The sequence below is a fragment of the Paenibacillus profundus genome, from assembly GCF_021369635.1.
GTDB lineage: Bacteria > Bacillota > Bacilli > Paenibacillales > Paenibacillaceae > Paenibacillus_B > Paenibacillus_B profundus.
This window is the reverse complement of sequence record NZ_JAJNBZ010000005.1, coordinates 1-115343: the sequence shown is the minus strand read 5'-3', so window position 1 is coordinate 115343 and position 115343 is coordinate 1. Positions and strand designations below refer to the sequence as shown.

The window sequence follows — 115343 nt, the reverse complement described above, 5'->3', positions numbered from 1 at the left end:
CGGTTGCGACGAACATTGCAACGGCGGAGATTTTGGTGAAGGCGCTGGAACGCGGTGATTTCGCTTGGCGTGAGTTGGCTCATAAATATAAACCGGGAGTCGAGGAGTAATGAACGGTCTCGATATATTGGCCTTTGGCGCTCATCCCGATGATGTAGAGATAGGGATGGCTGGGACTATTGCAAAGCATACGGCCCAAGGCTTCAAGGTCGGCATTTGTGATCTGACGGAGGCGGAAATGTCTTCGAACGGTACGGTTGATTTGCGACGTGAGGAAGCGAAGCAGGCGAGCGTTGCGCTGCGGCTCTCTGTTCGGGAAAATCTGCGTCTGCCAGACCGGGGGCTGCAGGTATGCTCCGAGCATATTGATGCGGTCGTCGAGGTGATTCGTCGTCATCGTCCGCGCATCGTGTTCATGCCTTATTGGGAAGACCGCCATCCAGATCATATACAATGCAGCCGGATCGTGCAGGAAGCAGTGTTTAACGCGAAATTGCGGCGCTACCTGCCTGAGCTGGATGAACATCTGGTGGAGCAGGTTTATTTTTATTTTATTAATGATGTCGCATCGGCGCAACTGCTTGTAGATGTGACAGCGGTTTACGACATGAAGCGCGCAGCGCTGCATGCGTATGCTTCGCAATTTACGAAGCCGGACGGCAGCGGTACTTTCGTTGCGACACCTTTGAATCAGGGATACGTGGAACGGGTGGAGGCGCGGGATACTCTCTTGGGCCAGACACGTGGGTTTGCGTTTGCTGAGGGCTTCGTCGTAAAAGGTCCTTACGCGGTCTCATCGTTCTTATAGAGTTCGTTCGAAAAGCCGCTTTTGATCACGAACATCGGGCTTCTAAATTAGAGATAAATCATTCTGCTGTCGTAACAGGTGGATACCATGTCACGATAAGAGGAGGGAAGGGCATGAACGAAGGACTCAAAATCGGCATAACGTGTTATCCGTCTCTCGGCGGTTCCGGGGTCGTTGCAACGGAGCTTGGCAAGCTATTGGCTGAGCGAGGACATCAAGTTCACTTTATTACGCACAATATACCGTTTCGCTTAGGCTCGAGCTTTCAGAAAAACATCCATTATCATGAGGTGGAAGTGAACGATTATTATGTCTTTCGTTATCCGCCCTATGATTTATCGTTAGCGAGCAAAATGGCGCAGGTCGCCAATTTGCAGCAGCTGGACTTGCTGCATGTGCATTATGCGGTTCCGCATGCAGTATGCGCTTATTTGGCCAAGCAAATGGCTCATCCCGATCTGAAGGTAGTGACGACGCTTCATGGCACCGACATAACCGTGCTGGCGCAAGACGAGTCGCTTAAAGATATGATACGATTTGCTATTAATAAAAGCGACGCGGTGACAGCCGTGTCGAAAGATTTGATCCGAGAAACGCGTGAACTGCTGGATATCGAGCGACCGATCGATTTAACATATAATTTCGTAGATAAACGAGTGTACTATCCGCGTGATTGCTCTCAGCTGCGATCGGAATTTGCGTATCCATTCGAGAAGATAATGATGCATATCTCGAACTTCCGCCCTGTAAAGCGGGTGAGTGATGTGGTTGATGTGTTCGCGCGTGTGCAAGAGAAGGTCGCTTCGCGTCTTGTATTCGTGGGGGAAGGACCGGATATGCCAAAGGTTCAATGCAAGATTCGCGAAATGGGGCTAGAGGACCGCGTCCATTTTCTCGGGAAGCAGGATGAAATCGCACAAGTTATTTCACTTGCCGATTGCCTGCTGCTTCCATCGGAGAAAGAAAGCTTCGGACTCGTTGCGTTAGAAGCGATGGCGTGCGGTGTTCCGACCATCGGTTCGGAAGCAGGCGGTATCCCTGAATTGGTTACGCACGGAGAAACGGGTTTTTTGGCTCCGATTGGTGAAACGGAGACGATGGCAGAGTACGCGATTCAGCTGTTGTCGCAGCCGATGCTAGCACAGAAAATGCGGGAAGCATGCCTGCACCGTGCCCGTCACGTGTTCTGCAATGATCTGATTGCAAGGGAATACGAGAAAATATATTATCGGGTGTTGGGCAAAGAGGTTGAAGTGCCGAAGCCTGTATGCTAATCGGCGGCGATATAGATAGCAATGTCGAGCTGATGCGCGCAATGGTTCCCATCATTGCGCGCACTTGTGTGTAAATGAGGTGTGTTGCGTAATGGGTATAATTGGAAAAGGCGAACTATTTACAGAAGCGCATGATGTCATGAAGCGGCTCATGGCGGAGGGCTACCAAGCATATATGGTCGGCGGCTGCGTACGCGATTCGCTCCTAGGGCGTCCTATCAACGATGTCGATATTGCCACCTCGGCGCTTCCGGAGCAGGTGCTGTCGCTGTTCCCCCGCGTCGTGCCTACCGGGCTTCAGCACGGTACTGTGACCGTGGTCATGCCGACCAACACTTACGAAGTGACTACATTTCGTAAGGAAAGCGCGTACGAGGGCCACCGTCGTCCGGAAGAGGTGGAGTTCATCGGCGATCTGGACGAAGACTTGATGCGGCGGGACTTTACGATTAATGCGATGGCGATTGATGCGGATGGGGAGCTGCATGACCCGTTCGGCGGCGAGGCCGATCTGGAGCAGCGACTTATCCGATGTGTGGGAGACGCGGAGCAGCGGTTCCGTGAAGATGCGCTGCGCATGCTGCGATGCGTTCGCTTTGCGGCTATCTTGAGCGGCCGGATTGCGAAGTCGACGTGGAGGGCGCTATGCCATGAGAAGTCGACGCTCGTTTTCGTCGCGATGGAACGCGTGCGTGACGAGCTGTGGAAGTTGACGGCAGGGGCCGACCCAGCGCGCGGCTGGGCCCTGCTCTTGCGCAGCGGGCTCCTTCAGCATACGAAGGAGCAGCTGGGCGCATTGGCGTCGACCGAGTCGACCCGGTGGCAGCCGCTGCTGTGCGCGCTCGGGCGAGTGACATCGCCCGAGCTGCGCCTGGCGCTGCTGCTCCTCGGGCACGAGGTCGACGAAGGAGAGGCGAAGCGCATTGCGCTGGCGCTTCGCCTCTCCGGGGCGCAGCAGGACGCGGTGCTTGGCGTCCTGCGCGCGGAGGCGCGGCTGGCGGCCGGCGGCAATGCCGCCTTAGCCGCTGCCGCCGTGCCAGGCGGCGCCCAAGCGTGGCGCCGCCCCTTCGCGCAAGCGCTCTTCGCCTATGGCGAAGACGCGCTGCGCGGTTGGCTCGCTTGCCGCAGCGCCCTGGCGGGCGTGGGAGCGGCTGGCGAGCCGGCGGCTGCTGTGCAGCCGTTCCTCCAACATGGTCAGGCTTGGTTGGAGGACATTCCCGTCCGCCGCCTGCAGGATATTGCCCTGACGGGCTCGGATCTGCTGCAGGCGGCGGAGCGGGTGGCAGGGCCTTGGCTGGGCCATAGCCTCGAAGCAGCTTGGCTCGCCGTCGCCCTGCAAGAAGTGCCGAATGAACGCGAAGCGTTATTGAAATATGCTGTGAAAGAGTGGAAGGAACGATGAGCGACCAACTGTTGGAATGGTTTCAAGAACACCCCGGACAATACATATCTGGGGAAGAGATTAGCCGCCATCTGCAAATTACGCGCACGGCGGTATGGAAGCAGATTAATCGGCTCCGGGCAAAAGGATACGAATTTGAAGCCGCGCCTAAGCTCGGCTACCGCCTTATTCAAATACCGACCCGTCTTGATGAGATCGCTCTATTGACGAAGCTGAAGACGAAGACGCTTGGACGGCAAATTCGAATTCTGGAGAAGACGGAATCGACGCAAAATGTTGCCGCCGAGTGGGCGAAGCAAGGAGCGGAAGAAGGAGCGATCGTCATCGCCGAGGAACAACTCGGCGGCCGCGGCCGCCACGGGCGGGGCTGGTATTCGCCGCCAGGCAAAGGCATTTGGATGAGCATGGTCTTGAAGCCGCGCATTCCGCTCCAATTTACGCCGCATTTGACGCTCCTGTCCGCGGTGGCGCTGTGCCGGGCGATGAAGCGCCTAACGCATGCCAATTTGGGCATCAAATGGCCTAATGATATTTTGATTGACGGTAAAAAGGTATGCGGGATTTTGCTGGAATCGTACGCAGAGGACGAACGGCTCGTGCATGTCATCGCCGGCATGGGGATAAGCGTCAATCTTGATCAAGCTGATTATCCGCCTGAGCTGCAACCGATTGTCACCTCCTTGAAGGCGGCATCAGGACAGGAAGTAGACCGTGCTACCTTGGTGGCGGAGTGTCTGTTAGAATTGGAGCAGTTGTATCAGCTCTATGAAGAACAAGGCTTCGGACCAATTCGCACGCTATGGGAAGCGCAGAGCGTCACGATTGGACGCAGCTTGTCTGTCGAGACCCCATACGGTGCCGTTCACGGCGTCGCGCAAGGCCTGGATGAATCGGGGGCGCTTGTATTAGTAGGCGAAGACGGCAGCTGCCGCAAAGTTTTTTCGGGAGATGTACATTTTACAGGGTGAAACATGCTCTACTTTCTGTTATACTAATGGCGGCAAGGCGGTATCTGTATAGAACCGCACTCGCCCCCAACTAAGCAAGGAACTCGTGCTGACAAGTACATATTCCTTGATTAACGTGGTGCACGTTTCTGCTCTGAGCCGAAGGGACCGAGACAGAAGGACGTCCGCTTGCGACCTCTTTTTATCTTTTGGGACCTTTTTAGTGGAAACGCTAAAAGGTTTTTTTGTTTTGCGCACACTAAAAAGTGCGTGCCAACCTCTAAAAAGAGATGTAAAGGAGATGAACAGCACGATATGATCAAGCGAAAACTACCGCTAAGTATTGTGAAAATGAAGACGATGAAAGAACAAGGTGAGAAGCTGGCCATGGTTACCGCGTATGATTACCCATCCGCACAGTTGGCTGAGGAAGCCGGTGTCGATTTGATTCTGGTCGGTGATTCTTTGGGCAACGTCGTCCTCGGCTATGATTCCACGCTGCCAGTCACATTGGATGATATGGTATATCACTCCCGCGCCGTGCGTCGTGGAGCGCCCAACACGTTTGTCGTAACTGATATGCCGTTTATGACCTACCACAGTTCAGTGGCCGAGTCCATGTCCGGCGTGCGCCGGATTATGCAGGAAGGGCATGCCAACGCCGTGAAGATGGAGGGTGGCGCGGAGATTGCAATGATGGTGGATGCTTGTGTGAAAGCAGGCGTGCCAGTGCTCGGACATATAGGACTGACGCCGCAATCCGTTCATCAATTGGGAGGGTACCGTATTCAAGGCAAGACGCTGGAAGACGCCAAGCGCTTGCTTGAAGATGCTCTCGCAATAGAGCGTGCCGGAGCTTTTGGCATTGTGCTTGAACTCGTAACAGAACAAGTGGCGGCCTATATTACGGAGCGGCTGTCAATTCCAACTATAGGAATTGGCGCGGGAGCGCGCTGTGACGGACAAGTGCTCGTCTTTCACGATATTTTGCGCTATACCTCGGATTATCGCGAGAAGCGCTTCGTCAAGACTTATGCCGACATCGGAACGACGATTCGAGACAGCATCGCGTCTTATGTAGAGGACGTGAAGCAGCAGGCGTTTCCGCAGGAAGCGCACGCCTTCACGGCTGACGACGAGGTTGCTGGAGAGCTGTACGGGAATGGAAAGGTGAAAGCTCCATGATTGCAGCAAGAACGATGGCAGAACTGCGCGATGCGGTTCGTCAGTGCACACAACAGGAAATACATCGAGCCGAATGCCCTTCCATAGGCTTCGTGCCGACAATGGGGTTTCTGCACGAAGGTCATGCCAGTCTGATGAAGGAAGCAAAAAAACAATGCGGCATCGTCGTATTAAGCATATTTGTCAATCCGATTCAATTTGGTCCGAATGAGGATTTAGAGCAATACCCAAGAGATGAGGCACATGATTTAGCAATGGCGGAACAGAACGGAGTGGATATCGTATTTCTTCCTACCGCCGAATTGATGTACCCGGAACCGACGAAGACGATGGTTCAAGTCCAGGGTGTAACGGCTCCGCTCTGTGGAGCCTCCCGCCCAGGACATTTCGACGGTGTCACGACGGTTGTCGCGAAGCTGTTCAATCTGGTGAAGCCGGATAAAGCGTTCTTCGGGATGAAGGATGCCCAGCAAGTGGCTGTCATACAGCAAATGGTAAAGGATTTGAACTTTGACGTCGAGATTGTGCCGTGCCCGATTGTGCGTGAAGGGGACGGTCTTGCGCTCAGCTCCCGCAACATCTATTTGTCTGCAGAAGAGCGTGAGCAGGCATTGGTGCTGTCCCGTACGTTGCGTCAAGTCGAAGCTTGGCTGGAACAGCGTCCAGACATGACGGCGCCTCAACTGAGGGACAACATCATCAAGTCGATTCAGGAAGCGCCGCTTGCAGATATCGATTATGTGGAAGTAATGCAATTTCCTTCACTTGAAGCGCTATCGCCAGAACAAGCGCTGGCGAATACGGATCATCGCGTATTGATTGCACTGGCCGTACGGTTCGGTCGAACTCGATTGATTGATAACCGTTTACTGGAGAACAAATAGGGGGAATGTGCCATGTTACGTGAAATGATGAAGTCAAAAATTCACCGGGCAACCGTTACCGAAGCCAATTTGAACTACGTTGGCAGCATTACGATTGACGAGCATCTTATGGAATGTGCCGATATTTGGCCGAATGAAAAAGTGCAAATAGTAAACAATTATAATGGTGCCCGTTTGGAGACTTACGTCATTCCAGGGCCAAAACATTCTGGCGTAATCTGTCTGAATGGAGCGGCTGCGCGCCATGTACAGCCCGGAGATAATATCATCATCATTTCTTATGCTTCCATGACGAATGAAGAAGCGAAGCAATATGATCCAAAAATCGTCTTCGTGGACGCGGACAATAAACCGGTCGAGCTCGCGACGCAGACCGAAACGTATGCGACTGTTCGTTAATCGTTAACGGCATCATCAGGAATCGGAATTGACAAGCGAAGGCACTGCTCGGGAAACGTTGGAGCATCGAATGAAATGCATCCCCTTAACACAAAATGAACGTGAGCCGCAAGATGACGATACGCATCACTTGTAAAGGTGGGATGAATCGTGCTGCAACATGTATTCGCAACGATGAACGACTTGTTGGATGATATTATTCGGCAGTATCCTCATGCACAAGGCAAAGAAAAAAAGGAATTGGATCACCAAATGTCATTGCTTCGCTCCATGAGCGATCTCATTGTGGAGGAATGGCTGCAGTTTGAAGAAAAGCTTGCGCAGCTGCGTCCTCGCGGCAAGGATGCTGCTGGCGGTAAGATGAAGAAGGAACAAGAGATCTCGGCACCCGATTATGGCGATCCTTTTCAACGGGGCCAAGGATATTATTTGTTGATGATGTATAAGGAAGCAGTCAAGCATTTGGAGCAAGCGGCGCTTCATCAGCCGGACAATATTGAAGTGCGGGCTTATCTGGCCATGGCGTATTTGAACATGGGGCGAAGCCAGGAAGCCGGACATCATTTCGAATTCATCATTCCTTTAACGGAAAGCAAGTGCTTGAAGGCCATCGCGTATAATGCGCTCGGTTGTATTCAAGCGGAGCAGCGCAACTTGTCTCTGGCGCAAGAGTATTTTGCGAAAGCCCACCAGATGGATCCTTCATTGCCAGAACCGGTCTTTAATTTGAAGGTGTGTCTGTCGAATTGCGGTCATCTGCAGTACGGTGCCGGAAATATGAACCACATGCAATAAGATTATTTAGAGGGGAACATTCGTGCGAAGTACGCACAGATGTTTCCCTCTAGTCATTTCCAAATGACCGAACATCTGTTATGCTAATAACAGTAATTGCGAGAGGAATTATATTAAGATGAGATTTGCTGTATTGGACTTTGAAACGACAGGCAATCAGCCTAACGATGAAATTATACAAATCGGACTCGTCATTCTCGGTCACGATTTACAGATGGAACGCGAGTATCATACGCTCGTTCGGCCGACCATCACAATTCCTGAATTCATTACGCAATTAACCGGAATTGGCAATGAGGATGTGCAGGATGCGCCAGACTTGGATAAAGCGATGACAGGGCTTGTTCCATTGTTAAGTGACGTCGTGCTCGTCGGACATAATGTTGCGTTCGATTATCAATTTCTGCGCCAAGCTCTAGAGCAGACCGGTTATTTACCGTTTACCGGACGTATTCTGGACACCATTGAGCTGCTGCGGATACTGTTCCCTTCACTGCCGTCTTATCAGTTGGGATCGGTTGCGCATGAATTCGGAATCATCCATGACCGACCGCATCAAGCCGACAGCGACGCGAGAGCGACAGCCGATGTATTTATCCGCTGCCTGCAAGCGATCGATGACTTGCCGCTTCTGACTCTGCAACGTATTGTGGATGTATTTGGCGATCAAGAAGAGCGCGATTTAAAGTGGATGCTGGTGGAGAAGCTAAATGAACGTGAGCGGGACGTGTCCGATTGGGACGAGAAGGAAGGTAACTTTCCATTCCGTCAGCTAACGTTGAAGCAAGGGGATTGGACGGATACCCTTCCTCCGCGTGAAGGTTCAGAGAGCAGTCCGCTCAACAATGTGACGTTCCGTGGCTTTATGGATGAAGTGAGGAACAATTTGGCGAGTCTGTTGCCGAATTACGAGCCGCGTGAAGCTCAGGAACAAATGTTTAACGAAGTGATGGAATGCCAGGAGCAGGACCTTCATCTCTTGATTGAAGCTGGAACAGGCACTGGGAAATCACTTGGATACTTGCTCCCTTCCTTATATTACAGCGTATCTCAAGAGAAGAAAGTGATTGTTAGCACGCACACTATCAATTTGCAAGAACAGTTGAGACAGCGTGATTTACCGCTTCTGGAGAAGATTGTTCCGTTTCCTTTCAAAGCTTCGGTGTTAAAAGGACGCAGTCACTATTTGTGTTTGAGAAAATTTGAACATAAAATAAATCATAGAGAGTTCGTTCATGCGCGTGACGACAGCATAACCGCTGCTCAGTTTCTCGTCTGGCTAAGCCAGACGGAGCATGGCGATGATGAGGAGCTGCATTTGGTCCACAAAGGTCCAGATTTCTGGGATACGGTGTCCAGTGATAGCGACTCTTGTCTGAACCGGGCTTGCCCGTGGTTCCGGCGCTGCTTCTATCATCGGGCGAAGAATGAAGCGAATTTGTCGGACATTATTATAACGAACCATTCTCTGCTGTTCACCGATGTCATTGCCGAACATCGTCTGTTGCCTACCTATGAACACTTGGTCATAGATGAGGCTCATCATTTTGAAGAGACGGCAGGCAAACATCTAGGCATTCATTTGCAATATTTTTCACTCATTCATCCGTTAACGCGGCTATTCAAAGACAGCAAGAATGGAGCATTGATCTTGCTTCAGATGCGGCTCCGCCTATCCGGTCACGAGAAAGCGCTTATCTGGGCAGAAGGAATCGACAAGCTGCTCACGCAAATCGTCGACGTGAAGGAACAATGGGACCGTTTGAATGAAGTCTTGTTCCAATTGCTTCCTCCGACTGAGAACGGACAAGCCGAAGCCGCCGGGCAGACGGTATTCCGGTTGCCGTCGGGCGAACGTCCAGAAGCTTGGGCTGGCATCACCGAGCTGGAAAGCGACATCCATGTCCGGCTTAGCGATATTGTTCGGTCAGGAGAGAAGCTGGCCAACGAATGGAAGGATTACGATGACGATGAAATTCAGGGCGTTGTCGTGGACGTGACGGGATTGTTCAAAGAATTGGGCCTAGTTCGGGATGAATTCCGCAACTTTATGCAGGGGAAAGACCCGGAAACGGTCTACTGGATGGAAGGTAATTCCCAGTTCAAGCATAAATCGATGCATATGTACGCAGTCCCGGTCGATGTGAGTGATGCACTGAAACGGTATTTTTTTGAACCGAAGAAAAGTGTAATTCTGACATCGGCTACGCTGTCGGTCGATAAATCATTCCAGTTCGTGGCAGAACAAATCGGGCTGAAGGATGCGGAGCGGGATGGACGGCTGCACACGGTCATATTACCGTCACCGTTTAATTACCGGGAACAGGCATTAGTCGTTATCCCACGTGATTTCCCGAGCGTAAAGGGCGCATCAGATGCAAAGTTCAACCAGATGTTGACGCAATCGATAGCGGATGTCGCGCAAGTAACGAGAGGACGAATGCTTGTGCTCTTCACCTCGTATCGCATGCTGCGGGACGTATATGCGCCTTTGAAGGAAGCGCTGAGCGTTCACGGGATTCACGTGCTTGGACAAGGCATTGACAGCGGTAACCGCAGCAAGCTGACCCGCAGGTTCAGGGAGCAATCCGCTTCCGTCTTGCTGGGGACGAGCAGCTTCTGGGAAGGGGTAGACATTCCTGGAGATGCACTCACGTGCTTGGCGATTGTTCGACTTCCGTTCCAGCCGCCGAACCACCCGTTGGTGGAGGCAAAATCAGAGCGGCTAAAACGGCAAAATCAGAATCCATTCCGGAAGTATTCCGTGCCGCAAGCCGTTATCCGCTTTAAGCAGGGATTCGGCCGATTGGTGCGGACCTCGCAGGATAAGGGAATCGTCATCATCTATGATACGCGCGTGATCGAAACAAGCTATGGCAAGCACTTTTTATATTCCTTGCCGGGACCAAAGATGGAGCATATGGCTGCAGAGCAGTTGGTTCCGCGCATTGAAACGTGGTTGGACGATAATCAAAAGACGTTGAAGAGCGATGAGGGGACATGATTTAAGATATGAAAACATTGAAAATATCTGAAGCTGTTGTTCGACGTCTGCCGGTCTATTTGCGTCATTTGATAGAACTGAAGCAGCGTGAAGTATTGACAGTTTCTTCTCAGGATTTGGGCCAGAAGCTGGATTTAAATCCAGCGCAAATCCGCAAGGACTTGGCTTATTTTGGAGATTTTGGACGCAAAGGCATTGGTTATGACGTATCTTATTTAATACAGCAAATCCGTCATATATTGAAGCTGGACCAAATTATTAACGTTGGCTTGGTCGGTGCCGGTAAACTGGGGCATGCGTTGTGCAATTACACGGTCTATTTGAAAGACAACATGAAAATCGTAGCTGTGTTCGACGCCATGGAGTCCAAGATTGGCACGGATATTAATAATCTGAAAGTTCAACCTATGAGCGAAATGATCACAACGGTTCGAAATCAGCACATCCGTATCGGAATTATTACGGTTCCGGCCGCGGAAGCGCAATATGTAGCGGAGCAATTCGTCGAGGCCGGTGTAGAAGCCATTTTGAACTTTGCGCCTGTTATTTTGAAGGTTCCGTCTCATGTGCGCGTGCATACTGCCGATTTCACAACGGATTTGTTTAGCCTGGCTTATTATTTAACGGATCAGGGAAAGGAAGTTCCAGTCCAATGACAAAGCGAATCATTATTGAAAATGGCGCCTTTGCGGTACTTAATGCTCAATCCGGGCAAACCTCAATCAAGGGAACGATGGTTATTGAAAATGATCGAATTGTCCACTTGGGAGATTCACTTCCCGCGCAGTTCGATACGAGTGATGCAGAGAGAATAAACGGCAAAGGTCTGTTCTTCCTGCCTGGTTTAATCAATACGCATGGTCATGCTGCGATGTCGCTCCTGCGCGGGTATGGTGACGACATGGTGCTGCAATCGTGGCTGCAGGAGAAAATGTGGCCAATGGAAGCGAAATTTACGTCACAGGATGTGTATTGGGGAACCGCACTCTCCGTCGTTGAGATGCTTAAGGGCGGAACCACAACGTTCGTCGACATGTATGATCATATGGATGAAGTCGCTAAAGTCTGCGAACAGTCTGGCATTCGGGGCTGTCTGATGCGCGGCGCAATCGGGCTGTGTCCTGAAGACGTCCAGGATGCGAAGCTTAAAGAAGCGGTTCAATTCGCAAAAGACTGGAACGGCAAGGCGAATGGACGGATTACAACCGTGCTGGCGCCACATGCGCCATATACGTGTCCGCCGGCATTCATTGAGAAGTTCGTGCAAGCGGCACATGATATGGATTTACCTCTTCATACACATATGTCGGAGACGAAGGCGGAAGTGGAACAGAACGTGAAGGATTATGGGCTCCGTCCGGTTGCTCATTTAGAGAAATTAGGCTTCTTTTCGCGACCGTCGTTCATTGCACACGGGGTACATTTGACAGATGAAGAAATTGCGACTCTGGCTCACTACCATGTAGCCGTGTCTCATAATCCAGGCAGCAACCTCAAGTTGGCGAGCGGTGTAGCTCGGGTTCCTGAATTGTTGCGCGCAGGCGTTGTCGTCTCTCTCGGAACGGATGGTCCGGCCAGCAACAATAACTTAGACATGTTCGAAGAAATGCGGCTTGCTGCGCTCATACACAAAGGAGTATCGGGAGATCCAACCGCGATTCCGGCTGCAGAAGCGCTGCGCATGGGTACCGTATACGGGGCGAAGACGATTTCGCTTCCTGATGTAGGATTGCTTGAGGTCGGTATGAAGGCAGATATGGTTGCGGTAGATATCGATCAAGCTCACTTCATTCCACATACGGATCTCGTATCTCACATGATTTACTCCGCTTCGGCTAAAGATGTGAAGCATGTGTGGATTGATGGAGAACAGGTCGTGAAGAATGGCGAATGCCTGACGTTAGATGAAGAACGTATCCGTCATGAGACGCAGCAATGCTTCGAGCAGCTGCTGCAGCGATAAGCGGGGGGATTTATTCATGGTAAGAAGCCGCACACGTCGGCGTTCCAAATGGAAATGGTATATCCCGCTGGCGGTTCTTATTCTGATTCTTCTCATTGCTGCCGTATATATGTATGTGCAATATATAAATGCTGATGAGCGAGTGAAAGAAGCTGATATCATTCGCCGAGCGAATGATAGTGTAAAGCTCACAGAAATATCCGGTGTCGAGAAGAGCGTATGGGACGACATTGTCTATGTTGTTGAAGGTAAAGATGAACAAGACCAAGAACGACTGGTGTGGGTGTTTCCGAAGAAAGTCGTATCTATGTACGCCTTTGAAGGAATAAAAAAAGATGCGATGAAAGCAAAAATAAAAGAGCAATATAACAAGGTTCACATCGTACGGCTTATTCCCGGATATAAAGACGGGCAATATGTATGGCAGGCGATGCTGGAGCGAGCGGACGAACAGGGCGCCAACCGCTATTATTATCAATTTTATCTGTTCGCCGACGGTTCACCGATCGGAGAAATCTACGGGCTGCCTAATAAATAACGATGGACCACCTGTCAAGTGCTCATTACACCGTATTCTTGCAAGTGACGCGATTGAAGCGTTGCAGCGAGAATGCGGTGTTTTTTTGTTGCCAAGGGGATTGGCAGCTATGGTACACTTTACATTCAACTTCAGTGTATATACTATGATATACTCTAACATGTACTGAATGATATATTTCATGTATTCAACAAGCGCCGTTTTCATGTAGATAGATTAGAGTGTGAGGAGGTATTTCAGCATGACGAAAAAAGTTCGTATCGCGCCTACCATCCTGATTATGATTGTGACGGGCGCCGTACTGTTCGGTGGATGGGCGTTGTATCAGACTAATTTTGTGAAGCAGCCAGTGGAACAGATCGTGCAAAAGCATGCTGAGATTACACAATATCATGTTGACTGGCAGACCGACGCGATGAAGGTTCAAATTCAGACGAAGCCGGGTGTCGATGTCCGTGAATTGGTTCAGCAGCTGAATGGCGACTTGGAAAAGCAAGCAAAAGGGAAAAAGGTAGTTATTGAATATATGAATGACCATAGCACGCCGAAAATCGATAAATGGTGGTCCCAGGCATTGTTTGATGTCGCTGAAGCGATGGTACATCAAAAATATAGTCAAATTCCATCACGTCTGCAGCAGCTGCAGCAGCCGGGGATAGAAGTTCAGACGGAAATGGACAACCAGTATGTATATATTACGGTGAAGGATGGACAAGGCAGCAAGACGTTGCTGCTGCCGTTAGAAGGTACACGGATGGGGGTGTGGCCGTATGAGAAATCGACAATCGATGCGATGGCCTGAGTGGGTCATCGGCGTATCCATTCCACTCCTGTTGTTCATTATTTTCCTTGGAGTGAATGTGTGGCCGATCGTACTGGCTGCCGCCGCAATAGGTGTATTGGCGTTCGTAGCGCAGCGTCGTGGTGCGGGTATGGCAGCAACCTCTGGCCGCAAAGATTCACGAAGTCTTAAAGTCACTGCAATGAGCTTCGATAACATCGGGGGTCAAGAACGTGCCAAAAATGAGCTGGTAGAAGCTTTGGACTTCCTGGTTCGCCCTGACGCGATCAGTAAATTCGGAATACGTCCTCTAAAGGGCATTCTACTAACTGGTCCTCCGGGGACAGGGAAGACGTTGATGGCCAAGGCGTCGGCCCATTACGCAGACGCGGTGTTCATTGGAGTATCCGGCAGTGAGTTCGTAGAGATGTTCGTTGGGGTCGGTGCTGGCCGGGTGCGAGAGCTGTTTAAGGACGCGAGACAGCGTGCCGTGAAGGAGAAAAAAGAGAACGCAGTTATTTTTATCGATGAGATTGACGTTATCGGCGGTAAACGTGAAGGCGGGCAACAGCGGGAATACGATCAGACATTGAACCAATTGTTGACGGAAATGGACGGTTTATATGCGGATCAGACGCCAAGAATTCTCGTGATGGCAGCGACAAACCGTAAAGAGATGCTAGACAGCGCCCTGCTGCGTCCGGGTCGGTTCGACCGTCATATTCAAGTGGATATGCCGGACAAGAAAGGCCGTCGTCACATTTTGGATTTGCATGCGGATAACAAGCCGCTGGCCGATGATGTCAATCTGGACCGGATTGCGGAAGAGACGTTCGGATTTTCCGGTGCACAGCTTGAAAGTGTACTGAATGAAGGCGCGATTTATGCGATGCGTGAACAGGCTGACTTGATTTCGACAGCACATTTATCGCAGGCGATTGATAAGGTGCTGATGGGAGAGAAGAGCGACCGCGAGACGAATCAGGAAGAACGGCGCCGGGTCGCAATTCATGAATTGGGTCATGCAATTATGGCGGAGCTAGTCCGTCCGGGAAGCGTATCTCAAGTTTCATTAAGTCCGAGAGGTCAAGCGCTTGGCTACGTCCGACACCAGCCGCAGGAAGAACGTTATTTGTATACGAAGCCGTTCTTAGAAGAACAGATTATGATCGCGCTGGGTGGAGCTGCTGCTGAAGAAATGTTCTATGGGAACCGCAGTACAGGCTCCCAGGGAGACTTCGATCAAGCGCTTAATATTGTCGAGACGATGATTAATGCAGGCTTGACCAGCTTGGGAATTGTACGCCTGAAGCATCTGTCTCCCGATGTCTTGACAAAAGAGACACAGGCGATTATGTTAGATTTGACGAATCGCACGCATGAGCTGTTGAAAGAGCACCAGGAAGCATTCGAGCGCTGTCTGAAGCATTTGATTGAAGAAGAGTACGTAAGCGGTGAGAAATTCCGGTGTCTATTATGTGACAAGAAACAATTACCAGCGTGAAAATGCGCTGGTTATTTCTTTTTATTTTCAACAATCATGTTAAGATAATATTAGGTACCTATGCACTGATAACGCGAGCTATATCTCGGGTACACTATGCAGAGCATAGCAACATGAAAGGTGGAAGAGACCATGTTTTTCAAAAAAATCGGCGTCATTGGCGGCGGTACAATGGGCCAAGGCATTGCAGAAATGCTTGCTGTGAAAGGCCTGGACGTGCTGCTAGTGGAGCAAACGCCGGAAAAGCTGGACCATGCATACGAAATGATTGAAACGAGCTTGGACAAACAGCTGGAGAAATGGGCTATCACTCAAGCGGAAAAAAAATTAATTCTTTCGCGCATACATAAGGTGACGCATCTGGCTGAACTTAGTGCATGCGATATGGTTATAGAAACCATCTCCGAAGATATCGAAGCGAAGAAAAGCGTATTTGCGGAGCTGGATCGCGTCTGCCCTAGCAATATCATTCTGGCAAGCAACACATCGACATTGTCTTTGACCGAATTGGCGAGCTCTACGAAATATCCGGAGCGAGTTATCGGTATGCATTTCATTCATCCAGTTTCGAAAGTGGATCTTGTCGAAATTATCCGCGGGTTAAAAACATCAGATGCTACATTTGATGAGACGAAGCGGTTTGTTGAAGAAGTTGTGCAGAAGAAAGGCGTTATGGTGTATGAATCGCCGGGCTTCGTCACGACACGGATTATTTGTAACTTAATTAACGAAGCGTTACATGTGCTGCAAGAAGGAGTCGCATCTGCAGAAGATATCGACAATGCGATGCGAATCGGATACAATTTCCAATATGGTCCATTAGAGATGGCTGACCGCTTTGGTCTCGATTCCGTACTGGCAGCGATGGAGCGCATGTTCCGTGAATTCGGCGACATTAAATATCGTCCGTCCGTATTGTTGAAAAAAATGGTCCGCGCCGGTCACCTCGGCGTGAAGACGGGCGTCGGATTTTTCAACTATGACAAGGATGGGGATAGATTATGAAAGTACTAGTCATTAATGCGGGAAGCTCCTCGCTTAAATATCAGTTGTATGACATGACGGATGAGTCAGTATTAGCAGCAGGCCGGGTGGAAAGAATTGGAATGGATTCTTCCATTCTCGTACATGAGCCTCACCATACGGATGAGATTACCGAAGTCAGCGAAATTTTGGACCATACAATCGCGATTCGCAAAGTATTGGACAAGTTGACGGATCCAGAAGTCGGTGTCGTGAAATCTACAAGCGAAATTGAAGCCGTTGGCCATCGGGTCGTTCACGGCGGTGAATCATTCAATAACTCCGTGCTTGTAGACTCGAATGTAAAAGCGGAAATTCGCCGTTTGTTCGAGTTGGCGCCGCTTCACAATCCGGCTCACATGATGGGGATCAAGGCGGTCGAAGCGAACATGGGTAACGTACCGCAAGCGGTCGTATTCGATACGGCTTTCCATCAGACGATGCCTGCGAAAGCTTACATGTATGCCATTCCGAAGGTGCTCTACAAGAAGCACAAAATCCGTCGTTACGGCTTCCATGGCACATCTCACGATTATGTAAGCAAACGTACGGCAGAAACGCTCGGACGCCCGATCGAAGATTTGAAAATCATCACATGTCATATCGGTAACGGTGCAAGCTTGACGGCCGTGCAAGGTGGACAATCCGTTGACACTTCGATGGGGATGACACCACTCGAAGGCTTGATGATGGGAACACGCAGCGGTGATTTGGATCCTGCTGTTGTGCCATTCACGATGATGAAGGAAGATTTGACTGTGAACGAAGTGAACTCCATGCTGAACAAGCACAGCGGCTTGTTGGCGATTTCTGGCATATCCAGCGATATGCGCGAAATTACGGACGGTATGGAAGCAGGCGAACCAAATGCAACATTGGCTTTTGAAATGTACACTTATCGTGTTCGGAAGTATATCGGTGCTTATGCGGCTGCGATGGACGGAGTAGATGCAATCGTGTTCACAGCCGGTGTAGGGGAGAACTCTATCGTGATTCGCCAACATGTGTGCGAGCAGTTGACATTCCTTGGCGTTGAAATCGATCGGGAACTGAACAAGATTCGCTCTAAAGAACCGCGCCGCATCTCTACGCCGAATTCGAAAGTGGAAGTGCTTGTCATTCCGACGAATGAAGAGCTAGTGATTGCACGCGATACGTATCGCCTCGTGAAAGAAGCAAAAAACGTATAAGGGAGAGAGCGAACCGATGGCGACAACTTGTGTCATTCGCGAAGTGAGCCGCCATGTAGGCGAAGAAGTCCGCATGGGCTGCTGGCTCCACAACAAACGTTCCAGCGGCAAGATTCAATTTTTGCAGCTGCGTGACGGCACCGGCTTCATTCAAGGTGTTGTAGTAAAGAGCGAAGTGCCTGAAGAAGTATGGGAAGCTGCAAAGAGCTTAACTCAGGAAAGTTCATTATATGTAACTGGGGTTGTGCGTGAGGAACCACGTTCGAAATCCGGTTATGAAATGACAGTGACGAACGTAGATATCATCCAATTAACTGAAGATTATCCGATTACGCCGAAAGAGCATGGCGTCGATTTCTTGATGGATCACCGTCATTTGTGGCTGCGTGCGCCAAAGCAACATGCCATTTTGACGGTCCGCGGAGAAATTATCCGTGCGGTTCAGCAGTTCTTCGATGAGCGCGGCTTTACATTAGTAGATCCGCCAATTTTGACGCCTTCTTCCTGCGAAGGAACAACCGAGTTGTTCCATACGAAATATTTTGAAGAAGACGCCTTTTTGACGCAGAGCGGACAGCTGTATATGGAAGCAGCAGCGATGGCTCTCGGCAAAGTGTATTCCTTCGGACCGACATTCCGTGCCGAGAAATCCAAAACTCGTCGTCATTTAATTGAGTTCTGGATGATAGAGCCAGAAATGGCGTTCGTAGATCATGACGAGAACCTGCGGGTGCAGGAACAGTTCGTATCCCATATCGTGCAATCCGTCTTGAAGAACTGTCGTGCGGAGCTGGAAACATTGGGACGCGATACTTCCAAGCTTGAAAAAGTGGTTGCGCCATTCCCGCGCATTACCTATGATGAAGCGATCAAGTTTTTGCAAGAGCAAGGCTTTGATATTCCATGGGGAGAAGACTTTGGTGCGCCGCATGAGACGGCAATTGCGGAGAAATATGAGACACCGGTCTTCATTACGCACTATCCGACGAACATTAAAGCTTTCTATATGAAGCCAGATCCGAATCGTGCGGACGTCGTGCTTTGTGCTGATATGATTGCGCCGGAAGGCTATGGTGAAATCATCGGAGGTTCGCAGCGGATCGATGATCCTAAGCTTCTGGAAGAACGATTCCGCGACCATGAGCTCTCTTCAGAAGCGTATCAATGGTACTTGGATTTACGCAAATACGGCTCTGTTCCACATTCCGGCTTCGGGCTCGGACTTGAACGTACCGTAGCGTGGATTTGCGGTCTGGATCATGTGCGTGAGACGATTCCATTCCCGCGCATGCTGTATCGTTTATATCCATAATGCATGTGAAGCAAGCTTGCTATCCCGTATCGCTTACAGCGGTACGGGATTATTATTAGCGGCACATAAAAAGATTGAAAACGTTACCAAATGTGACTTACTAAAAATTTCGTTTTGTGCGACAATAGGATAAGTATAAAGCGGAGAGGGGATTAACGTATGAGTGGGGACGCTTTTCGAACCTTCGCCAAAGGAATGGCGCTCGGATTGCAATCCGGCAGCGTAAGCGTGCCATATCATTTGCTGCGCTATTGTCGGCAGTTAAAGTTGAGTGATACAGATGTGATGCTGTTCATTCATCTCATCGGCTTCAAGCAGCAGGAAATGAAAGACTTTCCTACTATTGATGAGCTTCAGGAGCGAATGGGATCTTCCCCAGATGCGGTCATTAAGTCGCTGCAGAAACTAATGAAAGACGGCTTCTTAAATATTGATGAGGAAATAGATCCAGAGACGGATGTGCAATACGAACGGTATAATTTAACCGGCCTATGGGAGAAGCTTGCCGTCGTCATGGCGGAAGAGTTTCGCGCCGAACGCCAGAAGCTGCGTACTGTAACTTCATTCTCCGAAGCCGAACCGCCTAATCTGTTCAATATTTTTGAAAAAGAATTTGGCCGTCCGTTGTCACCAATGGAATGCGAGACGATAGCTGGATGGATTGATCAGGATCGTTATCCGGAAGAATTGATACTGTTGGCATTGAAGGAAGCGGTCTTTGCGGGGAAAGTACATTTCCGCTACATCGACCGTATTTTACTGGAATGGAATCGCAACCGCGTCCACTCCATTGAAGACGCTAAGGCGTATACGCAGAAGTTCCGCTCCGGCGGAAGATAATGAACCGCACTGCATGTGAGATGCAGCGCGGTTTTTTTTATACAACTGAACGGATGTGCTGCTGCTCAACCTTGTGCTGAACCGATTTTGCAATGGAGCTTCAACACCACCTCGCAGACATATTCGGGATGAGTGACGCGGAGCATGTGTGCTGCATCTGGCACGGTTATGCTGATGTTGATAACGCGTTAGGCGTACCATATTAATATCTCTTTGTTCACTCTCCCCCACAATCAGAAAACGTGTACACGTAACCTGTACACGTAACCTGTACACGTTCAGAAAAAAGCGGACACGTAACCTGTCACACTTGACGCCACACAAGCGAGCATACAACTGAATTTTGATGGTCCGTCATGAGGTTTTTGGAGACGTATTCTGGAGGAGAAGACTAAGAAACGATTCTGAACAACCGATTGATGCTGTCACTAATGCAGCACTTAACGAGCATAAGAGGAAGTATGAAGTATGAAGTATGAAGTATGCATAAGCTCTGCCTTATCAAACTGCGGGATGAACTCTTTGCTGGCTCTGTTTCTGAACGGACGGGAGAATGAACATAAGGACTTGGAAAGCATACACAACGACAGGTTAGACATTGGATACGGACATAGTAGACAACGGTTGGCATGACATCAAAAAACCCGTCCAAATGGACGGGCATATTATGCCGAAAAAAAATGGAATGAGCGCTAACGCAGCGCCTGCATACGGTATACGTATTCGAACAGGAACTCGAACGCTTCCAGATGGCGTTTTGCCTCAAACGAATTGGCGCCCCATGCATAAATTCCGTGCTTGCGCAGCAGAATTCCCGGTATACGGGGGTCAAGCTTCTCCGTGATGCACGGTACGATGCGAGGGATGTCCGCATAGTTAGGCACGATCGGAATTGCAATGCGGGCGTCTTCCTCCCATATATTGAATGCTTTAATGAGCTCGACACCTTCCACAGGAACAGCTTCCTGATCCCAGAATAGCTCCGATATGACGTTATTCCATACCGTGTGCACGTGGAAAATGGCGCCACAGCCCGTCATTCGATAAATTTCACAATGAATGAGTGTCTCTGCGCTCGGTCTGAGCTGTGTGCACTCTGTGGGCTTCCCATGCTCATTGACAAACAAAAAATCCTCGGGGGTATGAATCGATTTATCTTTACCGCTTGCCGTAATAGCAAATTGAAAGCGGCCCTCTTCGATGTCACTGGCACGTACGGACAAATTGCCGCTTGTTCCCGGGAACCAGTCACGTGCAGCAAATTGTTCCTTGATGGAACGAAGCTCGGCAAGGGCGCGCTGCTTCTCTTCTAATGTGAGATTCCCGATAGATATCATTTTGCTGCCTCCATTCACTGAATTATAAATTCGTTCGCTGACACTTTCGATCTTCTTTGTGCTATTCGTTATGTTTCATATGTTCGATAATGTCATAAAACGTATCGAACGGAGCATATGAAATATGTAATTGCTCACATTTCTCGATCAGGTGCGAGCGGGCATAGACGAATTCGACCTGCTTGGCAGCGGCGAAGTCGGTGACGCTATCGCCGATGACAATCCGCTCGTATTGTTCGGGAGGGAACTTTCTCACGATCGTCGGCTTGCACATGCCGCAATCATTATTGCAAGGCTCCTGGCAGTCATGCGGCCATGTGATGCGGACCGTTTCACCGCTGAAGTCGCTGCCATTGCAATAAATACGATTAGATGGAATGCCGAATGGCTCCAGCAGCGGATAGACAAAGAAATCGATGCCACCGCTTGTTACGTACAGATCGATACTCTCTTCATGGCAAAATTGTACGAACTGCTCGAACCCTGGCCGAATAATCGCTTGGGAAGTAGCAAAACGAATCACTTCATCACGCATGGATGAAGGGAGTAAGGAAAACAATTCCCCGACACCTTGACGTATAGTCTTCCGCTCCGCAATGACGTCCTGAGCGATTGGTTCCCAACCTGCTGGATTAAAATGACGTATAATTGCGATGATATTATCATTTACCGTAATCGTGCCGTCAAAGTCACAGAAGACGACACGCTTCTTGGACGCAGTCATTGCTTTACCCCCCATGCTTGAATTGCGGCTCTGAGCTCTTCATGATCCGCGGCATAGCTGTCCAGTGATGAACCCTGCATGACGGCTTCGATGGCTTGAACAAAAGCGCGGCCGCCGGCCGCAGTCCCGAGCGGATGTCCATGCACGCCACCGCCTGCATTGACGACGACATCGGTGCCGAAATCGCGGATAATGAGCGGAACGATGCCCGGATGAATGCCAGCGGATGGCACAGGGAAACTCGATGCCACGCCGATTTCTGCAGTCGTAAGTGCCTCGCGGATCGCTTGCGTCTCTTCCTTCGGCATCGTAACCGAGCCATAGGGAGAAGGGAAGAGCACAAGATCAGCACCGGCGAGCCGCATGAATTTGCCGAGCGCGAGCGCAGCGGAAATTCCGTGATGCGGTGAAGAGCAGTACGCGCCGGCCAAGGCGGGATGAGCCGCGATCGGAACCGTAATGTCGCGATCTTGGCTTAATGCATGGAGCACGTCATACCCATAGCTCAACACGTTGAAGAGCAGGGCATTGGCTCCAGCTTCAATGGCCCGGAGCGCCTGATCGCGCAGGCTGAATGTCGGTCCGGTCAGGTTGACGGCGTAGAGCAGCTTCTTGCCGGTGTGCTGCTCCGCTTCTTGCGCTGCCTCCATGCAGACTTGAACCCTTTTATCGATTGGTGTCAGCGGATTCTCGAACAAAATCTCGTCGTCCTTGATGAGATTGACGCCACCAAGCGCTTGCTTATAGAACTGTTCCCGCAGCGTATTCAAGTCGTGTCCGATGACGGATTTGAAGATGCTCATCAAGAGCGGGCGGTCGTGGACATCGACGAGCTTGCGGACGCCCTCCATTCCGAACTTCGGCCCGGGAAAGGCCTGCTTGAAATCGTCGGACCATGTCACATCGATGAGTTTAATCCGTCCGTCCATGGACAGCTTGCCGAAGATCGTAACGAGCAAGGCCGGAATATCATGGCTGAAGTTAATGTCCGGATAGGCGATAGATATATCCGCACAGCGCTCTCCGGGAATGTCCGAAGGATGATCTTGCACGGACACGACCCGCCCCAGATGCTTCTGCATGTCAGCTTTCTTCGCCTCGGGAAGATCGGTCCAGCTTCCGACGGTCAAGCCGACAGCGATACCTTCGGCTTTTTTGTGAAAATCGGCACGGTCGTCGTACAGACGGTACGTGGCAACACAGTGATCATTCATTCCATGTTCCTCCCAATTTGTTCTCCCATCTCCTGCGCTCTTGCTTCCGCCCGATGAATGGCAGTCTTCATCGCGTTCGCAAATTGATATTGTTCCAACACCTCCAATGCCGCTTGTGTCGTGCCGCCGGGAGAGGTAACTTTACGGCGAAGCGTGGCAGGCTCTTCTCCAGTCCGTCTGACCATTTCTGCAGCGCCGAGTACGGTTTGAACGGTTAAATCGTGAGATTGCTCCTGTGATAGACCGCCTTCCATTCCCGCCTGTATCATAGCTTCCATTAAGTAATAGACGTAAGCGGGGCCGCTGCCGGACAAGCCGGTGACGATGTTCAAATACGGTTCTTCCACCTCAGTTACAATACCCATTGCATTCAGCATCGTCATGGCGGCAATTTTTTGCCCAGCAGTCACTTCTTGCGAGCAGCAGAGCGCGGTAGCTCCGAGGCCAATGTTGCTGGACGTGTTCGGCATCGTGCGCACTATCGGCGCTGATCCGATAATGTGCTGCATCGTCCCGATGCTCAAGCCGGCAACGACGGACACGAGGAGCGTGTCCGCGCGCAGCAGCGGCTTAAGATCGTGCAGGGCGGCAGCCGCATCTTTTGGCTTTATGGCGAGTACGATAATATCTGCAGCAGCAAGCCGTTTCTGCTTGGCTTCTGCCGTTAGCTCGATCGTAACTCCATATCGGTCCTGCAACTCGTGCAAACGTTCTGCATTGCTGCGATTGATGACCGCGATGCGGTCTGGTGCGGTCAATTGTTGTTCTGTCATGCCGCGCACGATGGCTTCCGCCATGGAGCCGGCTCCGAAGATACAGAAGTGAAGCGAGCGGAAGGTGTCATTCACTTGTGTCTGTTTTAGGTCCATGCTGTTCATCTCTCTTCCTTCTTTTGCTTCATGCTTTATCTTCTATGGTTCAAAAAGCCCCTCTTAATCGCGAAGTACACGCATCTAATATTCCATTCTTACTCTCTAATTTGACCTTTGCCATAAATTCGATATTTCTCAGAGGTAAGGGCAGGCAATCCCATCGGGCCCCGAGCATGCAGCTTCTGGGTGCTGATGCCGATTTCCGCTCCAAAGCCGAATTCGAATCCGTCCGTGAACCGCGTTGATGCATTGTGATACACAGCCGCTGCATCCACCTCTTGCAAGAAGCGAGTGGCACGTTCTTTATTGTCGGTTACGATGCATTCGGAGTGCATCGTGCCGTAGCGTGCAATATGCTGGAGCGCCTCATCCAATGAATCGACGATGCGCACGTTCAGAACATAATCGTTATATTCAGTCGCGTAATCTTGTTCCGCTGCAGCTTTGGCCCACGGAGCATAAGGCAGTGTGCGTTCGCAGCCGCGCAATTCAACGTTGTGAACCTGAAAACCTTCGAGCAGCCCGGTTAAATGACGTTCTGCGAACTGCTGATGCACAAGCAGTGTCTCCATCGCGTTGCATACCGAAGGACGTTGTACCTTCGCATTCAAAGCGATCGCTTCTGCCATTTCCGGATCGGCATCTTCATCCATGTACGTGTGGCAGATACCGGCACCCGTCTCGATGACCGGTACGGTCGCATTTTGCACGACATTTTGAATGAGTGATGCCCCGCCGCGAGGAATGATAACATCAAGCAGTCTGTTCAGCTTCAGCATCTCATCTACAGAGGAGCGATTCGGATCCTCTATGAGCTGCAGCGCATCTGCAGGGAGAGTTGTATTGGCAAGCGCATCATGCAGCACTTCAACAATTCGTTTGTTCGATTCAAGCGCGGAAGAACCTCCGCGCAACACGACCGCATTTCCGGTCTTTAAGCACAGACCCGCCGCATCCACGGTGACGTTCGGACGAGCTTCGTAGATGATGCCGATTACGCCTAGCGGGACGCGAGTCTTCTCAATGTGCAAGCCGTTCGGGCGGTCAAACGTCTCAAGCACATCGCCGACCGGATCCGGGAGACTAACGATTTGTCTCAGTCCTTCGGCCATATCCTGAATTCGCTGCTCGTTCAATGCAAGCCGATCCAGCAGGGAAGGGGGAATGCCCTGTTCCTGTCCGCGTGCTAAGTCGCGTGCATTGGCCTCGATAATGGAAGCATCCTGTTCGACCAACGCATCAGCCATGCGAAGCAGCGCTTCGTTCTTCGCGTCACTGGTCAGCCGATTCACCACAGCAGCCGCTGCTTTGGCCAGTGCTGCCTTTTGACGTACTTCACTCATCCCGTATTCCTCCTTTATGATCGTAAAGTTACCCATTCATCTCGGTGTATGACCTCGATGCGAGGCACCTCAATTCGTTTCAATACTTCTTCGCTTGACCAGCCTGCAGCAGTCCGCAGCTGCGATGCATCATAATTGACGATTCCTCTTCCGATGAGTCGATCATCTGGTCCGATTACTTCGACCACATCACCCTGATGGAACTCGCCTTCGACCTCACGGATGCCGGCAGGAAGCAGGCTGGAGCCGTTGTCAATCAAGGCATGCGCCGCACCGGCGTCGACGAAGATGCGGCCATCGGGAGTGGAATGGAACCCAAGCCATTGCTTCTTCATTGGGAGCGCATGCAGATGCGTATCGAAATACGTGCCTTTACCGTGTCCTTGTACGGCTTGAAGCAGGTCGCCCGCTTCGCTGACCTTGCCGACGAATGCAGGCACTCCGCCACGCATTGCGATGCGGGCCGCATCTAGCTTTGAACGCATTCCGCCAGTTCCGACGGATGATCCCGCCCCGCCTGCGAAAGCGTATATTTCATCATTGATTTGTTCAACGCGCTCAAATCGTGTTGCGCTCGGATCGCGCCGCGGGTCAGCAGTATACAAGCCGTCGGTATCCGTCACGATGACGAGACGGTCCGCATGCACCAGATTGGCCACGAGTGCAGACAAGCTGTCGTTATCACCGAACTTCAATTCTTCGACCGCAACGGTATCGTTTTCGTTAATAATCGGAACAACCTGTTGCTTCAACAGCTCTTCCATCGTCATGTGAGCATTATGTCCGCGTTTCCGGCTCGCGAAGTCGGTACGAGTCAATAAGATTTGCGCAACGGGGATACCAAACTGCTGAAATTGCTCCTGATAAGCTTGCATTAAAAGCGCCTGTCCGACGGCAGCTGCCGCTTGCCCTTCGTGCAGAAGCTTCGGCCTGCTGGGGTAGCCGATATGCCGAAATCCTGCCGCAACCGCACCAGACGTGACAAGTACGACTTGCGCCCCTCGCTCGATAAGAGAAAAAAGTTCCCGGACATAGAATGAAATGTGCTCTCGTTTTAAACCGCCTTGATCCGAGGTAAGTGAACTGCTTCCAATTTTGACTACAATGCGCTGATTTTGTACCATAACCATCACTTTCCGCCTGAATATTTACATTGGCCTATATTTTGGAGCGCCATGGCAGGAGGATTATTTTCCGTTCTACCGCCCGAACGCGCTGCTGTGGAAGAGGGAGTGTAACAAAAAAGACTCTCGTCCTATAAAGGACGAAAGTCGTTCTTCCGCGGTACCACCTTCATTGAGATCAACTGCCGAAGCTTTGTCCGCATCGCATCATGTATAGAAGCAGACGCCGAGTCAAATTATTCAGCAAGCTAATCATCCCACTTGAATGCCCGTAACGGAGGCGTCCGTTCAGCTTTGCGACAATGCGCTTATACTGACCGCTCAAGGATAGGTTCTGTAACGGCTACACGGCGGTGCTCACAGCCTACGGCAATCCGCTCTCTGGGCGCGACTAACATTACATACTGGTCCTGTCATCACGTTAATATATTCTTACTCCTGGTATCGCCGCAAAGCGATAAATGTTATGAATAGAATACCATGTGATTCCAAGTGATGTAAAGAAGCTCTATTCCCGGTTTGCGAATAATTAGACAGTAGTATTCAGACAGAACAGTATTATTAAGCTTCAAGCTTACAGAATCGTTCAAAATAGAGCAAGCTGTCCGATGCGTTCGGCCGCTTCACGCAGACGAGTCTCAGGAGCTAGCAGCCCGACACGGACATAACCTTCTCCATGTTCACCGAAGCCAATGCCTGGTGCGACGACTACATTAGCTTTCTCCAGCAGCAGATCCGCAAACGCCGTGGAAGTATATGGCTTCGGCACGGGAAGCCAAGCGAAAAATGAACCTGCAGGCGGAGTCACCTGCCAGCCGATCTGGTGCAGCGCCTCGAAGAATGTATTGCGCCTCCGTTCATATATAGCGCATAGCTCGCGCACCGAATCTTGCGGCCCGGTTAGAGCAGCTGCCGCTGCAGCTTGTACCGCGCCGAACAAGCTGACGTACATATGATCCTGCATAAGATTGATTAGGCGTATAATTTCACGGTTGCCGACGGCAAAGGCTACTCTCCAGCCCGCCATATTATAGGTCTTCGACATCGTATAGAACTCGATTCCAACTTCTTTGGCTCCCGGTGTCTCCAGAAAGCTAATCGGCCGGTGACCGTCGAAACCAATCGCACCATATGCGAAATCACTCGCAACGACTATGCCGTGACGTTGGGCAAAGCGCACCGTTCCTTCATAAAAAGAAGAGCTCGCGATGGCGGATGTTGGATTGTTCGGGTAGTTCAGAAACATCAGCTTCGCACGACGTAACTGTTCCTCGCCGATCGATTCGTAATCGGGCAGGAAGTTATGTTGCTTCAGAAGCGGCATCATGACCATTTCCGCCCCAGCGAGTGCGACACCGGACCAATAATCAGGATAACCTGGATCAGGCACGAGACACGCGTCACCAGGGTTCAATAAGATTTGACTTATCTCTACCAGACCGGTCTTGCCTCCGAACAAAACGGCTACTTCCGTATCAGGGTCTAAATCGACATCGTAGTCGGCTTTATAGCGTGAGGCAACCGCTTCTTTGAGAAAGCGAAATCCACTGAACGGAGGATAACGGTGGTATACTGGGTTAGCGGCCGCTTGTTGGAGAGCTTCAACGATATGCGGGGCAGTCGGCAAATCCGGATTGCCTTGTCCGAGGTTAATTACATCGTGACCTTCGGCAATCCGGGCATTCGTACGCTGCACTAAATCGGCGAAAAATTGCTTCGGCAATTGCTTCATCCGTTCGGCGGGGATGATGGGGTGCGAACGGTGTATTGCTTCATTCATAGTCATCTACTCCAGAACTCATTATCGTGTTAAAGGTAGTTATTTAAAATATTAACGATAACGTAGCATGTTTTACCTGAAGTGTACACTTTTTTATTGCTTAGGCATCCATTTACCAGGTCAGAATGCGCATTTCAACCGTTTGATTCTTTCACGTTGCCCGAAGACTGCGGAGTAAGCAACTGCTGCATGAACGGCTTTACATCTGCGGTGAATTGAAGTAAAAACGGCTTCCGCTCTGTGGAGAAAATTAAGAGCAGCGGTTCTTTATCTGGGCAATAGATTAAAAATACGTCCTTGACCTCTAAAGTGACTTTCGGCAGCTTTACTTGAGCCGGGTCTTTCAAAGGGACACGGATAATATAACCGCATTTGTGCCCGATTGTGATTTGCGGAGCTAACCCTTTCACGGAACCAAGCCATTTTTTAGCTTCCGTCTGATACGTTTCGCTGTTCGGCAGTGTCTTAATGATCCGCTCTTGCTGCATATCAAACAATTGAAGTGGAGGAACGGCGTCACCCTTTTCACTGGTCGGATCCCAAGCTGAAGCAACGGATGCGATACCGGGGACTGTCATACAGAATATCAAGAGGCTGAGAACAAATAACCGCAATGTGTCTCGTGTATTACGCATAAGAAATACTCCTTTCTAAGCTGAAGCCGTCATTTCGATTGCTTCCTTACTTTGCCCAGCTTGACTCCATTCCATGAAAAGGTATGATGGAAGAAAGTGTTAAGCAAAATATAAGGTATATTTTTGAATGAAGTATCGATTCATACAGAATGCATCACAGAGGAGAGAGAAAGAGATGAAGCCTGAACAATGGAAAATATGTGCCATTCAAATGGATATCGCCATAGGTGAACCAGACCGCAACCGAATGCAAGTCTTGAACAAAATACGGGCCGTCATGGAGCAAGAGGATAAGCCAGACGTAATCGTTCTTCCGGAAATGTGGAATACAGGATACGCATTGGAACGGATTCATGAATTGGCAGACGAGCAAGGGGAACAAACGATACAGATGTTGTCTGCCCTAGCCGCACAATATCAAGTCAATATCGTCGGAGGTTCGGTAGCTGTGCGCGAACAGGACCGGATATACAATCGGGTATACGTTCTGAATCGGCAAGGTCAAATCGTGAAGATGTATGACAAAACCCATCTCTTCCGCTTGATGGATGAGCATCATTACTTGACTGCGGGAGAAGCGCTTGGGCAATTTACGCTTGATGGGGTAAGCTGCGGCGTTATTATTTGCTACGATCTCCGCTTTCCAGAGCTGACGCGCACGCTTGCTCTACAAGGCGTCGAGGTATTATTCGTTCCGGCACAATGGCCTCATCCACGACTGCATCACTGGCAGACGTTGCTGACAGCGCGCTCGATTGAGAACCAGATGTATATGGTGGCATGCAATCGGGTGGGAAGCAGCAAGGGAGCGGACGGCAAAGAGACTTCCTTCTTCGGCAGCTCGGTCATACTAGATCCTTGGGGAGAAACATTAGCCGGGGCCGGCGAGGAAGAAGCGTTCGTGCAAGCGCACATCCAACTCTCCTTAGTAGAAGAGGTTCGAGGACGCATACCGGTGTTTGAAGATCGCAGAGAAACGCTATATGGCGCTGTCGGACCTAATACTGCCGTATTGCCGAGCTAATGATGAGGTCTAGATCAGATCGTCACAGGAGGCATGGGAAGCGGCGGCAGAAATGGGGTGTGCTTGCTGTCTTGGTTCTGTTCGTGCTGGGAGCTGCATGGCTCAGGGACTGGCGGGGGGCGGAATCGCTGCATAAGGGCAGCGATAATGAGGCGGCTTCCTCTGCATCTAACGGAACCACATCGTCAGACTACGAGAACAAGCCGTCAGAAATAGAGATACAGGTGAATGAACGGCTAGCCCGGATGTCATTGAATGAACGCATCAGCCAACTGTTCATTGTCGATTTGGATGCGCTAGAAGGAGAAAAACCGGGTGAATCCGCTATAGCTGGGCTAAAGGAGCTCCAGCCCGGAGGGGTAGTCTTATTCCGCAGGGACCTGCCAGATGTGCGGCAGACGATAACGCAGAACCGTGAGCTGCAGCATACGGCGCGCATCCCGATGTGGATTGGCGTTGATGAAGAAGGCGGCTCAGTTACTCGCCTGTCTTTTGCCAATGATGGAAATGGAAATATGGCGATTGCCGCATCTGGTGACACCGCCTTGGCGGCTGAGACGGCCAATCAGATTAGCGAGACGTTGGAGAAGCTGGAATTCAATCTCAATTTCGCTCCGGTCGCGGATGTGAACAACAACGCGAACAATCCGGTCATCGGACTCCGCTCCTTCGGCTCTGATCCGACAGCAGTGGCAGCGTATGTGCAGTCGTTTATTTCCGGTATGCATCAGAGCGGAATGCCTGCGGTCGTCAAGCATTTCCCAGGCCACGGGGATACGGCAACCGACTCACATGTCGGCTTGCCTAAGCTTTCTTTTGCAGAAGAGCGTTTCGAGCAAGTGGAATGGGTTCCGTTTCGCGCTGCCATTGAAGCTGGAGCCGATATGGTTATGAGCGCGCACATTCAAGCGCCGCAGCTAGAGCCGTCCGCCGTCCGCTCGAAGAAAGACGGAAGTCAGATTACGCTGCCCGCAACTTTATCCCCGCGCATTTTGACTGGCATTTTGCGTGACAAGATGAATTTTCAAGGGGCTATCGTTACGGATGCGCTCAATATGAAGGCGATCTCCGATCATTTCGGCAGTGCTGAAGCGGCGGTGCTGGCGCTGCAGGCGGGAGCGGACGTGCTGCTAATGCCGCCGCAGCCGAGTGCAGCTGTCGAAGGAATACGCAAAGCTATGGACGAAGGGAAAATATCAGCGGAGCGGATTGATGAGAGTGTGCGCCGGATTTTGCGCATCAAGCTGAAGTATGGTGTCATAGGTCAGCAGCGGAAGCAATCGATAGAAACAGAGGAAGCAATTAAGCTAGCGGAACAATTTCTCTCGTCCGATCAATCCCATCAGCTTGCCGATCGCATTGCTTCACAGGCGCTCACTCCATGGGGGACGAAGCTGGATACGTACCGCAATCAAGCTTTCATCCAACGACATATGAAAGTGATTACCGTGATCGGGCATGACGAGCGCAGCCTTGGACAAGTCCGTCGTGCGATTGAAGATACGGCAACATCACTGTATAAAGGGACGGGGAAGCTGGCTTGCCACGGTCTGCTCCTGTCGGATGACAAGCTGGCGCCAGCAGTGCAATCGAGTGATGCCGTCCTATTTGTCACGCGAGATATTTATTTGCAACCGAAAGCAACAAGTAAGTTGAAAGCGGCACTAAAGCTAGCTCTAGACAACAAGAAGCCTGCTGCTGTCATCGCGGCGGGTACGCCATATGATATCGTGACACTGTCCAATGCGCCTCTCGGATTCGCGATATATGGTGCTGCAGACAGTAACGTAAGGGCAGGCGCGAGTGCTTTGTTTCACGACAAGCTGCCACAGGGCAAGCTGCCGGTGGAACTGCCTGAAAGGGGGAGTGAATAGGGTGCGCTCCCTATTCACTCACGCGTGCGCGACTGCCGAAGCGTGCCGCCACGGTGTCTTTCAATGTCTGCATAAATGCTTCCGCGGCATTGGACATATACCGTCCTTCCCGATAGGCGATGACAAGTGTCCTTGCGGGGCGGCCTGCAAGCGGAACATAGACAGGCACGAATTCGCTCCGCGGCGCCGTGGCGATAAATGAGGGCACCAAGGCAACACCCATGCCTGCTGCCACCAGTGACTGTACTGTTTCGATATTGCTGCTCTCGAAGACGACGTTAGGAGTAAAGCCCGCTTTTTTGCACAGATCGAGTGTAATTTGCCGGAAGCCTTGACCACGTTTCAATAGAATGAATGGCTCTTCCCGCAGCTCCTCCATCGCGACTTCCTGCAGCTTCCGCCTCGCATGCGTGGCCTGGTGGGCTAAGGGATGCTGACTCGGTACAGCAAGCAAGATCTCTTCCTCAACGATGGGTTCATACGTTAATGATGCATCCGTAAGCGGAAGGGACAAGAGGCACAGGTCGTTCTTGCCTTGGGCCGTCATTCGTTCCAGATTCGAAGTGGAGGTATCTTCGACGAGCATCAGATTGATTTCCGGGTATCGCAAATGAAATTGCGGCAGAACGTGCGGGAGAATATGTGAACCGGTAATCGGCATCGTGCCAATGACGACCTTTCCTTTTTTAGTCTGGCTGATGTCGGACATTTCACTTTTCAACTGTTCCATGGCATCCATTATTTTTTGCGCACGATCAACAAACACTTCTCCGGCATGCGTCAGCTCCACAGAGTTCGTCGTACGTTGGAACAACAGCACGCCGATTTCCTTCTCTAGCTTGGACAACTGCTGGCTCAAAGAAGGCTGGGCGATATGCAGCTTCTCTGCTGCTCGGGAGAAATTTCGCTCTTGGGCGATTTGGACGGCATATTGGAGCTGGCGGAATTCCATCGGATTGTATGAGCCTCCTTAATAAGGTTATAGGTTCAACCTATTATCATTATAGTTATTATATCTTGGAACAATGAAGAAGGAAATGCTATATTGTTTGCAAAGAGATAGAGGAAACAACCGATGAGGTGAGGCAAATGTCTACAAAGAAAACGATGTACGAGAAGATTTGGGATCAGCATGTCATCGTACAAGAAGAAGGCAAACCGAGCATTTTGTATATTGATTTGCACTTGGTGCACGAAGTAACATCACCGCAAGCGTTTGAAGGTTTGCGCATGAGCGGCCGCAAAGTTCGCCGCCCGGATTTGACTTATGCAACAATGGACCATAATGTTCCGACGAAAGACCGGTTCAACATTTCGGATCCGATCTCAAAGCAGCAGATCGATACGTTGTCGCAGAACTGTGCGGAATTCGGAGTTACTTTGTTCGACCTGAACAGTATCGACCAAGGGGTTGTTCACGTCATGGGACCGGAGCTTGGATTGACACATCCGGGCAAGACGATCGTATGCGGCGACAGCCATACATCTACGCATGGCGCGTTCGGCGCGCTTGCATTTGGAATCGGTACGAGTGAAGTGGAGCATGTGCTTGCGACCCAATGCCTGCAGCAAGCCAAGTCCAAGACTATGGAAGTGCGCTTCGTAGGCAAGCGCAAACCAGGCGTAACCGCGAAAGATATGATTTTGGCTTTTATCGCCAAGTATGGTACTGACTTTGCAACAGGTTATGTGATTGAATATACCGGTGAAGCGATTCGCGAGCTGTCGATGGAAGAGCGCATGACGGTATGTAACATGTCAATTGAAGCCGGCGCTCGTGCAGGGCTGATCGCTCCTGACGAGACGACGTTCAACTACTTGCGCGGACGTCAATATGTGCCGCAAGACGCGGCGTACGATGCTGCGGTCGAGCAATGGAACCAGTTGGCTACAGATGAAGGAGCGTCTTACGACTGTGTTGTTGACATCGATATGGATAGCTTAATTCCGCAAGTCACTTGGGGAACGAGCCCAGGTATGGGAACGAATATTACGGCGTCGGTGCCGAACCCGGCTGACTTTGCGACGGAAAATGAACGAAAAGCTGCAGAGAAAGCTTTAGAATATATGGATTTGACACCAGGCACACGCATAACGGATATTGCAGTCGACTATGTCTTTATCGGTTCCTGCACGAACGGACGGATTGAAGATTTGCGCGCTGCGGCTGAAGTGGCCAAAGGGTATAAGGTGAGTGACAGCGTAACGGCGATTGTCGTTCCTGGCTCTGGCCGAGTCAAGCTGCAAGCCGAAGCGGAAGGTCTGGACAAAATATTTACGGATGCAGGCTTTGAATGGCGCGATGCGGGCTGCAGCATGTGCTTGGCAATGAATCCTGACGTGCTCCAGCCAGGTCAACGCTGCGCTTCAACGTCGAACCGGAACTTCGAAGGTCGCCAAGGCCGCGGCGGACGCACGCATCTCGTATCGCCGGCAATGGCAGTCGCCGCTGCCGTAAAAGGTCATTTCGTTGATGTGCGCAATTGGGAATTCAAAGCGGAAGTGCTGAACTAGGAGGAGGACGGACTCATGCAATCATTTACGACATTAACGGGTCTCGTCGCACCTGTCGATCGGGTGAACGTAGACACGGATGCGATTATTCCAAAGCAATTTTTGAAACGAATCGAACGCAGCGGCTTCGGACAGTTTCTGTTCTACGAGTGGCGCTTCGACCAGCAAGGCAATGTTATACCGTCATTTGATTTGAATAAGCCGCGTTATCAAGGCGCAAGCGTGCTTATCTCGCGCGCCAACTTCGGCTGCGGCTCCTCACGCGAACATGCCCCGTGGGCAATATTGGATTACGGCTTCCGCTGTGTCATCGCGCCATCCTTTGCGGATATTTTCTACAACAACTGCTTCAAAAACAGTGTGTTGCCAGTGAAGCTTTCTGAAGAGCAGGTGGAAGAATTGTTCCAACGTACGGCTCAGTATGAAGGTTATCAGCTTCATGTCGACTTGGAGAACAAGTCGATAACGGATGATTACGGATTGTCGTACTCTTTCGATCTGGATGAGCACCGCCGTCAATTCCTTCTGCAAGGATTGGATGATATTGGCCTAACGCTGAAGCATGGCGACGCGATTGCTTCGTATGAAGCAAAGCATGCTGACCGTCTCGCTTATCCTGTATAATTCATGCCCTCATAAACAGAGCAACCTTCGGCTTGCCGCTTCGGCGGAACCGGAGGTTGTTTTTGCATAAAAAAGGAGACGTGCCGATATTCATGAACGAGATGAGTTGTATGAAAAGAAGATCGCATTTCCAGCTAATAACGATACGCTGCCAAGTACTTCTCTCCACTCTCCCTCTCGTTCAGTAGGGGCATCCTCCGTAGGGAGAGGATAACTTTGGTGTATAAGTCTCTAGTAATCTTGCTACTCAGACGATGGAGGATCATTACCGTTCGATAACATCGCCTAGTGCCTGAGACATACGGGAATCGTTGTTGCTGACCGAAGGGGAGAGTGATCGGAAACGCCGAACGGAGAGAGTACCGCCTCTCCAGTATCTTGAGGTATTATGTAGGGCCATCTCCTAGGTCTATTGTAATTAATCTAATATTTAGACGTTCCACATGACACCTTCTCTGTCATAAATTACTCCATACAATTTGCATCGTGCTCTCTCCACGCCAATCGTGTGTCCCTAAGTCTGTGCCGGATGCATGAATTCATTATTTCGTTAAAAAAATGAAACCGATGGTGACTTTTGGGCTGACTCCGACGTTATACTTCTCAGATACCGGTATTGAGTAATTATAGTGAAGGATGACGGTTGTGATACACATGCATAACGTGAGCAAGAGCTACGGGAAAAACAAACAAGCCCTGAAGTCGGTCCATTTGAAGATCGGCCATGGCATGTTCGGTCTCTTGGGTCCGAACGGAGCGGGGAAGTCCACTTTACTCAGAATGCTGGCAACTCTGCTCAAGCCAACGAGCGGCACGATTACGATCAACGGGTGTGATTTGGCGCGGGAAGCGGACACCATACGGCGCATGATAGGCTATTTGCCGCAATCCTTTCAAGCTCACCCGCAAATGACGGGACGGCAATTCCTTGATTATGTCGCGATCATGAAAGGAATCGGCAGCGGCAAAGAACGGAAACGCCACGTTGATGAACTGCTCGAGCAGGTGAACTTGGCAGACAAGGCATCTCTAGCGGTCAAAACGTATTCCGGCGGCATGAGGCAGCGCATCGGCATCGCGCAGGCGCTGATCGGCTGTCCGCAGGTGCTCATCGTTGACGAGCCTACTGCAGGACTGGACCCAGAGGAACGCGTCCGGTTCCGCAATTTGCTGAACCGATTCAGCCGAGAGCGCACGGTCATTCTGTCCACGCATATTGTGGGAGACATCGAAACTAGCTGCACGCAGCTTGCCGTCATGTCCCGCGGAGAAGTGCGGTATGCGGGACACCCGCAAGGCCTTGTGAAGATAGGGGAGGGGCAAGTGTGGGAAGTTGAATTGAGCGACAACGAATTTACGGAGTTCGAGCCGAGTCAGATCGTTGGCGCCAGGCGGACGTCGACCGGGGTGCGGTGCCGGATCGTCAGCTCGAGTCCTCCCGTTCCACACGCCGCTTCTGCTGTGCCCACCTTGGAGGACGGTTACTTGGCTCTGATCGGCGGTGAGCGCAGTGAATAACGGATTCAGGTGGTTAACGCAATGGAGGATTGAGAGCCGCTGGTTGTGGCGGAGTCCGATATGGATGGCGTTGCCTTTGCTGTTCGGCGCATGGCTTGCAGGGGATTTGATGAAGGCCGCGCTGCCGCAGTCACAGGATCTGCACCTTTATGTGCACGATTTTCACAAGGTGAAGCACTCGTTAAGCCTGGTGATTCCAATTGTGCTCGGCATCCTGTTCGTCCGTCGCGATATCGGGAAGGTGTCATATGAATGGATGGCCGCGCTGCCTGGGTCTTCAATGGTCATCTGGTCGGCCAAGTGGGTCGCCGGCTTCGTCTATATGAGCTTATTCACCGTCGTCATGGCGGTAGTATACGTCTATTTTGCCGTCTCGCACGGAATCGAGACTGGCATCTATATGACACACGTGTGGACATTTGTATCCCATTATGAAATGTCCTACCTCATCACGCTCGTGCTGGGCATGGCGCTGGCAGCCTGCATCCGCCATCGCGTCGTCTATTTGATCGGACTGTGCGGATGGATGTTCGGCACGTATTTCATCGACTTGGTTCTGCTGGACATTTTGACGCTCCCGTTTATGCGGCTGCTGCACTTGAATCAATTTAATCTGTCGAGCAGTTGGCAGCTGGAGGCGTGGGGCGAAGTGTGGCGGCGTCAGGAATGGCTTGCATTTATCATCTTTGCCTTTGCCTTCGTCATTTGTCTGTTCGTGTCCGCCGTTGCCGTACATATGCGGAATCAGCCGGGCATGCAACCGCTCTGGTGGAGACGGGCGTGCTGGATCTGCATCGGCTTGGCGGTTCTTGCCGCACTGCCATACGGGATGCTGTGGAACGAACGATATGAGTCACTTGGTACGTATAAGCAGGAGACGGAACGTTACGTTGAGGAGAACGCAGGCGAAGAGCTGGAACGTTCTAGTGAAATGGTGTTTAAGGCGGAAAGGACAGAAATTAAAGTGCAAGCCGACGGCGATGACAGTGCTGTCATTACGACGTTGCTGACAGGCTCTCTGAACAAGAATGCAGATGGAACCGTTCCGTTCACGCTCGATATTCCGTTCCGTCTTCAAGAAGTAACGGTGGACGGCGCACCGGCGGAGTATGATCGGCAGGGTACGGCTGTTATGGTGAAGACCGGAAAGAAAGCGAACGATCGCGTATCGATTGCGTTCCGATACGACATATCCGGCGTTCAAAGGTTGTATTCCAATGGAGGAGAGGCAATTACGCATGCTTTGCAAGATGGCACGGTATTATTGAACGGAAATCTGGCATGGTATCCCATACCGGGAAATCATCTGATGTATGGTTATGCGAATCGGGAAATTCGCGTGAATCGGACCCGAATCGCGATGCAGCCGCAGGAATTCGATGTCATTGTGAAAGGGGTCGAGCGGCCGGTTTATGCCACGCTAGCTGGAGAACAGGCAGACGACGGAAGCTGGCACTTTTCCAGCAAGCAAGCCAAAAGCGTGCATCTATATGCAGGCTATTTCATTGAAATACCAATCGGCAGGGACGGCACACGTATCGTCACGACACCGAGCAATCGCAGGGAAGCCGAACGCATGGCCGATCAGGTAGATGAGGCGATGTCTTATTTCGAAGAATGGCTTCCTGTTCACCCGCGCGTCAATCAAATTCTGTACATGCCCATGCGCTATTTGGAACAATCGATATATGGTACAGAGGTGTCTGGCAATACGATGCTTATTTCGGAACTGAAGCACCATAATCTGGACAATTATCAGTTTGTGCGCATCATAAACAGTCTGCTGTTCGGTGACGATGCGCTCAACATATCGTTAACGTACGATGAGAAGCCCACCTTCGTAATGGAACTCCGGGCGTTATTCACAGTCATGCACACCCGTGACAAGCTTGGGTTGGATGAGCAGGAGTCGCAGCGATCGCCGTATATATCATTTTCGAAGTCTTTCCGTGGAGAAGAGGACAATGAGAATGTAAAGCGTCTTGTCAAGCTTGAAGGCGAATTCCATGCAGCATTGGACAACGGTGGCGCGAACAGGTTGAAAAAGCTGTTGGCGGAATGGTACGAGCGTTTTAATGGGCTGCATATCGATTACTACGGCAACGCCGATTATCCGCCGGAGAAGTACCCGATAATAACGATTGACATGCTGGAACAAGCATGGGAACGGGTAAGTGACGATGAATAAACGTGCGCTGTGGGTTCTGGATGTGAGGGGAAGCGTATCTTGGATACCGCTCCCGCTAGGGGCCGTGGCGCTCGTTCTCGCGGCGCTCCGGCTGTGTAACCAGGCGAATCCGCCTTCAGCCCATTACATGCATGAATGGGCTGCGATTCCATTCACCGTAATGATGACAGGGATCTTGACGCAGCGGGAGTGGTCCGCTGGCATGATGGAGCTGGTGAGCACATGGCCAATCTCGCACGTTAGTCTCGTCATGCGCAAGTTATCGCTTTCCGTGCTGGCCGTGCTGCTGTATGAAGCGATCTGGTATGCCGTATATCAGTTTCGTTTCGGCACGGTGGCCGTGAACGTGCATGTGTACGGCGGCACGGAAGCCGTATTCCGCCCGGCTTCTTGGTGGGAGCTGGTGGCTATGGTGGCGCCGGCCGGCGTTTTCTTTGCTGCGCTAACGCTCGCGGTCATGGTATGGACGCGCCGCTGGTACGTTGGAATTTCGGCTGCATTCGGATGGTGGATGCTCGAATCGATGACGAAGGGGGCGCTGACTGGAAGCGCGAGTGCGATGACGTTTCATTTGCCGGATGCGACAGTATTCACGGTCAATCGGATCGGGTTCGCGGTGGCGGCAATCGTCCTGGCTGTAGTGAGCATTATCGGTTTGGAACAGAGGGAACGGTGGGCCGTCAGCCATGACACCGATTAGACAAAAATAAAAATGAGCGGCATGTCGCCAACGGACAGGAGGGGGAGGATGATATCCGATGAACAGTTGGTCAAGGCGATGGCAGATGGCGATGAAGCGGCATTTGAGACGCTTGTCCGGCGCTACCACGCACCGATTCAGGCCTATGCGGAACGAATGCTGCATGACCGGCGTAAAGCGGAGGATACCGTGCAGGAAACGTTTCTGCGGCTAATCCGACAGATGGAGAAAGGAACCGTTCCAGAACAGGTCCGGCCTTGGTTATACCGTGTAGCCGGCAATTTATGCAAAGATCAGTTCCGCAAGCAGGAAGTGCGCAAGGAGAGTCTTGTCGACGATTTCGTTGAAGAGGCGGTTCGGAACGATGCCGGTGTGTTGCAACTCGTTGAGCGTCAGGAGACGAGGCGCGAACTGCTGCGCGTCATGAACAAGCTGTCCGCTACGCAACGCCAAATCGTCACGCTCCGCTTCTATCACGATTTGAAGCTGCAAGAAATTAGCGACGCGCTCGATATGGGATTAAGCGCGGTGAAAGCAAGCCTGTATTCCGCTCTGCGGAAGCTGAAAACACTGCTGAACCAAGAGGGAGAGCCATCGCCAGACGAGAAGGAGGAAATAGCGCATGGAAAAAGATAAACGGGAGGCTCCTGAACAGGCAGACATGTTTTCCGGAAACGAAGAGGAATGGTTGGAGCTTGAGCGCGAAGTGCGTCTTGCCATGCCGCCTTACGTCGTATCCTCACCCTTGCCGGATGATACGGATCGGCTGCTGTCCAGCTTAAGGCCGTCGTTCCACAGCTTGGCCGAGAAGAAGCACGCTGCTGAACAGCACCGAGACGCATTTGCCTGGTTAGCATCTGAGCCGCGCAAGGATCCGCGCATGTCGGCGCTCGTCAAGCTGCAGTTGAATCTATATTCGCATTGGTACTGGATTGCCAGTTTTGCTTTGTTCGCCATGCTGATTAGTGCGGTCTCGATGAGTCAGATGGGCACAGATCTGGTGAGAGGGGCATTTTCGTACGCGGTACCGTTGTTCATGCTGGCAGGATGGCTGTATGCGGTCCGCCCGCAGGATGAAGGGATGCGGTTGGTAGAAGCAGTCACCCCGTATCCACCGGCACTCATTTGGATGACAAGGACAGTTATCGTGCTTGCTTGCAATCTGCTGCTCGGTATCGCGGGCTCTATCATTGTCTACGCCAGTCTGAATGAACTGCTGTTCTTCCCATTCCTACTCTCGTGGATGGCACCTACCGTATTCGTCTGTGGGCTGCTGACCTACGTTACATTCAGACTGGGGTGGCAAGTGGGGGTAGCGGCATCTGTCATCGGTTGGGCAGTATGGTACGGAGTAAGCGAAGCAATGCTCTACCTCTCTTCACAGCCCAGGTTCGATTATCAAGCTCTAGCGGATTGTCTGGTGTTGGCTGCGGGCGGCATGTTGTTGATGGCGGCGTGGCGGCGTTCCTTGGCTTGTGCGTATGCCGCGGGTGAGGAGGTGCGCCCGGCATGATAGAGCTTAACCAAGTGTACAAAGCGCGGGGATCGTTCCGGCTCTACGTGGAGAAATTACGATTCAACACGGGGCTGCACCTCATTACCGGTCCGAATGGAGCGGGCAAATCAACGCTGCTGCAAATCATTGCTTCTGCGGACGTGCCGGATAAGGGAACGGTTAGCTGCAACGGCATCCCGTACCAGGAGCGGCTAAGTTACGTGAGGGGGCGAATTGGCTTCGTTCCCGGGGAAGCCATACCGTATGAGGATATGACCGCACTGGCATTTCTCTCTTATATGGGCGGATTGAAAGGCGTGACGGACACGGCCTCCCACCTGAAGCTATTGGAATTATTCGGATTGAAGGGTGAGCGCGCAACCCGGGTGAACCGGCTCTCTCTCGGGTATCAACGCCGTCTTATGCTCGCCCAATCACTGCTCGGGGCTCCCGATATGCTGGTGCTCGACGAACCGCTCACACACGTGGATGGCCCGGAACAGCGGCGTATCATTGCCTTGCTGGCCTTGTATGCGCGTGCAAGGACCGTCATTGTGTCCTCCCACGAGCCCGAAATGTGGGAACCGAATCAGACCGTGGCGTTGAACAACGGCTCTCCCGTCAGCGCCTAAATACTCATCCACTGATGAGATCATATCCATTGGTGGCAGTCATGTTCATAAAAGCCCACGCCCGTCTCGTAGTTCCTCATGCGAGGAATGTCGATGCCGAAGCGCGGGTTTTTGTCATTTGCGCGCAAAGAAAGTCAAAGTTTATTTAAAGAACCCTCTTGCGTGGCAGACGGATGTTGAATTACATTTAAGTAGAGGACGATATTTTTAACCAAATTATGTTGAAATTACGCAACTTTTGTCCTTTTTATACGTCTAATAATACGTCCGTTCTTAATAAACAGACATATAGAGCGGAACAACATGAAAGGATGTAGAGGTGAAGATGCAGAGAGGACAAAAATTAGGTGTAGGGTTGCTACTGATGATGTTATTGTGCGTACTGTTTCCCGACATGGGACAAGCTCAAGCTGCTCCTGAACCGAGCTTGTACCTGAACGGCAATTCCATTAAATTGCCGGAGAAAATCACGATGAGTAATAATTCGGTCATGATTCCGATTCGCGTCGTTTCCGAAGAGTTGGGGTATAAGGTTGGGTGGAACGGGAAGGCGAAGACGGTAACCATATATAACGATAGCAAACGCTTAAACCTGACCGTTAATCAGAAGACGGCCAAAGTGAACGATAAAGAAGTCCAATTGGACGTAACTCCAATCGTCAAAGCAGGCTCAACGCTCGTTCCGCTCCGCTTCGTCGGGCAGAACATGGGGTTGACGGTGGAGTGGGACAAGGACACGAAGTCGGTGTACTTGTTTACAGCAGATGAGTCATCTCCAGACGTCGTTCCGCCGACAGCGGGCACACCTAGCGGTGAAGATGCGAATGGCGGCGGCGGAGACACTTCGTCCGATGGAACGAATCACAACGAGAATTCGGAAGATGCGCATATTACCGATTTTTCATTTATGAACAACCAGTTACATATTGCTTCAGATTACAACGTAAAACCGAAAATTATGACGATGACAGACCCTGATCGTGTCGTTATTGATTTACCGGGAACCATATTCTCGGACACATTTTATGAAAGATTCGGTTTCAGTGATGGCGGTCAAGGGGAAATGTTAATTACAGACTACCCAGATGTGCAGCGAATTCGCTTTGCGATGTTCAGTAACGATCCGAATACCGTTCGTTTTGTTATCGATGCGAATTATGCGCTTCAAGCAGAAGTTGCGACGAATGACCAGGGATTGACGACCATTTCGCTGATTCCAGGCACAGGCACTGGCAGCGGTGGAGAGCCTGTGAAGCCGACAAAGCCGGACGGTAAATACGCGGTCGTTATCGATGCAGGGCATGGCGATCACGATTCAGGCGCCGTAAGCATCAAGAAACGGTATGAGAAAGATTTCAATTTGGCGCTTTCCTTGAAAGTGAGCGAGTTGCTTCGTCAAGACGATCGGTTCCACGTCGTATTGTCGCGCGAAGACGATACGTTTGTGGAGCTGAGCGATCGAGCTAAAATAGCCAACGATTTGGCAGCGGACTTATTTGTTTCTATCCATGCCAACAGCATTAAAGATAAACCTTCGGTAACCGGTACCGAGACCTATTACTGGCGCTCGGCAAGCAAAGCGTTCGCCGACACGATGCACGAGCATCTTGTCGAAGGCACGCAGCTCAAAGACCGAGGGGTGCGCAAGGCCGATCACCATGTCACTCGCGAGACCAAAATGCCGGCCATTCTGCTTGAAGTTGGATATTTGACGAATGCATATGACGAATCCCAACTTTTTGATGAGCAGTTCCAAGCGCGCGTCGCAGAGAACATCGTCAAAGGAATTCAAGACTATTTGGGCTTGCTCTAATTCCGCGGAGATGCAACTTTTTTCACTGCGCTGCGTTATGAACGGTGTAAAGGAGGTCATTAGTGATGACAACACGTAAATGGTGGGGAATTGCCGCTGTCGTATTGTCCATTGCGCTCGTTGCCGGGTGCGGCTCTAAGCCTACCACGAATGCGGGGCAGCCGGAACAGCCAACGACAGAACAACCGACGACGGAACAGCCGCCGACAGATGGGCAGAAAGATAATAAACAAGAACAATCCATACAAGTATATGTCTCTGACGAAGAATTGATGGGATTAAAGACGTATGAGAAGAAGATTCAGTACGCAAATGACGAGGAGAAGTACAAAGCTGTCCTCGAAGCGCTGCAATCTTCCGATAACGACAGCGACATTCCATTGTGGAAGAAAATCGAATTCAAATCAGTCAAGATGGATAACGAAACGCTTGTCATTGACGTTCATATTCCGGAAGACGGCCATTTGGGAGCGGGCGGAGAGCAGTTTGCGCTTGAGGCGCTAACAAAGACTCTGTTCCAATTCAATGAAGTAAAAGCGATCGACGTTCTAGTAGACGGTGAAGCGGTAGAGAGCCTCATGGGGCATGTTACGCTAGAGCATCCTATTAAGCGCTAATCGGCTAAACGTGTCTATTGAACAACGATTATGATGAATCACTTAAAAATACCTATATTTATTGGAGAACAGGGGCAGGAATTGCCCCTGTTCTTGTCGAAAAAGAACATCTTAACGTAATAACCGTGGAAGGGGATGCACAATGAAATTGAATCACGAAAACCGCATGCGTAAGACAAGAACTATCGGGAGCGCGCTGTTAGCCTTGTCTTTAACGATGACATCATTGCCTATCGCAATGGCTGCGGAATCAGGAACTCCAACAAATAATCAGGTTGCAACCGCGTCCGGTGTCAGCCCAATGTTCAGCGATGTCAAGCTTGGACACTGGGCAGAGAAGCATATACATAAGCTTGCGGCATTAGGAATCCTGAAAGGAAACAACGGGAAGTTCCGTCCTGGTGACGATGTTACACAGCAAGAAGCGATTACGATGGCCATTCGCTTCATGGGACTTGAAGGAGATCTGAATACGACGGAAACGGTTGCGCTGCCGGAAGATTTCAAGGTAGGCAATTACTTCAAGCCTTACGTCGTGCTTGCGTTCCAGAAGGGTCTGCTGGATAAGAAGGAAGAGATGACGAATCCGGATCCGAAGAAGCCTTGGGGCGACGAGAAGGTAACGCGCGAATGGATCACGAAGATTTTGGTGCGCGCGGTCGGCAAAGAAGCAGAAGCGAAGGCACAAAATAAGCCAACCTCATTCGCTGACAACAACAAAATCAGTTCGTCTGCACTCGGCTATGTAAATACGGCGGTTGATTTGCAGATAACGACAGGCATGGCCGGCAACCGTTTTGAACCGCAAGGAAAAGTAACGCGTGATCAACTCGCGACGTTCTTCAGCCGTGGGGATAAGGTTGCGTCGATTCAGCATGCCACGGAAACATACGGATATGCCATGAGCCTGAGCGATCAGGAGATTCGTCTTTATACCGAAGACGGGAAGTCACAGACGTACCGCCGCGACAGCAAGACGACGTACTACAAGGGTGATAGTGAAGAGTCTATCAAGGCAAGCGACATCGCTCTATACACGAAAATCCGTGTTGTTGGAGAAGGGGGCGTAGCTTCCTATGTGGAATTAATCGATGCGCAGCCTAAAGTAGAGACGACGAGCGCCACACTGAAATATGTAGTCGCCAGAGACAATAAAATGTATGTGAAGAGCGACGGAACGGAAGATTTGACGGAGGTTTTCTTCGATAACACGACCGTAATTAAAGATGCAAGCGGCAATGCGATCGAGCCTTCCAAAATGACGACAGACAGCGTGTTGGAAATGAAACGCGAAACGTTCACGACCGAACGCAAAATCATTGAAATTCAAGTGAAGTCCGGTCCTGTGAACAAATCAGGCAAAGGCGCGATTGTGTCGGTTGATGCCACCAGCAAGTCGATAACGATTCAACCGGAAAGCGGCGACACTGAGACGTTTACGGTAGCGGATGACGCTATTGTCAGATACAAGGATCAGATTTTTACGAACGGCATCAAGGATTTGAAAGAAAAAGCCGCGATTACATATGTGGTGAAAAACAGCATTGTTCAGTCGATTGAGCTGACTGAATTGGCGGAAATGACGATTACCGGCACATTGTACGAAAAAGGCGCCGCAAAGACTAGCCTGACGGTGAAGAAAGACAACGGCAAGCTGGAAGCAAAAATGTTGGCGCGTGATGTCGAAATCGTCATGGAAGGTATGAAAAACCCGTCCTTCGATGAATTGATTGCCGGAGAGTATGGGGATCGCGTAGAGCTGACGATGAACAGCGAAGATCTCGTATCGCGCATTACGGCGGTCAATCGTAAAGTCGAAATGCTTATCGGCGTCACGATTCTCAACTATGACAAGACGAACAACCTGTTGACGGTTGTCGATGAGAAAAAAGACCCTTACGTATTGAGCCTGAACCATGGCACTCGTTTTGAAAACAATGGGAACCGTGTGTCGCTGGATGATATTGCGAGCGAATTAAGAAACGGCAAACGCAAAGCGAACATTCAATATACGGCTAAAAATGCGATTCTCGTCCAATTCGTTAACAAATTCGAGGGCACGTTCGTATTTGCAAGCACGACCGCCAAGACGGTAACGATGAAGCTTGCCAATGATCAGACAGTGACGCTGCCATTTAAGAACACGACGCTCAGTGTCGAGAAGTACGGCAAGAGCAATATGACGTTGACTGATCTGAACAATGGCGATAAGATTGTCGCTTACTTGACGGACGATCAGATTTCGATCTCCTCGTTGGCTGTTCGCCAAACGGAGCAGTTTGAAGTCGTGTCCCGCGACACTTCCGCTAACCGCATTCGGTTGCGCTCTTCAGGCACGACTATTGAAGAGTTCTATGTCGGCGGCGTACCGGTATATGACTTGAAGGACAATCGCATTAAGCTGGAAGACATTAAAGCAAATGATTTCGTAAATGTCGTATTGGACGGACGTTCCATCGTTGAAGTGCGTCAAGTTCAAGTTACTTACGGACGTGTGGATTCGATCGATACGAACACCGGCGTCTTGACAGTTCGCGACAATGCAGGCGATGTGTCGGTGCATCAGCTCGGCAAAAATGCGCAAATTCAAGTCGATCAGTCTTCTTCGAACCTGAGCGCACTCAAAACGGGAGACCGGGTTGAAGTACGCAAAGATGCGAAAGATTTGCCGGTCGCGAAGCTGGTTAGCGGCACGAAGCGCAGCTATTCACGCTATGATACACAAAATAGTGAGTTGTATGTAAAACGTTCGCTTTCGGAAAATAATTACATTTTCAAAATAACTCCAAATGCGTACATTCACTCCAGTGGTGACAAAATCAACCTCTCTTCCCTGAAAGAGGGCACAGATATTATGCTTTATTTTGTTAACAATCAGGTTGTTGAAATCGAGAAATTGTCTTAAAATACAATTGGGTTGAACGAGCCGTCTCATCCTTAGGGTGAGACGGTTTTTAGATGAAAGGAGTGGGGAAGGGTGGCAACCAGCGCGCGCGTACGCCGAATATTGGATACGATAGCGGAAATGTTTCCTGACGCGCATTGCGAGTTATATCATGCAAATCCGTTCGAATTAACGATTGCGGTTCTCTTATCTGCTCAATGCACGGATGAGACTGTGAACAAAGTGACGGCAACGTTATTTGAGAAATATAAAAAGCCGGAAGATTATATAGCTGTTCCACTGGAAGAATTGGAATCGGATATACGGCGCATCGGATTGTTTCGGAACAAAGCTAAAAATATTCAAAAGCTTTGTCAGATGCTGATTGACAAATACAATGGCGAAGTGCCGCAAGAGCATGAGTTGTTGACAGAGCTGCCGGGGGTCGGACGGAAGACGGCGAATGTCGTCGTATCCAATGCGTTTGGCGTACCTGCGATGGCGGTGGACACGCATGTTGAGCGGGTCTCGAAACGGCTGAAGCTGGCAGATGAGACTGACAGCGTGTTGGAAGTCGAGAAGAAGTTGATGCGTAAAGTGCCACGGGAAGAGTGGACAATTACGCATCATCGGTTAATCTTTTTTGGACGTTATCATTGCAAAGCGCAATCTCCGCGGTGCGAAATTTGCCCGCTGATCGATTGCTGTCGAGTGGGGAAAGCACGTATGAAAGCGACCAAACCGAGAAAGACTGGAAAATAAATGAATACGGATGGGAGTCGGTCGTGATGAAATGCATTTCGGTTTATACGAATGATTTTGAACAGTTCTCTGATATTTATGAAAAGGTGCTTCAAACTCCTCTTCAAGATGACGAGGAGCGGGAAATTGACGGCATAACGATATATGGAGCAGGTGAAGTGCCCGAGCAATATGTAGAACGGATGCGGCAGAAGCGGGATGTCGTAGTCATGCGCGTCAAGGATCAAGACATAACGATATTGCAGCACGGAGAACAGTTCGAAATCATTCTCCCCGAACAGCAAAATATGGTACACTAGAAACCGAGTCAAAGGCAAAAAGAGGAAGCCGATTGACTCGGTTTTTTCTATATATATTTATGGTCACCGGGGGATGCAATGATGGTAAAAACGAATCACGAGCAATGGAGAACAGCAGCCGCAGCTGCAGTGGACAGCGCAGATTCGCTTACAGTCTGGTTGCAGGAAAACGCAAGCTCCATGGAACAGACTGGCGATATGCTGCAGAGCGCCAAGATGCGTGAACTGCTTGCGAAATGGCAGGAACAAACGTTAATGATGACTTTTTGCGGGCATTTCTCCGCAGGGAAATCGACCGTTATCAATCAGTTGTGCGGCAGAGATTTACTGCCGTCGAGTCCTATACCGACTAGCGCCAATGTCGTGACCGTACGCTACGGTGACAGTCGCGCCGAGGTTATCCGCCGGAACGCAGCGAGCGAGGCTCAATCTGCCGAAACGGTTCCGCTTGAGCAGTTGGCTGAAGTATGCCGCGATGGCGAGACGGTAGAACGTGTCATCATATATGATGCCGTGGATTGGCTGAAGAACGGAGTCGCCCTGCTGGATACGCCTGGAGTGGATTCCACGGACGAATCACACCGGGCGGCCACGGAAGCTGCCATGCACTTGGCTGATGTCGTATTTTATGTGACGGATTACAATCACGTCCAATCTGAATATAACTTCGCCTTCGCCAAGGAAGTGGCGGATGCGGGCAAGCCGCTCGTATGGATCGTCAATCAAATCGATAAGCATCGGGAGCAGGAGCTTACGTTCGCCGCGTATCAAGACGATGTAAGCCGCGCTCTGGAAGCGTGGCAGCTGCATCCGGCTGCCGTCTTCTTTGTAACGTTAAAGGAGCCGAACCATCCGCACAATGAATGGAAGGCGCTCGAGCGTTATTTGCGGCAGAGCGTTCAAGACCGCGAGCGGCTTATCAGGTATGGCGTAGAGCAGGCTGCGCGTGAATTAATCGAAGCGCATGCGAAGCAATTGGCGGAGCCGCTTGAACAGGAGCGGCAATTATGGGTGGAGCAGGCGGGCGGCTCAGAAGCAGTTGCAGGCTTGCGTGAAGAGCATGCTCGTCTGACAGCACAGCTGGATGAAGCGGATCGGCAGGCAGAAGCAATAAAGTCGTCGTTTCAGACGGCTGTGCAGAAGCTGTTGCGCGACGCGAACCTTACGCCGGCAGTAACGCGGGATATGGCGCAGACATACTTGGAGACGCTGAAGCCCGGATTTAAGGTCGGGCTGTTTTTTACAGCCGCCAAGACCGCCGCCGAGCGGGAGCGTCGGCTGCAAGCCTTTGGAGCCTTGTGGAAGGAAGGCTTGCGCGCGAATGCGGAGGTGCACGTTATCCAGCTGTTAAGGGAGCTGGCTCGTCAAGCGGGAGCGGAAGAGCTGTCAGCGCAAGCGGAGATGGAAGCTGCCCTGCCGCAGCTGGATGAAGCATGGCTGCAGCAGGAGGTTCAGCCTGGCGCGTGGGGGACGGCAGAGTATACGCTAACCTATAGCCGCGCCATCAGTGATGAAGCGAAGGCGCTCCTGCGCCGGGTAGTGATGAAGCAGGCGGAGCCATACTTGTACGCGCTCGGTATGCAGTATGGCGCACAAGCAGACGAGCTGCGGAAGAGAACAGCGAAGCTGGACGCTGAGTTAGAGACGGATAGCCGCATCACAGCACGCGAGCGTGACCTTCGAGGCAGAGCAGAGCAAATGCTGCGCTCATGGGAAGCTGTTCAAGCAAGCGATGTGTCCGCGTGCGGATTGGCTGCTCTGCTGCCGGTACCTAAGCATGTTGAGGCAGAAGGGGACGACCTGCTCCTTAGACAGCCTGACACGACGTCTGACGAGCGCAGGACTGGTTCAGGTATATCTTCTCCTGAACCGATGAACCTGGCGCCAGCGAGCGGCGCCAACGCGCCGACGCATTTGCCGGAATCAGACCGCGCATCGCGTCATGCAGCGGATGCAAGCCGTGCCCGCCGCAGATTGCTGGAAGCCGCGACGCGGCTCAAGCAGGCGGCGGACGCGCTCGAACGGCTTCCTGCCGTGAAGCCGCTTGCGCAGGGCTTGCGCGACAAGGCGGAGCGGCTCGGCACGAACCGCTTCACCGTCGCGTTGTTCGGGGCGTTCAGCGCCGGCAAGTCCTCCTTCGCGAACGCCCTGATGGGCCGAGACGCCTTGCCGGTCTCGCCCAATCCAACGACCGCCGCCATCAATACGATTGCGGCGCCGACAGACGCGCACCCGCATGACACGGCGCGCGTCACAATGAAGAGCGAAGCGAAGATGCTGGCTGATCTTCGCTTCGCACTGGAAAGCATGGGCGAGGCTAATACGTCTGCCATGAGCATGGAGAAGGCGCTCATAGCCATCGACCGCTATCGCCCGGATACACTGCATCCGTCAGGCCGCCCGCATTACAGCTTCATTCAGGCGGTGAAGAGAGGCTACGAGGGCGCACGGCAGCATCTCGGCGAATCCCTGCACGTTAGCGCGGAGGAATATCGTGAGTACGTCAGAGAGGAATGGAAGTCCGCCTTCGTGGAACGGATTGATTTGTTTATCGACAGCCCCTTAACGGAACAAGGCTTCGTGTTCGTCGATACACCGGGAGCGGATTCCATTAACGCCCGCCATACCGGAGTAGCCTTTGAGTATATGAAGAATGCGGACGTCATTTTGTTCGTCACCTATTACAACCATGCTTTCTCGCAGGCGGACCGTCAATTTTTGACCCAGCTCGGGCGGGTGAAGGATGCGTTTGAACTGGATAAAATGTTCTTTGTCGTGAACGCGGCTGACCTCGCTGCTTCTGATGAAGAATTGAACAGCGTCATGGAATATGTGAGCGGGCGTTTGCTTGAGTTCGGTATCCGGGAGCCGCGCTTGTTCCCGGTGTCGAGCCTGCAGGCGTTGGATGCGAAGCTGAGCGGGCTAACCGGTCCGTTGGCTCAGTCCGGAATTGCCGACTTCGAGGAGGCCTTCATGCGATTTGCTTCCGAGGAGCTAGCAACGCTCAGCGTCGATGCGGCACTGAACGATATACGAAGAGTGGATTCTCAACTCAAAGCTATGTGGGATGCTGCGCATGCGGATGCATCCGAGAGGGCGAAGCAGACGGAGCGTATCCGGTCTGCAGAAGCCGAATCGATCAGGCGGTGCGATGAATGGCTGCAGCGGGATGAACGAAAGCGCATCGAGCAGGAAGCGGATGAGCTGCTGTACCATGTCAGACAGCGGCTGCAATATCGTTTCAACGACGGATTCGCTTATGCGTTCAACCCGGCCTCCTTGCGCAAGGATGAACAGAACATTGATACGGCTTTGGAGCGGTGTTACTTGGAATGGTCCCGTACGTTTATGAAGGAACTGACGAATGAGCTGTACGCGACGACGTTAAGACTGGAACAATCCGCGAAGCGGCTTGCGGTAAGCTATCGTATGCAGCTGGCTGGCAAGGTGGAGGAATACTTGCCGGGCTTTGCTGTGACCGCCGAATCGTTGCCGTCTTGGCCAACGCCGGATGTAACGGAAGGGGACTGGCTGAAGGACATGACGACACGTTGGCTCCGCAGCTTCTTCCGCAACAGCAAATCATTCTTTGAAGGCGGGGGACGCGATGGGCTGAGGCAAGCGCTTGAGGAACGTGCTCTGCAAGCCGTAACATCAGCTATTCAGGAACACCGGGAGCGGTTCGTAGAGCATATTGCGTACCATCTCACGGACACTGTCCGAGTGCTCCATTCCGAGCTTGCTGATGCGGTGCACGTGCATGCCGATCGGTTGGCGGATGCTTCCCGAACCGATTACGATCCGGAGCCGCTGCGCGCCGTCATGAAGGCAATAGAACGGACATTATCATGAGATGAATTGTTGTAGTTTCTATATCAAATCAGCATCAATGTTCCTTAGAAGCTTGCTCTGTACTAAGCAGGGTAAGCTTTCTTTTGTGGATAGGGGTTAGGATTAAAGGAAAACCGACGATTTAAAAGAAACGATTGGATTCGTTCCAAGTAATCTCGATTTAAGGAGGGATAGTCGATATTATGACGAAATTGCCGTTTTGCCGTTGAATATGCCTGATGATAAACTGCATTACATCTCACGAAGAACGAATAATGGGGAGGAGAAGTCCAATGAACGTCTTCAAGCAGCTCGGCTCGTTTTATTGGCCGAAGAGAGGCCTGCTGTTCGCATCGGTGTTCTGCTTAATGGTCGCGACCGCGCTTGGATTGGTATATCCCAATCTACTGCGCATCTTAATCGACGACGTTATAGCAGAAAATCGGTTCGAATGGGTGCCTTGGCTGGCGTTAACGGTTATTATCGTTGTCAGCGTAAAAGGCACCCTACAATTTTTGCACGGTTTCTTCGGCGGGCGCCTTGGAAACCACGTTGCGTACGAAATGCGCAACGCGTGTTACCGTAAGCTGCAATTTTTGTCGTTCCGCTATTACGACAAAGCGAGGACGGGCGATTTAATGTCTCGTTTGACCGCGGATTTAGAAGCGATCCGCAATTTTGTCGGATTTGGGTTTGCGCAAATATTAAATATGGTGCTGATGGTAGTCTTTGGTGCTGCCATGATGTTTTCCATAGACTGGCAGTTAACGCTAACTACGCTCGTATCAATTCCACTTCTCGTATTTGTTGCGATGCGGTTCGAATCGAAAATTCATCCCGCGTTTCGCGAAATGCGAATTACCTTCAGCCAGCTGACGACAGCGGTACAAGAGAATATTACCGGGGTGCGTACGGTAAAATCGTTTGCGCGCGAGAACTTTGAGGTGGAGAAGTTCTCCTCGCGTAACGAGGCATACAAAGATAATCAGATTTTCGCTGCCACGTTGTGGGGCCGCTACTTTCCGATTATGGAAATGCTCGCTTGCTTCTGCATCGTGCTGCTGCTTGCTATGGGCGGAACGAAAGTAATCAACGGTTCGCTGACGCTGGGCGAGCTGGTTGCTTTCTTTAGCATGATATGGTACATTATCGGACCGATGTGGGGGATTGGGTTCCACATTAATAACTATACGCAGTCGAAGGCTTCTGGTGAACGTGTGTTGGAACTGCTGGAGACTCAGGTTGATATCGAGACCCGATCGAACCCTATTATGCTGGAAGACGATAAGGTTCAAGGCCATGTGAAATTTGAGGACGTCACCTTCCGCTATGAAGGAGAGGTTGACGCGGTCAGTCATATTACGTTAGACGCCACACCAGGCAAAGTTATTGGATTGCTTGGCGGTACAGGCTCCGGTAAGTCGACCGTCATTCAACTTCTGATGCGGGCTTATGATGTGAAGCAAGGAAAAATTACGCTAGACGGTCACGATATCCGCAACATTGATTTAAATAGCTTGCGCAGCCAGATGGCGACCGTATTTCAGGAAACGTTCCTGTTCTCATCATCGATTTATAACAATATCGCATACGGCCGCGATGATGTGACAATGGACGATGTCATTCGTGTAGCGAAGCTGGCGAAGGCGCACGAATTCATTATGGAACTGCCATTAGGCTACGATACGATTGTCGGAGAACGCGGCATGGGGTTGTCGGGAGGCCAGAAACAGCGGATTGCTATCGCGCGGGCACTCTTGAAAGATCCGAAGATTCTTATTTTGGATGATGCGACCAGCGCCGTAGATATGGAGACCGAGCATGAAATTCAAGCCGGCTTCAAGGAGGTCATGAGAGGACGCACCGTGTTCATTATTGCACACCGTATTTCGTCCTTGCGCCATGCCGACGAGATTATCGTGCTGGAACAAGGCCGTATCGTACAACGCGGCAAGCACGAGCAGCTCATTCAAGAGCCGGGAACGTATCAAGATGTATTCTATATTCAATACGCAGACAAACTCGAAGGGGAGTCTGAGTCGACGAGAGAGCAGGTGAGAGCATGAGTGGAGGAAACCCATCCGCGGCTGCCGAGCGAAGGTCTGCAGGCCATGGAAGCGTTATCTCTGACGCTGCGGCCGATACAACGAAACGTTCACGCTTCGTCTATCAAGATGATGACGTCATCGAGAAGCCGTTTAACTGGGCGCAGATGCGGCGGCTGCTCGTCTACATGAAGCCGTATAAACGGCAGTTGCTCCCGGTTCTGATCGTGATGATGGTGCTTGGGACAATAACGAAGCTGGCAATACCTTTTCTCATCAGTTATGCGATTGACCACGCCATTCAACCGGCGGACGGCAATCCTTCTCTGCGACTGCTTTATATCATCGCAGGTACCGCACTCGGACTGTATATTATACAGTGGGGGGCAAACACGTTCCGCATCAAATTTATGAACGTAATCGGACAGCGCATCATTTACGATTTGCGCGCCGACTTGTTCAAGCACATTCAGAAGCTGTCCTTTCATTTCTATGACAAACGGCCGGCAGGTTCCGTGCTCGTCCGGGTGACGAATGATGTCAACTCCTTGCAGGAACTGTTTACGAACGGGGCCGTCAATACATTGGTCGATTGTATGCAATTGCTTGGTATTATCATTATTTTATTGTTCTTGAATGTTCAACTCGCGGTGGCGGTTATGATTACCGTGCCGATTATGTTTCTTGTATCGACGAAGCTGCGGAAGCGTATCCGTTTCGCTTGGCAGGATGTGCGGATCAAGCAGTCGCGCATCAATTCGCACTTAAACGAGGCGATTCAAGGTATTCGTGTTACGCAAGCGTACACACAAGAGCAAGCGAACATGGATTACTTCGATCACATGAATAGTGTGAACAAGAAATCGTGGGACCGTGCATCCGCGTTGAACCAAACATTCGGTCCGGTCATCGAAATTACGAGCGCCATTGGGGCATTCGTATTGTTCATGTACGGCTCTCATCTCATTCAAAGTGATGTAATTACCGTCGGCGTGCTATTCGCCTTCGCTCAGTGCGTTGGAAACTTCTGGGAACCAATTAACCGACTAGGTCAGATGTATTCACAGATGCTCATCGCGATGGCGTCTTCCGAGCGGATTTTCGAGTTCATGGACGAACAGCCGTCCGTAGGCGAAGAGGATCATGCGATGCAGCTGCCGCCGGTTCATGGTGATGTCGCATTCGAGAATATTCTATTCGAATATGAGAAGGGACGTCCAGCGCTGCGCGGCATCTCCTTGTCTGCTCAGGCGGGACAATCGATTGCACTCGTAGGACATACAGGATCGGGGAAGAGCACGATTATTAACTTGCTTTGCCGCTTCTATGACCCGACGGAAGGCCGGGTTGCAATTGACGGCTTTGACATACGGAATGTAACGCTGGAAAGCTTGCGTTCCCAGATTGGGATCGTGCTGCAGGATACGTTCATCTTCTCCGGAACGATTCGCGATAATATCCGCTTCGGACGTTTGGATGCGACGGACACGGAAGTCGAGGAGGCCGCGAAAGCCGTCTTCGCACACGATTTTATCGTAAATCTGAAAGACGGTTACGATACGGAAGTACAGGAGCGCGGGAACGTTCTCTCTATGGGGCAACGCCAGTTGATCTCGTTCGCGCGCGCATTGCTTGCGAACCCTCGCATTCTCATACTGGATGAGGCGACGGCGAGCATTGATACCGAGACAGAACTTAAGATTCAGGAAGCGCTGAAGACGCTCCTGGAAGGGCGCACATCATTCATTATTGCTCACCGCTTGTCGACGATCCGGGGCTGCGACAATATCGTCGTTCTGGATCACGGTGTCATTCAAGAGCAGGGCACGCACGAGCAGTTGATGCGCATGCGCGGTACGTACTACGGACTTGTAGCAGCACAATATAAATATATGTAGGCCTGCGCCACTGGGTTCATCAAGGCAGACTGACGAAGTAACTCGGCAGTCTGCCTTTTTAGTTAAAAGGTTAGCAGTAACCTAATCCTATCATGGGCCTTTCTCGTTTCCGTTACTTTACATTGATCCAATCTCCCCATCGCTCAGAAAGCGCCGCGTGCTGTATTGCCGACATACTTCCTGAGATATAATGAACAGTCATCGTGACATTGATTCGGCCGTGGATGAATCGCTGCTCTTGTATGTTCGATGACGTCCCTTATGCACACGATACGACTCGAGGATTGGACTAACATCGATATCCTTTGTTTCTCCCCTTATGACGACACTCTCCCATTCACTCAGAGAAAGAGCGCTACCGCTACACCAAACAAACTCTGTGGGTGTACCATCCTTACACATAGAGAGCCCCTGCTACACCAAACAAACTCTGTGGGTATACCGTCCTTACACAGAGAGAGTCACTGCTACACCAAACAGACTCAGTGAGCGTACCATCCTTACACAGAGATCCCATGCTACACCAAACAGACTCAGTGAGCGTACCATCCTTACACATAGAGAGCCCCTGCTACACCAAGCAAACTCTGTGGGTGTACCATCCTTACACAGAGAGAGTCACTGCTACACAAAACAGACTCTGTGGGCGTACCATCCTCACATAGAGAGCGCTACCGTTACACCGAAAGCTATGCGTGTGTACCCGAATAGGATTTTCTTGGGAAAGGATAAATATCTGCCTCCATAGGCATAACGATATGCTACACTTTCCGTCACACTAAACCTCGTCAATTTGTGAGGTTTAATCTATCCGTGTCATACCGCTCTGCGATATGGAGCGTGATGTGAAGGGTTTGGGGTGGAGCAGTACCGGGTTACGGATCCGGTGTCTGTAGACATGCACAAGTCTAACAAGCGTCCCCATGCGGATTCATGATGGGCAGACGCGTTGTGGCGGAAGCAATATTCGTCCAAGTATAACTGAAGGTGTTTTTCGCCTAGGCCGTGAAAGGTATCATTCAACCAGCGCCGAGCCTGGCTAAATGCACGGTATAAGCGGCTGCTGCGCTTGACTCGAAAGTCCTGACGTATTATCGAAACCTCGGGGACGGACTCAGAGACGTGATGAGCGATAAAGTTGTCGCAACCCGAACGAAGCAGGAGTTTGCCGGACATGTCTTTCCGGTTCACAAGCTTCATCTTGAGAACGATATTCTCCTCGTCAGGCGTGGCGGAAGTGGAGACGATGAGAGGGCATTCCTGAGGATGAAGGCTCAGAGTGTTAGAGGTTGGGCGAAAAGAGCGACCGAGGAAGGTCACGATACCTTGAACGGACGCATTCAGTGATCGGTTGCTATCATCACGGCTTATCGCAATACGTATTTTGTGCAATATCGACCAGGCAGTCTTGTAGGTAACTTTGAGTACCGAGCTGAGTTGGACAGCGTTGATGCCGGTATCGGATCGGGAGACGAGCCAGAACGCCGTGAGCCACTTCCGCAAGGGGGTGCGGCTGCCTTCCATGACGGTTCCAGCTGTCAGCGAGGTTTGATGATGGCAAGCGCGACACTCGTACAGTGGAAGCCGGCGTGTCCGGATGATATAGACACCGGTGTGCCGGCAACGCGGACAGACAAAGCCCTGAGGCCACTTTAACTCAAATAAGAAGGGCACGCAGGAGGATTCCGAAGGATAATGATGCTGTAGGTCCTCCAATTTGTCGATAGATTGCCATCCGTTCATCGCTTGATCCTCCTCAAATGAATTAAGAACAAATGTTCTTATGTACATTATAACGAACAAATGTTCTGACTTCAAGGAGGGTAACTAACAATTAGCAATAATTTTATAGTTAACGTGGAACAACGTTGTCTCGAAAATGCGAATGAATTTTCTGACTGAATGGGAGGGGAACGCTAAACGGGACATTAAGGCAATGATTGCACGCCCTACATAGTGGACGACGGTTATTCATCGGATGCCATATGATATTACTATAATGAGTGCGCTGGTCCCAATGATAAAAGGATGCTGTTTGTTGACAAAAATATAATTCATTTAAACCAGATACCTACAGCTACACAGCTATGTAGATACATACCTGAAGTAAGGGGAGAGTGGTGCTATACACTAAACTGAAGTAACGGCAAGAAGTACTATACGCGTTCAAATCTAAAGTAAGGCAGAGGAAGGGGGGATATACACGTGTTTTTAATCTGAATAAGGGAGTGCAGTGCTATATATGCACATTTTCTGACCGAATGGGAGAGTGGTGTAAGAAAGGTTTTTTCGAACGTACCGCACAGGTAAATGAGTTCCTCGCGAACTGGATAAAGATTCAAGTGATAGCTTAGCGTTCGGTATTATATTCGACGGGACTTGGGAGATTATTGAGCGCTAAAGTTTGCAAATGGATTCCCGAACAGGTAATGTATTGATATATCTTGGTGAGTGGGAACTTTATACGACTTGGGAGGGTAACATGAACCGCAAATCGACATCGCGATTATGGTCATGGATAGCGTTGTTCGGCTTATTGTCGACGCTCGTGTTGGCGGTAGGCTTCGGGTTCGGGGTCGCAGACATATTGTCGCCGGCCTCGGTTCCGTTCACGGAAATGCCGTCGGTTCAGACGCCGCCGGTAAAGGAAACCGCACAGGCTGACGAATGGCTTATTGCAACGATAGGCGATTCTTTGACTAGGGGGACCGGTGACGGCACAGGAGAAGGCTACGTGCGGCGTGTGGTCAAAATGCTGGACAAGGTTCAGGATAAACCAGTCACTCTCTTGAACAATATGGCGGTGAACGGAATGAGAGCCGATCAACTGTCCGAGCGATTGAATCAAGAAAGCATCGGCTATGTGCTGAAGAAAGCGAACATCGTTCTGCTTACGATTGGCGGCAACGATCTGTTTCAGAGCGCCCGCTCGGAACAATTCGGGGATCAATCGTTGAACCAGGATACGCTTCTTGCGAAGGCCGATCAAGGAGTTGTACATTTGAAGAAGGTGTTCGCTGGCATTCGAAAGTGGAATCCGGACGCACTCATTGTGTACGTAGGATTGTACAATCCGTTCACGGACTTGGAAGAAATGCGCGAAATCGGCAATAATGTCGTTCAGAAGTGGAATGATGCCGCTTTTCAAATGATTAACAAGGATAAAAATATGATTATGGTTCCAACCTTTGATTTGTTTCAGCAAAATATCGGCATGTACCTTTCCTCCGATCACTTTCATCCGAATGGTGACGGCTATCAAGCCATCGCGGAGCGAATCGTGCAAAGCATTCGGTAAGGACAGGTAAGGAGGTTCGGTATTTCACATGAACAGCGCCGCAGCTATCGTATTGTCGGTTCAGCAAGTAAAGAAAATGATCGGCCGTAAGCTGATTATTAAGAACGTCACGTTCGACGTCCGTGCTGGCGAAATATTCGGTTTTCTAGGACCGAACGGCTCTGGAAAGACGACGACGATCCGCATGCTCGTCGATTTAATTAAACCGACGGAAGGGCGAATCCAAGTGTGCGGTTTCGATGTAAATCGAGACCCGGAGAAAGCGCTTCGCTACGTTGGATCCATCGTCGAGAACCCGGAAATGTATAACTTTTTGACGGGCTGGGAAAATTTAGATCATTTCGCGCGAATGGTGCCTGAAATCGGCGATGACCGCATTCATGAAGTCGTTGAGATTGTCGGGTTATCCAATCGCATTCACGATAAGGTGAAGACTTATTCATTAGGGATGCGTCAGCGTCTGGGCATTGCGCAAGCGCTGCTGGGCCGTCCGAATTTGCTTATCCTGGACGAGCCTACGAATGGCCTCGATCCGCTTGGAATTAAAGAGTTGCGGGCATTTATTCGCACGCTGGCCGACAGCGGGATGGCCGTCTTTGTGTCCAGCCATTTGCTGAGCGAAATTCAGCTCATGTGTGACCGGGTTGCCATCATCAGCCGGGGAGAAGTGTTGGCAGTCGACGACGTGGAGCAGCTATTGACCGGACGCAACCAATTTGTTATTTGGCAGGCGAAGCCGGAAAAGAAGGCGCGGGACATCTTGTCTGCGAGCGGTGCTGTCACGTTCTTCAACCGTGAAGACGAAGTGATCGACGAAGCGGTATTAGTAGGTGTGCCTGATTATGCTATCTTGACGGAGACGCAGCCTGAGAGCATCGCCGAGTTGAACCGTAAATTAATGGAGGCTGGCGTCGAAGTAGAGGGCATTCAGCGCATTATGCCGACTCTGGAGCAGTTATTCCTGGAGATAACGGAGGGAGAACGCATTGAGTAGCTTGCTGCCGCTAATTCAGAATGAAACGATAAAAGTGTTGAAGAAGAAACGGTTCTATGTCGTTCTGCTGATTCTCATCGTTCTCATTCCGGTGTTTACCTATGCTCAGATGAAAATCGCTCAGAACAATCGAGAGAAATTCAATCAAGATTGGCGTCTAGAGCTGCAGCAGCGTATTACGGACATTCAGAATACGCTCGGCAGTGACCGGGTGCCGGAAGAATGGAAGAAATATCGGCGCATTATGCTGCAGCAATTGCAATATTATTTGGACCACGACGTTAATCCTGATGAGCCGAACGGAGTGACCTTTACACGAACGTTCATGGATAACGCGGTGACGCTGTTTATTCCGTTGCTCGTCATGGCCATCGCGAGCGATATTGTATCATCCGAGCGTTCTACCGGCACGATTAAGATGCTGTTGACCCGGCCAGTGCGAAGGTGGAAGGTGCTGCTCAGCAAATGGATCGTACTCATGATGTTCACGGGAATCATCGTCATTCTTACAGCTCTGCTTGCCTATTTAATTTCTGGCATGGTATTTGGCTATGGTGGCTGGACGTTCCCTATATTTACAGGATTTGCGCTTTCGGGAACAGAGGTGAATTTTGATACAGTCCATATTGTACCGTCGTGGATGTATATGCTCATGCAGTGCGGGCTCATATGGTTCTCGAGCGTCGTCGTTGCAGCGCTTGGCTTCATGATCTCCGTGCTTGTCCGTAGTACGGCGGCAAGTATCGTAACATTGATGGCCACGCTCATCGCCGGCAGCATACTGTATAACATGGCCTCATCGTGGCCGACGGCGAAATATTTATTTATGATCAACTTGAAATTAACAGATTATTTGGCAGGTACACCGGCGCCTGTCGAAGGAATGAGCCTCCCTTTTTCACTCGGTGTATTGGCCGTCTGGGGGATTGCCGGATTGTTTGTCGCATTCCGTGTCTTTACGAAACAGGACATTTTGAATTAGAATATACAAGAATGCGAAACATCTGTTTGCATCCGGACGATATAATGGTATGGAGGCATACCTTCCTTCGCTCGGACGCGACAGATTTTCTTTTGCCGACGAAAGTTGGAACGCTAAATGTATTTTTGAAGGAGGAGCATGAATGGTCGAGCAAATCGATTCGTTCGGACAGCTACCGGGAAATAAGGGGGCAGCGAGCAACCACAATTCAGACTACGGGGCTGACGACATTCAAGTGCTCGAAGGGCTTGTCGCGGTTCGTAAACGGCCGGGGATGTATATTGGCAGTACAAGCTCCTCGGGGCTTCATCATCTGTTATGGGAAATCGTAGACAACGCCGTCGACGAGCATCTCGCCAAATTTTGCTCCCAGATTGATGTGACGGTTCATAAGGACCAGTCGGTCACCGTGCGCGACAATGGCCGCGGAATACCGACCGGAATGCATAAGACAGGAGTACCGACTCCACAGGTCGTATATACGATTTTGCATGCCGGCGGTAAATTCGGCGGTGCAGGCTACAAGAAGTCGGGCGGGCTGCATGGTGTGGGCGCTTCTGTAACGAATGCGTTATCGGAATGGCTTGAGGTTGAAATTTGTCGTGAAGGAAAGATTCATCGTCTGCGGTTTGAGACTTGGGTAGATGACGACGGCAAGGAACACGTCGGGGAACCGGTTACCGGACTGGAGATTATCGGGAATACGAACCGCACAGGCACGAAAGTAACATTTAAGCCTGATACGAAGGTATTTCACGGCAATATACATTTGAATTATGACAATCTTGCCGAGCGTTTGCAGGAGATTGCTTTTTTGAATTCGGGCCTGCAAGTCACATTGAAGGATGAGCGATCGGGGAAGTTGGAAACTTTCCTATATGATGGCGGAGCGAGTGAATTTGTACGGTATTTGAATGAGGACAAAACGGTCCTGCATGATGTCATCCATTTTGTTGCGGACAAAGACGACATTGAAGTAGAAATTGCGCTTCAATACAACGACGGTTATACGGAGACGCTAGTATCCTTTGTTAACTCCATCCCGACACGTGGAGGCGGAACGCACGAAACGGGCTTTAAGACCGCATATACGCGTGTCATGAACGAATATGCGCGGAAAAATACGCTGCTCAAAGAGAAGGATAAAAACTTGGATGGGAATGACCTGCGCGAAGGCATGATGGCGGTCATTAACGTCAAGATGTCAGACGTGGAATTCGTCGGACAGACGAAGGATCAACTGGGCAGCGCAACAGCCCGCGGCTCGGTCGACACGATCGTAGCCGAGAACATGAGCATTTTCTTGGAGGAGAACCCTCAAGTTGCGCAAATGCTCGTGAAGAAAGCGATTCAAGCATCGAGAGCACGCGAAGCGGCACGTAAAGCGCGCGAGGAAGTGCGGACCGGCAAGAAGCGCAGCGAAAGCTCCAATTTGAATGGCAAGCTGACTCCGGCGCAATCCAAGGATTATACACGCAACGAGCTGTTCATCGTGGAAGGGGATTCCGCGGGCGGGTCGGCGAAGCAAGGCAGAGATTCGAAGACGCAGGCTATTTTGCCGTTGAAAGGCAAGCCGATGAACCCGGAGAAGGCGAAGCTGGTCGATATTTTGAAAAATGATGAGTATCGCACTATCATCCACGCGATTGGAGCGGGGGTAGGTCCGGAATTCGAAGTAGAAGAGAGCAATTATGCCAAGGTCATTATAATGACCGATGCCGATACGGATGGAGCGCACATCCAGGTGCTGCTGCTCACTTTCTTTTACCGGTATATGAAGCAGTTAATCGATAACGGGCGGGTATACATTGCGCAGCCGCCGCTATACAAGATTACACATAAAAAAGGCAAGCATGCGACGATCCGTTACGCTTGGACCGATGAAGAGCTGAATAGTTACTTGAAGCAGTTCGGACAGAACGCCGAAATACAGCGTTACAAAGGTCTGGGTGAGATGAACCCGGATCAGCTGTGGGAAACGACGATGGATCCGGAGACGAGAACACTGCTGCAGGTGCAAATTGACGATCCGGCGAAGGCGGAACGGCGCGTATTGACGCTAATGGGCGACAAGGTGGAGCCGCGTAAGCGTTGGATTGTCGAGAACGTCGATTTTACGGAGTTTGAGGAATAGAAAGGTGAGAGACACATGAGCGTATCGGAACAATTTAAACCAGCGTTCTTGGAAGATGTGGTAGGCGACCGGTTCGGCCGCTATTCCAAATACATCATTCAAGACCGTGCTATTCCCGACGTCAGGGATGGTCTCAAGCCGGTTCAACGCCGCATTCTGTACGCGATGTATGAATCTGGTAATACGCCGGATAAGTCGTACCGCAAATCGGCAAAGACGGTCGGGGATGTCATGGGTAACTATCACCCGCACGGAGACGCCTCGATCTATGACGGCATGGTACGGATGGCCCAGCCATGGAAGATGGGGCATGTACTCATCGACGGACACGGCAACTGGGGCTCGATTGACGATGATCCTGCTGCAGCGATGCGTTATACGGAAGCTCGCTTGTCCTCTATAGCAATGGAGCTTCTACGGGATATTGAGAAGGATACGGTTCTGTTTCGGCCCAACTTCGACAATACGGAAAATGAACCATCCGTATTGCCGGCACGGTTCCCGAACCTGCTAGTTAATGGAGTAAGCGGGATTTCTTCCGGCTTTGCGACGGAGATTCCGCCTCATAATTTGCGTGAAGTCATCCAAGCGTGCATAGCATCGATCGACAATCCGAACTTATCACTTGATGATCTGATGCAGATTATTCAAGGCCCGGACTTTCCTACAGGCGGTATCATCATGGGGGAAGAAGGAATACGCGAAGCGTATCAGACCGGCAAGGGGCGTATCTACATACGTGCGAAGACGGAAATTGAAGATATGCGCGGTGGACGGCAGCAAATTGTCATTACGGAAATCCCTTATCAAATCGTCAAATCCCGACTCGTCACGGCGATGGAAAATATCCGCCTGGAGAAAAAGGTTGACGGTATAGCCGAGGTTCGGGATGAAAGCGGTCGTGAAGGAATGCGCATTGTGGTCGAATTAAAGAAAGATGCAGATGCGACGGGAATATTAAATTACTTGTTCAAGAAGACTGATTTGCAGGTCACATACAATTTCAATATGGTCGCGATCGTTAACAAGGCACCGCAGCAGCTTGGTCTTAAATCAATGCTGAATTCTTATATTGCTCACCAAAAAGAAGTCGTGACGAATCGAACCCGTTATGACTTGAACAAAGCGGAGGATCGTGCGCATGTCCTGGAGGGCTTAGTTAAAGCTCTGGATATACTGGACGAAGTTATCGCGACGATTAAAGCTTCCAAGAATCGTCAGGATGCACAGCATAACCTGATGGAGAAGTTCCAATTTACCGAGCGTCAGGCGGATGCGATTTTGACATTGCAGTTGTATCGGTTAACCAATCTGGAACTGACGTCTCTCAATAAGGAACTGAACGAGATTCAGAAGAAGGTGGCCGAGTTGCGCGCTATTCTGGATAGCGAGAAGAAGCTATTGAGCCTAATCAAGAAAGAGTTGACTGAAATTCGCGACCGCTATGGTATTGAGCGACGCTCTGTCGTCCAAGGCGAAGTGGAAGAGATCAAAGTCAATTTAGAAGTTATCGTGAACGCGGAAGATGTTATCGTGACGCTGTCGAACGAAGGATATATTAAGCGTACGAGTCAGTTGTCGTTCACCCGATCCGGAGGCGAATGGGAGAAATCGGGCGTGAAGGAAGGCGACTTTATCCGCCAGATTTTCGAAGTGAACACGCTGGATCGGCTGTTGATCTTTACGAAGCGGGGGCAATACTTCTCTTTGCCGATTCATCTTATACCGGAATTCAAATGGAAAGATAACGGTACTGCGATTGTCAATGTCATTCCGATCGCCAAGGAAGATCGGATCGTCAGTGTCGTTCCTATCAAATCGTTTGATAGCGAGCAGGCATCGCTATTGTTCGTCACTCGCCGCGGTCAAGTGAAGAGGACGCTTCTCAAAGAGTATGAGACGAAGCGGAGTGGGGCAGTAGCCGCGTGTAAAGTGGCGGATAACGATGAATTGTTGAGCGTCATGACGAGTGACGGTGAGATGGAGCTGCTTCTAGTCAGCAATCAAGGGATGGCCATCCGTTTCCTGGAGCGTGAGGTCAATGCGATGGGACGTGCCGCAGGCGGAGTCCGCGGTATGCAGTTAAAGGATGACGATGAGATCGCTGCCGCTATTCGTGTGAACGGCGATGAAGGCGAAATCACGGTGCTGACTGATTTAGGTTGGAGCAAGCGTTCCCTGCTGCTGGATTACCCGACCCAAGGGCGGGGCGGGAAAGGGATGGCTACGTTTGAATTCAAGGAAGGCAAACGGGTGAAGCCGAACGGAACGAAGCTAGTCGGGGCTTATTTCAGCACAGCAGCATATCCAATTACGCTCGTTGCGGATTCGGGCAAGCTCCATCAGTTAATTACAGAGCATGCCCCTCTTATGGATCGGAAGTCGCAAGGCCGAGCCGTAGTCGCATTGGATAAAAATGAACATGTCGTTGATACGCTCGTTATTGCGCCGATTTCAGTTTAATCGAAAGGCTTGTGCGGCGGATTTAATACATCGTGCAATCGCATAACCATTTCAAGCAGGACCCACATGGGAACGGGCTCATCGAGTCGTTCCATCCATTGTGGGTCTTTTACAATTCCAATTTCGATTGCTCTGCGAACCATTTCCTCTTTGACCTGTTCCATCCGAAGTTCCTCCTTTGCGGGTGATACGGGACAGATGCCCATATATTAATTATATGATCCTGCAAACCATCATGTTCCGATTCGTGGAATGTTCCGGTCGGTTGCTTTATTGTTGACAATATGATCATGATAGATGACCGAACTTTGAAGCTGTGGTATAATTTAGTTGTTTTTGATCGTGTATATGAATCAACTTCTTAACGCGGTCGCCCATCTTCGAAAGACATCGATAGAAGTGTATCTGAAGGATGAGTAAGGTTGAGATTCAGGTAGTACAAGATCGGTATGGAGAAAAGGGGGAGTCGGCAATTATGCACGTAACGGAATTTGCCAAGCTGTGGTTGAAGCTATCGAAGGAGTATAAAAATGTGATGGATGAGGCGCTTGCACCGAGTCTGACCGAAAGCCAGCTAACGGTATTGGAGTGGGTGACGGAATATGGCAAGGTGAAGCCTTCAGATTTGCTCCCGCACTTAGCAACGACTCCTGCAGCGATAACGACCCTCATGGATCGGATGGAGAAGAATGCGCTTATTGTCCGCGAACGTGATCAAGGCGATCGGCGTATTGTATGGATACAGGCAACTCCATTTGGAGAACAAGAAATGCGCCGAGGGATTGCGACTCGGGAATCGTATTGGACCGATATTCTTCATCGCATCTCGACGCATAATCAGCAATTGCTTATTTTGTTGTTAGGCAAGCTTGCCAATGCGCCTCAGCCTCAGCCGCAGGTGAACACGACGCGCGATGCTATTGCAGCAGGCAATAAGCGAGACTAGTCGGCTAGCTGGCTATTAGACGTCATTCTGAAGTCAATAGCACCGGAACCGCGGACATCGACTGCAGATGACGGTTCGTATTGTTCAACATGTTCTGCAGCCGTTTGAACTGATTCGTATTTAAGCGTTTATCCGAACGCGACATGATGGTGTCAGACATGGGCAAGACACGGTATTTGCGCTTAGCTCTCGGGCCATCGATATGAACCCAAGTCGGCTCTGCCGTAATCTCTTTCAATTCTATACGTCCCTCAGGCATATGCTTAACCATTTCCACACCGAAGATTACACCGATATCTTTCCCGTCGCCCGTTTGGTTAGAAATAAAATTTCCTAATGAATAAATAATGATTGCATCTCTTGTGTGTCCGTCTGCTTCTTGTACGGTTACCCGTTCATAAGGCTGTAGGACGTGTGGGTGCGAGCCTAGAATTATATCTGCCCCAGCTTGGACGAGCGTACGAGCCAGTTGTATTTGCTTTTGATTCGGTTTGTCTTCATATTCGTTGCCGAAGTGAAGCGCTATGGCGACGACGTCTGCACCGGCTTCCTTCGTCTTCTTAATGTCTCTAATCATCCGTTCCTCATCGATGAGCGACACCAGGTAAGGTTTCTTCTTCGGCAGCGGTATCCCGTTCGTACCATAGGTATAAGCCAGTATCCCTAGCTGTATGCCGTTCTTCTCCAGCAGCGTAACTTGTTCGGACTCCCATAGCGAAGCAGATGTTCCTTTCGTTACGAAGCCGCGGTCTTTGAGCACTTCCAAGGTGCGAAGCGCCCCTTGCTCACGCCGGTCGAGCACATGATTGTTCGCGGTTGTTACAATGTTAAAACCAGCATATTTCAAAGCATCCGCCAGCTCTGAGGGCGCGTTGAACATCGGGTACCCGGTATATACTTTCTCTCCGCCCAGCAGTGGCGTTTCTAAGTTGGCCCAACACCAATCCGCACTTTCTAGTATCGGTTTCACCTGACTGAAATAACTATTGAAATCATACTTTCCTGTCTTCGGATTAACGTAGGCGGGAAATTGCGGAGAATGCATCATAATGTCGCCTACGGCCAAAAGCTTGCCCGATAGCGTATAGGGCTCGACGTTGTTCTCAACGGTGGCAACGGAGCTGTCAGCAGCTTCCTGGGACCCGTTAGCGAGAAGCGCGCTCTGGTTAGTACCTCCCTCTTGTTCTCGTGAAGCTGCGGCTTCATCGGAACTCGCTTCTTGTTGAGATGGTGAGGGAAGCTGCGCGTTATCTTGCTCTTGCGTGCTGGCTGCACCATTCGCGGCAACCGGTGACGCCACTTCATACTGCGTGGTGAAGCTGCAAGCCGCAGTCATTAACATAACTATCATTGCCGTAACCATCAGCAGCCATCTGTAGTATTGAAAATCTGTCTTCATTTTTATTTTACCCCTCCGAACTGTTGCAATGGGATGTTACACCATCGTAGCAACATCCCATTGATTCCAAGGAAATTCCCTTGGCGGAATCGATCGGAATTCCATGTATTCCTTTGTCGTCGGATGAGGAAAAGACAGCTGAAAGGACCATAAAGCGATCTGCTGTCCCGGTCGATTCCAGTTGGCCCCGTATTTCTGATCTCCGTATAACGGACAGCCAATGGCTTGCATTTGCACCCGAATCTGATGGGGGCGACCCGTATGCAGACGAACGCGAATGAGTGATAAATCTTGACTGTTGCTTGCCACCTCATAGCTCAATCGTGCTTCTTTGGCCCCAGCAGTGCCTGCCGGCACCGTACGAACGATATTGGTGCGAGTGTCTTTATGCAAATAGTGTGTTAAGTCTCCTTGCAGCTTGCGCGGACAGCCATGCACGACCGCCATGTACAACTTACCCAACTCATGGCGGCGCACGACATCCGACAGTCTGGAAGCAGCCTTAGACGTCTTGGCAAAGACCATCGCCCCTCCGACAGGTCGGTCGAGGCGATGTACAAGTCCGAGAAAGACATTTCCCGGTTTTTCGTATCGGATCTTCAAGTCTTGCTTCAATAGAGTCAGCATATCCACGTCATTGCTGTCATCAGCTTGAGACAATATATTCACGGGCTTCTCCACGACGAGAACGTGATTATCCTCGAACAGAATGGGGATATGTCCTTGAGGCATAGGTGTGGACATATGATGTTATGCCTCCCAGCGTCCTAATATTCCGCAAGGCAGAACCAGACCGGACTGTGTGATAGGAAGTCCAATCTCTCCACAAGTCAATTGACCGCCATAGCGCTTCTTCATCGTCATGCTGAGCAGATTGTTCAGCACGGATGGAGACAGACCGGTGGTATAGGAGTTAATGAGCATGAACAACGGATTATCCGACATAATCGTCGTACAGAACTCAAGGAACGGGTATAGGCTTTGTTCCAATTTCCACGTTTCGCCGCTCGGTCCGCGTCCGTACGACGGCGGGTCCATAATGATGGCATCATATTTATTGCCGCGGCGTTGTTCGCGCTGAACGAATTTGAACACATCATCTGTAATAAAGCGAACGGGCTTGGAGGAGAGACCTGACAGTTGCACGTTCTCTTTTGCCCATTGCACCATGCCTTTCGATGCATCCACATGGCATACTTCCGCACCGGCATAAGCGCAGGCAACGGTAGCGCCCCCCGTATATGCAAAAAGATTCAATACTTTAATTGGACGATTAGCCTGCTTAATCTTGTCCATCATCCAAGCCCAATTGACCGCTTGCTCCGGAAACAACCCCGTATGTTTGAAACTCGTCGGACGAATATAGAACTTCAAATCACGGTATTGGATCGTCCAGCGCTCCGGGATAGGCTTCTTCATATCCCAATTGCCGCCGCCAGAGGAGCTTCGATGATAGTGTCCGTGCACATTGCGCCACAGGTTGCTTTCTTGTTCCAGAGGCCAAATAATTTGCGGGTCGGGACGACGCAGCACGACATCTCCCCATCGTTCCAGCTTTTCACCGCCCCCGGTGTCAATTACTTCATAATCTTTCCAGTCGTTAGCCATGTACATTGTGTGTGTGACTTCCTTTCTTCATATGCGTGTCCCCTAAAGACCACTTTTCAGCACCGAGAAGCACAAGTTTACGCAAGAAAACTTCATCGGAAGCATTCTTCGAAGAAGAGCGGGTGTAGGCGAGACTACATGAGCACCTGAAATGTTTCCAACGGAAACATTCTTCGGAAGCATAAGCTCTTCGAGAGTGAATGCAAGATTCGATGTCGAATCACATCTTGAGATGCTTCGTGATCAAAAGTGGCTTTCAAACTCACTAAGCGCTATTGTACTATAAATGCGCCTATGCTTACCAGAAAGTAATACGATTTCTCGTGCTGGCGATGATGCGGTGTCACACGCAGCTTCTCAAGACAAGCGGACTTCCTGTTCGCCATCATGAAAAGAAGACCGTCAACCTGTGCAGGATGGCGGTCTCTGGCGCATGGATGGATATACTAATAGTGCGTGTTCAAAAGAGGACTTTTTGAGCAACCTCTAATAGGAATCGGCCTGAAATTTGTAACCTACACCTCTCACCGTAACGATATACCGGGGTTGTGTTGGATCTGGTTCGATTTTTTTGCGTAGATTGCTTATATGTACCATAAGGGTTCGTGTATCCCCAAAGCTTTCCGTGTTCCAAATGTGCTGATACAATTGCTCCAGCCTAAACACCTTGTTCGGAGATTGAGCTAAGTAGGCGAGTAAATCGAACTCTTTGGCGGAAAGCGCCACAGACTTTCCTTCTATTATTACATTGTGGCTGTGCAGATCGATCTCCAGCGCTCCAAAAGCAAGCTTATGCTGCGGCGGTGTCGGATAATTCCGGGACGAGAGCGAGTTTCTGCGCAAATGTGCTTTGACGCGTGCGACGAGCTGACTCGGACTGAAAGGTTTCGTTATGTAGTCATCCCCTCCGACTGTAAGCCCCATAATGATATCAACGTCATCGCTCTTGCAGCTGACAAACAGAATCGGCACGTTCGAAGTCTTGCGTATCTCCTTGCACACTTCAATTCCGTCAAGCGACTTCAGCAAAATGTCAAGGATGATCAAGTCCGGAGTCACTTCCTTCACCATTTGCAGTGCGGTATAACCGTTATCTGCAATGAAAACGTGATAACCTTCGCGTCGCAAATACAACGATATGAGCTCTGTTATTTCTAATTCATCATCTACGATTAATATCTTAAAATCGTTCATTGCAGGCCGTCACCTCCGTCACTCCTTCCATTATAGCGAACGTTGTCAGAAGATGACAATCTATTCCTTTTTTTTCGGCAATATTTGCTCGATATATCGTCAAACAGTCCCCTGTGTTATAAAATGGTAGGGTTAGAGGGGGAAACGAAATGCGCCGAATCACTTTTCATATTATGATGGCGATGACATTAATAACGATTCTAGTCCTACAGGTGGTCGGCTCGCTAGTTGATGGCAATGCTGCTCCGCAGGTGAGAAATGGAGTGATGGATGTAAGGGGATGGGACTTTAGGAGCCAAGGCCTTGTTCCTCTGAACGGACAGTGGGAGTTCAACTGGCATGAATTGCTGTCTCCAGCCGCCGCTACCGCCCCCCGCAAGGTGACGTATTACGCTCCTGTTCCAGCATCGTGGAATCAGTTCCAGCTTCAGGAAGGGAAGCGCTCGGGAGCAGGTTATGCTACATACCGTCTCCACATTATGAAAGACGACATTGATTCTCTATATGGCGTATGGCTGCCCAGCATATACAGCTCCTATCAATTGTGGGTGAACGGCAGGCTCGTATTAAATGAAGGCACCGTATCCGAAGACGAGAATACGTATGAGCCTTCGACGAGACGGCGGATGGCTATGTTTCACATGCCGGGGGAGCAGGCGGAGATCGTCATTCAGGTTGCAAATTACTCGCATCAACGCGGGGGAATATGGCAATCCCCGTATTTTGGCCTCGCTGAACAAACTATCCGCAAAAGCAAAATGGAAACGGTTCGTGACAGCATCCTCTTCGGGTGCTTGCTAATGGTCGGCTTATATCATATCGGGCTGTTTATCGAACGGCGCAAAGACAGGTATACAATCCTGTTCGGCGTGTTATGTATTGCGATGGCATTCCGTATTGTGACTTCGGGGGATATGCTGCTGCTCTCTTGGCTGCCGATGCTGTCGTGGAGCATCAACACTCGGATAGAATACATTTTGATGTTGATTGCCGCCATGACAGGAGTCGGTTATATTCGCTACTTGTTCACCGAGGACGCGGACGCCTGCTTGCGCACATATCGGTTCCTCATCGGCGGGGGCAGTCTCCTTATCGGAATGACTGTGTCGCTGCCTACGAGCGTCTTTACGTCCTTCTTAAGCGGCTATCAGCTTTATATCGTCGCTGTTGTGCTTTATATTTTTGCGATGAATTTCAGAGCCATCCACCATCATAGATTAGGAGCATATATTGCGCTCATCGGGTTCGCCGTGCTGAGCGTGCTGGTCCTTAACGATATCCTCTATAGCCATGAGCTTGCTCCTATTCGGGACTTGGCGCCGATTGGGCTTGTCGTGTGCATCTTCTTGCAATCGCTCGTCATTTCGCTGCGGTATTCGCAAGTATTGACGGATCTGGAATCCGTCTCGACGGAATTAATCGAGCTGAACGCCAGCTTGGAACAGAGGATTCAAAAGCGCACAGCGGAATTAGTGCATATGAACGCACATTTAGAAAAGAATAATAAAGAGCTGGAACGTATGGAAATATCCCGACGGCATTTATTCACCAACATATCGCACGATTTACGTACTCCGATTACGTTGATTAGAGGGTATTTAGAAGTGCTGCAGGATGAAATCGTGTATGACAAGGCAGAGCAAAAGAAATATATCCGTTTGATGCTCAACAAGATTAACAGTCTGAATCATCTCATCGGTGACATGTTCGAACTATCCAAGCTGGAAGCGGGGCAAGTCCAATTCTCGAAGCAAGAGGTTCTTTTGGAGCATTTCATCACTCATTTGGAAGATAACTACAAGCTGGAGCTTTCCGGAAAGGGGTTGATCTTCGCTTGTTATAACGAGACGTATCGGGATGTTCCTCCAGCCAGCATCGTTCTGAGAGTTGATTTGGACAGAATGACGCAAGTATTCGATAATCTCATCTACAATGCGGTTAAGTTCACGCCGGCAGGCGGGTCGATTACGATTCGCATACATTACACGGCAGAGAAAGAAACCATACATATAGAGGTGACAGATACGGGAATCGGTGTGAGGGAAGAGGACTTGCCTTTTATTTTTGATAGATTTTATAAGAAAGATAAATCACGAAATTCGTCAACTGGAGGAAGCGGAATCGGTCTGGCCATTGCCAAAGAAGTAATCGAGCTTCATTCTGGTCAGATTGGAGTAGAAAGCGGTCAAGGGGCAGGGACGACGTTCCATATCGTGCTTCCTGCGTATCGCATATCTAGCCCACAACGTTAAGGTTGGGCGGGATGATCGGCTTGTTGAATGGACTGGCGCAATATATAAAGCGTATGTTGTCTTGAAGAATGATCCAACGAATGCCAGAGCTGCAGTAATTGTTTTGTTTCACGAGCATAGTCGGTGCGGTCCTCATTGAGAATATAGTCGATCGGAACGTCAAATAACAGAGCGAGCTTATTCAAATTGCTATATACAGGCTGTCGATTGTTGATCTCATAATGACTATAGGCCGAACGAGTCACTCCGATATGACGAGCGACTTCTTCCTGCGACATATTGCGGGCAAGACGCAAGCCGCGTAAGCGCTCTCCAATGGTCATGGTAAAGCTCCTTTATCCATTCTAAAATCGTATAAAACGATTCTATAGCACTATTTGTACTTTATGATACAATTTGTATCGTGTCAAGTGTATTTTTCCAGATGGTTGCATGAGCCGGATGAAAAAGAACGGCGCATATCCTTTACGGGATATGCGCCGAATTCCAATGCCTATTCATCATTTGGTTAGGTGAGAAGTGAGAAGTAAATCAGTACAGGGATAGCGCGAGCGTGTCCATTTCCCGTCTCGTATGTAGGATGGCTTCCGATCCTACGATTTCAATGCTGATTAACGTTTCCAAGCAGGTTTTAATGGCCCGCTTGCCTGTGCGGACTTTGCGATTTAAGGCATCCATAAGCAAAGAAAATGTATTTTTATGCGATATATTAGTGCAAAACACGGGTACTTGTCGTTCTTGAAATTCAATGTAAACTGTTTTCATATAGCAACAAACCTCCTACTATTAGTGCGTGAACACCGTAATTAATCTTATTCCATTATACCTATCATACTTAAGCAACATTAAATAAACCTTAAAAACAAAAGACAATGTTGTTACAAAATACAAAAAAATGTTCACCAAATCATGAATAAGCAGGAATGAATTTTTGTCACTTTTTCAAGTAAGAAAAACAAAAGGCAATAGTTGCTTGGACCATCACGGAACATCATTGTGTGGATCCAAGCACTATCGCCTCCATGTACTTATGTGATTTATTGGCTTGTATCGATATCTGCCCAGATTTCGTCGTCGACATCCAATGTGATCTGGTGACGAAACACCCGCTGGCCGTATTCTTTATATACATATTGCTCCACGGCTTCGAGCAGATTCGTTTCTACCAAATACTGTTGCCGACCATGAATCCATACTTCGGCAGTGAAGCCATGCTCCTCATCCCAACACAGTTCGACCTGAACGTCTGTCGGCTGCACTTGTCTGCGCATTGCCATGTGGAGACACACCGCGTTGATGAGTTCATCCATGCTGATGCGCATGTTCATTAATTCCACCGCCCGTGTTCCGGCTTTGGAGGATTGCGGCGTTCCTTAATCTTGCGCACGACTAGGAGGACGAGCGATACGAGAAGGAACAACGCCATCAGGTTCACCATTAATCCCAGCAGTTCGCCGAAGAAGCCAAGGTTGCCGAACATGCTGCCGAATAACAGTCCTGCGAGGCCGCCAATCATCAGGCCTTTCATCAAGCTTCCTCCGCTGAAGAAACCGCGTTTCTGTGTTGTGGCGGCTCCTGTCGATTTGGAGTTATTCGAGCTGTCGGAACGATTAACTTGATTCTTATTCTCTGTTTTTTTCGGAGCAGGATTGTAATTCTTAACTCCGGAACGGAAAGACCCTCCGCGCTTGGCATCTACCATAGACGGTGTAGTTACCGCAAAAATAAGAAAGAATGCCATAACAACCATAATCCACTTACGCATGAATTGCCTCCTCATAGAAGAATAGATATCATCCGATACCTAATACGAACGGAGTATGGTGAGGTTTCAAAAAAAGTTGATTTGATGAAAAACATTTACAATTTGCAACTCTCGTTATGCTGTTAATACGTGTTCAAAACACGTTAACTATTCGATATATGTTATTATTAAAAAGCAACCTGCATCTGTGTCGAATATATAGTATAAATGGTTGTTGAAAAATGAGTTATTAATATGCTGTCGGAGGATGAGAAGGTATGCATTATCCGAAACCTTATATCGAGTATTTACTGCACTTTCACGGGTCGCGGGATTGGTTCGAATGCCATGAGATTATGGAAGAAATGTGGAAGGCTGAGACGTCGATGGAACGTAAGCAGTGGTGGCTCACGCTAGTCCAGATTGCCGTAGGTCTATATCATGAGCGCAGAGGGAATACAGCAGGCGCGTGTAAAATGCTAAGAAGCGCGATGTCGCACGCCAATCAAGTTCCTTGGCACGACCTTGGGTTGGATGGAGAGCAATTGTTAAGCCAATTAGAGGCCAAGTTGACAGAATTGAATAGATCAGGGACAGCAGGTGAGAGAATATCGGTCCGTCCTGACTATGAGGAATGGAATCTGCCGATTGCTGATCCAGACTTGTGTGAGCAGTGCAAGGAGCAATGTGAACACCGAGGGTGGACATGGTGCTCAACGAACAGTCATGTAATGGACGATGTCGTTCATCGACATATGCTTCGTGATCGACAAGACGTGATAGCCGCACGGGCGGAAGCGCATCGTCTTAAGCAAAGGGAAAGAGGAGCTGAATCATGCTAATCATCCCGCTCTATTGCACGTGGAGCGCCACAGAGCGGGACGGATATTTCTCAAGATAGCTCTTCTTCTTGTTCCAGCATATTGACAACCCAACGGCACCATTCGATTTGCGCTCCGGCCAATGAAATGGCGCGGTGAAGAAGCACGTAATCGCCAAAATGCTTTGAATGCACGTGGCGTTCTTCCTCAGGAATGCGTTGGAGCAATTTTTCATAATAAGCGGTTCTCGTCTCCAATTGCTTCAGACGGGTTAAAAATAAAGGGATCGAAATGTCGCGCTGCGTCATCCAAATGCACTTCGTCTTTAAGCTCAATTCATCGCGCGAACTCTGTTCTGCAGGCGGTTCGCCCAGCCACTCGAGAACAGCTTCGGTACCTTTCTCGGTTAAGGAATATACTTTCTTATCTGGCTTGTCCCGCTGTTCGATGCGGACATATTGAACGAACCCTTCCCGTTCCAGCTTGGCTAACAGGGGATAAATTTGACTGTGCTTAGCCTGCCAGAACGGTTGAATGCGCAGCATTAAATCATATCCAGAGCAAGATTCGCTCGCGAGCAGTCCGAGTAATCCGTAAGATAACGTATTGAGCATAATAACACCTCCACAGAATGACTTGCTGCTAGACGGCATACTTTCCTTATTGCATCTGTTTTGAACAAGTCTCCAATGATAGTATATGTAATGATTTACATAATTGCAATACTCTATTTCACAACTTCTTTTTTTGTATATATATTCTATCACAATTAGCAAGTTCCCTTCCTTTGAACCTTCTTTCTGTACCGCTTTTTGGCTGTGGCCAAGGCCTTTGTTGCGCCCTTAGTATGAAGGTTGTATCATGTGATGGGAACAGAGAAGACCACAATCAATTTTTGCACTAGATGAAATGAGGTAATGCAATCATGTCCGTTCACGAACAGAATAATAATACGACGATTCCCGTTGTCATCTTATCCGGCTTCCTCGGTACCGGTAAGACGACCTTATTGAAGCAATGGCTGCAGTGGAGCATGGAACAAGGGTTGAAGCCTGCGGTCGTCATGAATGAAGCGGGCGAAGTGAACTTGGATGGACAGCTGCTGCCAGCTGACGTTGCGATGAAGGAAATGCTGAATGGTTGTATCTGTTGCTCCATGCGGGGAGATTTCGGCTTGAAGCTGTACGAATTGGTTCAAGAGGAACAACCCGATATCATCTATGTGGAATGCACGGGGATTGCTGAACCGATGGAGCTCGTGGATTCGATAACGGAAATCTCGCTCTACACGAACGTCGTGCTGACGAGCATCGTTACGTTGGCGGATGCGAAGCATTTAGCCGATCTATTCATCCCGGACTCGGGAGCGGAGCGCGGGACGAGCAACCGCAAAATGATGCATTTGTTGAAAGAACAAGTTCGCGCCGCTCAACTGATTCTGCTCAACAAAGCAGATCTCGCAACAGTGGAGCAGCTTGAAGCGGTTAAACTGCGTTTGCGAGAATGGAATGCCGGCGCTCGAATAGAGGTTACAAGTCATGCTAAGGTGGAACCGGAGCTGTGGAGAAGCTGCATGGATGCGAAAGTCTCCCATACCGCTGCTGGCAAGTCGAATTCCTCCGCAGGTGAGCACCACCATCATCATACTCACGATGCCGTAACCGTATGGACCTATACGATGCCGCGCGCTGTCGACAGCGAACGATTTGAACAGTGGCTGATGTCGCTGCCCGCGAATGTGTACCGGGCGAAAGGCATCGTTTCCTTCACGGACACGACAAAGCGATATATGTTTCAGTTTGCTTATCGCGCAACCGAATTTGTGCCGATTACGCCGCAAGGTGATGTGAAGGACGTTATCGTCGTCATCGGTGAACAGATGGACACGGCTGCGCTCGAGCAGTCGCTGCAGGCATGTGAATGAACAACCAATAAAAGCTCCTGTCACAGAACGATGGTTCTGAAGCAGGAGCTTTTCCCGTTACGATAACGGCTTAACGAGTGGCGGAAGGAGAATGCTCTTCGTGCGAAGACTCGGAGTTCTGCTCTTCCAAATAGCGATAACCGTCCGCAATCCATTCCAACGCGCCGGTGTCTGGGTGGATGACCATGCCGTGAACCGGCACATCCGGCGGCAGGAGCGGGTGCTTGCGCAGGATGCGAACGCTGTTCAGCACGCCTTCGTGCACGTTATCGAAGCCGCGCAGCCAATGATGAAGCTTGATGCCGGAGTTCGTCAACGTATCGAGGACGACATCTTCGATTCCGCGCTCCTTCGCTTTATCGATAATGCCTTGCGAGTTGAGCGCGGTCATTCCGCATTCATAATGGCCGACGATGACTACTTCGGTTGCTTCCAATTCATAAATCGCGACCAGCACGCTTCGCACGACGCTCCCGAACGGCTGCGATATGATAGCGCCTGCGTTTTTGATGATTTTGACATCGCCGTTGCGCAAATTCATCGCCCGCGGCAACAGCTCGACCAGACGCGTATCCATACAGGTGATGATGACCATCTTCTTGTCTGGAAACTTGTCGGTCAAATACTGCTCGTACTGTTTACTATCCACAAATTGACGATTGTAATCCAAAATATTGAACATATTGGACATGTGCGGTTCCTCCAAACCTGTTAGTTTACATGAGCTCTGCGATGATCTTCGCATGCGACGTGCGTGGAATAAATTTGCTGCGTGCTGCTCAGCTTGAACATTCCTGTCGTGCCGCTCACGTCCAGAACGAGCGCCTCATCGAAAAACACCATCTGATGCTTATCCATCACGAGTGTCCAGCTGGTATTCGTGTCCACGGCCAGATCGAATGGGGCAGGCTCATCGATCAGCCACAAGGCCGGCACTCCATTGACAGCGCAGCCGCAACCGTCCGTATCATAAATAAGCTTGATGATTCCTTTCCCAGAGCAGGATGGGACAAGCCGGTTCGCTAGCGCGGAAGCGGCCGCTTCCGTAATTTGAATTATAACGGACATCTGTTCCAGCTCCTTTACGCGATACAACCGTTATTGAAAGTTGATTATATCGTTTACACCACGTATCATCAAGAGGAAAGGGATTACGTAAATAGAGGTGAATCGAACATGAGTACACAAAATCAATCGGTTTTGCAGCAATTTCATAATATCACTGGAAAATTGAAGAGCTATGAAGAAGCGATCGGCCTGATGCAGTGGGACTTGCGCACCGGCGCGCCGCGCAAAGGCGCCGAGCAGCGCGCGCAGACGATTGGCGTCCTGTCAGGCGATATGTTCAAGCTGTCCGTATCGAACGAGATGGGAAGCTGCTTGGATGCGCTTGAGCAGCCGGAGCAATTCGAAGCGTTAAGCGCCGCCGATCGCAAGATGGTGACGGATGCCCGCAAGGAATTTAACCGCAGCCGCCTGATTCCGCCAGAGCTGTATCAGGAGCATGTCGTGCTTACGTCTCATGCGGAGACAGTGTGGGAAGAAGCGAAGGAGAAAGCCGACTTCGAGATGTTCAAGCCGTATTTACGGGATATTGTAGCGAAGACTCAGCAATTCATTGATTACTGGGGCGTTAAAGATACGCGCTATGACACTTTGCTCGATATGTATGAACCTGGGATGACCGTAGCTAAGCTGGATGAGACGTTCGGTCAGCTGCGGGATTCGTTAGTTCCGCTTGTACAATCCGTTCAGGCTTCATCGCAGCCTGAATTCGAGTTCCTGTATCGCGAGTGCCCTATTGAAGGCCAAAAAGTGATTAGTCTTCAATTGTTGAAAGAAATGGGCTACGATTTCGATGCGGGCAGATTGGATGAAAGTGTGCATCCGTTCATGATTGGCTTGAATCCGGGTGATGCGCGGATTACGACCAACTATAAGACGGACGATGTGGCCAGCGCCATCTTCAGTTCGCTGCATGAAGGGGGCCACGCGCTCTACGAGCAAAATATTAGCAAAGAGTTCGCAGGGACGCCGCTCTCGAGCGGTACGTCGATGGGAATTCATGAATCACAGTCACGGTTCTGGGAAAATGTAGTCGGCCGCAGCCGCCCGTTCTGGCAGCACTATTATGGATCATTGCAAAAATTATTCCCGACTCAGCTGCAGAATGTAACCGGGGACATGTTCTACCGCGCAATCAACCGGGTGGAGCCTTCCCTTATTCGAATTGAAGCGGATGAGGTCACCTACAACCTACATATTATTATCCGGTATGAGATCGAGAAGATGCTCTTCAATGACGAGCTGTCGGTTGATGACTTGCCACGGGTATGGCAAGAGAAATATGAGTCCTACCTGGGCGTCAGTCCGCAGAACGCCGGTGAAGGCGTGCTCCAGGACGTGCACTGGGCAGGCGGCGGCTTCGGTTACTTCCCTTCCTACTCGCTCGGCAACATGTATGCCGCACAGATTATGAATACAATGCGCAAGGCAATGCCTTCTTTCGACGACACGATTGCGCAAGGCCAATTGCTCCCGATTAAAGAGTGGTTGTCCGAGCAAATTTATCAGTACGGCAAATTGCTGACCCCGTCGGAAATCATCATGAAGGTGACGGGCGAGGCGCTGAATCCGCAGTACTTGGTCGATTATTTGACAGAGAAGACGAAGGACGTCTACGGTATATAGTATCGCCATATTATCACACAACGCAGCTCTTCGGGGCTGCGTTTTCATTTTTTTAACGGCTTCTTCTAAGACAGAGATATTCGCCAGCAGATGGAAATATAGCGCATACCTTACGAAAATATTGATTCAAAGCGGGGGCTCTGAGCCAAGCAAACACGCGCTCGGTTCTTCCAATGAGGTACTTGAAAAAAACGGCGGCAACCCGAATAATACTTATTATACAGAAGGACGCACCTTCTTGTACAAAACGGCAGTATGTCGAGATTTTGAAAAACGCGTTGAACAAGGTGCCAAGCCTGGTGGCCTGATGAGTCGGAAAGCGCGTCCTATTGAACCGAAGTCGAAGCCAAGGTATGCTTTATGTATCATATTGAATAGAGGTTTGCCGCTCGATGGGAAGGAGGTATGAGATGGAATATCATGATTCAGTTAAAAATCGGCTCAAGCGTGTGGAAGGGCAAGTTCGCGGCGTGCTCAGCATGATGGAGCAGCAAAAGGATTGCAAGGACGTTGTTACCCAGCTTACGGCGATTCGTACTGCAGTGGACCGCGCAATTGGAGTAGTCATCGGCGCGAATTTGGCATCCTGCGTGCGAGAGCAGCTGGAGCAGGGCAACGATCCGGACGACGTGATTCAAGAAGCCGTTAATATATTGGTCAAAAGCAGATAAATTGTACCAGCGTACAGCAGAAGCGCATTCCCTTCGAAAAGAAGGGAATGCGTTTTTTTTCGTAAACGGGCCAATAACCAATTGTAAGTATGATGCATAGACTGCAATATCCGTTCGACATGGCAAACTGATGGTTTGTCAGACATGGGACTTGACTAAGAAGCAGAGGAGGGAATGATTATGATGCCTAAACGATTGGGTGTATTCGCATTAGCCGCAGTCCTCATATTTTCTATTGTGTTGAGCGCGTGTAGTAGCGGAGGAGACCGCATCAAGGTGAGAGTCGGAGAAGTGACCCGTTCCATATTTTATGCGCCGGAATATGTGGCGCTCGGCAAAGGTTTCTTTGAAGAAGAAGGTTTAGATGTGGAGCTGCAGACGACCTTTGGCGGGGATAAAACGATGACTGCGCTGTTGTCCGGCGGCATAGATGTTGCGTTGGTCGGTTCGGAGACGTCGATATATGTATATCAGCAAGGGACCGAGGATCCGGTCATTAACTTCGCACAGTTGACGCAGACGGATGGAACGTTCTTAATGAAGCGGACGAAGACGGATTCATTCGACTGGAATCAATTGAAAGGAAGCGTGTTCCTTGGTCAGCGCAAGGGCGGGATGCCGCAAATGGCCGGAGAATTTACGCTCAAAAAGAACGGAATCGATCCACATCAAGATTTGGAGTTAATCCAGAACATTGATTTTGCGAACGTGGCTTCCGCGTATGCGTCAGGTACCGGGGAATATGTTCAGTTGTTCGAACCGCAAGCTTCCATTTTCGAAAGGGAAGGCAAGGGCTATGTGGTCGCATCCTTTGGTGTGGAAAGCGGCCAATTGCCGTATACCGTATTTATGACAAAGCAAAGCTTTATTACGAAAAATAAAGAAACGGTTCAGAAATTTACAAATGCGATAGTTAAGGCACAGCGTTGGGTGAATTCGGAATCGCCTGAAGCGATAACGGATGTAATTATGCCTTACTTTAAAGATATAGATCGGGATATCGTCGTTAGTGCCGTGAAGCGGTATAAGGATCAAGGCTCTTTCGCCACCGATCCGATACTGGAGGAGAAGGAATGGAACAACCTGCTTGACGTGCTTGAAGCTGCCGGAGAATTGAAGCAGCGGATCAGCTTGAAGCAGATTGTGAACAACGAATTCGCTCAGGATGCCAAGCAGAAGGTTAAATAAAATGAGGCGCGTGAAGGAACAGAGTTGGGAAAGGGGGCGGACATATGGTTCCAGCGGTACAATTGTCGCAAGTGACGCATGTGTATGTAACGGAACGTGAAGCGAAGCTCGCTATCGACGGACTGTCCGTCACCATCATGCCGGGGCAATTTGTAAGCCTTGTCGGTCCGAGCGGCTGTGGAAAGACGACGCTGCTCTCGATTATGGCAGGACTTCTGCAGCCGACCTACGGCAGTGCGTTCGTGTACGGCCAGCTTGTAAACGGCCCTTCGCCGCGTGTCGGTTACATGCTGCAGCAGGACTATTTATTTCCATGGCGAACCATTCTGGAAAATGCCTGTACCGGACTGGAATTGACGAAGCGGTTGAATTCGGCCTCGAAGGAACGCGTAATCAGACTATTGGACGGTATGGGATTAGGAGGGACAGAGTCACTCTATCCTCATCAGTTATCCGGCGGCATGAGACAAAGAGTGGCCTTGGTGCGCACGCTGGCAACCGAACCAGAGCTGCTGCTGTTGGATGAACCGTTTTCGGCACTTGACTATCAGACGAAGCTTCAGCTGGAAGATCTCATTGTAGAAACATTAAAGGCGCATCGCAAGACGGCGGTGCTCGTGACGCATGATCTGTCAGAAGCGATTGCGGTCAGCGATCAGGTCATTGTCCTGAACCGAGATCCTGGCAGTATCCGGCGTGCATTCGATGTGCCGGAATTGATTCGGGAAACCCAGCCTTTTTACGCACGGGAACAGTCGGGATTCAATGATCTGTTTCATGATTTGTGGAAAGAATTAGAAGCGTCGGATCGGAGGGGGATCGATGGCAAAGCAAACGGAGGCTAACAGCGCCGCAGACGAATTTCCTGACTCCCGCAGTATGGTCGAACAGACGTATGCCCGCTATCGCAAGCGGCGCCGCAGATTCGCCACGACCGTCTCCCTGACGCAATTTATCATATTAATTGCATTTGTAGGACTCTGGGAATTAGCGGGCCGTTTCAAATGGATCGACGTGCTGTTGTTCAGTTATCCGAGCAAAATATGGACGCAGATTGTGCAGGATTTTGCCAATGGGTCGATTTGGCCTCATCTCGGCATGACGGTCGGCGAAACGGTGGTCGGTTTTTTTCTGGGCACGGTACTCGGCACGCTGCTTGCGGTATTGATTTGGTGGTCGGAATTTCTCGCGCGCGTGTTGGACCCCTATATGGTCGTATTCAACAGCATGCCTAAGGTGGCTCTGGGTCCGCTGTTCATCGTCGGCTTCGGTCCAGGCTTCACAGCCATCGTCGCCACGACCTTGTCCATTACGGTTATCATAACGACACTTGTCGTCTATAACAGCTTCCGCGAGGTGGATCCGAACTATGTTAAGGTCGTGCGTGTGTTCGGAGGAAGCAAGAGCGTCATCTTCCGCACAGTCATTCTTCCGGCTTCTTTCCCGGCGATTGTATCTACGTTAAAGGTCAATGTGGGGATGGCCTGGGTCGGGGTTATTGTCGGGGAGTTTCTCGTTTCCAAGGTGGGATTGGGCTACTTAATCATTTACGGATTTCAAGTATTTAACTTTACGCTCGTCATGTCGTCACTCGTTATCATTGCGGTTGTAGCCACATTGATGTACAAAGCGGTCGCTTTTTTGGAACGGAAACTGATTCGCCGATCATAACGTTCCTGGCTAACAAGCATGGAGAAATGTCAAAATAAGACATTTCTCTTTTTTTGCAACTATGGAGGGAAGTCGATATAATAAAATATCGGAATGCGTTAAAGTGCGTGTTCAAAGGGGAACTTTTTGAATTACCTTTTATAGACTGGAATGATGAAGGAGTACATATCATGGTGTTTGGATTTGTCGGAGTTCGTGTCATTAAGACGGCGATCGCTTCTATCTTCGCTATCATCACCGCCGATCTTATCGGTGCGATGAATCCGCTCGGAGCGGGTCTGCTTGCCATATTAGGTGTGGACGTAACGCGCAAGCGCAGTGTGAAGACGGTATCCGCACGCTTTTTGGCCTCATTGGTCGGCCTTCTGCTGGCCGCTACATTGTTCGGAGTGCTAGGGTTTCAATTATGGGTGCTTGCCCTATATATTTTGCTTGCCTTTCCCATCATTGCCCGCCTTAACTTTAAGGAAGGCATTGTTACCAGTTCCGTCGTCGTATTTCATATATACGGCTCGGGTGCATTGACGCTGCACGGGATATTCAACGAAGTGCTGCTGCTCATGATCGGATTGGGCGCCGCCACCCTCGTCAATCTCGTCTATATGCCGAATGAAGAAGAGAAGCTTGTTCATATTCGTAAGGAGGTAGATGAACAATTTTCACGTATTTTTATTCAAATCAGCCGGAATTTGCGTGATTCTTCTTATATTTGGGACGGTCAAGAAATTATTGAAGCGGATGCGAAGGTGAATGAAGGGATTGCGATCGCTTCGAAAGCATTGGAGAATCGCCTGCTGCGCACGGAGGAAATTCGAACGGATGAGCAATGGCTTGTCTATTTTTATATGCGCAAAGCGCAGCTGGAGAATGTGCAGAGCATGCTCCAACTGCTATCACAGGTGTTCCAATCGCTGCCGCAATGCTATTTGGTCGCGGATTTGTTCGACCAATTGAGCGACGATGTGAAGGAACCGCATTATACGGGCAAGACCGAGCAGCTTCTAATTGAGCTGGAAGGCGTCTTTCGTGAAATGGATTTGCCTGCTACACGGCAGGAGTTTGAGGTTCGCGCTGCGGTCTTGCAAGTGAACCGGGAACTGCAGCAATATTTAAAAATAGCGAAAAAAGACAAGAAAAGGTTACGAGCTGCACTGTAAACCGCGTCACCATAAGCATTTTTATTCTTTTAAAAAATGAAAGGCCTCTCAAAAATTTTTGTCACCCTAGACGAATGTCCTGCATACACTTTAATTGAATGATTGTATGGAGGAGGTCCATTGGATGGCAATTACAGATAAACACCACTGCCGGCAAATCATCACAAAAGCAATCTGCGGCAAAGGTCGTAAGTTCTCCGTCGTCACACATACGGTCACTCCGCCTCATCATCCGACTAGCATATTGGGGGCATGGATTATAAACCATCAATATGAATCGGTGCGGGCAGGAGATGGCATTGAGGTCATCGGTACTTACGACATCAACATCTGGTATTCGTACAATAGCAATTCCCAAACGGATGTTGCGAAAGAAACGGTGTCGTATGTCGATCTCGTTCCATTGTCGTATGTTGATCCGAAGCATCGTGCCGCTACGGAGGAAGTGTCGGCGGAAGCGCTTCAAGAGCCGAACTGTGTAGAGGCGAGTGTATCGTCAAGCGGAACCGGCGTCATGATTCGCGTAGAGCGTGAATTCGCCGTGGAAATGGTGGCAGAGACAAAAGTATGTGTACGCGTATGTCCGAACGGTTGCCTCGACTTTGAAGATAAAGACTATGATTTTGGCAGCCAGGATGACGGTTTCGACGATTTAGACCCGGACTTGTCGGATGAGGAGTTGTAGTCATCGCCGCAAGCCCTTCACGTTTGCGGCGCTTTTCTAATTTCATTCTCCTTTTTAACTCTCAACCAACATGCGCATGGTGGATGAGTCACGAGTTCTGTCGACAGTCTTCAGTCCTCATCTGTTGTACTTCATATTTTAGAATATGCAGCAATATCATTATCGAAGAGGGCGGGAGCCCTCCTTTTTTTTAATTAAAATGTGATGCTTGACTAACGGCAAGAAAGAGGGGGGAGCCAAGTGAAAGCTGGAGCGATTCCTCATTCTATCCAGCTGCTGACCGACGATGACAGGGTCTGTCAAATGTGGAACGGCACCGGAATCCCGACCGCATTGTGTACGCAAAACAATCGGCTGACGGAATTGGGGCCCGACCGAATGGATGAAGGTTGTCTCGTTGTGCTGTGGATGCGTCGTTCTCACAAGAAGGAGGTATTGCAGGAGTTAACCAAGCGTGCTGTGCGTACTGGGACACAGCACAGGATGATCATCCTGAACCGCTTCGCCCAATCTTGGAATCACCGCACGATGCGCCTGCGCCTGCGCTTATGGGGACTTCCGATCGCGGACGAAGCGGTATGGTCTGAGCCATATCCTATTGAGAACAGCCGGCGGTTTGTTCGGACGTTGTGCTTCTGGGTGAATCAATGCGAAGTCGCCGCTGCTGCTCATTGCATACGCACGCCGCAAGGCGGGTACAGCTACCTTCCGCTTGACGATTGGTCACAGCCTCCGTATCGGCGGCTCGGCCGTATGGCGGTGCGTGCAGCTTATGCACTCGGATGGGATATCGCCGCGATTACGCTCCGGTATCATTCTCAGGAGATGCAGCATAATGCTGAATGGCCAGCAGGCGTTGTGGATGAACCGCAAGCGGGGGACGTTATCGAGCGGGTCGAGCCGGCGCCGCGGCGTCTCCCTGAGTGGGTTATGTCGCGGTACATCGCCGCATGGTCCATGACGCTGGCGGAGACTGCAAGCAGCCGGAATGAGTCGAAGACGTCGTTGAAGCTCGGTCTCGATATGGAACTAATTCTGTATCATCCGGGGCGCCGCAAAATAGTTCCGGCAATCCGGTATTTGCCGCGAGGCGGGGGGGCCGGATGTGATGCGGTGCGCATTCAAGGCAAATTACGTTATCCGCTCATGGAGCTGCGTCCAGAGCCTGCAACGACTCCGGCGCAGCTGCTGCAGCACCTGCGCGATTCCATGGTACGGGCTGCCCGCCTAATAAGAGCGAAGGACGAAGACGGTATCTCGCTGGTATGGCTCGCCGGGAGTCAACCGCTCGGGACCTTTGCGCTTGGCGGACATATCCATGTTAGCGGCATCGCTCTGACGAGCGATCTCGTTCGCATGCTTGATACATATGTCGCACTTCCGTTAGCATTAATAGAGGACTCGCATGGGGCGCTGCGCCGACGGCCTAAGTATGGCACGTTCGGAGACGTGCGCTTGCAGGAGCATGGCGGTGAAGGCGGATTCGAATACCGTACGCTGCCAAGCTTCCTGGGGAGTCCGCAGTTGACGCTGGAAGTGCTTACTTTATTCCATACTGTTGTCGTGCATGGGACCAAGCTTGCGCGAAGAGACAGCGTGCGCGCGGAGATTGTGCGGCGCTATTATCGGTGCAGCGAAGAAGAGGCGGGGACAGAGCTGCGTCCGTTGGCGCTTGCGCTGCTTCAAGAAGTGTTGGACGCGCTGGAGACTGAAATGGGGAGCAACATATCGGGTGTTTCCCGACCTGTCCACGCGGACATTCAAGCCATCCGTTCTCTGTATACGCGAATCAACACAGGTTGGCGCTGGAACGAGAATGATGACATTCGTGCCGCATGGCTGCACGGCAAATAGTATAGAGGGATGTTTAAATACGCACTAGAAGAAAAGATATGCGGCGTGAGTATATGCTCTTTTTTTGATATAATAAAACTCTATTCATGGTAGCGGAGGTTGCTTATGGCGAAACATACGCCGATGATTGAACAATATTTGTCGATTAAACAACAAGCTGAAGACGCATTTTTGTTCTTTCGTCTCGGGGATTTCTATGAGATGTTTTTTGATGACGCCATTCGGGCGGCTAAAGAATTAGAGATTACGTTAACCGGTAGAGAAGGCGGTGGGGAAGAACGCATTCCGATGTGCGGAGTGCCGTATCATTCAGCCGAAAACTATATTCAACGCTTGATTGAAAAAGGATACAAAGTCGCCATTTGCGAACAAGTGGAGGATCCTGCAGTTGCGAAAGGCGTCGTGCGACGCGAAATCGTGCGCATCGTCACGCCGGGCACTGTCATGGAAGGCAAATTGATTGATGAGAAATCGAACCATTACTTAGTATGCTTGACCGAGCATGAGGGCGCCAACGCACTGGCTGCCTGTGACTTGTCTACGGGGGAAATGGTCGTGACATCTGCTCCTGCATCCCATTCGTGGCTGCTTGATGAGTTGAATGTATATATGCCGACCGAAATTATCGGCTCAAGCGGACTGCTGGAGCAAGCAGAGCCGATTGCGAAGGCGTGGAATCAGTCGGTGCTCTTTACTTCATGGGCACGGCTGGATGAGTCGTTGGCGCAGAAGCAATTCGGAGAAGCGGAAATGACTCGCTTGGAGCCGGAGCGCCAGCAGGCGGTAGCGACGCTCATGGCTTACTTATCTGAGACGCAGAAGCGTTCTTTAAGCCAATTGACGCAGATTCGCACATATGAGCCTGACCAATACTTAGTGCTGGATTCTTTTACGCGGCGCAATTTAGAGCTGACGGAGACGGTACGCGAGCGGGCGAAGAAAGGTTCTTTGCTCTGGCTGCTGGATCGCACGGAGACATCCATGGGCGCGCGTCTCTTGCGTCGCTGGATTGACAAGCCTTTAATGAACCGCCGCGCTATTGATGAGCGTCTCGAAGCTGTGGAGACTCTTTATCATCAGATGATTTGGCGTGAAGATATCCGCGAGCAGTTGGCTTCCATATATGATTTGGAGCGCTTGGTCGGCCGCATCGCCTTCGGTACGGCGAACGGTCGCGATTTGGTGGCATTAAAAGCATCGCTGCACAAAATTCCAGCCTTGAAGCAGCTCTGTGCGGAGACGTCCTCGACGACGCTCCAAGCGCGGGTGGCAGAGCTGGATTCGTGTGAGGATATCCTGGAATGGATTGAGCACACCATTGTGGACGAGCCTCCTATCTCGGTTCGAGACGGCGGCTTAATTAAGCCAGGCTGTGACGATTATCTTGACCAGCTGCGTGAGGCTAGTGTGAACGGTAAGCGTTGGATTGCGGAGTTGGAGCGGAGAGAACGGGAAGCGACGGGCATTAAGTCGCTGAAAATCGGATACAACAAGGTGTTCGGTTACTACATCGAAGTGACACGGTCCAATCTAGCTGCACTGCCAGAAGGCCGGTATGAACGGAAGCAGACGCTCGCCAATGCGGAACGGTTCGTCACAGCCGAGCTGAAGGAGAAAGAATCGCTCATACTGGAAGCGGAAGATAAAATGGTCGGACTCGAGTACGAGCTGTTCAGCGAACTGCGGCAGCGCGTCGCCGAGCACATTCGCCGGTTGCAGACGCTGGCGGAGACGGTGGCTGAGATCGATGTGTATCAATCGTTGGCCAATGTGAGCGCTGCGAGACGATTTGTCCGTCCGCAGCTTAACGACGGCTATGACATGCATATTGATGCGGGGCGCCACCCTGTCGTAGAGGCGGTTATGCAAAGCGGCAATTTCATGGCCAATGACACGCTGCTGCAAGAGGCGGAAGCTGGGATGCTGCTCATTACAGGACCGAATATGGCAGGGAAGAGCACCTATATGCGCCAAGTTGCGCTTATTTCCATCATGGCGCAGATCGGCTGCTTCGTTCCAGCGGAACGGGCGGAGATGCCGATTATCGATCGCATCTTCACCCGCATCGGGGCGGCGGACGATCTAATTGGCGGCCAGAGCACGTTCATGGTCGAAATGATGGACATTCAAGTAATGACGGCGAAAGCCACACGGCGCAGCCTTGTCATCATCGATGAGCTGGGGCGGGGGACATCGACGAGCGAAGGGATGTCCATAGCGCAAGCTGTCATTGAATTCGTGCACGATGAGATTGGCTGCAAAGCGCTCGTGTCAACTCATTTCCATGAGCTGGCGCATTTGGAGGAACGATTACCTCACTTAAGAAATGTGTGCATGGCTGTGAAAGAAAGCGGCAATCAAGTTGCTTTCTTGCGCAAGTTGATTCCGGGCGCGGCGAGCACAAGCTACGGCATTTATTGCGCCCGTCTTGCCGGAATTCCGGATTCGATTATTACACGCGCATATGACCTGTTGAAGCAGTATGAGCCCCGGACCGCAGCAGAGTCCCTGCTAGATGGGCCATCGAGCTTGCCAGCAGCTGGTGCAGCGGAGGGCTCATCAGAGGGGCGGGCTGCTGCATCGCCTGCGCCTGCAGAAGCACACGTGAGCGTGAATGGTGTGGAGCAGCTGTCGCTATTCGGATGGGGCGAATCAGCAGCAGCGGCAGAGCGGGCTGCAGAAGCCGTGTCTTCGCATGACGCTGGCCAAGATGACGGCTTGACGCAAGCTCACCCTGCAGCCGGTACGCCGCAGCACGCTTCAAATGCTGTCGCGGCAGGTGAAGGGGCACAGCTCATCCGCGAGCTGCAGGAAGTGGACGTTTTGTCGATGACGCCGCTCGAAGCGATGAACCGGCTGCACGATTTGATGAGACAAGCTCGTGCATTGAAGCAATAGCAGCCAGGCGGCGTCTGAACACGTGAAGTCAAGCTTGTTGAATAAGGAGGTATCCGAGCATGGCGGTCATAAAAATATTGGACGAGCACATAGCTAACCAGATTGCGGCGGGAGAAGTGGTTGAACGACCGTCTTCCGTAGTTAAGGAGTTAGTGGAAAATGCCATCGACGCCGGCAGCACTCGCATCGACGTGACGGTTGAAGAGGGCGGGCTGCAGCTTATCCGAGTTAAAGACAACGGCTCTGGGATCGGGGACGATGATGTAGAAAATGCGTTCCAGCGGCATGCGACAAGCAAGATTTTAACAGGCAAAGATCTGTTCGCTATCCGCAGCCTCGGCTTTCGTGGCGAAGCGCTGGCGAGTATTGCCGCCGTGGCTAAGGTGGACGTCGTGACATCCACCGATGGCAGCGGCCTTGGGCGACGGCTTGTCATTGAAGGCGGAACCATCAAGACGTTCGAGCCGGCGCAATCGATGCAAGGTACGGAATTTACAGTACGCGAGTTATTTTACAACACGCCTGCGCGCTTGAAATATATGAAGACAATTCAGACCGAATTGGGGCATATTTCCGATTTGATTTACCGTTTGGCTTTATCATACCCGAGCATTGCCTTCACGTTGAAGCATAATGATAATGCGCTCTTGCAGACGATAGGCAATGGCGATTTGCTGCAGGTTATCGCTGCAGTATATGGCGTCCATACGGCTAAAAGCGTAATGAAGGTGAAGGCGGAGCATTTGGACTTCGAGCTGGAGGGCTATATCGGCAAGCCGGAGATGACACGTTCGAACCGGAATGCGATGTCGTGGTTCGTGAACGGCAGGTATGTGCGCAGCTTTCCGTTGAATCAGGCTGTGCTGCGCGCTTATCATACGCTGCTGCCGATTAATCGCTTTCCTATGGTTGTGCTGCAGGCGCGGATGCATCCGACGCTCGTCGATGTGAACGTACATCCGGCCAAGCTGGAGGTGCGCTTCAGCAAAGAAGCAGAGCTGTGTGAATTCATCGGGAGCACGCTGCAGCAGCTGCTTCTGAAGCAGCAGTTGATTCCGCAGGCGGCTGCCCCGAAAGCGAAGGTGCGCACCTTCGTGGAGCAGACGGAGCTGCAATGGGCTTCCGCCGCGACTGTGGATGCCAACAATGAACAGCAGCTGAAGCCGATGGGAGCATTGGTTCCTTCGTCTGGCAACAAAGGCGCAAGTTTACCGCCTGCGCCTTTCGCCCCTGAGGCGCAAGCAGGGGCTGCTGCAGCTCAGGAAGGGGCCGAAAATGCTGCGAACATACCAACCGAGACGAAGGCCGCGGCAGTTGCGTCTCGTACTGAGCTGGAGCCAACTGTTCTAACGAACAGCGTCATGTCTGTTCAACAGCATGCAGCGGCATCTCACAGTGCAGTTGTTCCGCAAGATGCAGTGAAGCAACAGAGTACATTTTCTAAGCAGAGTGAACCGGCTCAGCATCCTGCAGAAACCGGTGCGCGCGCTTCTTACGTGAATGAAGCGAAGCCTCGGTATGGGGAGCAGGAGGGACGCGGCTTCAAGGATAGAGTTCCCCCTTCTGTCTTAGGCAATATGCCGAAGAAGAGCGGAGAAGCATGGAAAGAGTGGATGGACAGCGGCGAACGGTCGGAAGAAGCGACATTGCCACCTTTTCCTGCGCTATCGTTGATTGGACAGCTGCATGGCACTTACCTCATTGCTTCCAATGAAGAAGGGCTGTATCTTATCGATCAGCATGCGGCGCATGAGCGCATTAATTACGAATATTATTATGAGCAATTCGGCAGGCCGGCTCAAGCATCTCAGGAGCTGCTGCTGCCGATTACGTTGGAATTCACGCCGTCAGAAGCGGAGCGTATTCGCGAGCGTATGCATCTGTTGGAGCATATTGGTATGCAGATGGAACCATTCGGAGGACAGACGTTTCTGGTCAGATCCCATCCATATTGGTTCCCAAAGGGCCAGGAAACATCGATTATTCAAGAAATGACGGATTGGGTATTGGGCGAAAAGGCGCCGGATATTGCGAAATTGCGAGAAGCGTCGGCTATTATGTGCTCCTGCAAAGCATCGATTAAAGCGAACCAGCGTCTGTCGGATGCCGAAGCGGAGACGTTATTCGCCCGGCTCGCCACGTGCCGTCAACCCTATACGTGCCCGCACGGTAGGCCGATTGTCGTGCGTTTTACTACCTATGATTTAGAGAAAATGTTTAAACGGGTTATGTAAAAGGGCGCGTTCAAAAAGGTCCCTTTTCAGCACGTCGAATGGCCACTTGGGATTCTTCGTGATCAAAAGGGGACTTTTTGAAAAACCTCTAAAAGGATGATATTTGTGTTTCCCTTTCCATAGCGTTTATAATGAGGAGGAGCTAATGATTGTCACAACGGGTGATTTCTCATCCCCGCACATCAAAGAGCGCGCTCGCCACACGGCAGATGCTTTCGGGTATGTCTTTGTTGAGCGGTGCAAGCAATCGCTATCAAGATTGACACGGAAATATGGCGATGATGAATTTCTTGTCTACACGAATGACAGCGTACGCTACACGCAGCTGGGGGTTACGGAATTGACCTATCATCCCAGCATGGCGTTTGTGCGCGCGAAGCGAATTCTGGCCGGTGAATCAGATTCGATGATTAGGGCAAGCGGCGCGACATGTGGAGATGAGGTGCTTGATTGCACGGCGGGATTTGCGGCGGATGCCCTCGTCTTCTCCATAGCGGTCGGAGCCGCCGGGCGTGTTGTCGCATTGGAGAGCGAGCCATCTTTGTTCACGCTGGTACACGAAGGATTGCAGCTGTATGAAAGCGATGTGGTGGAGGTCAATGAGGCGATGCGCCGTATTGAATTGCAGCGCGCAGACCACTCCCAAAAGTTGAAATCGATGCCTGACCGTTCAATGGATATCGTATATTTCGATCCGATGTTCAGGGAGCCGGTTACACATTCGTCCGCGTTTAATCCGATGCGGACGATGGCGAATCATGAAGCGCTATCTCGTCAAGCGATTGCGGAAGCGATGCGTGTGGCGAGAAAAAGAGTAGTCATGAAAGAGCTGCGCAACAGCTCAGAGTTTGCCCGGCTCGGCTTTAACCGTGTCGTCCAGACGGGATCGAAATTAGCTTATGGAGTGATTGACATTGCCGACAATATCATCGTTAAGTAGACCAAGGCTGCTCGTCCTCGTCGGCCCGACGGCTGTCGGCAAGACCAAGCTGAGTTTGAGCGTTGCCAAGCATTATGAATGCGAGATTATTTCCGGTGACAGCATGCAGGTGTACCGTAAGATGGATATCGGTACAGCCAAGCTGTCCGTACAGGAACGTGAAGGCATCCCTCATCATATGATGGATATCCACGATCCGGACGAAGCTTTTTCTGTGGCAGAATTTCAAGATCGCGGCCGGACGCTTATCAGTGAAATTACCGCGAGGAATCATATTCCCTTCATCGTAGGTGGAACCGGTCTATATGTCGAATCTCTCTGTTATGGATTTGAATTCGGCGACAACAGTTCCGATGAGGAGTTCAGGCAGCAGATGGCGGATTACGCTGCTTCGCATGGCACGGAAGCGCTGCATGAGCGGTTGAAGGAAGTGGATTCAATAACGGCGGAGCGTCTGCATCATCATGATCAGCGGCGTGTTATCCGCGCGCTTGAAGTATTCCATCTGAGCGGAGAGCCGTTATCATCTCAATTAGCCCGTCAGAAGAGAGAATCACCGTATGATTTATGCATGATCGGTTTGACAATGGACAGGCAGATGCTTTATAAACGAATTGAGGCCCGAATCGACATCATGCTGCAGGAAGGCTTGATTGACGAAGTTCGCCAATTGCTGGAACAAGGCTATTCGCGTAATCTTGTATCTATGCAGGGATTGGGATACAAGGAAATTGCCGCTTACTTGGAAGGCGAAATGTCATTGGATGCAGCTGTCGAACTGTTAAAGCGAGATACGAGACGGTTCGCCAAGCGTCAATTGTCATGGTTCCGCCGAATGACAGACCTTGAATGGGTTGATGTTACTGACTCGGAACAGACAGACAAACATTTCACACAAATTTGTAAGATCATAGCAGGAAAGTTTCGGTAAGAGGTTGAATATATTTCAACACAATCTCATGATTATTGGGGGTACGGACGATGAATAAATCTATTAATATTCAAGACACTTTTTTGAACCAATTGCGTAAAGAAAGCGTTCCAGTGACGGTGTACTTAACGAATGGATTCCAGATTCGCGGTGTAATCCGCGCATTCGATAATTTCACGATCGTCATTGACAGCGATGGACGTCAACAGATGGTATATAAGCACGCCATCTCGACGTTTACGCCGCAGCGTAACGTATCCCTGATGCAAGATCATCAGAACGAAGCGTAGATGCTTCATGCAGAGGGGCAGAAAGAAATGAAACTTTTTGTCCCTCCTTCACGTCTAAATAATTGAGCCCGCTGCCGAACAACCCTGAAGGGTTGTTCTTTTCATTACGGGTCATATAGGGTATAGGGAATAAGGATTTATCATTCTATAGAGAAAGAGAGAGAAATTCGAGGAGAATAAGGGAGTCGAATGTAGATGGCAAAAGATAAGGATACACCACAGCTTTCCCGCACAAGAACGCCGGCGAAAGGAAAGCCGAAGCAGCAGCAAGCGAAAAAACGCAAGAAGTGGTCTATGAGAAAAACGTTCTGGCTTATGTTCTTTACGGCCGCGTTCGCCATTTTCTGTGCGGTGGGCGGATACTTGTTCATTCTGTTGAACGGCGAACGTCTCATGCAAGAATATAAAGACGCGGACATGTTCCAGCTAGCCGAAGTTTCCACTGTCTATGATATAAATGGCAATGAATTTGCCAAGCTTGGAAAGGGAATCGAGCATAGGGAGATTGCGGAGGCGCGAGAAATTCCTGAAGAGCTGCGCAATGCCTTTATCGCCACGGAAGACCGACGGTTCAAGGATCACCAAGGCGTCGATTTATGGTCTATCGGCCGCGCGATGGTCAAGGACATTGTATCTAGACGGCTTGTTGAAGGCGGCAGCACGATAACCCAGCAGCTGGCAAAAAATATGTTCCTGACGAGCGACAAGACCTTCTTCCGGAAGGCGACGGAAGTGTCCATCGCGTTGGCGCTGGAGAATCACTTCACGAAGGAAGAAATATTAACGATGTATTTGAATCGGATATACTTCGGTAAAGGCGCTTATGGAGTCAAAGCGGCGGCGATCAAATATTTTGATAAAGAAGACTTGAATCAGCTTGAAGTGTGGGAGTTGGCCACGCTGGCGGGGATCCCAAAAGCGCCGTCCCACTATAATCCGATCGACAATCCGGAACGCTCGAAGGAGCGCCGTCAGATCGTATTGAAGCTCATGTATGAACAAGGCTATATTACCGAACAGGAAATGAAGGAAGCATCGGAAGTGGATTATGAGCCGAAAGAATCGAAGGACGGCACGCAAACGGACCAAAATGGGACGGATGCCTACCAATCGTTCCTCGATTACGTGGTGAAGGAAGCGGTCGATAAGACTGGATTGACCGAAGATGAGCTGAACCGCGGCGGATACCATATTTACACGACGATGGACGCGTCTGCGCAGCGCATCATGTTTAACGCTTTTAACAATGATGAATTGTTCGAAAAGAGCAAAGACGATATTAAAGTGCAAGGAGCCATGGTCATCACGGACCATAAGAACGGGGCGGTTATGGCGATGATGGGGGGCCGCGACTACATTACCAAAGGGTTGAACCGCGCCACGGTTCAACGCCAGCCAGGCTCGTCGTTCAAACCGATCGTCGCCTATGCGCCCGCAATGGAGACCGGAGAATGGTTTCCGTGGTCCAAGCTGAATAACGAGAAGCAATGTTTCGGCGGCTATTGTCCAAGCAACTTGGGCGGCTATAGCGCCACGATGGAAATGAAGGAGGCCGTCAAGAGGTCCGTAAATATCCCGACAGTGTGGCTGTTGAATGAGATTGGATTGAAGACGGGCTTTGATTTTGCTAAAAATATGGGCTTCCCGTTAACGAAAGACGATTATAACTTGTCTATCGCTCTGGGTGGGATGACGCACGGCGTATCCCCGCTGAACATGTCCGAAGCTTACAACGCGTTTGCGAATGGCGGCAATTATTATCCGGCCTACTCCATTTCCAAAATTACAGACCGGAAGGCACATGATTTCTATGTATATCATGTGCCGAAGCCGAAGCGTGTAATGAGCGAAAAGACGTCCTACTACATGACTGACATGTTGCAGGAGGTCGTGAAGAATGGTACGGGCAAGCAAGCGCGTATCGATGGACGCCAGGTGGCGGGTAAGACAGGGACGACGCAGCATTCGGTGCCGGGCTATAACGGCAATGGCGACCGTGATGCATGGTTCGTCGGTTATACGCCAGAATGGACGGCCGCCGTCTGGATGGGGTATGACAAGACCGACCGCGACCATGTGCTGCACGAGAGCAGCCGGGTCCCTTCGCGCATGTTCAGTGAAGTGATGGGCAAAGCGCTGAAGAACAGACAGTCCGGTTCTTTCGGCAAGCCAGATAAGGTCGAAGAGAAGCCGGAACCGGTCAAAGCCGTAAGCGGTTTGAACGCTTCGTATTCTGAAAATACGAAGATGATATCGCTCAGCTGGAACGCGGTAGATGGCGACAATATCGTATATCACGTGTACCGTAAATCGTCCAAGGATAAAGAATACGCCCGCGTTCTGAGCGGCTTGAAGGTAACCAACGCAGAAGATATCGGCGTATTTGCAGGCGAATCATACACGTATTATGTAACGGCTGAGAGCAATAACGAAGAATCGAAGAAATCCAATGAAGTCACGGTGAAGATTGAGGAAGAACAGGTAGAGCCTCCGATCGAACCGATTGAACCACCGATTATTGATCCGAACAATCCGCTTGATCCGGTAATACCGGACCAACCTGATCCGGGCAATACCGGAGAGCCGGATCCGGGTACCGATCCAGGCGATCAAGGAGGCAATCCGGACGACGGCGCCATCACGATTCCAGGAACAGTGGACCCGGATCCCGGTGACTCGATTGATCCGCCACCTGCGGAGGGCCAAGGTGCCGATAACAGGATCAGCATCCAATCGGATAGTCAAGACAAAAAGGATAACGGACGTCACAACGGGCGGAAGAACCGCGACGCCGATGAAGAACAAAGCGGGACTCCGTAAAGGAGCGCAGCTTAGATCAAAATATGAAGCTACAACATGTGTAACGCGCAATGCACTCATTGCGCGTTCTTTTTTTAAACTGGAGGGGAATCGGTTGCGTAACAGAGGTAAACATAAGGTTTCATTGTGGAGACGCTTGCTCTGGATTGCAGGAGCGGGCATGTTGATCGGCTTGATTTGGTTCGGGTATACGCAATGGAAAATCGGGGGAGCGGGATATGCCAACTTCGCAAATTCATCGAAGCCTACCGAAGTAGGGATTGTACTGGGAGCATCCTTATGGAGAGACAAGCCCAGTCCGGCGCTGCAGGAACGGTTGGATCTATCATTGGAGTTATATGAGCAGGGGAAGTTCGAATATTTCATCGTGACCGGCGGCAAAGATCGTCCTAATGCCCAGTTGAGCGAAGCAGAGGGGATGGCGAACTATTTGATTGAGCATGGTGTGGAGCCGAGCCGGATCGAGATGGAGAAGCACGCAACGAGCACGCTGGAAAATTTAAAATTCAGCCAGGACATTATGAAGGAAAAGGGCTGGAAGAGCGCGACGATTATGACACACGACTTTCATGGGGCGAGAGCCTATGAGATTGCCGATGCGCTCGGGTATGAGCAACCGGAACTCAAGACGACAGGGAGCAAGGTGCTGTTCCTTCCGTGGCACCGTACGCGCGAGTCGCTCGCCTATACGAAATGGAAATGGGACGAACTATGGCTGCGCTAAACTGCTAATAACCTGTTCGACACTAGAATATATTGAACATCAGGAAGATTTCTTTTACATACGGATCAAATTGAGGGATATGATGGGGGGTGTAACTGGTGACTGACGATAACCGTCTAATAACGACTCAAGCCAGAAAAATAAATGTAGTTTTTAAAAATTTTCCTCCCGAACAGATTCGAACTGTCGAAGAAATTCCGGTTAAAGAAACAAACCAACACATGGAAGCTTTTTCGGCAATCTTCAAAGAGCTCGATGAAATGATTGGACTAGAAGAAGTTAAGGAATTGGTGTTTCAAATATATGCGATGCTGCAAATAAAACAGTTGCGTAAAAATGAAGGATTGCAATCAGAATCCCAAGTGTATCATATGTTATTTAAGGGGAATCCGGGCACGGGCAAGACGACGGTGGCACGAATATTGGCTAAAATGTTTCAACAGCTCGGCATGCTCAGCAAAGGCCACCTGATGGAGGTGGAACGAGCGGATCTCGTAGGCGAGTATATCGGGCATACGGCGCAGAAGACACGAGAGGTAGTGAAAAAAGCACTTGGGGGCATTTTGTTTGTGGATGAAGCCTATAGTTTAGCACGTGGCGGAGAAAAAGATTTTGGAAAAGAATGTATTGATTGCTTGGTGAAAGCAATGGAAGATCATAAAAATGATTTCATCCTTATTCTTGCCGGCTATCCCAAAGAAATCAATAATCTATTAAAAACCAATTCCGGACTGCCTTCCCGATTTCCGATTCATGTCGAGTTTCCCGATTACACCACTGATCAATTAGTTAAAATCGCTTATAAAATGGCTTTTGAAAGAGAATACATTATTCTTACTGAAGCCACAAATAAAATTAAAGAGCATCTTTCTCAGGAAAAACATTTAAACTTTAATTTCAGTAACGCTAGATTTGTCCGTAACCTTCTCGAAAAAGCAATAAGGAATCAAGCAGTGAGATTAATAAGAAAGTCGAGAAAACTAACGAAAGAGGATCTGACGAATCTGACTTATGAAGATTTCCTTATGAGCGAAAAAAGTGAACCTGTCGGAGTGGAAAAAATATCTAGTCTTTAGAGGGTAAATGGTTGGGTGTAAGAGGCGAATTGGTGAAAATATAATTAATTAGGAAAAAGGAGGAATATACCTGTTTATATGGAACTAAATATATGTATCAAAACCATATATTAGGAGGTATATCCATATGTCCATCGTCGTACCCAAATATTTGAATGAATCTGAACGATTGTTGCGTATGCTTGCGGGAAGTATCATATCACAAGCGGTATATGCCGTAACCCAATTGCGCATTCCCGATTTGCTAGCAGAAGGACCGCGTACCTGTCAAGAACTTGCCAGTCTAACACAGACAGAAGCTTCTATGCTGTACCGTACGATGCGTTTCCTCTGCGATGAGGATATTTTTAGGGAGACGGATGAACAAACATTTGAATTGGGTCCGCTGGGACCGTTTCTTCGTTCTGATACGCCCGATTCTCTATATGCGCACGCCCTGATGTATGGGCAGCCATGGCACTCGCAGCCAGCCGGTCATTTTCTGGAATCTCTGACCAAAGGGGTTTCCGCATTTGAAGCTTCGTATGGCATGAACGTGTTCAGCTATTTAGCTAAACACCCGGAGGCCGAGCTTATTTTTCAAGACTCTATGAGCGCTTACTCGCGGAGCATAATTCCAGCCGTCCTCGCTGCTTATGATTTCTCGCAATTCGACACAGTTGTTGATATTGGCGGAGGGCATGGGATATTGATGGAGCAGCTTTTGACATCTTGTACGCATACGAAGGGGATTGTGTTCGATCAGCCCGCAGTCATTGACAGTGCCAAGCAATACATAAAGAGCTTGGGGCTGGAAGCGCGTTGCGATTGCATGGGAGGCAACTTCTTCGAATCTGTGCCGCAGGGTGGAGAAGCCTACGTGATGAAACACATTATCCATGATTGGAGCGACGAAGAGTCCATCTCGATCCTAAGCAACTGCCGCAGTGCCATGAAGGAAGACGGCAAGCTGCTGCTCTTGGAAGTCGTGCTTGCTTCTGGCAACGAGGCTCATTTTGGCAAGCTGCTCGATATGGAGATGCTCGCGATGTCAACAGGGAAAGAGCGGACGCAAGCGGAATATGAGCGTTTGCTCCAGCAGTCCGGATTCAGGCTCAATAGAATCGTGCCGACCTCCACTCACGTATCTATCATTGAAGGCGTGCCCAATTAAGGAGAAGTGAGCATCAATCATGATAAAGTTCAGCCTGCCGAGCCCCCTCGACAGGCTGTTTAAGCATGGATTTGTATTTCTGCTTTTATACATATCCCTCATGATTTAAATTTAGAGCCGAAATAAGGTATACTGGGTATCGGACCTTGACGTGCTTCTAACATGAAATTGAAGGAGATTTCGATTGCATGCGAAAAATGAACTATGAGACCAATCAAAATATACAGGACCGTGCGGTGCTGGTCACGTTAATAACCGATGAAGTGAAGCGGAGCGGAATTGATCCGCAATATTCGTTGGAAGAATTGATGCAGCTGGCCGAAACGGCAGGTGTCGAGGTACTGACGACGATGACGCAGCAGCGGGATACGAAAGATTCGAAATGGTTTATCGGAAAAGGGAAGGTCCAAGAACTGAAAGCGGTCATCGAAGAGCTGGGGGCAACAACGGCCATCTTCGATCAGGAGCTGTCTGGGGCCCAGGTCCGCAATCTGGAGGAATCGCTTGATGTAAAGATCGTCGATCGGACCCAGCTCATCCTCGATATTTTCGCACAACGCGCAAAGACGAGAGAAGGGATTATTCAGGTGGAGCTGGCGCAATTGTCCTACCTGCTGCCGCGCCTGTCCGGGCACGGCAAAAATCTATCCCGGCTCGGCGGGGGGATCGGGACTCGAGGTCCAGGGGAGACGAAGCTGGAGACTGACCGCAGACACATTCGCAACCGCATAACTGACTTGAAGCGTCAGTTGGACGAAGTGGTTCGACACCGCAACCTGCATCGTGAACGCCGTAAAAAAAGCGGAGTCATTCAGGTGGCGCTGGTCGGTTATACGAATGCTGGCAAGTCGACCTTGCTGCGTCAGCTTGCGCTGGCTGATGTGTTGGTGGAGAATCAATTGTTCGCGACGTTGGATCCGACTTCACGGCAATGGGAGCTTCCGAATGGCCAGGAAGTCGTGCTGACGGATACGGTCGGCTTCATTCAGAACCTTCCGCATGACCTCGTTGCGGCTTTTCGGGCGACATTGGAGGAAGTGAACGAAGCGGATCTGATCTTGCATGTCGTGGATGCCTCGTCACCGATGCGCGAGGATCAAATGAATGTTGTCGAGGATATTTTGCAGCAGCTTGGAGCGGGCGCCAAGAACGAGATTGTCCTTTATAACAAGAAAGATCTGTGCACGGAAGAGCAGCGTCAGCTTCTTCCACAGAACGGCAATCACTTCACGATTAGCGCTTATGACGAGGCTGATCTGGAGCGGATTCGGCAAGCTGTACAGAAGCAGCTCGTCGGACAGACGGTTACGTATCGGATTCCGGCAGACCGCGGTGACATGATTGCTCTGGCCTATCGAATGGGAGAGGTACTGGAGCAGAATGTAGACAATGATGATGTGGTCATGCAGGTTCGTCTGGACAAATCGCAAGCGGAACTGCATGGTTACAAGCTGGACAGCTATAGGGAAATATAAGGATGGCACATCAGTGCTTTCACACATATAAGGGGAATGAACATGATGCAATTTACAACTGAGTTAATGCAGCTTGACGAGAAAGTGGAAGAAAAAATCGTGGCGCAAGTACGCAGCATTGAACATATTGCGGAGCGCAATCAATGGAAAGTGATTCAAGCGTTTCAGGAACATCGCGTCAGCGATTATCACTTTGCGGGATCTACAGGTTACGGGTACAATGATCGCGGTCGTGAAGTGTTGGATGAAGTATACGCTGCGGTGTTTGGCGCGGAAGCGGCTCTCGTGCGGCCGCACTTCGTATCCGGAACACATACGATTGGTACTGCTCTGTTCGCGGTGCTGCGCCCAGGCGATGAATTGCTCTATATTACAGGCACGCCCTACGACACGTTACATAAAGTAATCGGGCAGACCGGCGATGGCAAAGGATCGCTCCGCGATTGGGGCGTTCTATACAATGAAGTTGAACTGACGGATGCGGATGAAATCGATTGGGATGCCGTGCGCTCCTCCATTTCGGAGCAAACGAAGGTGGTAGGCATTCAACGTTCGCGCGGTTACGGATGGCGGGCCTCCTTCGCTGTGGAGCAAATTGCTGAAATGGTGCGTCAAGTTAAGGAGATCAAGCCGGATGTAATCGTCTTTGTCGATAACTGCTATGGAGAATTTACGGAGCTGCACGAGCCGACAGAAGTCGGTGTGGATATTATGGCAGGCTCTTTAATTAAAAATCCGGGAGGCGGCATTGCGGAAACAGGCGGCTATATTGCAGGCAAACGCCAATATGTAGAGGCCGCTGCCTCCCGCCTCACTGCTCCTGGCATCGGGGGCGAAGTCGGAGCGATGTTGGGGATGACGCGTTCGATGTATCAAGGACTGTTCCTGGCGCCGAGCATCGTTGGACAAGCCGTGCGCGGCAGTGTCTTCGCCGCGGCCCTGTTCGAAGAGCTTAGCTTCGAAACGTCTCCGCATTGGAGCAGCCCCCGAACGGATCTGATTCAAGCGATTCGATTCCACTCCGCCGAGCATTTAATCGCGTTCGTGCAAGGGGTTCAGAAGGCTTCGGCAGTAGATGCCCATGTCGTTCCTGAGCCATGGGATATGCCTGGATATGAGCATCCGGTCATTATGGCGGCTGGCACGTTCATTCAAGGGGGCAGTCTGGAGTTGTCTGCTGACGCACCTATACGCAAACCTTACACAGCATATATGCAGGGTGGGTTAACCTATGCGCATGCGAAGTTAGGTGCGATAACGGCGTTACAAACGATGATAGATAGAGGTCTGCTGCAGCTATAAAATATTTTTGTGAGTTTTCCTGACATCTGTTGACATGTTTATGTGCGGAGGATAAAATGAAGAAAAGAACGGCATAAAAGAGGAAGGTTGATGAACGGTGGGAGATGAAATTCGCAGAAATATGGCTTTGTTTCCAATCGGCATCGTGATGAAGTTAACGGATTTGACAGCACGCCAAATTCGCTATTATGAACAGCATGAACTAATTATGCCTGCTCGTACATCTGGAAATCAGCGTCTTTTCTCGTTTAATGATGTGGAACGTCTGCTTGAAATTAAAGCGCTCATTGAAAAGGGCGTGAACATTGCTGGAATCAAGCAAGTGTTGAATCCGGTCTCCAAAGAATCGGAGGAGGCGACAGTGCTGAGTGCCGATTCGGAAAGCAAGCGCAAAGAACTGTCGGATATCCAACTGCACCGCATGCTGAAGCAGCAATTAATGACTGGGAAAAGACCGGGTCAAGTATCGCTAATTCAAGGTGAACTGTCTCGTTTCTTTACGAAATAATCCAATCTATACTAGGTTAACAAGAAGGAGATGTTACCCTGTGGGCTACACCAAAGATGATATTACACGAATTGCGAAAGAACAGAACGTCCGATTTATCCGTCTTCAATTTACGGATTTGCTCGGAACAATTAAGAACGTCGAAATTCCGGTAAGCCAATTGCCTAAGGCGCTGGATAATAAAATGATGTTCGACGGCTCTTCCATTGAAGGCTATGTCCGTATTGAAGAATCGGATATGTATCTCGTGCCGGATTTGGACACTTGGGTCGTATTCCCATGGGTAACGGAAGATCGTGTCGCACGCCTCATCTGCGATGTGTACACTACGGATGGAACACCTTTTGCTGGCTGTCCGCGCGGTATTTTGAAACGTGCGTTGAAAGAAGCGGAGGAAATGGGCTTCACTGCCATGAACGTCGGACCAGAACCAGAGTTCTTCTTGTTTAAAACGGATGATAAAGGCAATCCGACGATGGAGTTAAACGACCAAGGCGGTTATTTCGATTTGGCGCCAACCGATCTGGGCGAGAACTGTCGCCGCGAGATCGTCTTGAAGCTGGAAGAGATGGGCTTCGAAATTGAAGCATCCCACCACGAAGTGGCGCCGGGACAACATGAAATTGACTTTAAATATGCGGATGCGATTAGAGCAGCCGATCAAATCCAAACGTTTAAGCTAGTCGTTAAGACCATAGCGCGTCAGCATGGCTTGCATGCGACATTTATGGCGAAGCCGTTGTTCGGTGTTAACGGTTCGGGTATGCACTGCAATATTTCTCTATTCCAAGGCAGAACGAATGCGTTCTACGACGAGTCTGATAAGCTCGGCCTAAGTAAAGAAGCGCGCCAGTTCATGGCTGGAGTATTGAAGCATGCACGCGGCTTTGCTGCGATTACGAATCCAACGGTTAACTCTTATAAGCGTCTTGTGCCTGGCTATGAAGCACCATGCTATGTTGCGTGGTCTGCCAGCAACCGCAGTCCGATGGTGCGCATTCCGGCTTCCCGCGGGTTGAGCACGCGGGTTGAAGTCCGCAATCCTGACCCGTCAGCGAACCCGTATTTGGCGTTAGCGGCAATTCTTAAAGCCGGTCTCGAAGGCATTAAGAAGAAAAGTGATCTGCCGGCTCCGACGGACCGCAACATTTATGTCATGACTGAGGATGAGCGAATCGCGGAAGGCATTCCAAGCTTGCCGGCCAGCTTGAAAGAGGCGTTGGAAGCGCTGCTGCGCGATGAGACGATCTGCGATGCGCTAGGCGAACATGCACTGCAGCATTTCTTGGAACTTAAAGAAATCGAGTGGGATATGTACCGCACACAAGTCCATCAATGGGAACGCGATCAGTATATGACCTTATATTAATCTTCCAAACCCTTGCGCCTCTAGGCGTGAGGGTTTTTATTTTGTGGGGGCACGGAGAGGATTTTAGTGGCGTGGGGAGAGATGTCCCCCAAACGCCCCCCAAAAAAATTATAAGCGAAAAATGTTTTGTATGCTTTCTTCATATTTCTGCATATTATCCGCTTCAAGTTTTTTTGAGATGTGGGCGTATACGTCCGATGTAATTTGAATACTTCCATGACCGAGTCGCTCCTGGACATATTTCATATCTGCTCCGCTCTCAAGGAGAATGACGGCGTGGGTGTGACGAAGTGAATGGATTGGTAAGGACGGTAGTCCTGCACGTTTTAAAATCCTTGAGAAGGCATTAAAGAGTGATGATTTTGGCATGAAATTACCGTCTTCTCGGCACAGCACCAGATTAAGATCGTGATGGTATGCGTCTTTTAGGGCAAGCTTGTTTTGATTTTGCCAATTCATGTGATAACGCAGATCATTGGTCAAAGACTGACTCATTGAAATTACGCGAGTAGAGCGAAACGTCTTGGTGTCCCCGAACAGTTCACTTTTATTCTTCGCCGTGAAGTCCAGGGTCTCATTTATAGAGATCGTCTTCTTCTTGAAATCGATATCGGTCCACTTGAGTGCAGCCGCCTCCCCTTTACGCATGCCTGTCTCGATTAGTAACTTGAAGAACATCCAGTAAGTATATCCATATTGGTGCGCTGCTTGAAGAAAGTGGGGAATGTCGCTCGACTCAATAAATTTTATACCTTCCTTCTTTTTGGACCCTTTAAACTCAACTCCTACGCAAGGGTTCTTCTCCAGCTTCCCGAGCAGACAAGCCTTTTTCAGGCAGTTGTGCAATGTTGAATGAACGAGCTCTGCCGTTCGTCTACTGTAACCATTTTCAATTATGGAGTTGATGAATTTTTGATACATTATTGGCTTCACATCTCGTAATAAGATATCTTTGTGGGAAACGGGTATGGGGTTTATAGACAAAATTAACAACCCGAAAACACTGACGATTCTTTCTAGTGATGTAATAGACGGAAGGTTAAACACAGAATGGAATAACTTAAGGGTTGAAGAGAAATAGAACCCTAACCGGTGCTTTTTTGTTACCTAAATTAAAAGAAAAAGACTCCTCATGAAGAGAAGTCTTTAGCAAGTGAAAGGTATTGGAGTTTAATCACCTATTATTGCTTTTTTTACTTTATAGCTATCTCGAGATTCAATAGTGGCCGAGACTGTTTTCTGTTTATTACCTTTAATGTGACCTTCAATGTAAACATCGGAGGCAAGCAGTTCCCCCGAGAAACCAGTATTGGTAATTACAACATCAACATTTTTTTCACTTTTAAAGTAGTTTACTGCTACAGTTTCTGCTTTTTCAACTGTTTGTGGCCAATGGTATTTACTTAGTGGTCCGAACTCTGTTGCGCCTATCACAAGGGCAATGTAAACAATAAAAAGAGCGCAAGCAGATACTGCAAATTTTAGAGCGAGCTTGAGGAATTTTTTCTTTTTCATAAAAATCACCTACATAAAATTATGTCTACATTCTTGTTTGACTGGGCTTATCCTAGATTAATCGGAGGTGGTGTTGATAGCAATTGAATTAGGTGACATCAGTCTTACGTCTTTGTAAGGTTTATTCGTTTGGGAGTAATGCTTGAGGGAATGCAACGTTAAATGGCCGCTGAATAATCAGCGGCTTTTTTATTTCAAAAGGATGGTGATAGCAAATGAACTTTGGTCAAGCGATTGAACTGCTTAAAGATCGCAAGAGAGTGGCGCGTGCAGGATGGAACGGTAAGGGGATGTATCTAGGATTGTGTGAAGGCGGTGGATGGCGCGACAGTCACCGAACACAAGATTTTATCTATATGAAGACTGCAAATGACACAATCGTTCCGTGGCTGGCTTCTCAGACCGATATGCTTGCAGAGGATTGGGAGAGAGTACAGTAAACACCATTCATCCTCCATAGCCGCTCCTTCGGGGGCAGTACTTTTATTTAGTAGCATTCTTACATTAACCTTACAGTTGTCCTAAATCCGTTGTTAAATGTAAAATTATAGATTACGATGACCTTGCAGAACAAAATATACAAATTGTGGAGGTTATTACAATGAAAAAAGGACTAATTGTATTAGGTGCAACGGCAACACTGCTGGCAGGTATCTTGGCTCCAACAACAGGCTTTGCAGCTGAACGCGTCGGTAGCAACAATCCGCAAATCAATAATGCATCTACGGCAAGTTCTTTTGTTTTACTCAGAGTGGGAGAAAGTTCGTATCTGAGTTGGGCGCCTAAGTTATCTGTTATTTCTGGTCATGATATTGTATCCGTTGATTCTCTAGGTAAAGTTTATGCCAAGAAAACGGGAACCGCAACTGTTGGAGCGTATGAATATAACGGTAAACTTATCAAAACATATAGTATCCTTGTAATGTAATTAAAAGCTTGAAAATAAAGAGTCGCTGATAAATCAGCGGCTTTTTGTTTTGTACTAAAGGAGCTGTTAACAATGGACGAAAAGTGTCAGAGAGCCTATGAATTGTTTTGTGAAGTTGCGCAAGGCATCGCTGAGTATATAACGCGCATATGGCAGTCTTTTAAAAAGTGGTTATTTGAGCGACCAGCACTGAGTGCGCTGTTGCGTAGAAAGATATCGGTAAAGAGTAAGAGTAGCGCTAAGGGCTTGTTCGAGAAGCAACACACGGTCAAAGTATATCGTAGTCAGGTCAATTATCGTCCGGCTCGCCAAGTAGCACGGAGTAGATGCTGATCGAAAGGAGTTGATCCCATGGCAGGAGGGCGGAGAAACAAATATCAAACACACGTGGAGCCCAAGCTCCTGCTTATCGAAGCATGGGCGCGGGACGGTTTAACAATCGAGCAAATTGCGGCTAAATTAGGTGTAGCGAACTCAACTTTCTTTGACTATAAGAATAAGCACTCGGAGTTATCGGAGGCCCTAAAAAGGGGGCAGGAAGTCGTTGACGTGATGGTGGAAAATGCACTCTTCAAGCGAGCAATCGGCTACAAATACGATGAGGTGACCAAAGAAGCTGACAAGCAAATTGATGAAGAGACAGGCGAACTCATCACAGTAATGGTCGAAACCAAGCGAGTAACCAAAGAGGTGCAACCGGACGTAACGGCACAGATATTCTGGCTGAAGAACCGCCGCCCGGATAAGTGGCGCGACAAACAAGATATCCAGCACAGCGGCAGTATGGACGTGAACAACCCAATAAAAGACCTGACCACCGATGAGCTCAGGAAGCTGATACGCGATGGTTGACCTGGAGACAATCAAACGACATGCTCGCATCGAACTCGCATCCCGCGAGTTTTTTTATTTCTGCCAGGCTATGGCGCCGGACTTCTACCGGGACGATCGGGCATAACTGCTTACCGCAAGGGCAATCGGAAGATTGTCACAGCAGCCATGGAAGGTGCGGAGCAGCTGGTCGACGATGTGCTGCTGCAAAGTTTCTTGGAGGGTGAAAGTCGGTTCGAGCGACTATGGAATCGGATCGTCAATTTCTTCTTGAAGCCGTTTGGCCGGCGACGCATCGTATCGACTGGAGATATTGGTTTCCCGCAGGGCTTTCAACCGCCAGCGACGCCACCCGCTCCAATTGGTAAGCCTGAACTGCCAAAAGCACCACCTGAATCTGACTTTTTCGGCATGAATGACAAAAAGTTGAAGGCACTCCAGGATAGTGTGAAAGGCGACTTGAAGAAGGCGCGGCATGATGTGCTCCGGCGGATGGACGACGTGTATCGGCAGGTGATCTACAAGGCAGAGGTTCATATGGCTGCTGGCGCTAAGTCACTGAATCAAGCGATCGACATGGCGACGAAGGAATTTTTGGAACACGGTATCGATTGCATCACCTTCGCGAACGGCCGCCGGGCCACCATCACGGCATATGCGTAGATGGCACTGCGGACAGCGAGCCAGCGGGCTTCTTTTTTGGGAGAAGGTAAGAAGCGTGACGAGTGGGGCGTGTACACGGTGGTCATGTCCGCACACGATAACTGCTCGCCGTGGTGTCTACCCTTCCAGGGTACGGTCATGATTGACGATGTGTATACGTCCATATCTAAAGAGCAGGCGCAGCAGCTGGCGAAGGAAACGGGATATACATTGCTGTTCGAGGCGATGCGGGAAGGTGCATTTCACCCGAATTGCCGTCATACTCTGGCGACGTACTTCCCGGGCATCACGCAGCTGCCGGCTCCCGTGGATGACGAGACGGCCAAGGCCAACTATCAGGCTGAACAGCGGCAGCGGTATATTGAACGTCAGATACGCCGATACAAGCGGCTCTTTACAGGTTCGGTTGAAGAGACTAACCAAGCTAAGTACCGGGCTAAGGTAAAAGAGTGGGAAGCTAGGCTGAAGCATCATTTAGCCGAGAATCCGCAGCTCCGGCGTGACAGAACGCGCGAACAAGATAAATCACTGGTTAAGTAACACTCTCAGGCGAGGGTGTTTTTATTTTGCCCTGTCGCATGGCTTTAAACTAGGCATGCTCTGACCGGAGCATAACGGCCCGCTCCCAGAAAGGAGGCTACCGGCTACCTATGCGAGCAAGAAAAATCTTAGAGCTTTCCGTTGACCTGGCCGATCCATACCGGGAGACGACGTTGGCTATCCGTGCCATTTTGGACACGTTCCGGACACAAGAGGATCAAGTCGGTATGCTCCGAATGTTGCGAGCTGATATTGACGGGCTACTGAAAGGAGTTGAACAGGATGGCGAATAAGAGATGATACAGGCCGAGCGAAAGTTTCGGCGCCAGCGGCTGCCGACGATATCGCACGGAAAGCCGAGGTCGATGCGGTACAGGACGAACTCGACTTTGCATAAATCGGATAAAATCGTGCACCTCACGGCTGCAGAGCACGATAAACTGGATGGCATCGAGGAAGGGGCCGAGGTCAATCAAAACTCTTTTGCTCAGGTCAATGACATCCTAGCAGCAGACAAGACTGACGCGATCACAATCAAGGGTGGAATAGGGATTACGGTCACTACGAATCCTTCAACAAAAGAGGTGACGGTGACTGCAACGGGTGATGCAACTCCAGGAAAGCACGCCGAAACACATCTTCCGGGCGGCACTGATGTAATACCGTATGCTTCTTCAACGTCCGGGGGCTTGATGAGTCCACAAGATAAAGTAGTAATAGGGAATTTGCAAACCCAACAAGAGCACACAATGGAGAGTATATCCAGCCATATCGCTGATACTACCAAACATACCACTACTGCAGAGCGTGACGCATGGAACGCGAAAGAGACACCAGAAGGTGCTCAGGCGAAGGCGAACCAAGCCGAAACGAATGCAAAGAATGCAAGTTTGCCGCGCACAGGTGGGACCGTGAGCGGCAATTTGGTTGTTGGCAATATCCTAACAGTTCAAGGCAGGAATGTTCTCTCAGAGATTGACCAGCTAAAAACGTCTGGAAATAATGCCAAATAAGGCATGGTGGACGCCATTATTTCCATGGGAGGCCAAGCGTCCATCAATGACTCGTGGGCAGTATTAGCTAGCAAAGTTAGAGCAATTGCAACTGGACCTAAACATGGCTTTTTATTCCATGACAAGTATATAATGCATCCGCAACAGCCGGTGCTGAACTCCATTGCTCTAGCAACGCGATACGTCAGCCACACATGCATAGCAAAAATTGACCCGGAATCAGGGAGGCTGCAGCTGAAGGCTGTCAACGACAACGAGCCATCACGCGCAAGTATGATGGGGCAGAAATCGGTAGATTTGACAGGTGCAAAGCAACTCGTGCTCCACATCCGATGTGATTTCAAAGACGGGTCGAATGGAATGCTTGTAACCGTAGGTGTTGCACAGCAGTATACGAATGATAGTCGAGTATTGTATGACAAATTTTATGCGGAGGAGGTATTCTTAGGTATACAACAATCCTTTTATATAACTGTAGATACTGTGAACCTAACAGGCAAATATTTTGTAGGCATGGATGTCCGGAATTTGGGTACGAAAAAAGGTGCAGATTGGACAGTTCTAAGTATAGCATTACTATCTTAAGGGGGTGTATGTATGTCATATGCGTTAATAAATCTCAAAGGTGAAGCTATCGAGATTTGTGAAGATCCAATCGAAAACACCAATCCAGCTTTTGAGGTTGTAAAAATACACGATTTTACAGCGGGCGATGAGCTCAATTATTTTATTGTTGTGATCGAACTGAGGGATTCAGAGGACGAACAGGACGAAGAACCATATAGAATAGCGACGTCTTATTCAGCCATCCGTCAGACTGCGACAGTTGCGAGACTTCGTGTAGACAATGAAAAGCTGCAACAGGAAAACGCCGCACTCATTTTACAAGTGGCAAGTTTAGAAATGTCAAACCAGCAACTAACGCAAGACCACGCATCATTACTATTCCAATTAGCCGAAAAAGGAGTGCTGTAACATGAATTGGTTCGCAACGATCAAACGCTACTATGACATGGGGATTTACAAAATCGAACCGGAAGAGCCGCTTTACGTCGGCAAGTTTTGCGAGTCTGGCAAGATTACGCCAGAGCAGTACCATGTCATAACAGGCGATAAATATAAAGCAAAGTAAGCGCCCCGTAAATCGGATGGCGCTTTTATTATGCCCTCGGACAATGCCGGGGGCTATTTAATTTAAAGGGGGATTACCTACATGGAAAGACTTGAAACGGTGTTGAATTCAGGAGCTGCAGCCAGTGGTGGATTGGCAGCATTTTTATTCGGCGGTTGGCCGGTGCTGATCCAGGTGCTGCTTATTATTGTGATTGTCGACTTCGCCACTGGAGTGATGGCCGCAGGAACGGAGGGCAAGTTGCGTAGCAGCGTGGGCCTTATCGGTATTGCGCGCAAGGTGTTTATTTTCCTGATTGTCGCGATTGCGTACCAGATTGATACGGTATTAGGTGATCAGCATCTGTTGCGGGATGCGACTATCTTCTTCTACATTGCGAACGAGCTGCTCTCGATTATTGAAAACGGGGGACGGATGGGCGTGCCTGTCCCAAAAATACTTAAGCAGGCTATTGAAGTGCTGAAAGGAAAAAGCGGAGAAGAGAAAGGGGACGATAAGCAATGAAAAAGGTATGGATCGATGCAGGTCACGGAGGGCGTGACTCAGGAGCCGTAGGAAACGGCGTAAAGGAAAAGGATATCGCGCTTCGAGTTGCAACAGAGACTGTAAAGCGACTGGAACGCGACTACGACGGGGTGAAATGCGATCTTTCCCGTTCTACTGATATTTATCTCACGCTCAGCGAGCGGACCAACAAGGCTAATGCTGCAGGTGCTGACTTCCTGATCAGTATCCACTGCAACGCTGGCGGTTTTGAATCATACACGTACAGCGGCACCAAAGACGCAGCAACAGCATCGCTCCAGAACGTGTTGCACAATGAAGTCATGGCACGTCTGAAACCATTCGAAATCCGCGACAGGGGCCAGAAGAAAAAGGATCTCCACATGTGTCGTGAAACGAAGATGCCGGCTGTTCTGACCGAGAATCTATTTGTAGACGTTCCCGGTGATGCCACCAAGTTAAAGCGGCCAGAGGTGATAGAAGCTATTATCTCCGGCCACGTGGTCGGGGTAGCTAAGTTCTTGGGGCTCAAACCGAAGCAGCAGCCTAAGCCACCGGCGAACGGCGCGGTGAAAATATTGGGGCCAGCATCAGCGACTGTTGGGCAAGCCAAGGAGTGGGCGCGGGCCAAGAACGCCCCTCAAGAATTTGTCGCTCTTGCCGATCTATATTGGCAGGTTGCAGCAGAGCGCGGTGTTGATCCAGCCGTCGCATATGTTCAAGCCGGTCATGAAACCGGATATATATATAGAGACGGACGAAGTGCTGCTGGCATCGATGCATCTTACCACAATCCATGTGGGTTAAAAATCACTGCTGGGGGCGGCGATTACCAGGCATCGGCGCATAAACGTTTCAAGGACTGGACCAATGGCATAACTGCTCATCTGGACCATTTGGCGTTGTATGCCGGTGCAGTTGGATACCCAAAAGCAGATACACCGGACCCGAGGCATTTTCCATATCTGAAAGGCACAGCAAAGACACTTGAGGCGCTTGGCGCGAAATGGGCTCCTTCATCCTCTTACGGCCAGCGGCTCGGAGACGAGTTGAGGAAACTGCAAGGAATTAAGGCAGACACGCCAGCATCGAAACCATCAGGAGAAACGGCATCAATAGAGGTGAATGGGGAGAAAGTTGCCGATGGGCCGCTTATAAACGGATATGTATTCGCCCCCGTTCGGGTGGGTCGGGGGAGCACTCGGCGCTAAAATTGGATGGGACGGAAAAACCGCGTCTGTGGACGGGAAAAAGGTGCCAGATTGCCAAATGATCAATGGTAGTTCATATGCTCCGGTGCGGGCCGTTGCGGAAGCAGCAGGCGCAAAAGTGAACTGGAATGGAAAAGAGAAATTGGTCAGCATCCGACTGTAACAATTCGAAAGAAGATGAATATATTAAAATCATCATCCTCCTCTATTATATAAATTCTTTTTAAAAGTTTGGATCATTGTTTAAACACTCTAACAAATCAATTAAAGCATGCATATGCTGTTAGCGGGTCCTTCGCCTTTCCATCGATGTTTCAGCCTTGATCCTGCTTAAAGTAGCAGGATTATTTTTTATATATTTAACTGTTTAATACATTAGTGATTGGGGATAATAATATTAATTGCTCACTGTTTTCCTTCCCAAAGGCCACTCTAACGGGTGGTCTTTTTTTTATGGTTATAATTTGAAAATTAAAGACATGATAAAAGGATATCGACGGTAACTTTCCTTGCAGTGGGAGCCACATCAGTTTCTATAGCTGGTGTGGTTTTTTATGTACCCGGGACATATACCCATGCATACATTGTCAAGGACTACTTAATTAGGGAGTGTTTTGACGAGTGTATAGAGATCATGAGTCCCATATGATGGAGTTTCCAGACGTGTTGGAGACGTTACAGGAATGTGCAGCGATGTGTGAACGGATGTGTACTTTACTACTGGATTATCCCGATGTCCAGGCAAGAGGAAAACAAATTAAGTTGTTATCTGATTGTGCTGCGATATGTACGTTAGCAGCGAAATATGTTGCGCGCGAAAGTACGTTCACAAAATACATTTGTGACCTATGTGCATATGTCTGTGAAGTATGCGGGAATGAATGCATAAAGCACCACGACAAGGAATCCCAAATGTGTGGAAAGATGTGTCATAGCTGCGCTAATGAGTGTAAAAAGCTCGCTAAATCTGCCTAAAGTGAATCTGTTGCTGAACAGATTCTGGAACCCCAAAGAGCCGTTGGGAAAGCATCCCACGGCTCTTTATACATAAAATGCTTAAATCACTTTACCTACTACATGATGGGGCGAGTTAGCTGGTAAAAACTTATGTGGATAAAAGCCCCTTATAAAGGCAACCTTAACATCGACCGGAACGGCGGCTGCAAATACCGCCGCCTAACAATCGGCTTACAAATGACGAGGAGATGTTAAAAATGGGTGTTTTAAGCGGCAATCCTAAAGATGAACCCCTTCACTATGGGGAAGCCTTTGATGTATGGGCATTCTCGGTGAAAGCGAAAGGATGCATTTCCGTTTATCAAGCTTACCACTATCACGCCGGGGACAAGGATTTAAAAAATATATTAGATGATTTGATTAATCAAGCGGAACTGGAAGCCAAAGAATGCGATCAGATTTTAATTAACAATGGAATAGCTGCTATTCCGAATCTCCCGGAAAGACCGGAAGCTAAACTTGAAGAGATCCCCGTTGGCGCAAGATTTGCGGATCAAGAAATTACGCCTTTGATTGCAGCTGACACTGCGGCCAGCATGGTAGCATGCAGCCAGATAATGGGGAAATCAATTCGGGAAGACATTGGAGCATTGTTTGGCAAATATCATTTGACGAAAGCGGCATTAGGTTTAAAAATTCTTGAGATGAGTAAAGAAAAGGGATGGTTAGTACCACCCCCGTTGCATGTAAAAAGACCAGAGCAAGTTGAAAAATAGATAAACAAGAGCCGTTGGGAAATGAAGTGCTCCCTGTCAAGTAGACAGTGTAAAAAACAAAAATCGTTGGTTTATTTTCCTCAGCTCGGTTTAACAGAGCTGAGGTTTTTTCATTATGCAGCTCGTCGGTATTCGTTAGGTGACAAGCCACCCAAACACTCTGTATAGCGGTAGTTGTTATAATAGCGAATGTATTCGTTAACATCTTTGAGGACATCTTCATAGGTGAGCATTTTGCATAATTCCAAATCTGGGTGAAGTGCAGAGAGAAGTGCTCAACG

103 protein-coding genes and 2 pseudogenes (1 of these 105 running past the window's edge) are annotated in these 115343 nt (G+C 50.0%); 80 read left to right on the top strand and 25 right to left on the bottom strand.

The window, feature by feature from the left end; genetic code table 11:
* From mgsA to LQV63_RS09160, 19 genes are all read left to right on the top strand, one after another.
* A protein-coding gene (gene mgsA, locus LQV63_RS09250; protein WP_019421883.1) for a methylglyoxal synthase crosses the window boundary here: on the top strand, positions 1-110 show its 3' end. It extends 313 nt beyond the left edge of the window; the window shows 110 of its 423 coding nt (coding positions 314-423); its start codon lies beyond the left edge, outside the window; its stop codon occupies positions 108-110.
* Complete coding sequence (gene bshB1 / locus LQV63_RS09245) at positions 110-808, top strand: bacillithiol biosynthesis deacetylase BshB1 (RefSeq protein ID WP_233696480.1); 699 nt, start codon at positions 110-112, stop codon at positions 806-808. The genes mgsA and bshB1 overlap by 1 nt, the downstream gene beginning before the upstream one ends.
* Before the next feature lie 113 nt (positions 809-921).
* A complete protein-coding gene (gene bshA, locus LQV63_RS09240; protein WP_019421885.1) occupies positions 922-2082 on the top strand; it encodes an N-acetyl-alpha-D-glucosaminyl L-malate synthase BshA in 1161 nt (386 codons plus the stop codon).
* 91 nt (positions 2083-2173) lie between these two features.
* On the top strand, positions 2174-3484 hold the full coding sequence (locus LQV63_RS09235; RefSeq protein WP_233696479.1) for a CCA tRNA nucleotidyltransferase: 1311 nt from the start codon (positions 2174-2176) through the stop codon (positions 3482-3484).
* Positions 3481-4452 carry a biotin--[acetyl-CoA-carboxylase] ligase gene (locus LQV63_RS09230; protein ID WP_233696478.1) on the top strand — a complete coding sequence of 324 codons (972 nt, stop codon included), beginning with the start codon at positions 3481-3483 and terminating at the stop codon, positions 4450-4452. The genes LQV63_RS09235 and LQV63_RS09230 overlap by 4 nt, the downstream gene beginning before the upstream one ends.
* Positions 4453-4746: 294 nt before the next feature.
* Positions 4747-5616, top strand: coding sequence for a 3-methyl-2-oxobutanoate hydroxymethyltransferase (gene panB, locus LQV63_RS09225; RefSeq protein WP_233696477.1), 870 nt, complete (start codon positions 4747-4749; stop codon positions 5614-5616).
* On the top strand, positions 5613-6500 hold the full coding sequence (gene panC / locus LQV63_RS09220; protein ID WP_233696476.1) for a pantoate--beta-alanine ligase: 888 nt from the start codon (positions 5613-5615) through the stop codon (positions 6498-6500). The genes panB and panC overlap by 4 nt, the downstream gene beginning before the upstream one ends.
* A 12-nt stretch (positions 6501-6512) precedes the next feature.
* Positions 6513-6899 (top strand): aspartate 1-decarboxylase, encoded by a 387-nt coding sequence (gene panD / locus LQV63_RS09215; RefSeq protein ID WP_233696475.1) that lies wholly within the window; start codon positions 6513-6515, stop codon positions 6897-6899.
* 150 nt (positions 6900-7049) lie between these two features.
* A complete protein-coding gene (locus LQV63_RS09210) occupies positions 7050-7694 on the top strand; it encodes a tetratricopeptide repeat protein (protein ID WP_233696474.1) in 645 nt (214 codons plus the stop codon).
* Between the two features lie 118 nt (positions 7695-7812).
* Positions 7813-10698 (top strand): ATP-dependent DNA helicase DinG, encoded by a 2886-nt coding sequence (gene dinG / locus LQV63_RS09205; RefSeq protein WP_233696473.1) that lies wholly within the window; start codon positions 7813-7815, stop codon positions 10696-10698.
* 8 nt (positions 10699-10706) lie between these two features.
* Positions 10707-11354 carry a redox-sensing transcriptional repressor Rex gene (locus LQV63_RS09200; protein ID WP_019421893.1) on the top strand — a complete coding sequence of 216 codons (648 nt, stop codon included), beginning with the start codon at positions 10707-10709 and terminating at the stop codon, positions 11352-11354.
* Entirely contained in the window at positions 11351-12661 is a 1311-nt protein-coding gene (locus tag LQV63_RS09195) for an amidohydrolase (protein WP_233696472.1), read from the top strand. Before LQV63_RS09200 ends, LQV63_RS09195 begins: the two co-directional genes overlap by 4 nt.
* A 16-nt stretch (positions 12662-12677) precedes the next feature.
* Positions 12678-13199 (top strand): cell wall elongation regulator TseB-like domain-containing protein, encoded by a 522-nt coding sequence (locus LQV63_RS09190; protein WP_233696471.1) that lies wholly within the window; start codon positions 12678-12680, stop codon positions 13197-13199.
* 241 nt (positions 13200-13440) lie between these two features.
* On the top strand, positions 13441-14001 hold the full coding sequence (locus LQV63_RS09185) for a histidine kinase (protein WP_019421896.1): 561 nt from the start codon (positions 13441-13443) through the stop codon (positions 13999-14001).
* A complete protein-coding gene (locus tag LQV63_RS09180) occupies positions 13970-15484 on the top strand; it encodes an AAA family ATPase (RefSeq protein ID WP_233696470.1) in 1515 nt (504 codons plus the stop codon). Before LQV63_RS09185 ends, LQV63_RS09180 begins: the two co-directional genes overlap by 32 nt.
* 132 nt (positions 15485-15616) lie before the next feature.
* On the top strand, positions 15617-16489 hold the full coding sequence (locus LQV63_RS09175) for a 3-hydroxyacyl-CoA dehydrogenase family protein (RefSeq protein ID WP_019421898.1): 873 nt from the start codon (positions 15617-15619) through the stop codon (positions 16487-16489).
* Entirely contained in the window at positions 16486-17697 is a 1212-nt protein-coding gene (locus LQV63_RS09170; RefSeq protein ID WP_019421899.1) for an acetate kinase, read from the top strand. Before LQV63_RS09175 ends, LQV63_RS09170 begins: the two co-directional genes overlap by 4 nt.
* Positions 17698-17713: 16 nt before the next feature.
* A complete protein-coding gene (asnS, locus tag LQV63_RS09165) occupies positions 17714-19009 on the top strand; it encodes an asparagine--tRNA ligase (protein ID WP_233696469.1) in 1296 nt (431 codons plus the stop codon).
* Between the two features lie 159 nt (positions 19010-19168).
* A complete protein-coding gene (locus LQV63_RS09160; protein WP_019421901.1) occupies positions 19169-19849 on the top strand; it encodes a DnaD domain-containing protein in 681 nt (226 codons plus the stop codon).
* Positions 19850-20541: 692 nt separating this feature from the next.
* On the opposite strand, the gene mtnB is transcribed toward LQV63_RS09160, so the two are convergent.
* The 8 genes from mtnB to LQV63_RS09120 form a co-directional block, all read right to left on the bottom strand.
* The gene (gene mtnB / locus LQV63_RS09155) at positions 20542-21186 is read right to left on the bottom strand and encodes a methylthioribulose 1-phosphate dehydratase (protein ID WP_019421902.1); all 645 of its coding nucleotides are present in this window, start codon (positions 21184-21186) and stop codon (positions 20542-20544) included.
* Between the two features lie 61 nt (positions 21187-21247).
* On the bottom strand, positions 21248-21910 hold the full coding sequence (locus LQV63_RS09150; protein WP_019421903.1) for a 2-hydroxy-3-keto-5-methylthiopentenyl-1-phosphate phosphatase: 663 nt from the start codon (positions 21908-21910) through the stop codon (positions 21248-21250).
* A complete protein-coding gene (locus LQV63_RS09145) occupies positions 21907-23124 on the bottom strand; it encodes a 2,3-diketo-5-methylthiopentyl-1-phosphate enolase (protein WP_233696468.1) in 1218 nt (405 codons plus the stop codon). Before LQV63_RS09145 ends, LQV63_RS09150 begins: the two co-directional genes overlap by 4 nt.
* Positions 23121-24002: a pyrroline-5-carboxylate reductase gene (gene proC, locus LQV63_RS09140; RefSeq protein ID WP_407672905.1), complete on the bottom strand. Its 882-nt coding sequence runs from the start codon at positions 24000-24002 to the stop codon at positions 23121-23123. Before proC ends, LQV63_RS09145 begins: the two co-directional genes overlap by 4 nt.
* Positions 24003-24091: 89 nt before the next feature.
* Positions 24092-25339, bottom strand: coding sequence for a glutamate-5-semialdehyde dehydrogenase (locus tag LQV63_RS09135; RefSeq protein WP_233696467.1), 1248 nt, complete (start codon positions 25337-25339; stop codon positions 24092-24094).
* Positions 25340-25353: 14 nt separating this feature from the next.
* Positions 25354-26469, bottom strand: a complete 1116-nt coding sequence (proB, locus tag LQV63_RS09130) for a glutamate 5-kinase (protein ID WP_233696466.1) — start codon at positions 26467-26469, stop codon at positions 25354-25356.
* A 580-nt stretch (positions 26470-27049) separates the two neighbouring features.
* A complete protein-coding gene (locus LQV63_RS09125; protein ID WP_233696465.1) occupies positions 27050-28243 on the bottom strand; it encodes a pyridoxal phosphate-dependent aminotransferase in 1194 nt (397 codons plus the stop codon).
* 134 nt (positions 28244-28377) lie between these two features.
* Positions 28378-28878, bottom strand: coding sequence for a type IV secretion system protein VirB6 (locus LQV63_RS09120; protein ID WP_233696464.1), 501 nt, complete (start codon positions 28876-28878; stop codon positions 28378-28380).
* Between the two features lie 175 nt (positions 28879-29053).
* On the opposite strand from LQV63_RS09120, the gene LQV63_RS09115 reads away from it, so the two are divergent.
* Positions 29054-29902, top strand: coding sequence for a carbon-nitrogen family hydrolase (locus LQV63_RS09115; protein ID WP_233696463.1), 849 nt, complete (start codon positions 29054-29056; stop codon positions 29900-29902).
* A gap of 59 nt (positions 29903-29961) precedes the next feature.
* Entirely contained in the window at positions 29962-31776 is a 1815-nt protein-coding gene (locus tag LQV63_RS09110) for a glycoside hydrolase family 3 protein (protein WP_233696462.1), read from the top strand.
* Positions 31777-31786: 10 nt separating this feature from the next.
* Here LQV63_RS09110 and LQV63_RS09105 read toward each other — a convergent pair whose 3' ends face one another.
* On the bottom strand, positions 31787-32728 hold the full coding sequence (locus LQV63_RS09105) for a LysR family transcriptional regulator (protein ID WP_233696461.1): 942 nt from the start codon (positions 32726-32728) through the stop codon (positions 31787-31789).
* Between the two features lie 137 nt (positions 32729-32865).
* On the opposite strand from LQV63_RS09105, the gene leuC reads away from it, so the two are divergent.
* The 16 genes from leuC to LQV63_RS09025 all read left to right on the top strand — a co-directional run bounded on the left by leuC (position 32866) and on the right by LQV63_RS09025 (position 55596).
* Positions 32866-34290 (top strand): 3-isopropylmalate dehydratase large subunit, encoded by a 1425-nt coding sequence (leuC, locus tag LQV63_RS09100; RefSeq protein ID WP_019421913.1) that lies wholly within the window; start codon positions 32866-32868, stop codon positions 34288-34290.
* 15 nt (positions 34291-34305) lie between these two features.
* Positions 34306-34914, top strand: coding sequence for a 3-isopropylmalate dehydratase small subunit (gene leuD / locus LQV63_RS09095; protein WP_233696460.1), 609 nt, complete (start codon positions 34306-34308; stop codon positions 34912-34914).
* Between the two features lie 636 nt (positions 34915-35550).
* Positions 35551-36432 carry an ABC transporter ATP-binding protein gene (locus LQV63_RS09090; RefSeq protein ID WP_407672904.1) on the top strand — a complete coding sequence of 294 codons (882 nt, stop codon included), beginning with the start codon at positions 35551-35553 and terminating at the stop codon, positions 36430-36432.
* 64 nt (positions 36433-36496) lie between these two features.
* Positions 36497-38620 carry a M1 aminopeptidase family protein gene (locus LQV63_RS09085; RefSeq protein WP_233696459.1) on the top strand — a complete coding sequence of 708 codons (2124 nt, stop codon included), beginning with the start codon at positions 36497-36499 and terminating at the stop codon, positions 38618-38620.
* Positions 38613-39320, top strand: a complete 708-nt coding sequence (locus LQV63_RS09080) for a hypothetical protein (protein WP_233696458.1) — start codon at positions 38613-38615, stop codon at positions 39318-39320. The genes LQV63_RS09085 and LQV63_RS09080 overlap by 8 nt, the downstream gene beginning before the upstream one ends.
* 48 nt (positions 39321-39368) lie before the next feature.
* The gene (locus LQV63_RS09075; protein ID WP_019421918.1) at positions 39369-39956 is read left to right on the top strand and encodes an RNA polymerase sigma factor; all 588 of its coding nucleotides are present in this window, start codon (positions 39369-39371) and stop codon (positions 39954-39956) included.
* The gene (locus tag LQV63_RS09070; protein WP_233696457.1) at positions 39943-40833 is read left to right on the top strand and encodes a hypothetical protein; all 891 of its coding nucleotides are present in this window, start codon (positions 39943-39945) and stop codon (positions 40831-40833) included. Before LQV63_RS09075 ends, LQV63_RS09070 begins: the two co-directional genes overlap by 14 nt.
* Positions 40830-41447 carry an ATP-binding cassette domain-containing protein gene (locus tag LQV63_RS09065; RefSeq protein WP_233696456.1) on the top strand — a complete coding sequence of 206 codons (618 nt, stop codon included), beginning with the start codon at positions 40830-40832 and terminating at the stop codon, positions 41445-41447. Before LQV63_RS09070 ends, LQV63_RS09065 begins: the two co-directional genes overlap by 4 nt.
* Before the next feature lie 325 nt (positions 41448-41772).
* A complete protein-coding gene (locus LQV63_RS09060) occupies positions 41773-43260 on the top strand; it encodes an N-acetylmuramoyl-L-alanine amidase family protein (RefSeq protein WP_233696455.1) in 1488 nt (495 codons plus the stop codon).
* A gap of 65 nt (positions 43261-43325) precedes the next feature.
* Positions 43326-43877, top strand: coding sequence for a GerMN domain-containing protein (locus LQV63_RS09055; protein WP_019421922.1), 552 nt, complete (start codon positions 43326-43328; stop codon positions 43875-43877).
* Between the two features lie 142 nt (positions 43878-44019).
* The gene (locus LQV63_RS09050; RefSeq protein ID WP_233696454.1) at positions 44020-46782 is read left to right on the top strand and encodes an S-layer homology domain-containing protein; all 2763 of its coding nucleotides are present in this window, start codon (positions 44020-44022) and stop codon (positions 46780-46782) included.
* Between the two features lie 72 nt (positions 46783-46854).
* On the top strand, positions 46855-47523 hold the full coding sequence (gene nth / locus LQV63_RS09045; protein ID WP_325175867.1) for an endonuclease III: 669 nt from the start codon (positions 46855-46857) through the stop codon (positions 47521-47523).
* A 26-nt stretch (positions 47524-47549) separates the two neighbouring features.
* Complete coding sequence (locus tag LQV63_RS09040) at positions 47550-47822, top strand: hypothetical protein (RefSeq protein WP_019421925.1); 273 nt, start codon at positions 47550-47552, stop codon at positions 47820-47822.
* Positions 47823-47900: 78 nt separating this feature from the next.
* Positions 47901-51674 (top strand): dynamin family protein, encoded by a 3774-nt coding sequence (locus tag LQV63_RS09035; RefSeq protein WP_233696453.1) that lies wholly within the window; start codon positions 47901-47903, stop codon positions 51672-51674.
* Positions 51675-51946: 272 nt separating this feature from the next.
* Positions 51947-53719: an ABC transporter ATP-binding protein gene (locus tag LQV63_RS09030; RefSeq protein WP_233696452.1), complete on the top strand. Its 1773-nt coding sequence runs from the start codon at positions 51947-51949 to the stop codon at positions 53717-53719.
* Entirely contained in the window at positions 53716-55596 is a 1881-nt protein-coding gene (locus LQV63_RS09025) for an ABC transporter ATP-binding protein (protein ID WP_233696451.1), read from the top strand. The genes LQV63_RS09030 and LQV63_RS09025 overlap by 4 nt, the downstream gene beginning before the upstream one ends.
* An 816-nt stretch (positions 55597-56412) precedes the next feature.
* Here LQV63_RS09025 and LQV63_RS09020 read toward each other — a convergent pair.
* Positions 56413-57339, bottom strand: a complete 927-nt coding sequence (locus LQV63_RS09020; protein ID WP_233696450.1) for a transposase — start codon at positions 57337-57339, stop codon at positions 56413-56415.
* A 739-nt stretch (positions 57340-58078) separates the two neighbouring features.
* Between LQV63_RS09020 and LQV63_RS09015 the strand changes: the two genes are divergently transcribed.
* The 5 genes from LQV63_RS09015 (at position 58079) to gyrA (ending at position 65467) form a co-directional block, all read left to right on the top strand.
* Complete coding sequence (locus tag LQV63_RS09015) at positions 58079-58894, top strand: GDSL-type esterase/lipase family protein (protein ID WP_019420474.1); 816 nt, start codon at positions 58079-58081, stop codon at positions 58892-58894.
* Positions 58895-58922: 28 nt separating this feature from the next.
* Positions 58923-59888 carry an ABC transporter ATP-binding protein gene (locus tag LQV63_RS09010; RefSeq protein ID WP_233696449.1) on the top strand — a complete coding sequence of 322 codons (966 nt, stop codon included), beginning with the start codon at positions 58923-58925 and terminating at the stop codon, positions 59886-59888.
* Positions 59881-60870: an ABC transporter permease gene (locus LQV63_RS09005; RefSeq protein WP_019420472.1), complete on the top strand. Its 990-nt coding sequence runs from the start codon at positions 59881-59883 to the stop codon at positions 60868-60870. Before LQV63_RS09010 ends, LQV63_RS09005 begins: the two co-directional genes overlap by 8 nt.
* A 142-nt stretch (positions 60871-61012) precedes the next feature.
* Positions 61013-63004, top strand: coding sequence for a DNA topoisomerase IV subunit B (parE, locus tag LQV63_RS09000; protein ID WP_019420471.1), 1992 nt, complete (start codon positions 61013-61015; stop codon positions 63002-63004).
* 15 nt (positions 63005-63019) lie between these two features.
* Positions 63020-65467, top strand: coding sequence for a DNA gyrase subunit A (gene gyrA / locus LQV63_RS08995; RefSeq protein WP_019420470.1), 2448 nt, complete (start codon positions 63020-63022; stop codon positions 65465-65467).
* On the opposite strand, the gene LQV63_RS08990 is transcribed toward gyrA, so the two are convergent.
* Positions 65464-65631, bottom strand: a complete 168-nt coding sequence (locus tag LQV63_RS08990; RefSeq protein WP_019420469.1) for a hypothetical protein — start codon at positions 65629-65631, stop codon at positions 65464-65466. The two genes, gyrA and LQV63_RS08990, sit on opposite strands and share 4 nt — an antisense overlap.
* 311 nt (positions 65632-65942) lie before the next feature.
* Here LQV63_RS08990 and LQV63_RS08985 point away from each other — a divergent pair, with 311 nt between their 5' ends.
* On the top strand, positions 65943-66413 hold the full coding sequence (locus tag LQV63_RS08985) for a MarR family winged helix-turn-helix transcriptional regulator (protein WP_019420468.1): 471 nt from the start codon (positions 65943-65945) through the stop codon (positions 66411-66413).
* Positions 66414-66435: 22 nt separating this feature from the next.
* On the opposite strand, the gene LQV63_RS08980 is transcribed toward LQV63_RS08985, so the two are convergent.
* The 4 genes from LQV63_RS08980 to LQV63_RS08965 form a co-directional block, all read right to left on the bottom strand.
* Complete coding sequence (locus tag LQV63_RS08980) at positions 66436-67812, bottom strand: CapA family protein (protein WP_233696448.1); 1377 nt, start codon at positions 67810-67812, stop codon at positions 66436-66438.
* 36 nt (positions 67813-67848) lie between these two features.
* Positions 67849-68556, bottom strand: coding sequence for an RluA family pseudouridine synthase (locus LQV63_RS08975; RefSeq protein ID WP_233696447.1), 708 nt, complete (start codon positions 68554-68556; stop codon positions 67849-67851).
* Between the two features lie 6 nt (positions 68557-68562).
* The gene (locus tag LQV63_RS08970) at positions 68563-69426 is read right to left on the bottom strand and encodes a class I SAM-dependent methyltransferase (RefSeq protein WP_019420465.1); all 864 of its coding nucleotides are present in this window, start codon (positions 69424-69426) and stop codon (positions 68563-68565) included.
* Positions 69427-69906: 480 nt separating this feature from the next.
* Positions 69907-70614, bottom strand: a complete 708-nt coding sequence (locus LQV63_RS08965) for a response regulator transcription factor (protein ID WP_019420464.1) — start codon at positions 70612-70614, stop codon at positions 69907-69909.
* Between the two features lie 149 nt (positions 70615-70763).
* Between LQV63_RS08965 and LQV63_RS08960 the strand changes: the two genes are divergently transcribed.
* Positions 70764-72866 carry a sensor histidine kinase gene (locus LQV63_RS08960; protein WP_233696446.1) on the top strand — a complete coding sequence of 701 codons (2103 nt, stop codon included), beginning with the start codon at positions 70764-70766 and terminating at the stop codon, positions 72864-72866.
* Here the strand turns inward: LQV63_RS08960 and LQV63_RS08955 are convergent.
* The 4 genes from LQV63_RS08955 to LQV63_RS08940 all read right to left on the bottom strand — a co-directional run bounded on the left by LQV63_RS08955 (position 72863) and on the right by LQV63_RS08940 (position 74631).
* Positions 72863-73189, bottom strand: a complete 327-nt coding sequence (locus tag LQV63_RS08955) for a helix-turn-helix domain-containing protein (RefSeq protein WP_019420462.1) — start codon at positions 73187-73189, stop codon at positions 72863-72865. The two genes, LQV63_RS08960 and LQV63_RS08955, sit on opposite strands and share 4 nt — an antisense overlap.
* Before the next feature lie 208 nt (positions 73190-73397).
* Complete coding sequence (locus LQV63_RS08950; RefSeq protein WP_019420461.1) at positions 73398-73631, bottom strand: hypothetical protein; 234 nt, start codon at positions 73629-73631, stop codon at positions 73398-73400.
* A gap of 272 nt (positions 73632-73903) precedes the next feature.
* Positions 73904-74194 (bottom strand): YxcD family protein, encoded by a 291-nt coding sequence (locus tag LQV63_RS08945; RefSeq protein WP_019420460.1) that lies wholly within the window; start codon positions 74192-74194, stop codon positions 73904-73906.
* Complete coding sequence (locus tag LQV63_RS08940; protein WP_019420459.1) at positions 74194-74631, bottom strand: membrane protein; 438 nt, start codon at positions 74629-74631, stop codon at positions 74194-74196. Before LQV63_RS08940 ends, LQV63_RS08945 begins: the two co-directional genes overlap by 1 nt.
* Before the next feature lie 257 nt (positions 74632-74888).
* Between LQV63_RS08940 and LQV63_RS08935 the strand changes: the two genes are divergently transcribed.
* Entirely contained in the window at positions 74889-75452 is a 564-nt protein-coding gene (locus tag LQV63_RS08935; protein ID WP_233696445.1) for a DUF309 domain-containing protein, read from the top strand.
* Positions 75453-75502: 50 nt separating this feature from the next.
* Here the strand turns inward: LQV63_RS08935 and LQV63_RS08930 are convergent, their stop codons facing one another.
* Positions 75503-76045, bottom strand: coding sequence for a PadR family transcriptional regulator (locus LQV63_RS08930; protein WP_019420457.1), 543 nt, complete (start codon positions 76043-76045; stop codon positions 75503-75505).
* Between the two features lie 311 nt (positions 76046-76356).
* Here LQV63_RS08930 and LQV63_RS08925 point away from each other — a divergent pair, with 311 nt between their 5' ends.
* Positions 76357-77355 carry a CobW family GTP-binding protein gene (locus tag LQV63_RS08925; protein WP_233696444.1) on the top strand — a complete coding sequence of 333 codons (999 nt, stop codon included), beginning with the start codon at positions 76357-76359 and terminating at the stop codon, positions 77353-77355.
* Between the two features lie 70 nt (positions 77356-77425).
* Here the strand turns inward: LQV63_RS08925 and LQV63_RS08920 are convergent, their stop codons facing one another.
* Together LQV63_RS08920 and LQV63_RS08915 are read right to left on the bottom strand one after the other, a co-directional pair.
* Positions 77426-78046 (bottom strand): beta-class carbonic anhydrase, encoded by a 621-nt coding sequence (locus LQV63_RS08920; protein ID WP_019420455.1) that lies wholly within the window; start codon positions 78044-78046, stop codon positions 77426-77428.
* 20 nt (positions 78047-78066) lie between these two features.
* Positions 78067-78423, bottom strand: a complete 357-nt coding sequence (locus LQV63_RS08915; protein WP_233696443.1) for an iron-sulfur cluster biosynthesis family protein — start codon at positions 78421-78423, stop codon at positions 78067-78069.
* A 108-nt stretch (positions 78424-78531) separates the two neighbouring features.
* Between LQV63_RS08915 and LQV63_RS08910 the strand changes: the two genes are divergently transcribed.
* The 21 genes from LQV63_RS08910 to glnA all read left to right on the top strand — a co-directional run bounded on the left by LQV63_RS08910 (position 78532) and on the right by glnA (position 104992).
* The gene (locus LQV63_RS08910) at positions 78532-80046 is read left to right on the top strand and encodes a carboxypeptidase M32 (RefSeq protein ID WP_233696442.1); all 1515 of its coding nucleotides are present in this window, start codon (positions 78532-78534) and stop codon (positions 80044-80046) included.
* Positions 80047-80456: 410 nt separating this feature from the next.
* Positions 80457-80717, top strand: coding sequence for a metal-sensitive transcriptional regulator (locus LQV63_RS08905; RefSeq protein ID WP_019420451.1), 261 nt, complete (start codon positions 80457-80459; stop codon positions 80715-80717).
* A gap of 180 nt (positions 80718-80897) precedes the next feature.
* Positions 80898-81905, top strand: coding sequence for an ABC transporter substrate-binding protein (locus LQV63_RS08900; protein ID WP_233696441.1), 1008 nt, complete (start codon positions 80898-80900; stop codon positions 81903-81905).
* Positions 81906-81949: 44 nt separating this feature from the next.
* Positions 81950-82750, top strand: coding sequence for an ABC transporter ATP-binding protein (locus LQV63_RS08895; RefSeq protein ID WP_233696440.1), 801 nt, complete (start codon positions 81950-81952; stop codon positions 82748-82750).
* Positions 82728-83576 carry an ABC transporter permease gene (locus tag LQV63_RS08890; RefSeq protein WP_019420448.1) on the top strand — a complete coding sequence of 283 codons (849 nt, stop codon included), beginning with the start codon at positions 82728-82730 and terminating at the stop codon, positions 83574-83576. Before LQV63_RS08895 ends, LQV63_RS08890 begins: the two co-directional genes overlap by 23 nt.
* Positions 83577-83746: 170 nt before the next feature.
* Entirely contained in the window at positions 83747-84733 is a 987-nt protein-coding gene (locus tag LQV63_RS08885) for an aromatic acid exporter family protein (RefSeq protein WP_019420447.1), read from the top strand.
* 124 nt (positions 84734-84857) lie between these two features.
* Positions 84858-85418, top strand: coding sequence for an outer spore coat protein CotE (locus LQV63_RS08880; protein WP_019420446.1), 561 nt, complete (start codon positions 84858-84860; stop codon positions 85416-85418).
* Positions 85419-85658: 240 nt separating this feature from the next.
* Entirely contained in the window at positions 85659-87272 is a 1614-nt protein-coding gene (locus tag LQV63_RS08875; protein WP_233696439.1) for a putative amidoligase domain-containing protein, read from the top strand.
* A 105-nt stretch (positions 87273-87377) separates the two neighbouring features.
* Positions 87378-90170: a DNA mismatch repair protein MutS gene (gene mutS, locus LQV63_RS08870; RefSeq protein ID WP_233696438.1), complete on the top strand. Its 2793-nt coding sequence runs from the start codon at positions 87378-87380 to the stop codon at positions 90168-90170.
* Positions 90171-90229: 59 nt separating this feature from the next.
* On the top strand, positions 90230-92404 hold the full coding sequence (gene mutL, locus LQV63_RS08865; RefSeq protein WP_233696437.1) for a DNA mismatch repair endonuclease MutL: 2175 nt from the start codon (positions 90230-90232) through the stop codon (positions 92402-92404).
* Between the two features lie 145 nt (positions 92405-92549).
* Entirely contained in the window at positions 92550-93344 is a 795-nt protein-coding gene (locus LQV63_RS08860; protein ID WP_233696436.1) for a class I SAM-dependent methyltransferase, read from the top strand.
* Positions 93328-94275 carry a tRNA (adenosine(37)-N6)-dimethylallyltransferase MiaA gene (miaA, locus tag LQV63_RS08855; RefSeq protein ID WP_233696586.1) on the top strand — a complete coding sequence of 316 codons (948 nt, stop codon included), beginning with the start codon at positions 93328-93330 and terminating at the stop codon, positions 94273-94275. The genes LQV63_RS08860 and miaA overlap by 17 nt, the downstream gene beginning before the upstream one ends.
* 50 nt (positions 94276-94325) lie before the next feature.
* On the top strand, positions 94326-94565 hold the full coding sequence (gene hfq / locus LQV63_RS08850; RefSeq protein ID WP_019420440.1) for an RNA chaperone Hfq: 240 nt from the start codon (positions 94326-94328) through the stop codon (positions 94563-94565).
* A gap of 195 nt (positions 94566-94760) precedes the next feature.
* Entirely contained in the window at positions 94761-97385 is a 2625-nt protein-coding gene (locus LQV63_RS08845; RefSeq protein ID WP_233696435.1) for a transglycosylase domain-containing protein, read from the top strand.
* Between the two features lie 94 nt (positions 97386-97479).
* Positions 97480-98109 carry a YdcF family protein gene (locus LQV63_RS08840; RefSeq protein WP_233696434.1) on the top strand — a complete coding sequence of 210 codons (630 nt, stop codon included), beginning with the start codon at positions 97480-97482 and terminating at the stop codon, positions 98107-98109.
* A 98-nt stretch (positions 98110-98207) separates the two neighbouring features.
* Positions 98208-99185, top strand: coding sequence for an AAA family ATPase (locus LQV63_RS08835; protein ID WP_019420437.1), 978 nt, complete (start codon positions 98208-98210; stop codon positions 99183-99185).
* 127 nt (positions 99186-99312) lie between these two features.
* On the top strand, positions 99313-100338 hold the full coding sequence (locus tag LQV63_RS08830; protein WP_233696433.1) for a methyltransferase: 1026 nt from the start codon (positions 99313-99315) through the stop codon (positions 100336-100338).
* A 188-nt stretch (positions 100339-100526) separates the two neighbouring features.
* A complete protein-coding gene (hflX, locus tag LQV63_RS08825) occupies positions 100527-101813 on the top strand; it encodes a GTPase HflX (RefSeq protein WP_233696432.1) in 1287 nt (428 codons plus the stop codon).
* Between the two features lie 42 nt (positions 101814-101855).
* Positions 101856-103115: a methionine gamma-lyase family protein gene (locus LQV63_RS08820; RefSeq protein ID WP_233696431.1), complete on the top strand. Its 1260-nt coding sequence runs from the start codon at positions 101856-101858 to the stop codon at positions 103113-103115.
* Between the two features lie 97 nt (positions 103116-103212).
* On the top strand, positions 103213-103623 hold the full coding sequence (locus LQV63_RS08815; protein ID WP_019420433.1) for a MerR family transcriptional regulator: 411 nt from the start codon (positions 103213-103215) through the stop codon (positions 103621-103623).
* Between the two features lie 40 nt (positions 103624-103663).
* Entirely contained in the window at positions 103664-104992 is a 1329-nt protein-coding gene (gene glnA / locus LQV63_RS08810) for a type I glutamate--ammonia ligase (protein ID WP_233696430.1), read from the top strand.
* Positions 104993-105100: 108 nt separating this feature from the next.
* Here glnA and LQV63_RS08805 read toward each other — a convergent pair.
* Together LQV63_RS08805 and LQV63_RS08800 are read right to left on the bottom strand one after the other, a co-directional pair.
* Positions 105101-105946: pseudogene (locus tag LQV63_RS08805) on the bottom strand (site-specific integrase); the annotation flags it as partial.
* Between the two features lie 216 nt (positions 105947-106162).
* On the bottom strand, positions 106163-106507 hold the full coding sequence (locus LQV63_RS08800; RefSeq protein ID WP_233696429.1) for a hypothetical protein: 345 nt from the start codon (positions 106505-106507) through the stop codon (positions 106163-106165).
* Positions 106508-106722: 215 nt separating this feature from the next.
* Here LQV63_RS08800 and LQV63_RS08795 point away from each other — a divergent pair, with 215 nt between their 5' ends.
* From LQV63_RS08795 to LQV63_RS08735, 13 genes and pseudogenes are all read left to right on the top strand, one after another.
* Positions 106723-106947, top strand: a complete 225-nt coding sequence (locus LQV63_RS08795; RefSeq protein ID WP_233696428.1) for a DUF2829 domain-containing protein — start codon at positions 106723-106725, stop codon at positions 106945-106947.
* 161 nt (positions 106948-107108) lie between these two features.
* Positions 107109-107435: a hypothetical protein gene (locus LQV63_RS08790; protein ID WP_233696427.1), complete on the top strand. Its 327-nt coding sequence runs from the start codon at positions 107109-107111 to the stop codon at positions 107433-107435.
* A gap of 351 nt (positions 107436-107786) precedes the next feature.
* Positions 107787-108287: a transposase gene (locus LQV63_RS08785; protein ID WP_233696426.1), complete on the top strand. Its 501-nt coding sequence runs from the start codon at positions 107787-107789 to the stop codon at positions 108285-108287.
* A 147-nt stretch (positions 108288-108434) separates the two neighbouring features.
* A pseudogene (locus LQV63_RS08780) lies at positions 108435-109469 on the top strand (phage minor capsid protein).
* Positions 109470-109579: 110 nt separating this feature from the next.
* Positions 109580-109762 (top strand): hypothetical protein, encoded by a 183-nt coding sequence (locus LQV63_RS08775; protein ID WP_233696425.1) that lies wholly within the window; start codon positions 109580-109582, stop codon positions 109760-109762.
* A 96-nt stretch (positions 109763-109858) separates the two neighbouring features.
* Positions 109859-110482 (top strand): hypothetical protein, encoded by a 624-nt coding sequence (locus LQV63_RS08770; protein ID WP_233696424.1) that lies wholly within the window; start codon positions 109859-109861, stop codon positions 110480-110482.
* A 24-nt stretch (positions 110483-110506) separates the two neighbouring features.
* Complete coding sequence (locus tag LQV63_RS08765; protein WP_233696423.1) at positions 110507-111067, top strand: hypothetical protein; 561 nt, start codon at positions 110507-110509, stop codon at positions 111065-111067.
* Positions 111068-111079: 12 nt separating this feature from the next.
* Positions 111080-111457, top strand: a complete 378-nt coding sequence (locus LQV63_RS08760; protein ID WP_233696422.1) for a hypothetical protein — start codon at positions 111080-111082, stop codon at positions 111455-111457.
* Between the two features lies 1 nt (position 111458).
* Positions 111459-111614, top strand: coding sequence for an XkdX family protein (locus LQV63_RS08755; protein ID WP_233696421.1), 156 nt, complete (start codon positions 111459-111461; stop codon positions 111612-111614).
* An 81-nt stretch (positions 111615-111695) separates the two neighbouring features.
* Positions 111696-112118, top strand: a complete 423-nt coding sequence (locus LQV63_RS08750) for a phage holin family protein (protein ID WP_233696420.1) — start codon at positions 111696-111698, stop codon at positions 112116-112118.
* On the top strand, positions 112115-113329 hold the full coding sequence (locus LQV63_RS08745) for an N-acetylmuramoyl-L-alanine amidase family protein (protein WP_233696419.1): 1215 nt from the start codon (positions 112115-112117) through the stop codon (positions 113327-113329). The genes LQV63_RS08750 and LQV63_RS08745 overlap by 4 nt, the downstream gene beginning before the upstream one ends.
* The gene (locus LQV63_RS31745; protein ID WP_325175866.1) at positions 113283-113492 is read left to right on the top strand and encodes a copper amine oxidase N-terminal domain-containing protein; all 210 of its coding nucleotides are present in this window, start codon (positions 113283-113285) and stop codon (positions 113490-113492) included. The genes LQV63_RS08745 and LQV63_RS31745 overlap by 47 nt, the downstream gene beginning before the upstream one ends.
* A 1051-nt stretch (positions 113493-114543) precedes the next feature.
* The gene (locus LQV63_RS08735; protein WP_233696417.1) at positions 114544-115062 is read left to right on the top strand and encodes a DUF3231 family protein; all 519 of its coding nucleotides are present in this window, start codon (positions 114544-114546) and stop codon (positions 115060-115062) included.
* A 113-nt stretch (positions 115063-115175) separates the two neighbouring features.
* Here the strand turns inward: LQV63_RS08735 and LQV63_RS32020 are convergent, their stop codons facing one another.
* Positions 115176-115295, bottom strand: coding sequence for an IS3 family transposase (locus LQV63_RS32020; RefSeq protein ID WP_407672903.1), 120 nt, complete (start codon positions 115293-115295; stop codon positions 115176-115178).
* Positions 115296-115343 lie beyond the last annotated feature (48 nt).

Coding starts and splice junctions, on each gene's coding strand:
- LQV63_RS09175 (WP_019421898.1), top strand. CDS start 15,617: ATGTTTTTCAAAAAAATCGGCGTCATTGGCGGCGGTACAATGGGCCAA.
- LQV63_RS09070 (WP_233696457.1), top strand. CDS start 39,943: ATGGAAAAAGATAAACGGGAGGCTCCTGAACAGGCAGACATGTTTTCC.
- parE (WP_019420471.1), top strand. CDS start 61,013: ATGGTCGAGCAAATCGATTCGTTCGGACAGCTACCGGGAAATAAGGGG.
- LQV63_RS08945 (WP_019420460.1), bottom strand. CDS start 74,194: ATGAACATGCGCATCAGCATGGATGAACTCATCAACGCGGTGTGTCTC.
- dinG (WP_233696473.1), top strand. CDS start 7,813: ATGAGATTTGCTGTATTGGACTTTGAAACGACAGGCAATCAGCCTAAC.
- LQV63_RS08830 (WP_233696433.1), top strand. CDS start 99,313: ATGTCCATCGTCGTACCCAAATATTTGAATGAATCTGAACGATTGTTG.
- LQV63_RS09040 (WP_019421925.1), top strand. CDS start 47,550: ATGAAATGCATTTCGGTTTATACGAATGATTTTGAACAGTTCTCTGAT.
- mtnB (WP_019421902.1), bottom strand. CDS start 21,186: ATGATATCTATCGGGAATCTCACATTAGAAGAGAAGCAGCGCGCCCTT.
- LQV63_RS08915 (WP_233696443.1), bottom strand. CDS start 78,423: ATGTCCGTTATAATTCAAATTACGGAAGCGGCCGCTTCCGCGCTAGCG.
- LQV63_RS08970 (WP_019420465.1), bottom strand. CDS start 69,426: ATGTACATGGCTAACGACTGGAAAGATTATGAAGTAATTGACACCGGG.
- LQV63_RS09010 (WP_233696449.1), top strand. CDS start 58,923: ATGAACAGCGCCGCAGCTATCGTATTGTCGGTTCAGCAAGTAAAGAAA.
- LQV63_RS08985 (WP_019420468.1), top strand. CDS start 65,943: ATGCACGTAACGGAATTTGCCAAGCTGTGGTTGAAGCTATCGAAGGAG.
- LQV63_RS09090 (WP_407672904.1), top strand. CDS start 35,551: ATGACGGTTGTGATACACATGCATAACGTGAGCAAGAGCTACGGGAAA.
- LQV63_RS09020 (WP_233696450.1), bottom strand. CDS start 57,339: ATGAACGGATGGCAATCTATCGACAAATTGGAGGACCTACAGCATCAT.
- LQV63_RS08975 (WP_233696447.1), bottom strand. CDS start 68,556: ATGTCCACACCTATGCCTCAAGGACATATCCCCATTCTGTTCGAGGAT.
- LQV63_RS08950 (WP_019420461.1), bottom strand. CDS start 73,631: ATGAAAACAGTTTACATTGAATTTCAAGAACGACAAGTACCCGTGTTT.
- LQV63_RS09065 (WP_233696456.1), top strand. CDS start 40,830: ATGATAGAGCTTAACCAAGTGTACAAAGCGCGGGGATCGTTCCGGCTC.
- LQV63_RS08860 (WP_233696436.1), top strand. CDS start 92,550: ATGATTGTCACAACGGGTGATTTCTCATCCCCGCACATCAAAGAGCGC.
- LQV63_RS31745 (WP_325175866.1), top strand. CDS start 113,283: ATGTATTCGCCCCCGTTCGGGTGGGTCGGGGGAGCACTCGGCGCTAAA.
- LQV63_RS09080 (WP_233696458.1), top strand. CDS start 38,613: ATGAATAAACGTGCGCTGTGGGTTCTGGATGTGAGGGGAAGCGTATCT.
- proC (WP_407672905.1), bottom strand. CDS start 24,002: ATGAACAGCATGGACCTAAAACAGACACAAGTGAATGACACCTTCCGC.
- LQV63_RS08735 (WP_233696417.1), top strand. CDS start 114,544: ATGGGTGTTTTAAGCGGCAATCCTAAAGATGAACCCCTTCACTATGGG.
- LQV63_RS08980 (WP_233696448.1), bottom strand. CDS start 67,812: ATGAAGACAGATTTTCAATACTACAGATGGCTGCTGATGGTTACGGCA.
- LQV63_RS09025 (WP_233696451.1), top strand. CDS start 53,716: ATGAGTGGAGGAAACCCATCCGCGGCTGCCGAGCGAAGGTCTGCAGGC.
- asnS (WP_233696469.1), top strand. CDS start 17,714: ATGGCGACAACTTGTGTCATTCGCGAAGTGAGCCGCCATGTAGGCGAA.
- LQV63_RS08755 (WP_233696421.1), top strand. CDS start 111,459: ATGAATTGGTTCGCAACGATCAAACGCTACTATGACATGGGGATTTAC.
- LQV63_RS09120 (WP_233696464.1), bottom strand. CDS start 28,878: ATGCGTAATACACGAGACACATTGCGGTTATTTGTTCTCAGCCTCTTG.
- LQV63_RS32020 (WP_407672903.1), bottom strand. CDS start 115,295: ATGCTCACCTATGAAGATGTCCTCAAAGATGTTAACGAATACATTCGC.
- LQV63_RS08880 (WP_019420446.1), top strand. CDS start 84,858: ATGGCAATTACAGATAAACACCACTGCCGGCAAATCATCACAAAAGCA.
- LQV63_RS08845 (WP_233696435.1), top strand. CDS start 94,761: ATGGCAAAAGATAAGGATACACCACAGCTTTCCCGCACAAGAACGCCG.
- LQV63_RS08925 (WP_233696444.1), top strand. CDS start 76,357: ATGTCCGTTCACGAACAGAATAATAATACGACGATTCCCGTTGTCATC.
- LQV63_RS08745 (WP_233696419.1), top strand. CDS start 112,115: ATGAAAAAGGTATGGATCGATGCAGGTCACGGAGGGCGTGACTCAGGA.
- LQV63_RS08960 (WP_233696446.1), top strand. CDS start 70,764: ATGCGCCGAATCACTTTTCATATTATGATGGCGATGACATTAATAACG.
- LQV63_RS09115 (WP_233696463.1), top strand. CDS start 29,054: ATGAAGCCTGAACAATGGAAAATATGTGCCATTCAAATGGATATCGCC.
- LQV63_RS09055 (WP_019421922.1), top strand. CDS start 43,326: ATGACAACACGTAAATGGTGGGGAATTGCCGCTGTCGTATTGTCCATT.
- hfq (WP_019420440.1), top strand. CDS start 94,326: ATGAATAAATCTATTAATATTCAAGACACTTTTTTGAACCAATTGCGT.
- panD (WP_233696475.1), top strand. CDS start 6,513: ATGTTACGTGAAATGATGAAGTCAAAAATTCACCGGGCAACCGTTACC.
- LQV63_RS09075 (WP_019421918.1), top strand. CDS start 39,369: ATGATATCCGATGAACAGTTGGTCAAGGCGATGGCAGATGGCGATGAA.
- LQV63_RS09035 (WP_233696453.1), top strand. CDS start 47,901: ATGATGGTAAAAACGAATCACGAGCAATGGAGAACAGCAGCCGCAGCT.
- LQV63_RS08800 (WP_233696429.1), bottom strand. CDS start 106,507: ATGAAAAAGAAAAAATTCCTCAAGCTCGCTCTAAAATTTGCAGTATCT.
- LQV63_RS09190 (WP_233696471.1), top strand. CDS start 12,678: ATGGTAAGAAGCCGCACACGTCGGCGTTCCAAATGGAAATGGTATATC.
- LQV63_RS09160 (WP_019421901.1), top strand. CDS start 19,169: ATGAGTGGGGACGCTTTTCGAACCTTCGCCAAAGGAATGGCGCTCGGA.
- LQV63_RS08750 (WP_233696420.1), top strand. CDS start 111,696: ATGGAAAGACTTGAAACGGTGTTGAATTCAGGAGCTGCAGCCAGTGGT.
- LQV63_RS09180 (WP_233696470.1), top strand. CDS start 13,970: ATGAGAAATCGACAATCGATGCGATGGCCTGAGTGGGTCATCGGCGTA.
- LQV63_RS08790 (WP_233696427.1), top strand. CDS start 107,109: ATGAAAAAAGGACTAATTGTATTAGGTGCAACGGCAACACTGCTGGCA.
- LQV63_RS08760 (WP_233696422.1), top strand. CDS start 111,080: ATGTCATATGCGTTAATAAATCTCAAAGGTGAAGCTATCGAGATTTGT.
- LQV63_RS08935 (WP_233696445.1), top strand. CDS start 74,889: ATGCATTATCCGAAACCTTATATCGAGTATTTACTGCACTTTCACGGG.
- LQV63_RS08930 (WP_019420457.1), bottom strand. CDS start 76,045: ATGCTCAATACGTTATCTTACGGATTACTCGGACTGCTCGCGAGCGAA.
- LQV63_RS09185 (WP_019421896.1), top strand. CDS start 13,441: ATGACGAAAAAAGTTCGTATCGCGCCTACCATCCTGATTATGATTGTG.
- LQV63_RS09200 (WP_019421893.1), top strand. CDS start 10,707: ATGAAAACATTGAAAATATCTGAAGCTGTTGTTCGACGTCTGCCGGTC.
- LQV63_RS08890 (WP_019420448.1), top strand. CDS start 82,728: ATGGCAAAGCAAACGGAGGCTAACAGCGCCGCAGACGAATTTCCTGAC.
- LQV63_RS09230 (WP_233696478.1), top strand. CDS start 3,481: ATGAGCGACCAACTGTTGGAATGGTTTCAAGAACACCCCGGACAATAC.
- hflX (WP_233696432.1), top strand. CDS start 100,527: ATGCGAAAAATGAACTATGAGACCAATCAAAATATACAGGACCGTGCG.
- LQV63_RS09085 (WP_233696459.1), top strand. CDS start 36,497: ATGGCGTTGCCTTTGCTGTTCGGCGCATGGCTTGCAGGGGATTTGATG.
- gyrA (WP_019420470.1), top strand. CDS start 63,020: ATGAGCGTATCGGAACAATTTAAACCAGCGTTCTTGGAAGATGTGGTA.
- LQV63_RS08955 (WP_019420462.1), bottom strand. CDS start 73,189: ATGACCATTGGAGAGCGCTTACGCGGCTTGCGTCTTGCCCGCAATATG.
- LQV63_RS08775 (WP_233696425.1), top strand. CDS start 109,580: ATGCGAGCAAGAAAAATCTTAGAGCTTTCCGTTGACCTGGCCGATCCA.
- LQV63_RS09195 (WP_233696472.1), top strand. CDS start 11,351: ATGACAAAGCGAATCATTATTGAAAATGGCGCCTTTGCGGTACTTAAT.
- LQV63_RS08990 (WP_019420469.1), bottom strand. CDS start 65,631: ATGGAACAGGTCAAAGAGGAAATGGTTCGCAGAGCAATCGAAATTGGA.
- leuD (WP_233696460.1), top strand. CDS start 34,306: ATGCAATCATTTACGACATTAACGGGTCTCGTCGCACCTGTCGATCGG.
- LQV63_RS08820 (WP_233696431.1), top strand. CDS start 101,856: ATGATGCAATTTACAACTGAGTTAATGCAGCTTGACGAGAAAGTGGAA.
- LQV63_RS09125 (WP_233696465.1), bottom strand. CDS start 28,243: ATGAATGAAGCAATACACCGTTCGCACCCCATCATCCCCGCCGAACGG.
- LQV63_RS08905 (WP_019420451.1), top strand. CDS start 80,457: ATGGAATATCATGATTCAGTTAAAAATCGGCTCAAGCGTGTGGAAGGG.
- LQV63_RS08885 (WP_019420447.1), top strand. CDS start 83,747: ATGGTGTTTGGATTTGTCGGAGTTCGTGTCATTAAGACGGCGATCGCT.
- LQV63_RS09050 (WP_233696454.1), top strand. CDS start 44,020: ATGAAATTGAATCACGAAAACCGCATGCGTAAGACAAGAACTATCGGG.
- bshB1 (WP_233696480.1), top strand. CDS start 110: ATGAACGGTCTCGATATATTGGCCTTTGGCGCTCATCCCGATGATGTA.
- mutL (WP_233696437.1), top strand. CDS start 90,230: ATGGCGGTCATAAAAATATTGGACGAGCACATAGCTAACCAGATTGCG.
- LQV63_RS08940 (WP_019420459.1), bottom strand. CDS start 74,631: ATGCGTAAGTGGATTATGGTTGTTATGGCATTCTTTCTTATTTTTGCG.
- LQV63_RS09015 (WP_019420474.1), top strand. CDS start 58,079: ATGAACCGCAAATCGACATCGCGATTATGGTCATGGATAGCGTTGTTC.
- LQV63_RS09150 (WP_019421903.1), bottom strand. CDS start 21,910: ATGACTGCGTCCAAGAAGCGTGTCGTCTTCTGTGACTTTGACGGCACG.
- mutS (WP_233696438.1), top strand. CDS start 87,378: ATGGCGAAACATACGCCGATGATTGAACAATATTTGTCGATTAAACAA.
- LQV63_RS08765 (WP_233696423.1), top strand. CDS start 110,507: ATGGGAGGCCAAGCGTCCATCAATGACTCGTGGGCAGTATTAGCTAGC.
- LQV63_RS08795 (WP_233696428.1), top strand. CDS start 106,723: ATGAACTTTGGTCAAGCGATTGAACTGCTTAAAGATCGCAAGAGAGTG.
- LQV63_RS08920 (WP_019420455.1), bottom strand. CDS start 78,046: ATGTCCAATATGTTCAATATTTTGGATTACAATCGTCAATTTGTGGAT.
- LQV63_RS09135 (WP_233696467.1), bottom strand. CDS start 25,339: ATGAGTGAAGTACGTCAAAAGGCAGCACTGGCCAAAGCAGCGGCTGCT.
- leuC (WP_019421913.1), top strand. CDS start 32,866: ATGTCTACAAAGAAAACGATGTACGAGAAGATTTGGGATCAGCATGTC.
- LQV63_RS08910 (WP_233696442.1), top strand. CDS start 78,532: ATGAGTACACAAAATCAATCGGTTTTGCAGCAATTTCATAATATCACT.
- LQV63_RS09060 (WP_233696455.1), top strand. CDS start 41,773: ATGCAGAGAGGACAAAAATTAGGTGTAGGGTTGCTACTGATGATGTTA.
- LQV63_RS09170 (WP_019421899.1), top strand. CDS start 16,486: ATGAAAGTACTAGTCATTAATGCGGGAAGCTCCTCGCTTAAATATCAG.
- LQV63_RS08965 (WP_019420464.1), bottom strand. CDS start 70,614: ATGAACGATTTTAAGATATTAATCGTAGATGATGAATTAGAAATAACA.
- LQV63_RS08785 (WP_233696426.1), top strand. CDS start 107,787: ATGGCAGGAGGGCGGAGAAACAAATATCAAACACACGTGGAGCCCAAG.
- panB (WP_233696477.1), top strand. CDS start 4,747: ATGATCAAGCGAAAACTACCGCTAAGTATTGTGAAAATGAAGACGATG.
- LQV63_RS09145 (WP_233696468.1), bottom strand. CDS start 23,124: ATGAATGATCACTGTGTTGCCACGTACCGTCTGTACGACGACCGTGCC.
- bshA (WP_019421885.1), top strand. CDS start 922: ATGAACGAAGGACTCAAAATCGGCATAACGTGTTATCCGTCTCTCGGC.
- proB (WP_233696466.1), bottom strand. CDS start 26,469: ATGGTTATGGTACAAAATCAGCGCATTGTAGTCAAAATTGGAAGCAGT.
- LQV63_RS09030 (WP_233696452.1), top strand. CDS start 51,947: ATGAACGTCTTCAAGCAGCTCGGCTCGTTTTATTGGCCGAAGAGAGGC.
- LQV63_RS09235 (WP_233696479.1), top strand. CDS start 2,174: ATGGGTATAATTGGAAAAGGCGAACTATTTACAGAAGCGCATGATGTC.
- LQV63_RS08895 (WP_233696440.1), top strand. CDS start 81,950: ATGGTTCCAGCGGTACAATTGTCGCAAGTGACGCATGTGTATGTAACG.
- LQV63_RS08900 (WP_233696441.1), top strand. CDS start 80,898: ATGATGCCTAAACGATTGGGTGTATTCGCATTAGCCGCAGTCCTCATA.
- panC (WP_233696476.1), top strand. CDS start 5,613: ATGATTGCAGCAAGAACGATGGCAGAACTGCGCGATGCGGTTCGTCAG.
- LQV63_RS09105 (WP_233696461.1), bottom strand. CDS start 32,728: ATGGAATTCCGCCAGCTCCAATATGCCGTCCAAATCGCCCAAGAGCGA.